This is a genomic window from Rhodococcus sp. MSC1_016 (assembly GCF_023667485.2).
GTDB classification, from domain to species: Bacteria; Actinomycetota; Actinomycetes; order Mycobacteriales; family Mycobacteriaceae; genus Rhodococcus_F; species Rhodococcus_F oxybenzonivorans.
This window is the reverse complement of the sequence record NZ_JAMOZI020000001.1, coordinates 5,569,366-5,684,255: the sequence shown is the minus strand read 5'-3', so window position 1 is coordinate 5,684,255 and position 114,890 is coordinate 5,569,366. Positions and strand designations below refer to the sequence as shown.

The window sequence follows — 114,890 nt, the reverse complement described above, 5'->3', positions numbered from 1 at the left end:
CGTCGACGCGACCCTCGGTGCGGGACCGGATGAAGTCGGTGCCGTTGTGCACACCGACCGCGAACTGGCCGCGGTCTGCCACTGCCGTGCTCGCGCCGATACTCGCGGCGCTCTCGACTGCCGTCGTGTAGACGCCACCGTGTACGACACCCCACGGCGTGTGGTGCTCGGCGGACAGATCGATGTGGCCGACGACTTTCGTGCCCGATACCTCGTCGAGTTCCAGGCCGGCAGCAGCGACGAAAGCGCTCGCCGCGGACGTGGTCAGGTCGGTCATGGTCCATTCTCCTTGTCGATCCGTACTGGGTTTGAAATCACAACTTACCCTCCCCGATCTCGGGGGCCACGTCAATGGCGGCCGTGGCCGAGCGCCACCTCCGACCGCCAGAGATGAACTGCGCCGGCCGTCACGGCACCGGGAATCGGATCGGAAGCCACCGTGCGCACGCTCGGGTCGGACGGTTCGTCATTCCGTCGATCGGGTACCGGATCCGGATGGCGACGCAGGTCGTACGCGGGTTCGATGTGGTCGCCGGCCACCCGCACCTCGCGGTCCCACGTCCCGCTGCCGCTGGGGTCGGTGAAGTAGCGGGCTTCGTCCCCGGCGTCGTAGTCGAGCACCGAGTGGTCGGCCGCCCCGTCCCCGTTGTCGTCCCACATGGCGTCGTCGAGAAGCCCGTCACCATCGAAGTCGAGCCGCACCGCGTCCATTCCGCCGAGCGGACCCAGATCGAGGTCGGCTGGGGAGATCCAGGTCGCGGGGGCTTCTGCGCCGGTTCCGAACGAATACTCGAGAGGGTCCATGTAAGGATTCGACGCAGCGCGACCGCATCCGGTTCCGCTCGAGTCGGAAAATCCGGGGCTTCGCCACATCCCGGGTGGCCTCGATCTGCGAAATGCTATGCGACCGTGACACCGTACTGTGACCGGACTGCGACCGGGCACGCCGGGCACTGAACCCGAGAGTGCCGCCATCGGGTGTTACCTTTTGCCCTGAACGTGCAGGTCGGTCCATCCTGACTCCGACCACCGATCTGGAGGGGTCCCGTGGTCGAGAAGTCCTGGTTTGTTGCCGGAGCACCGTTGTGCGTCGCCGCCGTCGTCGCGGCGACGATCGGGTTCTCGGCAGGTCCCGCTGCGGCGGAGACGAATTCGTGGTTGCCGGTGAACATCTGTGGCGAGACCGGGTTCAACCCGGCCAAGGAGCCCCCGACTCCCGGTGGTCCGCTGCTACCGTCGATACCGCCGACCATCGCCATCCCGATTCCGTACCCCGATTTCGTGCCGGTGCCGGTCCCCGGCCCTACCGTCGATCAGACTCGCGTGGCACAAGACCTACCCGCCGACCCGTGCGCGGACCCTTGCCCGGACCTCACCGACGAGATCGAGGAACCCCAGCCGGAGGTCGGCTCGTCGGGATCCTCCGGGTCGAGCGCGCTGCACATTCCGAAGATCGAAATCGACCCACGACCGGAGACCATTCCGATCCCCGTCCCCGGCGGCCCGGGTCCCGCGCCGCAGCCCGCACCCCCGGTGCAGATCAACCCGGCCGAACGCGGCTCCCTCACCGAAGCGCTCGGCACCCCGGCCGTCGGTGACGTGCGCCTGGTGTCGCAGCTGACGGGCCACGGTTCGGACAATCGCACCGACAAGCGCTGGCAGGTGGACGGCACGGACCTCGGCATCATCTGGGAGACGAAGCCCGGGGAGGTGGCCATCGCCTTCGGTGACACCTTCGGTAAGGACTGGAATCCGCCCGGCGCCTTCGGGGAAGACTGGCGCAGCAACGTTCTCGGACATAGCACCGACACCGACCTGTCCGACGGCATGACCATCGACAGCATGGTGCAGGACAGCCGCTGCCACGCCGCCGAGATCATCGACAGCCGGCACATCCCCAACTTCGAGACGACGACCATTCCCACGTCGGGGTTCACGATCGGCAACCGGCAGTTCCTGAGCTACATGTCGGTGAAACGGTGGAGTGTGGTGCCCGGCATGTGGTACACGAACTACGGCGGCATCGCCTACTCGGACGACAACGGTCAGACATGGACCAAAGACCAGCACGCCAAGTGGCACAACATTTTCGGCGCCCGGTTTCAGGTGTCGGCCATGGTTCCCCACGGCGACTACGTGTACATGTTCGGCACTCCGAACGGGCGCATCGGCACCATTGGTCTGGCCCGGGTACCGGTCGATCAGGTACTCAACACCACGTCGTACCAGTACTGGTCGAACGGAACATGGACGCCTGTCTCCGAACATCTCGCGACCCCGATCGTCGGTGGGGTGGCCAGCGAGCTGTCGGTTCGTTACGACACCGGGACCGGCACGTGGCTGATGAGCTACCTCGAACCCGTCGGCGGGCGGATCATCCTCCGCCAATCCTCGTCGCCACAGGGCGTCTGGTCCGGCGGAGCCACCCTCGTCGACACGGCCGACTACCCGAAGGCGTACGGCGGCTTCATCCATCCGTGGTCCACCGACAAGGACCTGTACTTCACGATGTCGGAGTGGGACAGCTACAACGTGTACCTGATGCACGCGTCCCTGCGCTGACGCACCCGTGAGTACTTGTTAACCACGCGATGTTAAGAAGTACTCACGGCGTGGATTGCCACCTCGGTGGCCTTGACCACGAAGAACGCGTCGAGTCCGGGTACCAGATCGAGCTCGGCGACGGATTCTGCTGTCACGTCGGCGCTCAGTTCCAGCCGGCCACGGGCAGTCACCGCACGCACCCGCACGATGGGGCCGCGCACCTCGATTTCGGTCACGGTCACGCCGAAGACGTTGCGCGGACTGCCCTCCGGTGATCGCCGGTGGACGGCCACCGAATGCGGGGCGAATACTGCGACGGCCGGAGCGGTGCCGCCCACGTCGTCGTCGGGCAGGCCGTGCATCCGGACACCGTTCTCGGTCTCGAACCCGGACGGGGTAGCGAAGACGGCCACGAGGTTGAGTCCTGCGATCCGCGCCGCGAACGAGCTGCGGGGCCGGGAGAGCACATCGCGCACGGACCCTGCCTCGACGATTCTTCCGCCGTCCACCACGATCACGCGGTCGGCCAGCGCCAGTGCGTCGAGGACGTCGTGAGTGACGACGACGGCGGTCCGATGCTCCTCGCGTAGAACTTTTCGCAGCAGCACCCGCAACGCGGGAGCCGCAGCCACATCCAGAGCGGCCATCGGTTCGTCGAGCAGAAGCGCCTGAGGGTCCGCCGCCAGAGCCCGTGCGACCGCGACACGTTGAGCCTGCCCACCCGACAACTGGTGGGGTCTGCGGTCGGCGAACTGCGTGGCGTCGACGGCGTCCATCCAATGCCGGGCGATGGCCCGGGCTTCCCGGCGACTTCGCCCGGCGCTGCGGGGGGCGAAGGCCACGTTGGCGGCGACAGTGAGATGCGGAAACAGCAACGCCTCCTGGGCAAGTAGCGCCATTCCCCGGCGATGCGGCGGAACGGCGATCCCGGCGTCGGTGTCGGTGAGTACCCGGCCGTTCAATTCGACCCGCCCGGTGTCGGGCCGTATCAGTCCGGCGGCGACGGACAGTAATGTCGACTTACCGGCGCCGTTCGGGCCGAGGACGGCCAGAACTTCACCCTCCGCGACGTCGACGGCCATCTCGATATCGCGGCCCTGTATCCGCGCATCGAGGCTCAGCCCGCTCACGGCACCGCTCTCGACGCCCAGCCGCGCGACCCCACCACGATGACCACCGCGACGATCACCAGAACCAGCGACAACGCCACTGCCGCATCGGCATCCGTTTCCCGCTGAAGATAGATCTCCAGCGGAAGGGTACGGGTGACGCCCTCGAGACTGCCCGCGAACGTCAGGGTGGCGCCGAATTCACCGAGTGCCCGCGCGAACGACAACACGGCGCCGGAGACCAGCCCCGGCAACACCAGTGGAAGGGTCACGCGGCGGAAGACCGTCGTGGGTCCGGCTCCGAGTGTGGCGGCGGCGGACTCGTATCGCCTGCCCGCAGTGCGGAGCGACCCTTCCAGACTGACCACCAGGAACGGCAATGCCACGAAGGTTTGTGCGAGCACGACCGCCGTGGTGGTGAACGCGACGGAAATTCCCGCCACTTCCAGGTGCTGTCCGATGAGACCCTTCCGGCCGAACGTGTAGAGCAGCGCGATTCCGCCCACGACGGGTGGGAGCACCAACGGCAGGAGCACCAGCGACCGCAGCACGGGAAGACCCCGAAAGCTACTGCGCGCCAGCACTGCGGCCATCGGCACGCCGAGGAGGATACATAGCACCGTGCTGGCGGCAGCAGTCCGCAGACTCAGCTCCAGCGCGGCGAGCGAGGATTCGGAGGTGACCAACTCGACGAATCGGGGCCAGTCGACGCTTGCCAGCATCGCCGTCAACGGCAGTACGACGAACAACCCCCCGACAGCCGCCGGGACGAAGAGCCAGCGCGGCAGCCCGGAAGGAACCACCGTACGCGCCGGACGGGTCACGGCTCACCGAATCCTGCATCGGCAAGAACTGCCCGGCCGTCGGGTCCGGTGACGAACGCGACGAATTCTCGGGCCGTTTCCGGCGCGCCCGAATCGGCAAGAGCAACTATGGGATAGGTGTTCACCGCCTGTGCGGCCTCGGGTACGGCCACCGCTGTCACAGCGTCACCCGCTCCGGTCGCGTCCGTGACGTACACCAGTCCGGCGTCCGCCTGCCCGGCGATCACCTTGTTCAGGACATCCGTCACCGAAGACTCTTCACTGACCGGTGCGAGATCGACTCCCGTCGACGATTCGACCTTCTGCGTTGCGGAGCCGCACGGCACCTGCGGCGCGCAGGTGACCACCAATGTTCCCGGGCGGGCAAGGTCGGCGAATGTGGTAATCCCCTTCGGGTTTCCGGGTGCGGTGACGACGGTCAGGGTGTTCGTCGCGAAGTCGACAGGACTACCCGCAGTGAGTCCCGCATCGACCACCTTGGCCATGTTGCGCTGGTCTGCGGCCGCGAATACGTCGGCGCGAGCACCTTGATCCAGCTGGGCTGCCAGATCGGAAGAACCGGCGAAGCTGAACTCCACCCGAGATCCCGGATGCTGTGCCTCGAATCTTTCCGCGAGTTCGGTGAAACTCGACTTCAGGGAGGCTGCCGCGAACACCGTGATCCGTGCACCCGAGTCGGTGTCGTCGGAGCCGCACCCGGACAGAGTCCCGAGGATGAGCACGGCCAGGGCGATGACGGCGGCTGCTCGGCTGGGGTTCTGTTTCATGAGGTCTCGACGGGGGTCTCGACAATGACCGTGGTGGACTTCACGACGGCCACCGCGATCTTCCCGGGTTCGAGCCCGAGGTCGCGTACCGCTTCGCTGCTCATCAGGGACACCACCCGGAACGGCCCGCATTGCAGCTCCACCTGCGACATCACCGTGTCGGACACGATGGCCGTCACGATCCCGGTGAACCGATTTCGCGCCGAGGACCCCGATCCGAGGAGATCCGGCGACGCGGACGCGTGGGCGCGGGCGAACTCGGCGAGTGCCGCGCCGTCGACGGCCATGCGCCCGGAGTCGTCTTTCTCGGCGGGGAGGCTGCCGTTGTCGATCCACCGCCGGACGGTGTCGTCGCTGACGCCGAGCAGTTCGGCGGCCTGCCGGATCCGGATGCGCGTCATCTAGGCATTACTCCGCAGATGCGTCATAAAGACCATCGTATGCGCGCATTTGCGGAATAGACAAGCGATAGGACCCGCAGAAGCGGATCAGTACACGTCGCGCACGTACCGTTTGTCAGTGGCTAACTGCTTCATATACAGCTCGGTGTCCTCTTCGTCGAGCCTGCCGTGCGTGCGAACCACCTCACGGATCGTCTCGTCCACGTCCTTCGCCATCCGGCTGGCATCCCCGCACACGTAGAGGTACGCGCCCTCCTGCATCCAGTTCCACAACTTCGCTCCGTGTTCGCGGATGCGGTCCTGCACGTAGATCTTCTGCCGCTGATCGCGGGAGAATGCTGCATCGAGGTGGGTGAGAAATCCGTCGCGGTGCATAGCTTCCATCTCCTCGCGGTAGTAGAAGTCAGTCGCTTCGTGCTGCTCACCGAAGAACATCCAGTTCTTGCCGGTGTGCCCGAGTTCGCGCCGCTCGTGCAGGAATCCGCGGAACGGGGCGATTCCCGTGCCAGGGCCCACCATGATCATGGGCGCATCCGCCGACGCCGGCGGTCGGAAATGCGCCGACTTCTGCACGAAGATCGGCACCTCGGCCTCGTCGCAGTGATCCGCGAGGAACGTGGAGCAGACGCCGGACCGATCTTTGCCCTCGTGGTTGTACCGCACGGCGGACACGGTCAGCTGCACCTCGCCGGGATCGATCTTCGGGCTGGACGAGATGGAATACAGTCGCGGCTGGAGCCGCTTGAGAACGCCGAGCCACTCCTCGACCTCGGCGTGAACGCCGTACTGCCCGAGCACGTCCATCGACTGCCGGCCCCATAACCACTGCTGGAGCGCAATCTTGTTCTGCGGTCGCATCAATCGGGCCAGCTCGGTGTCCTGCGTACGACTCTGGACGAACCGGAGCAGCTCGGGCGTCACCTTGGTGATCTCGAATTTGGTCCGCAACGCCTCGTGCAGCGGCATCTCCGGCAGGTCGGCCACGGTCACCGGGACATCGGGCTTCAGACCCGTCACCTTCAGCCACTCGTCGACGACGGCGTCGCTGTTGGTGGGCCAGACGCCGAGCGCGTCCCCCGCCTCGTAGACGAACTCCGGATCACTCACCTCGAAACCGAACTGTCGCACGTCCTTCGACGATCCCGCCGCGCTGAGGCGCACGTTCTTCGTGAGGCGGGTGACGAACGGTGACTTACGCGTGAAGGCCGCTGCCTTCTTCGCGGCAGGTACGGGCGCGACGGAAACCACTGCCGCGCCTTCGACGGCCTCCCGGTCGCGAACCAGCTTCTGCACCTGCGCCAGCCACTCACGTGCTTGATCCTCGTAGTCGGGTTCACAGTCGACGCGGGCGGTGAGACGCTTGGCCTGCAGCTGCTCGAGCCGAGCATCGAGCCGCTTGCCGTGGCCGCAGAAGTCGTCGTAACTGGAGTCGCCGAGAGCCAGTACCGCATACCGCGTTTCGGTCAGTGTGGGTGCCTCGTCACTGCTGAGGGCCGACCAGAAACTGCTGCCGTTGTCGGGCGCGTCTCCGTCACCGAACGTGCTGGTGATGATGAGGAGGTCACGGACACCGCGCAGGCTTCCGACGTCGTAGTCGTCCATGCTGATCAGATGTGTTCCGTGCCCGGCCGCCTGCAGTTGCGCGGCACATTCGGCGGCGAACTCCTCGGCGTTGCCGGTCTGCGAGGCCCACACCACCACGACAGGTTGCTGGACCGATTCAGTACCTGCGGCGCTGCCGTTCTGGGCGGCGACCCCGGATGTGTCGCCCGAGCGGGAGAACAGACCGGCGAGCATCCCGTCGAGCCACACCCGCTTGGAACCTGAGATCGGGGCGTCCCGGGGAAGGACCGGCACGCCGCGGACCTCGGTGGACCGCAGTCCGGACAGCAGCCCCGAAAGATAGGTGCGTTCGTGTTCGTCGAACGTCGGTGGAGCCGAATCATCCAGTCCGAGAAGCTGGGTCAGTTCATCGGCTGGGCTCGCGAGCTGCAGCTGGGATCCGCCGGTCTCCGGAACCGCCGGCTGCGACACCGGTGCCACGCGAGTCAGTGACACCGCGCAGGCCTTGAACTCCGGCTGGAACGACATCGGGTCGACGGCATCGTTGGTAACGGCGTTGATGCTGAGGTACTCGCCGAACGAATCGTTCCAGTGGAAAGGCGCGAAACAGCCACCGGGAAGCACCCGGTCACTGACGACCGCGGGAAGCACCGCGCGGCCACGCCTCGACGCCACCTCGACCTTGTCACCGTCGGAGATCGACAGCCGCTGCGCATCCGTCGGGTTGATCTCGACGAAGGGTCCCGAGTTCAGCTTGTTGAGCTTGGCCACCTTGCCCGTCTTCGTCATGGTGTGCCATTGGTGCTGCAGCCGACCCGTATTGAGGACGAACGGGTAGTCGTCGTCCGGCAGCTCGGCCGGCAGCATGTGCGGTCGTGGGAAGAATGCCGCCTTCCCGCTCGGGGTGGCGAAGGCGAGCCGGGGGAGCGAGCCGTCGGGAGCCGACAGCAGCCTCTGACTCACCCCGTCATTGAGGTAACGGATGGGATTGCGGTCGGTGCGGTCACCGGGCGGGCTCGGCCACTGCACCGGCGTCTGCCGGAGCCGCTCGTAGGTGATGCCGCGAAGGTCGTAACCCGTCTTCGGGTTCCACGTGCGCTTAATCTCTTCGAACACGTCCTCGGACGTCTCATAGGTGAAGGCGTCCGCATACCCCATCTCGCAGGCCACCCGCGCGATGATCTTCCAGTCGGGCAACGCCTGACCCACCGGGTCGACGGCCTGCTGCAGCAACGTCAGGTTACGCTCGGAATTGATCATCACCGAGTCCGACTCCGCCCACAGCGCGCCCGGCAGCAGGATGTCGGCGTAACCGTTGGTCTCGGTGTCGAGGAACACGTCCTGTGTGATCACGAGCTCGGCTGCCTCGAGTCCCTCGATGACCGTCCGCCGATTCGACACGGTGGCGACAGGGTTGGTGCAGATGATCCAGCAGGCTTTGATTCGGCCCGCGACCATCTGCTCGAACATGTCGACGGTGCCCGTGCCGACCTCGGTGCGGATGGTGCCCTCGGGCAGGTCCCACAGGTCCTCGACGAACGCGCGGTCGTCGGCCGCGAGGATCGACCGCTGACCGGGCAGGCCCGGGCCCATGTATCCCATTTCGCGGCCACCCATGGCATTGGGCTGGCCGGTGAGAGAGAACGGTCCGCTGCCGGGACGGCAGATTGCGCCGGTGGCGAGGTGGAGGTTGCAGATCGCGTTGGTGTTCCAGGTGCCGTGGGTGCTCTGGTTGAGGCCCATCGTCCAGCACGTCATCCATTCGGCGGCCTCGCCGATCCACTGGGCGGCCTGTCGGATGTCGGCTTCGGGGATGCCGGTGATGTCCGCGACCTTGTCGGGGGTGTACTCCTCGAGGAATTCCGGCATCACCTCCCAACCCTCGGTGAACTCGGCGATGAACGCTGGGTCGGTGTGCCCATTCTTCACCAGCAGGTGCAGGAGGCCGTTGAGCAATGCGAGGTCGGTGCCGGGCGTGATCTGCAGAAAGAGATCGGCCTTGTCGGCCGTCGCGTTGCGCCGCGGGTCCACCACGATCAGCTTCGCTCCCGCCTTCACGCGCTCGAGGAGGCGCAGGAACAGGATGGGGTGACAGTCGGCCATGTTGGCGCCGATCACGAAGAACACGTCGGCCTTGTCGAAGTCCTGGTACGACCCCGGGGGGCCGTCGGCGCCCAGCGACTGCTTGTACCCGGTGGCGGCACTGGCCATACAGAGGCGTGAGTTGGACTCGATCTGATTGGTGCCGACGAACCCCTTGGCCAGCTTGGTCACGAGGTACTGCGCTTCGATGGACATCTGGCCGGAGACGTAGAAGGCGACCGCGTCCGGTCCGTGCTTGTCGATCTGCTCCTTCAGGCGGCGTGCCGTCTCGCTGATCGCGGCGTCGACGTGCACAGCCGTGGGTGCCTCGCCGCGCTCGTCGCGAAGGTAGCCGGTCTCCATCCGGCCACCGGCCACCAGCATCTCGGCGCTCGTCGCACCCTTGGTGCACAACCGGCCGAAATTGGTCGGATGCTCCTTGTCGCCGGACGCCTTGAGAACGCGGCGCGCACCCGTCTCCGGGTTCGTTTCGACGTCGAGGACCATGCCGCAGCCGACACCGCAGTACGAGCAGGCGGTCTTCACTGTGGAAGTACCGGCTTTCTGCTGCTGCATCGACTGCTCCTTCACCTGCACGGCCGCGACATGTCCACCTGGTTCTCGGCCCCTATCAAGAGTGCCGATTGGTGTGTTTCGTCGGGATTAACCCCCGTGAGCGTTCGATGACGTCTGTCGCACCCGACAAGCAGCGGGGTGGTGAGTCGAGAGGGGTATGGCAGCAATACGTGTGACGGGCGTCACCACAGGTGAGCCGGTCGGGTGAGCAACTCTCACCCGTCGTCGCGGGTCAGCCCTGCCGCGACGCCCACCACGACAGCAGTTCGGCCTCCGCTTCGTCGCGGGTGAGGGGACCACGATCGAGTCGCAGCTCCTTCAGGTACTGCCACGCCTTCCCCACATCCGGACCCGCGGGAATGCCCAGCAGTTCCATGATCGCGTTGCCGTCGAGGTCGGGGCGCACCCGGGCGAGATCCTCCTGCTCCGCGAGCCTCGCGATCCGCTCCTCGATGTCGTCGTAGGTGGCCTGCAACGCCGCCGCCCGCCGCTTGTTACGCGTGGTGCAGTCGGCGCGGACCAGCTTGTGCAACCGCGGCAGCAGCGGACCGGCGTCGGTGACATAGCGACGTACCGCCGAATCCGTCCACTGACCCTTGCCATAGCCGTGAAAACGCAGGTGAAGGAACACCAGCTGAGAGACGTCGTCCACCATCTGCTTGGAGTACTTGAGGGCACGCATCCGCTTACGCACCAACTTGGCCCCCACCACCTCGTGGTGGTGGAAGCTCACGCCGCCGCCCGGCTCGTTGCGCTTGGTGTCCGGCTTACCGATGTCGTGCAGCAGCGCAGCCCACCGCAACACGAGGTCGGGGTCGCCGTCCTCGAGGTCGATGGCCTGCGCGAGCACGGTCAGCGAATGCCAGTACACATCCTTGTGCTGATGATGCTCGTCGATCTCGAGCTTCATCTGCGGCACCTCGGGCAGCACGTGGTCGGCCAGCCCGGTGTCACACATCACGTTGATGCCGTCATTGGGGAACTCGCCCAGAATCAGCTTGTCCAGTTCGGCGCGCACCCGTTCGGCCGTGATGCGTTCGATCTGCGGTGCCATGTCCGTGATCGCCCGGTGCACGCGCTCGTGGAGGGTGAAACCCAGCTGCGACACGAAGCGGGCGGCCCGCAGCATGCGCAGCGGGTCGTCGTCGAAGGAATTCTCGGGAGCCGACGGGGTGTCCAGCACACCCGCCAGAAGCGCATTCATCCCGCCGAGCGGATCGACGAAGTCCTGCGAGCCGTCCGCACCGATCTTCACCGCCATCGCATTGACCGTGAAGTCGCGCCGCACCAAGTCGTCCTCGAGCTTCGACCCGAACGAGACGACGGGGTTGCGCGACACCCGGTCGTACGCGTCGGCACGGTAAGTGGTGATCTCGATCTGCTGCCCCGCCTTCGCGGCGCTGATCGTCCCGAAGTCGATACCTGTGTCCCACTGATTGTCGGCCCAGCCCGACAGCAATTTCTGCACCTGCTCGGGCCGGGCATCGGTGGTGAAGTCGAGGTCGGTACCGAGGCGTCCGAGAATCGCGTCCCGGACACTCCCGCCCACCAGGTACAGCTCGTGGCCCGCCGCAGCGAACCTCTCTCCGAGCGGCGTCAGGACTTCGGACAGCTCGCGCAGCGTCACCGCGGCGCCGGCAAGCAGTCGCGTACGGCGCTCGTCGTCGAGAGAAGGGACAGTCACGTCCAGGAAGCTTACCGAGGTGCGCAAATAGCGGGATATGCATGCGAGGGGGTCACCTCGAAGTTTCGATCACCACAGGACCGTCACGAAGGATCTCGGTTGGGTGCGGCAATCAGGGAGAGGCGGGGAAGGCAACTACTATCGATGGGGTGTCTGCTGCCGAACGTGCGAACAGGAGTCGCCGCAACTCGCGGCGGCGCGGCGCCGTCGGCAAACCCGCGAAACCCCACATGAGGACGGTTCGGGAAACCTCGGCCGGTGGTCTGGTGGTCAACGGTCTCGGCGGGCCCAGGGAGAACCTGTGCGCAGCGCTCATCGGGCGGACCGATCGGCGCGGCCGTCTGCTGTGGTCGTTGCCCAAGGGGCACATCGAGCAAGGGGAGACGGCCGAGCAGACGGCTATGCGTGAGGTCGAAGAGGAGACGGGCATCCAGGGCACGGTCCTGGCTTCACTGGGCAGCATCGACTACTGGTTCGTCACCGAGGGCAGGCGTGTCCACAAGACGGTGCATCATTATCTGCTCCGTTTTCTCGGCGGGGAACTGTCCGACGAAGACGTGGAAGTCACCGAGGTAGCGTGGGTGCCGCTCGCCGAGCTGGGGTCACGCCTGGCCTACGCAGACGAACGGAAACTCGCAGAAATCGCCGGTGAATTGATCTCCAAGATGACAACCACTCTGCCCGACCCCGATCTGAAGCTTCAGAAGGGGCACGACGCCGGATGAGGATGGCTTTTCGCCGGATCGGGGCAGCGGCATCGACCGCACTCGTGGTTGCTCTCGCTCCCGTCGGCACCGGAGTGGCTGTTGCCCAGGATCCCGTTCCGCCGGTGAGCGCCGGGAGCCAGACCGTCGTCGACGAGGATCCGGAGTTTCTCGAGCTGCACATCGACACGGTCACTCCTAACACGGTCACCACCACCAGCGATCCCTTCGTCACCGTGTCGGGATCGGTGAAGAACATCGGCGACCGCACGGTCAGCGACGTCAGCGTGCGTCTGCAACGGGCCCCCGCCGTCGCGAGCAGCGACGCCCTTCGAACCTCCCTCACACTCGACCAGTCGCGGTTCGACACGGTCGGCATGTTCGACACGGTCGCCGACAGCCTCGACGAAGGCCAGAGCGAGCAGTTCACGTTGTCCCTGCCACTGCGGTCGGACACCGATCCCGCACTCGACATCACCGAACCCGGCGTCTACCCCATGCTGGTCAACGTCAACGGCACCCCCGAGTACGGTGGCGCCGCGCGCCTGGACGATGCTCGCTTCCTGCTCCCCGTGTTCGGGGTACCCGGTACGCCGGCAATTCCACCCGACATTTCCAGCCCCGTCGCGGTCACCATGTTGTGGCCGCTCGCCGACCGGCCGCGTCTCGCCGCCGGAGTGCCGGGCTCGGTGACCGACCCGGTTCGTCTCGTCGACGACGAGCTCGCGACCTCCCTTGCCGACGGCGGACGCCTCCACGAGTTGCTGGCATCCGCAGAGTTCGCCACCGGTGAAGCGGTGGATCGCGATCATGCACTTCGCGACAGCATGTGTCTGGCCGTCGACCCCGACCTGCTCATCACGGTCGAGAACATGACCCGCGATTATCTGGTGGTGGACGATCCGTCCGACCCCACCGGACCGGCGCACGCGGGTACCGGCCGGGAGGCCGCCGCGGACTGGCTCGAGCGAGCCCGGTCACTCGCCGCATCGATGTGCACCACGTCGGTGCCGTTCGCCCAGGCCGATCTGTCCGCGATCAGTGCCGTGGGGAACACCGAGCTCACCGTCGCCGCTCTCGAGGCTCCCGCCGACATCGTCGACAACATCCTCGGGGTCACCTCGCTGCGAAACTTCGTGTGGAGCGACGCCGGAGTCCTCGACGACGACACTGCACAGCTGTTACGCCGAGATCAGCCCACCACCACCCTGCTCGCCGCCAACGCCATAGACACCGACGCACCGAGGGACAGCGCCCACGTCATCGAGGCAAGTCCTGCGCAGGCGCCGGCGCCCGGGAACGGTGAGACCACCCCCGCGGCCACCGGGACGTCCGCGCCCACCGGCAGCCTCGATGCGCTGCTGTTCGATCCTGCGGTGGGCGCTGCCCTGGCCGCGACCGGCACCACGCCGCAGACTCCCTCGTACACCCCCGCGCGGGCCCGGTTCGACCTCACCGACGACTCGCAGGCAGCCCGTCTGCAGGACGCCCTCGGTGCCGTGTCCTGGTCTGCACTCGAACCGGCCGTCGCCCGCAGCGCCGGGACACCGCGCTCCCTCATGGTGGTTCCGCCCCAACTGTGGACCGCCGGTGAGGACGACGCCGAGACGATTCTGTCGACGGTGTCGTCGATGATCCGCACCGGTCTCGCCTCCCCCCGGCCACTTCCCGCACTGCTGGGTCGCCAACCCGGATCACCGGAGCTGTCGTCACTGGACTACCCGGACCAGGCCACCGAGGACGGGATTCCCGCCCACCACCGCGACGCCGTCGCCGAGCAGATACCCCGCATCGAGACACTGGACGCGGCGCTGATCGACGACCCGCAGGCCACGCTGACCCCGGAGCGGTTCACCGCACCGCTCCGCGAAGATCTGCTGCGTTCGATGAGCCTCGCCCATCGCCGTGACGAGGAGCACGACTCGGCGAGCGAGGCATCCGACCTGCGCACCGAGCAGGTGGCCGACACCATGAACGACCTCTTCGGAGCCGTCACCGTCGTGTCCCCCGGCGGGGTCTACACCCTGGCGTCGGAACAGAGCCCCCTTTTGCTCGTCGCCCGGAACGACCTGCCCGTGGGCATCACCGTCCAGCTGCAGGTAGCCGCGCCATCCGGGATGACCATTACCGACATCGGGCCGACGCCACTGCCGCCGCGGGGCAGCCGGACGCTGACCGTGCCCACCGAGGCCAACGACTCCCGCAAGCTCGTCGTCACCTTCTCGCTGACCACGGCCAATGGGCAACAACTCGGTGAGCCGACCAGCGTGACGGTACGGTCCAACGCGTACGGGCAGGCCTTGGCGATCCTGACAGCGTGTGCGGGCACTCTGCTGCTGTTCCTCGCCGGCCGCCGGCTGTGGCACCGATTCCGCGGCCAGCCGGATCCAGCTGACGAAGGGTACGAACGTTCATGACCGGGAACTTGCCCGACCGGGGCCAGAGGCTTCCCGATCGCTCGCATCCCCGGGTCGCACCGTGGGAACGGGACCACTGGGCACGGGAGATTCGACCGGACGAGGCACCGACGGTGCAGTTCGCGGCCATCCGGGTCGACCCCCCGCCGCCGCCGGTCCGGGACTCGGGACCGTCGACGGCACCGCAGAAACAGAGCAACTCCCGCCTCCTCGCGTCCACCGGGTCGATCGCGGTGGCGACGCTCGTCAGCCGCATTACCGGATTCGCCAAGCAACTGCTGGTCCTGACATTGCTCGGCGGCTCGGTGGCCAGCTCGTTCACCGTCGCCAGCCAGATCCCGAACATGATTTCCGAGCTGGTGCTCGGCGCGGTGCTGACCGCCATCGTCGTGCCCGTGCTGGTCCGCGCGGAACGTGAGGACCCGGACAACGGTGCCGCCTTCGTGCGCCGCCTGTTCACGGCCACCTGTGTGCTCCTCGGAACGGCAGCGTTGCTCGCCACCGCGGCCGCCCCGGTGCTCACCACCCACGTGTTCCTGTCCGACGACGGCAAGGTCAACACGTCCCTCACCACAGCTCTGTCGTTTCTCCTCCTGCCGGCGATTCTGTTCTACGGGCTGTCCGCCCTGCTCACGGCAATTCTCAACACCAGGCAGGTGTTCAAACCCGGGGCCTGGGCCCCGGTGCTCAACAACGTCGTGATGCTCACCGTGCTGGTGATCTACTACGCGATGCCGGGCGAAATCACCCTCGACCCGGTGCGGATGAGCGACCCGAAACTGCTGGTCCTCGGCGTAGGCGTCACCCTCGGTGTCGTGGTGCAGGCCGCCAGCCTCGTGCCTGCAATCCGACGCGAAGGCATCTCGTTGAAGCCGCTGTGGGGCCTCGACGACCGGCTCAAGCAGTTCGGCGGGATGGCCGTCGCCATCATCCTGTACGTGCTGATCAGCCAGGCGGGCATGATCGTCGCCACCCGCATTTCGTCCCAAGTGGACGCGTCGGGTCCCGCGATCTACAACAACGCGTGGCTCCTGCTGCAGCTGCCGTACGGCGTGCTCGGTGTCACCGTACTCACCGCGATCATGCCGAGGCTCAGCCGCAATGCCGCCGCAGACGACACCCCCGCCGTCGTCGACGACCTCTCGGTGGCCACGCGTCTGACGATGATCTCCCTGGTTCCGATCATCACCTTCCTCACCTTCGCGGGACCCGAGGTGGGGCAGGCCCTGTACGGGTACGGCAACTTCGGTACGGGTGACGCAGGGCGTCTCGGCCAGGCCGTCAGTTGGTCCGCCTTCACCCTCATCCCGTATTCCCTCGTCCTCATCCAGCTCCGTGTCTTCTACGCCCGTGAACGCGCCTGGACTCCCACCTGGATCGTCCTCGGCATCACTGCGGTGAAGATCGCGCTCTCCGCACTCACCCCCCTCATCGCCTCGAGCGACGACCAGGTGGTGATCCTGCTAGGCGCCGCGAACGGCATCGGGTACATCACCGGTGCACTCATCGGTGGTTATCTCCTGCACCGCAGCCTCGGAAACCTCCAAATGGCCAACGTCGGGAAAACCGTGTGGGTGGTGGTGCTCGCCTCCCTCGCGGGCGCACTCGCGATGCTCGGCGCCGAACGCCTCCTGCAATTGGACCGCCTCACCACATTGTTCGGCGGCCCGGGTTCCATGGCCCGAGTCGCGATCAGCGGGATCTTGATGCTCGGTGTCACCTTCGTCATTCTCTGGTTCGCGAAGGTCCCCGAAATCATGTCGATCACGGTCGCCATCGCGCGCAAGATCCGGGCACTGCGCGGTCGCGGCGGTGAACCGGAACCCGAGCCCGACCCGCTCGCCGACGCCCAAACAGAACTGATTCCCGTGGTCCGCGCCACACCGCGCGACTTCGGTGGTCGCCCGCGTGGTATCGAACGACCCGGTGGTCTCCCGTACCCTGGACACGAGCGGGTCGGATCGCCGCCCGGTACGGGTCGGAGTTGGGCATTCGAAAATGAAGGAGTGAGGGTGAGCGACGACGACGTGGCCGGCAGCAAGCGAGCCGGAGGTTCTACGGTGCAAGCGTCCGAACGGAATTCGGCTGCTTCGTCGAATGGCGTCGACGCCCCGACCACCCGAATCAAATCGGAGCCCGCAACTTCCGACACCCCGAAGACCAAGCCGGGCCAGGCGACCACCGCCGACTCCGGCTCCACGACGCCACCGGCGAACGGCACGGCTGGGCCGAACGTCACTGGCTCTGCTGTGTCGGCCGACACTGCTGTTCCGGATAAGACTGCTGTTCCGGATAAGGCTGCCGTTCCGGCCGAGACTGCCGCCTTCGATGCAGGCGGCCCCACACGCAAGGACCCCCGGCCGACGGGTGCAGCTGCGGGCCACGACACCAGTTTCGACACCGGCGTGATTCCGATCACTCCCGGGCCCGGTCGTGACCGAGGCGCCGGCCCGCGTCCTATTCCCCGCGGCCCCAAGCTGATTCCGGGCGCCTCCGTCGCGGGTGGTCGTTACCGTCTGCTCACACCGCACGGTGGGTCCCGGGGCCTGCAATTCTGGCAGGCCCTAGACGTCAAGCTCGACCGTGAGGTCGCTCTCACCTTCGTCGACGCCGAACAGCGTTCCACCTCGGCCGGACCCGAAGGACCGCAAGCGATCCTGTCCCGCACGCTGCGCCTGGGTCGCATCAACTCGCCCGGTCTCGCCCGGGTTCTCGACGTGGTGCGTGGCAGCTCGGGCGGCATCGTCGTCGCCGAGTGGACGCCCGGACGTTCGTTGCGGGAGATGGCCGACACCAAACCCTCTCCGATCGGTGCCGCCAAAGCCATCCGGGCACTCGCCGCAGCAGCGGAGACGGCGCACCGGGCCGGTGGGGCACTGTCCATCGATCACCCCGACCGCATCCGGATCAGCATCAATGGCGACGCCGTCCTGGCCTTCCCGGCCACCCTCGCCGATTCCGACTCCAGTTCCGACGTACGCGGTCTGGGCGCCATGCTCTACGCGCTCATCACCGCCCGCTGGCCGCTCGGCGATCCCTCCGCACCGGCAGGCGACACCACCCATCGGCCGGGAAGTGTCGGTGGCATGCGGCTGGCCGACCGCGACTCCAACGGCCAACCCATCGGCCCCCGGGTCATTCGCCCGGAAGTCCCCTTCGAGATCTCGGCGGTCGCGCTGCGCTCGCTGGAGCCGAACGGGGGCATCCGCACAGCCGCCACGGTCCAGCACATTCTCGACCAGGCGTCGGTCATCAACGAGAAAACCGAACTAATCCCCGCCCTGCGGCTCGGACAGCGCACGCCCGGCATATCCGGGCATGAGCTCGCCGACCCCGAAGCGATCGAGGCGGAGAAGAAGAAGTCCAACAGAATGCTCGCCGCCCTCGTCGGACTCGGGGTCGTGACCATCATCGTGTTGGCTCTGCTCGGTTTCTGGCTGGCCACGTTCTTGACCGGAAGCAGTTCGGACGCTCCGCTCACCGAGCAGGACTTCGGCCTCACCACCTCCGCCGAGCCGCCTCCGGGCGCCGCTGCTCCCGCCGCACCGGCACCGCCGGCCGACGTCGCACCGGTCACCCCGGCGTCGGCCACCGTGTTCTCGCCGCAGGGCACACCCGACTCCGCTGCCAATGCCCGGCTCGCCATCGACGGCAACACCGCCACCGTGTGGAGTACCGACTCCTACTTCCAGCCGTTCCCGGCACTGAAGAACGGTGTCGGCCTGATGATCACCTTGGACGAGCCGGCCAACCTGTCCAGCGTGTGGATCAACTCGCCGACACCCGGCACCAAGGTAGAAATTCGGAGCGCCCCCTCGGAGGAGCCCACCCTCGACCAAACCCAGGTCATCGGTTCGCAGGTGCTCGGTAGCGGTGTCACCGAAATCCCCGTGACGTCGGAGGCGCCCACCACCAACGTCCTGGTCTGGATCACCGGCCTCAGCACTTCCGGGGGCAAGAACCAATCCTCCATCGCAGACGTGGGATTCAACGCCACGACGTAATCGGCTCCCGCTGCTCGTGGCCCGGCGTTCTGAGCTAACATCCGCCGGTGCGCATCTTCCGGGGGGTCGCCGAGGGCGGACCCTCGGATGTCGAGTTGCTCGCTGCGCATGTCGCCGGTGATCCGCACGCCTTTGCGACGTTGCTCGGTCGCCATTACGACCATCTGTGGCACGTCGCGACGCGCACCAGCTACACGCGCGAGGATGCCGCGGACGCACTACAGGAGGCATTGCTGTCGGCACACCGCAATGCCGGCTCCTTCCGACGCGATGCCGCGGTCCGGAGCTGGTTGCACACGATCGTCGTCAATGCCTGCCTCGACCGCATCCGCCGGAACAAGGCCCGCCCTGCGGTGTCACTGTCGGCCGACGAGGACGACGAGCCCCGGGACGTCCGCGATCGGGTCGCCGAGCTCGAGATGAGCCTGGTGATCGATCGCGCGTTGGCGCAGCTGCCGCCGGACCAGCGGACCGCGATCGTTGCGGTAGACCTCGAGGGTCACTCGACCAGTGAAGCCGCCAGGCTGCTCGGTGTTCCGGAGGGCACTGTGAAGAGTCGATGCGCGCGTGGCCGCAAGAAGCTGGCCGCTTCTCTCGAATATTTCCGGGACGAGGGGAACCGATCATGATCCTGTGGCGTCAAACTCTTATAGGAGCGCAGGACTGTCAGGCCGGTCGGGACCGAGCGGAATCGGTGAGGAGGTGTCATGGCCACTGATGATGTCGGCTCTTCGGATGAGTTGCCGGCTCCGCCGTACTCCGCCGATCTGCTGTCCGATCTTCACGCCGGAGTGCTGCCCGAGTCCGTGAGTGAGCGCCTCTGGCCCCTGGTGCGGAACGATCCAGACGCTATGGAGGTCATTTCCGCGCTCGACAGGGTCACCGAGCAGCTCGGGGCACTGGGCCGCGACCATTCCGTCGCGTCACCGATTCCCGACGACGTTGCCGACCGCATCGCTCGGGCACTCGCGGAGGAAAGGGAGTCCTCGGTCTCTCGGGTGGTGCCCCTCGCGCGGCGTAGAAAGTGGGCGACTGTGGCAGGCGGCGCACTGGCCGCAGCCGCTGCGGTCGTGGTGGCGATCGCTGTCGTCACGCCGACCAGCAATCCCACCGATCCGCCGATTGCTTCGCCGAGCACCTCCGAGACTTCCTCTCGCCCAGCGGTTCTCGAGCTGGACGCCGACCTAGACGCCGCGCGCCTCCTCACCGTGATCGGATCCCGCCAACTGGGCGCGCTCGAGAACCCGGAAGTCCTCGCAGAATGCTTGCGCGCGAATGGAATCGAGCCGTCTCGTACGCTCTTGGGATCGGGGGAAGTGCGGCTCGACGGCGCCCCCGGAGTACTCCTCCTTCTTGCCGGGCCTCAGCCACCGCAGATCACCGCGCTGGTCGTGGGAAACAGCTGCAGTGCCACGAACCCGGCCACCATGTCTGTCACCGATATCGGTTGAGCGACAACCCATCAGATCGTGCTGTGCGCAGACGGAACGAGTAGCTCGAGAATCTTGGCACGCAACTCGGGAGTGTCGTCCTCCACGGCGATAAGGCTCGCGAACATCGCGGCACCCGCAGCGAGGACGAGAAGGGCCTTCGCGGTGCTCGCCTCACCCTGATCATCGGCGAACAGGCGGGTGCTGGGCCCGCTGAACCCCTGCCACAAGGCATTTCGCAGTTCGGCGTGATCCCGGATCGCGGCGAGGAGGCCGGGAGTTGCCGCGCGAACCTCAGGCCGTGCGAACAGCTCGGCACTGCCGGTCACGACCCATCGAATCCAGCCTTCCCGATCGGTGCCCTCGAACGGCGTCAGGTCGGGGGTGGCACCGAGAATGGCGTCGAGCACGAGATGCGCCTTGGACGGCCACCGTCTGGTAATCGACGCCCTGCTCACCCCGGAACGGGTGGCGATCGCCCGCATGCTCAGTTGCTCCCACCCGGACTCGACGAGCATCGCGCGGGTCACGGCCAGCACGTCGGTGTCGATGCGCGGGTCACGGGGTCGTCCTGTTCCGGTGGCATTCATCAGCTCGAATTGTGGGACAAAAGCGCCGTCCTCGCTATATCGTACCTAATACGAGACCACTGGCATCGTAATTCGACAGGACGGGCACATGAAGATTGCGGTCACCGGCGGCACCGGATATGTGGGCGCTCATACGACGCTGGCGCTGCTCGCCGACGGCCACACCGTCCGCCTGCTCGTCCTTCCACACGACTCGATCGACGCTGTGGTGGCGTCGGCGGGGGACGCCTCGGCTCGGATCGAAGTCGTGGTGGGGGACGTCCGCGACCGAACGTCCGTCGAGCAGCTGCTCGACGGGTGTGACGCACTTCTGCACGGTGCAGGGGTCGTGGGCACGGACGACCGGCGTGAGCAGCTGATGTGGGAGGTCAACGCTCAGGCCACCGCCGCCATTCTCGTCCGAGCCGCCTTCCTCGGTCTCGACCCGATCGTCCATGTCGCGAGTTTCAGCGCGCTGTTTCCATCCCCTGATCCCGTGATCGGGCCCGACAGTCCCACCGCGGCGGGACGCAGCGCATACGGGCGGACGAAGGCGACCGCCGATCGTGTCGCCCGTGCTCTGCAGGACGCCGGAGCACCGGTCGTCATCACCTATCCCACCAGTGTGGTCGGTCCCGGCCTCGAAGGCACCAAAGGTGTCACCGAACAGGGTTGGGCCGTCCTACTGGGCAGCGGGGTAGCTCCGCGGTTCCTGGGACGGCTCGCCGATGCCGTCGACAAATACACCGCTGTCAGCGCAGGCTTCAGTTACGAGGCCGCCTGGCTGCTCACCTCGGCCACTCCCACCGACGACTGCCGCACGCGCGACGAATTGGGTCTGAATTGGCGTCCGCCCCGAGACGCCCTCGCCTCGACGTTCGCCTGATCGCAGCCCTCACCTCCTCGCCCGAAGGCAGACACAATGACCACTCCGACCGACCGGCGCACGATCTGGGAACCCGCCCGTCTCGGCCCTCTGACCCTGCGCAACCGCATCATGAAAGCCGCCACCTTCGAAGGAGTCATGCCTCGCGGGCAGGTCACCGACAAGCTCGTCGAATTCCACGCCGAAGTGGCCCGCGGCGGCGCCGCGCTCACCACCGTTGCCTACTGCGCCGTCTCACCCGGCGGACGGGTCCACGCCAACACCCTGGTCCTCGACAAGGCCAGTGTTCCCGGACTTCGGCGGCTCACCGACGCCGTCCATGCCGAAGGAGCGCTGGTGTCGGCGCAGATCGGGCACGCCGGACTGGTCGCGAACACACTCTCGAACCGCACGAAGACGCTGGCCCCGTCCACGCGTCTGAGTCCACCCGCCATGGGACTGGTGCGTGGTGCCACCCATACCGAGTTGGATCAGGTCGTCGCGGACTTCGAAAACGCTACGCGGGGCGCCGTCGACGCCGGCTTCGACGCCATCGAGGTTCATCTCGGCCACAACTACCTGCTCAGTTCCTTCATGAGCCCCAACCTCAACAAGCGAACCGACGAATACGGGGGCAGCCTGGAGAAGCGGGCAGCCTTCCCACGCCGTGTGGTCGAGCGGATACGCCGCGCCGTCGGCGACACGATCGCCGTCACCGCGAAGTTCAACATGACGGACGGTGTTCCCAAGGGATTGTGGCTCGACGAGAGCCTCCGCATCGCTCGACTCCTCGAAGGGGACGGGCATCTCGACGCGCTGCAGCTCACCGGCGGCAGTTCCCTCCTCAACGGAATGTACTTTTTCCGCGGAGAGGTGCCGATGGCCGAATTCGTTGCATCACAACCGAAATTGGTCGGGTACGGCCTGAAGCTCTACGGACCCCGTATCTTCCCGACTTACCCGTTCGAAGAAGCGTTCTTCCTACCGATGGCTCGCCAGTTCCGCGAAGCGCTGTCCATGCCTTTGATTCTTCTCGGGGGCATCAACAGACTCGACACCGTCGACACCGCACTGGGCGAAGGGTTCGAGTTCGTCGCGATGGCCCGCGCACTGCTCCGCGACCCGGACCTCGTCAACAAGTTCCGCGATCAGCACGTAGCGGAAGGCCTGTGCATTCACTGCAACAAATGCATGCCCACCATCTACACCGGCACCCGCTGTGTCATCCGGGAGACTCTTCGCTGATCAGAGGCCCGTGGAGGAGCGATCGGTATCACCTACAGTCCGGGAACAACACCCTTTAGTCTGGTGTTGATCAATTCGACTGTGCACGCTCCCTATCGGAAGGCCCGCATGACCACTCCATCGACGGTTCATGAACTCATCATCGTTGGTTCGGGACCTGCCGGATATACCGCAGCCGTCTACGCGGCGCGGGCGGAACTCGAACCGCTGCTCTTCGAGGGCACCCAGTTCGGCGGTGCTCTGATGACGACGACCGAGGTCGAGAACTTCCCCGGATTCCGGCAAGGAATCATGGGCCCCGACCTGATGGACGAGATGCGCGAGCAGGCCAAGCGCTTCGGCGCCGACATCCGTACCGAGGACGTCGAGGAACTCGATCTGACCGGGCCGATCAAGAAGGTCGTCGTCGGTGGCGAGACCTATCAGGCACATGCGGTCGTACTCGCGATGGGCGCGGCTGCCCGATACCTCGGCATCCCCGGCGAGGAGAAGCTCCTGGGCCGCGGCGTCAGCGCCTGCGCCACCTGTGATGGCTTCTTCTTCAAGGACCAAGACATCGTGGTCGTCGGTGGTGGCGACTCCGCAATGGAAGAAGCGACCTTCCTCACCAGGTTCGCCCGCAGTGTCACGGTGGTCCACCGCCGTGAGGAGTTCCGGGCGTCCCGCATCATGCTCGAGCGCGCCAAGTCGAACGAGAAGATCCGGTTCGTCACCAACGCAGAACCGATCGAGGTGCTGGGGGAGAACAGCGTCACCGGTTTGGTCGTGCGCGACACCGTCACCGGTGAGCAGTCCACGCTTCCCGTCACCGGAATGTTCGTGGCCATCGGTCACGACCCGCGCAGTGAACTCGTCAAGGGTCAGGTCGACGTCGACGAGGCCGGTTACGTACGGGTGCAGACGCCGACCACCGCCACCTCGCTGGACGGTGTCTTCGCTGCCGGTGACCTGGTAGACCACACCTACCGTCAGGCGATCACCGCAGCCGGCACCGGATGTTCCGCGGCCATCGACGCCGAGCGTTGGCTCGCCGAGCGCGGCGATATCACCGCGAACACCGTCGAGGCCGCCGGTGCACCGGTCGACGCCTGAGTTGTCCACGATCGTCCAAGTTTTATCCGTCGAGTAAGGGGATTTCCCGTGTCGAACACCGTCACCATCACCGATGATTCGTTCCAACAGGATGTGCTGGGCAGCGACAAGCCTGTGCTCGTCGATTTCTGGGCTACCTGGTGCGGCCCGTGCAAGATGATCGCTCCCGTGCTGGAGGAAATTGCCGGCGAGCACAGCGACAAGCTGACGATCGCGAAGCTCGACATCGACGCGAACCCGGGTGCCGCCCGCGACTTCCAGGTGATGTCGATCCCCACGCTGATCCTGTTCAAGGACGGCAAGCCGATCAACACCATCGTCGGCACGAAGGGCAAGGCTGCGCTGCTGAAAGAGCTGGCCGACGTTCTCTGATCGACACCTGAACAGCCTGCCCGATTCCCGATTTTGTGGGAATCTCTGAGACAATCGATCGATGTGCTCCTGTCGCATCCGCGAACGGGACACATCGATCGACTCGTTTGTAGAGAGCTGTGCTGTAGTGATACACACGGCCGTGGAATCAGACTGAGAGGCCCGAACATGCACCGACTCCGTCACGGCGACCATGGTCCGGCCGTCGCTGAGATTCGGGGCACTCTCGCCGGTCTCGGGTTCCTCCACGACGGTGTCGCCGACACTCGCCACGACACCAACAACGGTTCGCACTGGATTGCGCCCGACGCCGTCTTCGACCACCACCTCGACAGCGCCGTACGAGCCTTCCAGCAGCAACGTGGGCTCCTCGTGGACGGAGTTGTGGGGCCGGCCACCTATCGGTCCATGAAAGAGGCGTCCTACCGCCTGGGCGCACGCACGCTGATCTACCAACTGTCTGCACCCCTATACGGGGACGACGTCGCTACGTTGCAGACACGGCTGCAGGACCTCGGGTTCTACGTCGGCCGAGTCGACGGATTCTTCGGACCGCAGACCCACGAATCGCTGTCGTCGTTCCAGCGGGAGATCGGGATCGCCGCCGACGGAATCTGCGGCCCTGCCACCCTCCGTTCGCTCGAGTTGCTCGGTACCCGGGTCACCGGTGGTTCGCCCCACGCGATGAGCGAAGAAGAAATGGTTCGCAGCTCCGGTCCGCAGCTCAGCGGCAAGCGCATCGTCATCGACCCCGGTCTCGGTGGGGACACCTACGGCACGATCGTCCATTCCCCGTACGGCACCATCTCGGAGTCCGACATCCTCTGGGATCTCGCCAGCCGGCTCGAGGGCCGGATGGCGGCGACAGGGATGGAAACCTTCCTGTCCCGGCCGCACCACGCGAACCCTTCGGACATCCAACGCGCGTCCACGTCGAATGCCTTCGACGCCGACCTCATGATCTCCCTGCGATGTGACAGCAACTCCAGCCCCGCTGCCAACGGCGTTGCAAGCTTCCACTTCGGCAACTCGCACGGTTCGACGTCGATGATCGGCCAGGTTCTCACCGGCTTCATCCAGCGGGAGATCGTGGCGCGCACCCCATTGCAGGACTGCCGGACGCACGGACGCACCTGGGATCTGCTCCGCCTGACCAAGATGCCGACCGTGCAGATCGATCTCGGCTATCTCACCAACCGGTCCGACGCTGCCGTCCTGTCCAATCCGCGGGCACGTGACGCGATCGCGGAGGCCATCCTCATTTCGGTGAAGCGTCTGTACCTGCTCGGGCAGGACGATCAGCCCACCGGTACGTTCACCTTCGCTGAGTTGCTTGCCGAGGAACTGTCCTCTTCTGAACGGTCCTGACCGTCAGCGCACTCCCACCGGGGTGCGCTCACCGATGTCGACCATGCTCACCGATGCCGTATGCAACAGGCGTTCCAGAGCAGCCTCCACGTCTTCCTTCCACCCGTGGTCACGATTCAACTCGAGCCTCAGCCGAGGGAACCGGTGGTGTGGAGCGACGATCTCGAAGCCATTGTCTTCGAGAAACTCCGCGGGGATCATGCATTCTTCGGGGGAGCATTCCATGGCAGCGGTCGCCGATGCGATGCCGGAGTGGTCGGTATCGCTCGATCCACCGTCTCGAATACCGAAGGCCTCCAGGGCGCGGACACCGCGCCTCACCAGATCAGCGACCACCGCCTGAATGAGGGTGGCACCCAGATTTTGTTCTTCGCCGGCGGGCTCGAGTCGCAAGCTGGTGAGAAGGACGGCATCGGCACCTACCGGAGCGGTCGGCAGAAGCTGCGCCCGAGGCACGGTGCGTGGGGGAGCGTATAGCGCGCTGCCGACCGGCTTTCCATCCATGACGGCGACCTGACCGCAGGAACCCCACTCGAGCATGACCATCGACAGCCATGCTTCCTTCTCGAATTCCTGGTCACAGAATCCGCGCGAACTATGGATGGCCGCGGGATCCATTTCCCAGAAGACGCAACGACGAGCGTGGGCGGAGAGCTTGTCCAGGCCGTCGAGGGTGAGCGACGTGACGTGAGTCGACATTGGCTAGATCAGCCTCCAAATGTCACTACTACAAGTCATGTGTTGTCCTCTGATCTTCACTGCTCGTTGTCCCCGCTGATCTGCCCTCGAGATGCTGTCACCGGTGCTGTCACAGTGACGGATTACCCGCGGGTGCTTCTACCTCGCCCAGACGGTCATGAATCGGCTCGTTGCGCCTCCATCATTCCGACAATTCGCTGCAGATCGTCAACCGAACCGAACTCGACGACGATCTTGCCTTTGCGCTTGCCGAGGCTGACGGTCACCCTGGTGTCGAAGGAGTCCGACAGTCGCTCGGCCACGTCCTGTAGTCCGGGCATCTGGATCGGCTTCCGGCGTTGCGGAGGAGCGATCTGATCGTCGTTGCGGTTCGCCAGGGTGACCGCTTCTTCTGTGGCGCGGACGGACATGCCCTCCGCCACGATTCGAGCCGCCATCACTTCCTGCGCGTCGGCGCCGGCCTCGAGAGACAGCAGTGCACGGGCGTGTCCTGCGGACAGCACTCCCGCGGCAACGCGGCGCTGGACGGGAATCGGAAGCTTGAGGAGGCGGATCATGTTGGTCACCACGGGACGGGACCGACCGATCTTCGCGGCCAGTTCCTCGTGAGTCACCTCGAACTCTTCGAGCAGCTGCTGATAGGCGGCCGCCTCTTCGAGCGGGTTGAGCTGCACCCGATGAATGTTCTCGAGGAGGGCGTCGCGGAGCATCGCGTCGTCACCCGTCTCACGGACGATGGCCGGGATCGTGTCGAGTCCGGCTTCCTGGCCGGCCCGCCAGCGGCGCTCACCCATGACCAATTGAAACTTGCCGTCTTCTACCGGGCGCACCACGATCGGCTGCATCAAACCGAATTCGCGGATGGAGTGCACCAGTTCCGCCAGCGCCTCGTCATCGAAGACCTGTCGCGGCTGCTTCGGGTTGCGCACGATCAGGTTCGGTGCGATTTCCCGGTACACCGCCCCGGTGGGGGAGGGGAGGGGCTCAGCCCCATTCGTAACCTCTCCATCGCCGTTGTTTCCCGTGGATGCAGGAGCTCGGTCGCTGCCGGAAGGTGATGTCGACGAGTTCGGGGTGGGCGGGGTGGGGATGTGGCGCTTGTCTGTGCCGATCACTACATCGGCGGCAGCAGTGCCCAGTCCCGGTGCCGTCGTGGGACCGGTCGGAATCAGCGCCGCCAATCCACGGCCGAGTCCACCCTTACGCGTCTGACTCATCTCTGCTCCTGCTTCGTGATCTGTGCTGTTCGCGCTGCGAGTTCACGTCCCGCGTCGAGGTAGCTCATCGCGCCACGTGAACCGGGGTCGTAATCCAACACCGTCATCCCGTATCCGGGCGCTTCGGAGACCTTCACACTTCGGGGGATTACCGCGCGGAGGACGGCGTCTCCGAAGTGGGACCGGACTTCCGCTGCCACCTGGTCGGCGAGTTTTGTGCGGCCGTCATACATCGTCAGTAGCACGGTCGAGACATGCAGGTCCGGATTGAGGTGGGCTTGCACCAACTCGATGTTCCGCAGCAATTGACCAACGCCTTCGAGCGCGTAGTACTCGCACTGGATCGGAATCAGAACTTCCTTGGCCGCGACCATCGCGTTCACCGTCAGCAGGCCGAGCGATGGAGGGCAGTCGATGAGGATGAAGTCGGCGTCGATATCTCGGAGCGCCTTTTCTGACAGCGCCCCCTTCAGCCGGCCCTCGCGGGCCACCATCGACACCAGCTCGATCTCGGCGCCGGCGAGGTCGATGGTCGCCGGAATGCAGAAGAGCCGCTCGTTGTGTGGGCTCGTTTGGATCGCCTCGGCGGCGGTCACCTCACCCAGGAGCAGTTCGTAGCTCGACGGGATGCCTGAATGGTGGGCCACTCCGAGGGCGGTGCTGGCATTGCCCTGGGGGTCGAGGTCGATCACAAGGACCGTCAGGCCCTGCACTGCGAGAGCGGAGGCGAGGTTGACCGCACTGGTGGTCTTGCCGACCCCGCCCTTCTGATTGGCGATTGTGAGAATCCGGCGCTCCGGCGGTTTGGGTAGCGTCACGGAGTGGGGGTGGAGTACCTGACTGGCTCTATGCGCGGCCGCGCCAATCGGAGTCTCCTCGGCGGAGATGCCGTTATACGGAGCCGTGAATCCGTCGTCTCCATTTCCCGAGCTCGTCGCGTGGTCGGATCGATGTTCGGTTTCACGTGAAACTGTTTCACGTGAAACGGCGGATTCAGGCCCACCCGACATTGATTACTCCTTCGATTGGGAATCGCTCGTTACTCGACATACTCACTCCGCATCCGTCGCCCGAGTGTCTCATCGGCGCTGACGGCGTTTCGGTACACGCTCTGCCCGAACCACCACGGTAGGAACCGGAAGAAGACCCACTCCACATTCCACGATGTCCAGCTTGCCAGCACCCAGCCGAGTCAAAGCGGCACGGTCGCGGGCGATCTCGTCAGCCGCGCTCGAACCCTTCAGTGCAAGCATTCTCCCATGCTCGTGGATCAACGGCAGCGACCACTTGGCCAACTTTTCCAACGGCGCCACTGCCCGTGATGTGACTACATCCGCGCCACCGGCTTCTTTCACCACGCCAGACTCTTCCGCGCGGCCACGAACAACCAACACATCCAAACCGTTGGATTCGACAAACTCGGCGAGATACACCGACCGCCGCAGCAGCGGCTCGACCAACGTGATCCGCAAGTCGGGACGGGCAATCGCCAACGGAATACCGGGCAGTCCCGCTCCGCTGCCGACATCCACCACGGACTCGCCCTCAGCGATCAACTCACCGATCACTGCACAGTTGAGAAGGTGCCGTTCCCACAGGCGAGGAACCTCTCGTGGCCCGATCAGGCCACGCTCTACACCGTCACTTGCCAGAGACTTGTAGTAGCGCTCCGCGATGTCGAATCGTTCACCGAACACCTGGCGAGCCGCCGCTTGTTCGTCCCAGTCGGCCAGCTTCTCACCATTCGGTTCCACGTGAAACATCCTCCCGCGAAGAGCTCATCTTCTACAAACTCAGCCTCTCCATTATCCGCCCTGATTCCCGACTGCGTCCCCTAACACCCACCCGCAACGCCGAACAGTGTTCAGACCGCCACACCCTCGGTGGGGGAGGGGAGTGGTCCGAGCGGAGAACGCCGTCGGTCCGGTAGGCGCGCAACTCGGCGCCTTGCCCACGATCGAGAGTTCGAGTTCGTCCGAGGCATCCGCTTCTGTGCACGATTGGGAAGCGGTGCCGTGCCGGGTTTGTGTGCGGCGCTCGGGCACACGTCGCAACGTCTGTTCCGTGTGGCGCCAGAGTTGGGGTCGCATCCGGCCCGTGTTTCACGTGGAACATGCGGACACGCCCTCAGGATCGTCTCCGACTTCACTGCGGATACGCACGCCCGGCCCGGCCTAGCGGTTTAGGACTTGAGGCGCATCTCTGCGTCGGACTTGAACCCTCGACGCAGATGGTCCGCAGTAACGCCGGTTCCACGTGAAACATTGACTAGCTGAGGCGGACCTCTCGTCCCAACTACAAGATTTTCACCCCGATTTGGGGCGCACCTCAACTTCAGCTCGGATCGATTAACCCGCACGCCTGACGTCGATAATCGGTGGGTTGGACGAACGGTATGCGGTACGGGCAACGTTGGGCACGCTGCCAGGAAGTGATGAGGGCGCTGCCGCGAACCGATGTACCCGCTCGGCGGCTTGGAAGCTACCGAACACTGAATTGAACGCGAAGACTCTCGCCCGCCTTCTTGCCGGCGACAGGTGCCCCGAGTTCAGCCATCACCAGGCAGGATTGGATGGAGACGATGTGACTTCTGGTGTCCGCGGTCTCGTCAGCCGAGCGGCTCAAAATGTATGTCGGCACCGGGGAGCGATGTTTCACGTGGAACCACCGATGGTGGCCGTTGATGTCGCTAGGACTGACGCCGCACCCGAGGAACTTGCCCAACTGCCGCGTTCGGAGAAGAGACCTGGGCCCACCCCACATGTCGGCCGCCCTGTGCTGCTGCCGCCACGAACGCTGCATCTCCGATTGCCTGACGAATCCCGAGATGCGCCCATTGCGGCGCGTCGACAAGCCCGAATCGGAATCATCACAGTGACGAAACTCCGATGGGTGGTTGGATGGCCGAAAACCGACTCAAAATTTCGCCGATTTTTCGTAATGCACCGCCCGGCTCACCTGAACCGAAGGAATCCCGGACCGCCGACCGCTTGCCGCTGGGTCCACATGCCAACACCGAAACCAACCACCTCCGAAGTTCCGGACGCAAACCTTCGATCAAAGCGAGCATCACGATCCCGCGTCGTGCGTAGTCGGCGTCCTCGGTGGAAGTGTGGCGCGGCGGAAGTAGCCGAGCTCGCTGCAGCGAAACTCAATCGACCGGAACGCCTGCCTCTCGCCGGTACCGCCAACCGACGTCGCTCCGGCCCCAGGCCCGCACGCACGTGGCACCAGTACTTCGTCGAGCCGCGACCACGCACCTCGCTCGGCTACGGACGGACTATTCGGCGGTCCCGGTCCAGGCCGAGTTCGCAAAATCGGCGTTTGCGGATGCTCAGCAGTCGCGCGCGAGGGCCGTGGGTGGTCACCAATTCTTGCAGTGAGTGACAGCTGCACGTTGCCGCTCAGGCGACGACTCAGGCCGGGGGAGGGGAGGGGCTGATGTGTTTCACGTGAAACGAGAGACACCGTTCGCCGCTGCCGGAACGAAGAAGGCGGGCCCAAGGTATCCCTGGGCCCGCCTTCCAAATGTGGTGTGCTGAGTCAGTCCTTGATCACGACTACGCGACGCGACGGCTCAGCGCCCTCGCTCTCGCTGGAGACACCCGCGACCTTGGCAACAGCGTCGTGCACGATCTTCCGCTCGAACGGGGTCATCGGAGTGAGCTCCTCCCGTTCACCGGTCTCGAGCACGCGGCGTGCTGCGGAGGCACCCAACTCGGTGAGTTCGGCGCGACGCCCGGCACGCCAACCAGCGATGTCCAGCATCAGCCGGCTACGTTCACCCGTTGCCTGCTGCACAGCAAGGCGTGTGAGTTCCTGGAGTGCGTCGAGTACCTCACCTTTGCGGCCGACCAACTTGGTGAGATCGTCACCCCCGTCGATACTGACGACTGCTCGATCGCCTTCGACGTCCAGATCGATATCGCCATCGAAATCGAGCACGTCGAGGAGCTGCTCGAGGTAGTCGCCGGCGATCTCGCCTTCCTCGATGAGGTAGTCGTCAGAATCGGAGTCAACCTCGGTGTCCGGGTTCTGCGTCGGAGCAGTCACGTCTGTCTCATCTCCGTCCACTGCGATGTCAGGCTCAGTAGCCATACTCGTTCTCTTTTCTGAATCAGCGCCGCTTGCGCTTAGGGGACTTTCCGCGGTTCGTCTGAGGTCGGGCACCGGGTTTCGGCTTCGACGTACCCGTCGGTGAACCGTCACCGCTCACAGTTCCCGTCGACTGTTCGGAGGCGTCGTCTTCCACCACTCCGTCGACGACCTCTGGTTCGCCCGGGGCTCCGTCTACCGCAGCCTTCTTCTTCTTCGAAAGATTGGGGCGTGCACCGGGCTTCGGGGCGTTCTCCGCTCGACGAGCCAGCGCTGCCTGCTTCTTCTCTTCCTCTTCCGCATCGATCTTCCGGAAGACGATGTGCTGCTGCGCGTAGGTCCAGATGTTGTTACTCACCCAGTAGAGAAGGATTGCGATGGGGAGGAAGGGGCCACCGACAAGGACGCCCAGCGGGAAGATCCACAGCGCAAGCTTGTTCATGATCGCGGACTGCGGGTTCGCGGCGGCCTCAGGGCTCTGTCGAGCAACGGAGGCGCGGGAGTTGAAGTGCGTCGCAACGCTCGCGATGACCATGAGCGGGATAGCGACCGCTGCAATGTTCAGCATGGTCGGGACCGGACCGTAGATCGCGAACGCTTCGAGCTGATCCGACGGGGTGGTGATCGCAGCCGAAATCGGTGCACCGAAAAGGCGGGCACTCAGGAAGGACTGGACGTCCTCGACGCTGAAGAAGTAGTTCGGCGTATTCGCGTTGTCCTCGACCGACATGCCGAGCTGTCCGAAACCGGTGCCGGTGCGGTTGAACGACCGAAGAACATGGAACAGGCCGATGAACACAGGTGCCTGAGCAAGCACAGGTAGACAGCCCATGATCGGGTTGAATCCGTGCTCCTTCTGGAGCTTCTGCATCTCGACGGCCTGCCGCTGGCGATCACCTGCGTACTTCTTCTGCAGTGCCTTGATCTGCGGTTGCAGTTCCTGCATCTGGCGCGTCGTACGCACCTGCTTGACGAAGGGCTTGTACAGGATGGCGCGCAAGGTGAAGACGAGGAACACCACGGAGAGGGCCCATGTGAAGCCACTGTCCGGTCCCAGGAAGGGAATCGCCCCGAAAACCTTGTGCCAGACCCACAGGATCCCGGACACCGGATAGTAAATGAAGTCGAGCACGGCTCTATGTACTCCTCTGTTCGTCCACGTTCACCGGACAGTGATGACGGCTACCCGCATGTTGGTGAGGGACCGAATCCGGCCCACCGGGCACGGGATCCCACCCACCAGGGTGCCAGGGCGCACATTTCGCCAGCCGGACCACCGTCAAGACAAGACCTTTGAGAACCCCGTGGGTGCGCAGGGATTCGACTGCGTACTCGCTACAGGTGGGTGTGAACCGGCAGGTCGGCAACCTCAGGGGCGACACATATGTCCGGTACAACTCGATCAGAAAGATAAGGATTCGCGCCGGGAGGGCACGGATGGTCGCCCACGTGGATGTCGTCGGGGTATCGGCACCCGCCACGGCGGCGCGCGACTCGTCGAGTGCGCTTTTCATGCGAAGTTACTCATGCGCAAGAAGATCCAATCGGGAGAGACCTGCACGAAGTTGCTTGTCCAGATCCCGGCTACTTGCAGTCGCGGCTCCTGGAAGAGCCCGAATCACCACATCGATGGTGGCTGGAACAGCACCCACCAGATCGATGCAGATATGACGAAGCCGGCGTGCGACTCGATGTCGAATCACCGCCGGCCCGACAGCCTTACTCACAACCAGTCCAAATCGTGGACCGCCGCTACTCACCAGCTCATCTGTCTGTCCACGGTCGAATGCGTGAACAACCAGATCGCGTCTTCCCATCCGGCGACCGCGTCGTACAGTCAACGAAAAGTCTGAATGACGACGCAATCGGTACGGCTCAGGCAACACCCCGAGCTCCTGAACCCAGTATCGGGATCAGGCGGTGAGGGATTCGCGGCCCTTACGGCGACGCGCCGAAACGATTGCACGACCCGCACGGGTCCGCATACGAAGACGGAAGCCGTGAACGCGCGCGCGGCGTCGGTTGTTCGGCTGGAACGTCCGCTTGCCCTTGGCCACGGTCAACACTCCTCGAAATTCATCGACGCCTCCCGGCGTCCTGGATCTAACATGGTCGAAAACTCAGGTGGTCAACCAGCAGTGACACACGACATCGCCGCTGGACTGAATCCAGCACGATACCGCCACCTCACCACAGGGTGACTGTTCGAGAGTACTGATGACTCCCGGTCAGGTCAAACTCGCTCACCTGCACTTCCTCTGCGAACGGGATGACCGACACGCCGAGGTTCGATAAATGCTTGCACCCCAACTTCCGATGTGCCAAACCGCTGTGAGGTTGCCGACACTGTTGCTAGCGTTGAAACATGGTCTCGCCGATGAACCCTGATCGAGTGCCCAGCTCTCGACTTCACCGTTCTCATCTGCACATTCACCACAATTCATCCACAGGGCACAGATGGTGTCCCGCCTTCGGTCACCCCGAGGGTTGCTGACGCACGTCACATCCCGGGTGGGTCCACCCCCCTCGTCCAGACGTCCTGCGCAAAACCGCAGCTCAGGGCGGTAAATCTGGAATCTTCACCTCGTAACGACGTCTTCACACCAGTCCTCCATGCTTTGTCCACATCTGTGGATAATTGTGTGGAAACACAGTTCAGATGGCATATTCGTAGGTCCGTACGGGGTCCATCCTCAGGTCGGGGAACGCCCAATTCCACCTCGGCGACGGCACCGACATCTCGACAAACTGGGGAGGAACCACGTGAACGAGGATCCGAATGCGCTCGCACGGATCTGGATCGACGTCGTCGCTGACCTCACGTCCGATTCACCCGGTGGCGATCTGCCACCGTTGACGCGTGGCCAGAAGGCATGGTTGGCACTCGTCAAACCTTTGACACTGGCCCAGGGTTTCGCTCTGCTCTCGGTTCCGTCGCCGTTCGCGCAGGAAGCGATCGAACGGGATCTTCGTGAACCGATCCTGCACGCGCTGGGCCGGCACCTCGGTGAACAAGTGGAGGGTCTCGGCGTTCGGATCGCAGCCCCGGTCGACAACGAACCCGACTCCGATCCTCCTCCCCGGGACCACCGACCCGAACCGGACCACCGGCACACTCCCCGGCATCTCGAGCCTTCGGCCACCAGTGCGGGCACCTATCGCCGTCGCCGATTCGGCTCCGGTGAAGACCAGCCCTACTCCGACACCACGGACTTCGAAGAGGTCGACGACGACAGTGAGGCGCTCGCGAGTGTCCACGAATCGTGGCCGTCGTACTTCACGAAACCACCGGCCGGCCCGGCGCCCACTTCGACGGGCGGCAACAGCCTGAACGCGAAGTACACCTTCGACACTTTCGTCATCGGCTCGTCCAACCGCTTCGCGCACGCGGCCGCCGTCGCCATCGCCGAGGCTCCTGCCCGCGCCTACAACCCGCTGTTCGTGTGGGGCGCGTCGGGCCTCGGCAAGACCCACCTGTTGCATGCGGCCGGTCACTATGCGCAACGTCTCTTCCCAGGGATGCGGGTGAAGTACGTTTCCACCGAGGAGTTCACCAACGACTTCATCAACAGCCTCCGCGACGACCGGAAAGTGGCGTTCAAGCGTCGCTACCGTGAGACCGACGTGCTGCTGGTCGACGACATTCAGTTCATCGAGGGTAAAGAGGGTATCCAGGAGGAGTTCTTCCACACCTTCAACACCCTTCACAATGCGAACAAGCAGATCGTCGTGTCTTCCGACCGACCGCCGAAGCAGCTCGCTACGCTGGAGGAACGCCTCCGCACCCGCTTCGAATGGGGCCTGATCACCGACGTCCAGCCGCCCGAACTCGAGACCCGCATCGCGATCCTCAGCAAGAAGGCCCGCATGGACCGGCTCGAGGTGCCGGACGACGTCCTCGAGTTGATCGCCAGCCGGATCGAGCGGAACATCCGGGAACTCGAGGGGGCGCTCATCCGGGTGACCGCTTTCGCCTCCCTGAACAGGCAGCCCCTGGACCTCACGCTGGCCGAGGTAGTCCTGCGTGATCTGATGCCGGATTCGTCGAGTCTCGAGATCAATGCGGCGACGATCATGGCCGTGACGGCTGAGTACTTCAACATGTCGATCGACGACCTGTGTGGCCCGGGTAAGGCCCGTCCGCTGGCGCAGGCGCGACAGATCTCCATGTACCTGTGCCGCGAGCTGACAGACCTCTCGTTGCCGAAGATCGGTCAGACATTCGGCCGCGACCACACCACCGTCATGTACGCGGACAAGAAGATCCGCAAGGAGATGACGGAACGCCGGAAGGTGTACGACCAGGTCCAGGAGCTCACAGCCCGCATCAAGCAGCGCTCCAAGCGGTAGATCTTCGCCCTGCCCTTCTCGTGCCCCGGTAGTTCGACTGCCGGGGCACGAGTCGTTCGTGAGGCTGGGCCGGCGACGGCGGGTGGCTCGAGCCGTCCCTCGAGGGCCTCCTCGAGCCCTTCCTCGAGGTCGCCCTCGAGGGGTTGCTCGAGCGTCGCCCTCGAGGGGGTACTCGAGGGTGGGCGCACCGGGCGAGCGCGCGACACACCGGTGCAACACGCCGACGCCGAGACCTGGGGAAAAGCATTCACACCTGTGGATAAGTGTGGGGATGACGGGGAATCTCTGTGGACAGAACGTGCAGAACTTTGAACAACCTCGAGTAGTCCACACGGGTGCCTGATTGGTCCTCGAGTTTGTCCTCGAGAATTCCCCATACCGGCGTGCGGACCGACCAGCGCCTAAGGCCGTTCGTCCACAGATTCCACAGGACCTAATAGTACTTCTGAATATTTCTTCTAAGAAACTCTTTCAAAACAGGCTTGGGGATCGAGTCGGTTCACAGACCTCCGCCGGGGACTCGAGGACCGGGGCGTTCCGCTTTCAAGTTCGTCCTCGAGGGCTTACGGTTATGCATCGCCGCTCTGTGAAAGACTGCAGTGCCAGTGGTCACGGCTCGACCGTGCCGACCAACCGTGCTACCGAGAGGAACAACCCGGCGATGGAGCTTGGAAGCCTGAAGTTTCGCGTCTCCCGGGAAGAATTCGCTGATTCAGTGGCATGGGTCGCCCGCAGTCTGCCGTCGCGACCCCCTGTCCCGGTTCTCGGCGGGGTTCTCCTTGACGCAACCGAACAAGGGTTGACGGTTTCCGGATTCGACTACGAGGTGTCGGCCCAGGTGCGGGTTGCGGCAGAGGTCGGCAGTACGGGACAGGTCCTGGTGTCCGGCAAGTTGCTGGCTGACATCACGAAGGCGCTCCCGAACAAGCCGGTCGATGTGACCCTCGAAGGCACACGCGTTCTGATCGCCTGTGGAAGTGCCAAGTTCTCGCTGCCCACCATGCCGGTCGAGGACTACCCCCAGCTACCGCAGCTGCCCCAGCAGACTGGTTCGATCCCCGCGGACCTGTTCTCCGAGGCAATCAGCCAGGTGGCGGTCGCTGCCGGCCGAGACGACACTCTGCCGATGCTGACGGGCATTCGTGTCGAGATCGAGAAGAGCACGATCGTGCTCGCCGCTACCGACAGGTTCCGCCTCGCGGTGCGTCAACTCGAGTGGTCGCCCACCAACCCCGACACGTCGGCTGCCGTCCTCATCCCTGCCAAGACCTTGTCCGAGTCGGCCAAAACTCTTGCCGGAGATGCTACTTCGCCCGTCGAGCTCGCTCTGGGTTCCGGCTCCGCCGTCGGCAACGACGGCCTCCTCGGCATCGTCAACGACGGCCGCCGCACCACCACCCGACTCCTCGACGCCGAGTTCCCGAAATTCCGCCAGCTCCTGCCGTCCGAGCACACCGCCATGGCGACCGCCCCGATTGCCCCGCTCATCGAGGCCATCAAGCGTGTGGCGCTGGTCGCGGAGCGTGGCGCACAGGTCCGCCTCCAGTTCTCTGCCGAGGGACTCCTCCTCTCGGCCGGCGGTGACGACGCGGGCCGGGCCGAGGAAGGCCTCAACGCGGTGTTCCGCGGCGAGCCCCTGACCATTGCCTTCAACCCGGGTTATCTGATCGACGGACTCTCCTCGCTCCACAGCGAGGAGGTGCTGTTCGGTTTCACCACCCCCAGCCGTCCCGCCGTGCTGCGCCCTGCCACCGAAGAAGAGATCGAGCCGGACGATTCCGGCAACTTCTCGGCACCCGAGAGTGCGTACACCTACCTGCTGATGCCGGTCCGCCTCCCCGGCTGACGCGTCGCTGGGAGCGAAAGGGCCACTGTCGGAAGAAATCTCACGAGCGGACGGGAGATCACGATGCAGGTCGGGTTGGTCGGACTCGGGAAAATGGGATTCAACATGCGCGAGCGTCTGCGCGCGCACGGTCACGAGGTCGTCGGCTACGATCCTCGTCCCGAGGTCACCGACGTGGCATCCCTGACGGAACTCGCGCAGCGTCTCGAGTCTCCGCGAGTCGTGTGGGTGATGGTTCCGGCGGGAAAGATCACCCAGGACACCGTGTCGGAGCTGTCGGCCGTGCTCGAGTCCGGGGACCTGGTCATCGACGGTGGAAACTCGAGATATACCGACGACCGTGTGCACGGCGAGATGCTGGCGTCCCGGAACATCGGTTACCTGGACTGCGGTGTGTCCGGCGGAGTCTGGGGACTCGAGAACGGTTACGGGCTGATGGTCGGTGGCGCGGAAGCCGATGTCGCACGGGCACTTCCGATCTTCGATGCGCTTCGCCCCGAAGGAGAGCGGGCGGACGGCTTTGTCCACGCAGGTCCGATCGGAGCCGGCCACTACGCGAAGATGATTCACAACGGCATCGAATACGGCCTGATGCAGGCGTACGCCGAGGGATACGAATTACTCGAGGCCGAAGAGCTGATCACCGACGTTCACGGTGTTCTCCGCGCCTGGACCAAGGGCACCGTCGTGCGGTCGTGGCTGCTCGAACTTCTGGTCAAGGCGCTGGGCGACGACCCAGATTTCGCGGAAATCTCCGGGTACACAGAGGATTCCGGTGAGGGCCGCTGGACGGTGCAGGAAGCGATCAACCATGCTGTTCCTGCGCCCGTGATCTCGGCGGCACTGTTCGCGCGTTTCACCTCGCGGCAGGAAGATTCCCCGGCAATGAAGGCGGTGTCCGCGCTACGTAACCAGTTCGGTGGACACGCTGTGAAGAAGGCCGCGGGCGAGCCGGAAACCGGCTCTGGAACATAGGTGTTTGTCCGCGCATTCTCGCTCAGAGACTTTCGGTCCTGGGACGCACTGAGCCTCGACCTGCGTCCGGGGTGCACCGTCTTCGTCGGCCCCAACGGGCACGGCAAGACGAACGTGCTCGAGGCGCTGGGCTATCTGTCCACCCTGTCGTCGCATCGAGTCGGTTCGGATGCTCCGCTGATCAGGACGGGTACCGGACAGGCCTTCGCGGGCGCGACCGTCGTCAACGCCGGTCGGGAACTGACGGTGGACGTCGAACTGATCGAGGGTAAGTCCAACAAGGCCCGGATCAATCGATCGCCGACTCGTCGTCCGCGCGAGATTCTGGGGATCCTGCAGACGGTGTTGTTCGCCCCCGAGGATCTGTCCTTGGTTCGCGGCGACCCGGGAGATCGGCGTCGCTATCTCGATGAACTCCTCACTTCCCGGATCCCGCGGATGGCCGCGGTGCGTGCCGACTACGACCGTGTCTTACGACAGCGGTCGGCACTGCTGAAGACGGCCGGTGGTGCGTTGCGGCGGGTCTCGCGCAGCGGTTCTTCCGCGAGTGAGGACGGCGCCAGCGCTCTTGCGACCCTCGAGGTGTGGGATGGGCATCTGGCCGCCCACGGTGCCCAGCTGCTCGCCGGGCGGCTACAACTCGTCCACGACCTCGCCCCTCATCTGGCGGAGTCGTACCGATCACTCGCTCCCGAATCCAGACCGGCGAGTATCCGTTACCGCTCGAGCCTCGGCTCGTCCCTCCCGCCGGAATTCACCGATCCGTCGCGGAATCCCGCGCCTGATGACATCGCCTTTCTCGAGGAGCGATTCCTTCACGAGTTGTCGGTGATGCGGTCGAAGGAGATCGAGCGGGGGGTGTGCCTGGTCGGACCTCATCGCGACGATCTCGAACTGCAACTCGGCGACACACCCGCCAAGGGATTCGCGAGCCACGGGGAGTCCTGGTCGTTCGCCTTGTCTCTGCGTCTGGGGGCGTTCGCGTTGCTGCGAGCAGACGGCAGTGATCCGGTTCTGATGCTGGACGACGTTTTCGCCGAGCTGGACCGGCGTCGTCGCAGTGCGCTCGCCCGCGTCGCCGTGGACGCCGAACAGGTACTCATCACCGCTGCGGTGCCGGAGGACGTTCCCGCAGAACTCGAGGCCGTCCGGTTCGGTGTGGAGGCCCGCGACACGGATCGAGGACGGATCTCGCAGATTACGGACAAGAGTAAGGAGCTGCCTGATGACGGAGGGTCATGACCCCACCCCCGCGGAGACTCCGGAACCGGAGTTGAAGGGAGTCGACCTCGCCCGGCGCGCCCTCGAGGAGGCACGGGCCGCCGCAAAGGCGAGCGGTAAATCCGTGGGCCAGGGTCGGCGTTCCGGAACGGGGGTTCGGAGCCTGCGTGCTCGTCGCCGGCGTGGGTGGTCGGGTCCGGGGCCCGACGATCGTGATCCGCAGCCGTTCGGTGCGCTGACGAGCGCAATTGCGAAGCAACGAGGCTGGGCACCCAAGGTGTCCGAGGGGACGGTTCTGGGTCGGTGGACGCAGGTTGTCGGTGAGGACATTGCCTCGCACGCCGAGCCGACCGGGCTTCGTGACGGAATCTTGAGTGTGTCCGCGGAGTCGACTGCGTGGGCTACCCAGCTGCGAATGATGCAATCACAGATACTCGCGAAGATTGCCGCGGCCGTCGGTGACGGCGTCGTGAAGTCACTGCGTATCACCGGCCCCTCTGCTCCGAGCTGGCGAAAGGGTGAGCGACACGTGCGCGGTCGCGGGCCGAGGGACACCTACGGCTGAGTTGATTCGGTGACGGGCCCTGGCCGTATCTGATACCCGATGTTACAGTTACCTTGAGTTGTTGAGTGAACTGTGCCACATCGAATCCGCGTGGCTCAGTGGTCGGCACGAAGGAGTAACCGAATGTCCGCCCCGACTGCACCGCGTAACCGAACGGCGATCCCGGAACCGGATCACATCCTGTTGCAGGCCAGGAACGTCGAGTTCGACTGGTCGAACCTCCCGATGCACTGGATCCCGGGCGATCCGTTCAGCACGCATGTTCTGAACGTTCTGCACCTTCTCCTCCCCGCAGGAGAGGAGTGGTTCGTCGACACGTTCAAGGAGGCGCTGCCCCTGATCGAGGACGAGCAACTGCGTGACGACGTCGTGGGGTTCATCGGCCAGGAGGCAATGCACTCCAACGCCCATTCGGGGGTGTTGATCCATCTGAAGGAGAAGGGCCTCGATCCCACGCCCTTCACCGATCAGATGGAATGGACCTTCAAGAAGATTCTGGGACCGCGCCCACTGACCGGGTTGCGGGAAAAGAACCATTTGATCGAGCGCCTCGCCGTCATTGCCGCCATCGAGCACATCACCGCATTCCTCGGTGACTGGGTGCTCAATGCCGAGGGTCTCGATCGCGCGGGAGTGCACCCGACCATGCTCGACCTGCTGCGGTGGCACGGTGCCGAGGAGGTAGAACATCGCTCCGTCGCCTATGACGTCATGCGGTACTTCGACAAGCGTGAATCCCGGCGCATTCGTACCCAGCTGATCGTGACGCCGGTGATCGTATGGCTGTGGGTGCGGGGAACCCGTTTCCTCATGCGTAACGATCCTGAACTCGCCCCGTGGTCGGAACATCGGCGTAAGCCGCACCTGTCCGACTTCTTCGCGGCGGGTAAGCGGGGAACCTTGCCCACGGCATGGGAACTGACGAAAAGAATGTCGGCGTATTTCACTCGGTCGTACCACCCCTCGAATGAGGGGTCGACGGCGCAGGCGGTGAAGTACCTGGCGTCGTCGCCGGCGGCACAGGCGGCGCAACGATGAAACTCGCTTCTATGCGGAACGTCCTGAAAGCCAAGGGACTGACTCGCTACGACGCACCGCCGGACATCAAGGGTCGAGAACGACCGGACCGCGCCATGCGTATCACCGAGGCCGTCGCCGAGAAGTATCTCCGGGTGCTCACGGCCTACGAGTACAACCCGGTGGTTGCCGGGCACAATCCTGACAGCGCGATGACGCTCGTCGTGTCGCATCGTCAGGTCGTGGCCCGCGACGCCAACGTGGTGTTGCTCCGATTCGAGTCGGAAGACGGTGCGGCACTTCCCGAGTGGCACCCCGGATCGCATCTCGACTTTCACCTGCCCTCCGGTCTTCGGCGCCAGTACTCGTTGTGCGGCGATCCGTCCGATCGACACGGCTACAGCATCGCTGTCCGGCGAATCCCGGACGGGGGCGGCGGGTCCGTCGAGATGCACGCGCTCGAGCCCGGATCCTCGGTGACGGTCCGCGGTCCCCGCAACGGGTTTCCGTTCGTCGGTGAGGGCAGTGCGCTGTTCGTCGCAGGTGGTATCGGAATCACTCCCATCCTGGCGATGGTGAGGGCGGCTCGGGAACTCGGAATGGATTGGCAGTTCGTCTATTCCGGGCGTTCGCGCGAATCGATGCCGTTCCTCGACGAGATCGAAACCTTCGACCCCTCACGCGTGTTCATCCGTCCCGACGACGAGTTCGGACTGCCGAGCTCGACCGACCTACTCGAGCGTGCCGTCCCCGGCGGTGCGGTCTACTGTTGCGGGCCCACCCCGATGCTCGAGTCGGTTCGGCGCGGGTTTACGTCGAGTCCCGCCGCGGCGCTGCATTTCGAACGATTCGGTGCACCACCGGTACTCGACGGCCGCGAGTTCGAAGTACAGCTGGTGAGCACCGGCGAGGTGCTGACCGTTCCCGCCGACGAGTCGGCGCTGAGCGTGATCAAGGACAGGCTGCCCGGTGTCGGATATTCGTGCCAGCAGGGTTTCTGCGGTACCTGCCGGGTAAAGGTGCTGGCGGGCAAGGCGGAACACCGTGAAAACCGGCTCACCGACGCCGAACAACAGGACGAAATGCTCATCTGTGTCTCCCGTTCCGAGGGCGGTCGTCTCGTCCTCGACCTGTGAACCGACGACACCGAAGCTTCGAAAGAGTCGAGGACCCTTCATGAGTGCACACATCCCCGGTACTGCCGTACGCATTTCCAACGGACCCGTGGAACTCGCGGTGTTCGAACAGGGCAATCCTGCCGGCGACACCATCGTCCTGGTACACGGCTGGCCGGACACCCACGAGTTGTGGCAACGCGTGGTGCCCTTCCTGGCGGAGCGTTTCCGGGTGATCAGCTACGACAGTCGAGGGGCAGGGGACAGCACCGTGCCCACCCGCGTGGCGGACTATCGACTGCCCGAGCTGGCGGGTGACCTGTTCGCGGTCATCGACGCGGTGAGCCCAGGGAAGCCGGTTCACGTCCTCGCCCACGACTGGGGGTCGGTGGAGGCGTGGGAAGCCGTCTGTGAGCAGGGGGCCGCCGAGCGGATCGCGTCCTTCACGTCGGTGTCCGGGCCCAACCTTGATCACCTGGGCAAGTGGATGCGCCGCCGGATATCGGACCGCCGCTTCGGTGGACCGCTCGCCCAGGCGGTGGCGTCGGCCTACACGGTTCTGTTCCAGATTCCCGGGCTGGCCACACTGCCGCTTCGGCTGTGGTTCTCGCGTCACTGGCCGGCATTCCTGAAATTCTTCGACGGACTCGACCCCGCGCTCGTGCAGCCCGGCCCGACGCTGGCGGACGACATGGTGAACGGTCTGAAGCTCTACCGCGCGAATATCAGGACGTGTCTCGGCAGGCCCCGCGACCGCTACACGGACGTGCCGGTTCAGCTGATTCTCAATGCCAGAGACAAAGCAGTGCGCCCGGTGGGCTACGAGGACACCGAGAAATGGGCACCCGACCTGCGACGTCGTCACATCTACGCCGGACACTGGTCACCGATCTCGCACGCGGAGGACATTGCCCAGCTCACGGCGGAGTTCGTCCTCGATCTCGACGAGCGGGCGTTCCGCGATGTCGAGGAGCGCGGCGCCTGACGAATCTCTGGGCCGTTCGGCCTACGTTTTCACCCCCGAACCATCCTGAAAATTCGCCTACGGGCCGCTCAGGGGTGTCATAGCCCTCTTGTGGGCGTGGCGTACCAGTATGATGGCCGAGGTAACTAGCGGCAAGATTCCCGACTCTCGTTTTCCGCAGGCCCGGACAGGGCGGCGGACGCGTGTGCCGGGTAGTGGACGGAGAAGGAGAGCTACCCACCCGTGGCTGCCCAGAAGTCAGACAAAAGCACCTCCAGCAAGGACTACGGCGCTTCTTCCATCACCGTCCTCGAAGGACTCGAAGCAGTTCGTAAGCGACCGGGTATGTACATCGGTTCCACCGGTGAACGCGGTCTGCACCACCTGATCTGGGAAGTCGTCGACAACTCGGTCGACGAGGCCATGGCCGGCTACGCCAGCAAGGTCGAGATCACCCTTCTCGAGGACGGCGGAGTCCAGGTCGTCGACGACGGTCGTGGAATTCCGGTCGGAATGCACGCGTCCGGAGTTCCCACCGTCGAGGTGGTCCTCACCCAGCTGCACGCCGGCGGAAAGTTCGACTCCGACTCGTACGCCGTGTCCGGTGGTCTGCACGGTGTCGGTATCTCGGTGGTGAACGCGCTGTCCACCACCCTCGAAGTCGACATCAAGCGCGACGGCTTCCGCTGGACCCAGACCTACACGGATTCCAAGCCCGGCGAGCTCGTCAAGGGCGAGCCCACCAAGGAAACTGGAACGACCGTCCGGTTCTGGGCCGACTCGAACATCTTCGAGACCACCACCTACAGCTTCGAGACGGTCGCGCGGCGCCTGCAGGAAATGGCATTCCTGAACAAGGGCCTGACGATCACGCTCACCGACGAGCGTGTCAGCGACGCCGAGGTCACCGAGGAGGTCGTCAGCCAGGTCGCGGAAGCGCCGAAGACCGCGGAGGACGAGTCGGCCGAGGCGCAGTCCCCCGCCGTCCACAAGGTCAAGACCCGCATCTACCACTACCCGGGCGGTCTCGAGGACTACGTGCGGCACATCAACCGCACGAAGCAGCCGATCCACAACTCCGTCGTCGGGTTCACCGCGAAGGGCACCGGCCACGAACTCGAGGTGGCAATGCAGTGGAACTCCGGTTACTCGGAGTCGGTGCACACGTTCGCCAACACGATCAACACCCACGAGGGCGGCACCCATGAGGAGGGTTTCCGGTCGGCGCTGACCGCAACGGTCAACAAGTACGCGCTCGACAAGAAGCTCCTCAAGGAGAAAGACCCCAAGCTGACCGGTGACGACATCCGTGAGGGTCTCGCGGCCATCATCTCGGTGAAGGTGTCCGAGCCGCAGTTCGAGGGACAGACCAAGACCAAGCTCGGCAACACCGAGGTCAGGTCCTTCGTGCAGAAGGCGTGTAACGAGCACCTGTCGCACTGGTTCGAGGCCAACCCTGCAGACGCGAAGACCATCGTCAACAAGGCGGTGTCCTCGGCGCAGGCGCGCGTGGCGGCACGTAAGGCGCGCGAACTCGTGCGTCGCAAGAGCGCCACCGACCTCGGTGGTCTACCGGGCAAGCTCGCCGACTGCCGGTCGAACGACCCCAGCAAGTCCGAGATCTACATCGTGGAGGGCGACTCCGCAGGCGGCTCGGCCAAGTCGGGGCGTGACTCGATGTACCAGGCGATCCTGCCGCTGCGCGGAAAGATCATCAACGTCGAGAAAGCGCGCATCGACCGTGTCCTGAAGAACACCGAAGTCCAGTCGATCATCACCGCGTTCGGCACCGGAATCCACGACGAGTTCGACATCGCCAAGCTCCGATACCACAAGATCGTGCTGATGGCCGACGCCGACGTCGACGGCCAGCACATTGCAACGCTGCTGCTCACACTGCTGTTCCGCTTCATGCGGCCGCTGGTCGAGCACGGGCACGTCTACCTCGCGCAACCGCCGCTCTACAAGCTCAAGTGGCAGCGCAGCGACCCGGAGTTCGCATACTCGGATCGTGAACGCGACGTCCTCGTCAAGGCCGGTCTCGAAGCGGGCAAGAAGATCAACAAGGATGACGGCATCCAGCGGTACAAGGGTCTCGGCGAGATGAACGCCAAGGAACTGTGGGAGACCACCATGGATCCGTCGGTGCGTGTTCTGCGTCTCGTCACCCTCGACGACGCGGCCGCCGCCGACGAACTGTTCAGCGTCCTCATGGGCGAGGACGTGGAGGCCCGGCGAAGCTTCATCACCCGTAACGCCAAGGACGTTCGCTTCCTCGACGTGTAGGTATCGGGCGCAGATCCACACCGAAGTCGTGCAGCCACCGGCGGGCAGAGCCCCCGGTGGCTGCTCCGTATACGGCCGGTGACCGATGCCTCGACTCCACGACGATCTCGACTGCGCCGCGCGGTTCTGTGTAGCCTGGGCCGCTGATCAACCCGCGGAAACGGGAACGTACGAAATCAGTGGTGCGCATGTTACTCGAAAGTAAGAGTCGGTGAAGTTCTGTGGTAGAACGTTCCCCGTAGGGACGTGATGAACTCGTTACATTCGGAGATGGGTGCGCCGGGCAGCGCCGCACGGCGCGCAAATGATCGATCACTTCCCTCCGTCGTCACGTGTCGTCGCGGCCGACCGTCTGCTGCCGCGTGCGTGGTTTCGAACACCGACCCGCGATCGATGAATGGGTGGAAAGGAAGCGTGGGATGAGCGACGATTCGCCGCCCCGGGCAAAGTTCTGGGATATCGAGGGCTGGGGGCTGCGATGGAAGGTCACTGCAGTCCTCGCGGTCCCCGTTACGGTCGCCATGGTGCTCGGCGGGCTCCGAGTGCAGAGCGAACTGAGTAACGCCGTTCACTTCACCGAGGCCGCCGACCAGATCGTCGGTGTCCCCGACATTGTGGCCCTCGAGGCAGCGATGGGCACCGTGACCAGTGGTTACGCCTCCGGCACCCTCACCAAGGAAGACCGGGAGACCGCGGAGACCCTGATGAACGAGGTGTCCGAACACGCCCGGAACCCCGACCTCGACCCCGCAGTGGCCAGCTCCATCAACCAGACCGTGTCCGACGGTCGGGCCATGCTGAACTTGATGGACTCGCCCGGCGTCGCGGGCGATCTCCTCGCCGAACGTCAGCGGGCGTTCGCCACCGACTTCCTCCGCGAGGTCGACGACATCGTCCGTCCCATCGACGACAGCGAAGTGGTCGACAAGGGATACCTGCTCAGTAACGCCTGGCAGGCGCAGCGCCGGCTGTTCGACCAGGCCATGGGGCTCGTCGCCGTCAAGGACGTCTACGCCACCCCTCAGGGTCGGGAAAAGGCCCGAACCGGTGACATTCCCACGTCGGCCGTCGTCGCTGCGGCGGGTGCCGAATCGAGCCTTCTCGACGTTCTGAACCGGTACTACCCCGAGGGTGATGCTCGGCTCACGACCTTGCGCGACAACATCGCCGCCCGCAACGCGCTCATCGATCAGGGTCTCGCCGACGCAGCGCGCGGCGGGGTCCTCCCCATCCTGCAGCTGCGTTCCTCGCTGATCGGCAGCCGTGACGTCTACCAGGAGCTGACGAGCGAGGTCGCGCAGGACATCGCCGCCACGGTGCAGACGCGGGCAGCAGAGACTCGGTCCGCCGCGCTGCGTGATACCGCCATCGTCCTGGGCACACTGCTCGCCGCTCTCGTCCTGGCACTGTTGGTATCGCGGTCGCTGATCGGTCCGATTCGACGACTGCGGTACGGCGCCCTGAAGGCGGCCCGCCGCGACCTGCCGGAGGCGATCGAGCAGATCAAGTCGAGCGACGATCCGAGGGACCTGTCGTTCGATCCGGTGGCCGTGCACTCGACGGAGGAGATCGGGCAGCTCGCCCGCGCCGTCGACGACATTCACGGTCAGGCCCTCAAACTTGCCGGTGAGCAGGCGCAACTGCGCCTCCAGATCAATGACATGTTCGAAACCCTCGCCCGCCGAAGCAAGTCGCTGGTCGACCAGCAACTCGGACTCATCGAAAACCTCGAGTTCGAGGAAAAGGACCCGAAGAGACTCGAGAGCCTCTTCCGGCTCGACCACCTGGCCGCGCGTATGCGCCGAAACGGTGAGAACCTCCTCATCCTGGCCGGTACCCGGGTGCGTCGTTCCCAGGCGGCGCCGATTGCTCTCGGTGACGTTCTGCGCGCCGCGATCTCCGAGGTGGAGGACTATCAGCGCGTCCAGATGGGAGCAACGCCGGAAGGTGCCCTCAGCGGTGCCGTCGTCACCGACGTCGTCCACCTTCTCGCCGAACTCGTCGACAACTCGCTGCGGGCCTCACCACCCGACACGGTGGTCACGTTCAGCTTCGCCCGGGCGGTCGACGGCGGGGTGCTCCTCGAGATCGCCGACCGTGGCATCGGTATCCCGGCCGACGACATGCGGGACATCAACGAGCGGCTCGCATCCGGCGGCGAGGTCGGTCCGGAGACGGCACGCCACATGGGCCTGTTCGTGGTGAGCCGGCTCGCTAAGCGGCACGGTCTCACCGTGCGGCTGCGGTCCACTTTCGACACCGCACGCAACCCCGGCGTGACCGTGAGTATTCACATTCCCAACGCACTGATCGTGTCGCAGGCGGCTCGCCAGGACACCGGCTCGCGGCGCAAGATCAACCAGGCGCCCGTCCGAGCGGCCATCCCGGCGCCCGCGCCTCGGCGGGACGACGCGCAGCAGCCCTCTACCCGGGGCGCTCTGCCGACCCGCACGCCGCAGTCTCGGCCGGACCCGACGCCCACCGCCGCACCCGCCGTCACCACTGCGTCGGGGACGAGCCTGCCTCGTCGTCAGCCCGGCGCGAGCGGTATCGCCGGCGACCCAGGTACGACGGCCGCGGCACCGAACGGTCAGTCGCCGGAAACCGTGAACGTCCGCGGTACCGGCGCCATGCCGAAACTGCCCGTGCGACGACCGCAGGCGGCTACCCCCACAACGCCGGCGACCCCCGAAACGCCGGCTGCCGGACCTCGGTTGCCGCAGCTCCCGCGGCGCGAAGACCGGCCCGTGCCGGATCGCTCGGCGTCTACGACGCCGCCGCCCCCCGCATCCGGGGATCAGGCACCCGTGCGGCACCGCTACCGCACCGACCCGGCCAAGACGGCGTCGTTCTTCCAGTCCCGAATCGATCCGCCTCCGGCGGAGGCAGTGCAGCGGCCCGGCGGAGGTACTCCGATCTTCGCCGACATGGTGTCCGACTGGCTCACCGATCCGACGGGAGACGAAGGCGCCCCCGGTGTCTGGCAGTCCGCCGGTGACGCGGGCTGGTCCGCCGTCGAGCGGGTCACGTCGGCCCCCGTCGAGGTGGACCCCGAGATCGGCCTGCCGAAACGTCGGCCCGGCGAACGCCTGCTTCCCGGCACGGTCGAGGGCGCGCACAATACGGGGACGCTGCGACGCGTGCGCGATCCTGAGACAATTCGCGCGAATCTCAGCCGTCACCAGCAGGGCGTCCGAAACGGCAGGGCCACGAGGCTCGCGCAACGCAACAGCCTCGCGGAACGCAACAGCATTGAAGGAGACCGATGAACACCGCTCATGGATCCGACGTCACGCGACCTCTCGACTGGTTGGTGTCCAACTTCGCCAACGACGTACCCGGCGTCTCCCATGCCGTGCTCGTGTCGGCGGACGGCCTCCTCATGGCGGCCAGCGCCCACCTGCCGATCGACCGGGCCGAGCAGCTCGCTGCGGTGACCTCCGGGCTCGCCAGCCTGTCGGCGGGGGTGTCACGCCTTTTCGAAGGTGGTGGAGTGCTCCAGTCGGTGGTGGAGATGCAGCACGGCTACCTGCTGTTGATGAGTGTCGGCGACGGATCCCATCTCGCCACCCTCACGGACGCCGAATGCGACATCGGGCAGGTCGGGTACGAGATGGCCATCCTCGTCGATCGCGTCGGCGCGTCGGTCGAGGCGACGCCGCGCACTCCGCAGGGCCTCTGACTTCGAGATGGCCATGGACGACCAGCACTTCGAGCATCCGGGACCGAATATCGTTCGCCCGTACTCGCTGACGTCGGGGCGAACCCGGCCGGCGGTCGAGCTTGCTCTCGAAGCATTGATCCAGGCGTTGCCGCAGTCGGTGGACCGGCAATGGGAACTCGACGACGTCAACGCGGCCATCGTCGCGTTGTGTCAGCAGTCGCCGTCGGTCGCCGAGATCGCCGCCCGGGTCGGGGTGCCCTTGGGGGTGGCCCGCGTTCTGGTGGCCGACCTCGTCGAGGCTGGTCATCTGAAGATCCTGGCAACCCTGAAGGAAGATTCGACCGACTCCGAACGTCGTGAACTCATCGAAAGGGTCCTCAGTGGACTTCGCGAAATCTGAACCCCGCAACCGGGTGACCTCGACCAAGATCGTGATCGCCGGTGGGTTCGGCGTCGGCAAGACCACGCTGGTCGGTGCTGTCTCCGAGATCGTCCCCCTGCGGACCGAGGCGCTCGTCACCAACGCGAGCGACGGCGTCGACAACCTGGCTGCCACCCCGCAGAAGGGCACGACCACGGTCGCGATGGACTTCGGTCGCATCAGCCTGGCCGACGACCTGGTCCTGTACCTGTTCGGAACGCCGGGTCAGCACCGGTTCTGGTTCATGTGGGACGACCTCATCCGCGGCGCGATCGGGGCGATCGTCCTGATCGACACCCGCCGGCTGGACGAGAGCTTCGCGGCGGTCGATTTCTTCGAGGCTCGTCGCCTGCCGTTCCTGGTCGCGATCAACGAGTTCGACGACGCGCCGCGTTATCCGATCGAGGACATCCGGGCGGCGCTCGCGATTTCCGAGGATGTGCCGATCATTCCCATCGATGCCCGCGATCGGGAGTCGGCGAAGCAGGCGCTCGTGGCGATCACCGAATATGCACTGACCAAGCTTCACACGGCCGTGTACTGAGGATTCGAACAATGTCGGACGAGTTACAGCAGTTCTCCATGGGCACGTGGGTGGTCGGTCTTGCCGTGGTCACGGCGTTCATCGGCCTCTTCGTCGGTATCGCCAGTGGCCGCAAGGCGATGACGGCGACGAGTCCGCGCCAGCGCTACCTCTGGCTGGCGTGGGGTGCCGTGTCGATCGGTGGCATCGGGGCGTGGCTGCCGCACTACATCGCAATGGTCGGGTTCGAGGTCGCGGGCAGCACCCTGCGTTACGACGCCGTGTGGATCGTGGTGTCGTTCGCGGTACCGGTGCTCGCAGCCGGCGTGGCGTTGCTGATCGTCAGTCCGCCGCCGAGTAAGCATCGGCGGCCGACCACCTCGGTGGAGATCAGCAGGCTGGCCGCAGCTGCCGTGATCCTCGGTGTCGGTCTCGCCGGCATGCACCTGGCCATCGTCTCCTCGCTCGTGATCCAGGGATCCGTGAGTTTCGACCCGGTGCTGACGGGTGTGGCAGCGGTAATCGGCCTGATCATCGGTGCTGCGATCATGTGGTCGATCTCGATTCTCGATTCGCGGGCGCTGCGTCTGGTTGCGTCGCTGGTGGTGGCGGCCGCCCTGGTGGCCATGCACTACACGGGCGTGTTCGGTCTGAGCGTGACGGTCGATCCGGAGGCTCCGCGGCCCGACGGTCTCGAGGTCTTCTCCATCCTGCTCCCCGTCTTCGTGCTGGGCATGCTGGCAGTCACGATCCCGATCACGGCGCTGCTGATGGCGCCCGACCGGGTGGCCGCCGAACTCGAACTCGAGGCCGACACGCTGGCCGCCGAATCGCTCGCGGCCGAAAGCCGCGGTAGGGAACTGGAACTCCGGTAGCGGACACGCGGAACCCGCCCTGTTCAAGAGTGCATCCGAGTCCTTCACCGTTCCAGCTGACCTGCACCTATAGACTCGGGTGGTTGCGTGACGTCGTGCAGGACCACTCGTCCGCGAGGAGACGTCAAGCCGAGTAGAAGAAGGAGCTCATGACTGACACAACGTTGCCGCCGGAGGGACCGGGGCACGACCGCATCGAGCCCGTCGACATTCAGCAGGAGATGCAGAGCAGCTACATCGATTACGCCATGAGCGTGATCGTGGGCCGCGCGCTGCCCGACGTGCGGGACGGCCTCAAGCCGGTGCACCGGCGTGTCCTGTACGCAATGTACGACAACGGTTACCGGCCCGACCGCGGTTATGTGAAGTCTGCGCGACCGGTGGCCGAAACCATGGGTAACTACCACCCCCACGGTGACGCCTCGATCTACGACACCCTCGTGCGCATGGCGCAGCCGTGGTCGCTGCGCTACCCGCTCGTCGACGGTCAGGGCAACTTCGGTTCCCGCGGTAACGACGGCGCCGCAGCCATGCGGTACACGGAGTGCCGCCTGACTCCGCTGGCCATGGAAATGCTGCGTGAGATCGACCACGAGACGGTCGATTTTGCTCCGAACTACGACGGCCGGACGCAAGAGCCGACAGTTCTCCCCAGCCGTATCCCCAACCTGTTGATCAATGGTTCCGGTGGCATCGCCGTCGGTATGGCCACCAACATCCCGCCGCACAATCTGCGCGAGGTGGCCGAGGCGATCTACTGGGCTCTGGAGAACTGGGAAGCCGACGAGGAGTCCACCCTCACGGCCGTCATGGAACGGGTCAAGGGACCCGACTTCCCGACACACGGGCTGATCGTCGGTGGTCAGGGCATCCATGACGCGTACACCACGGGTCGCGGATCGGTGCGGATGCGCGGCGTGGTGGAGATCGAGGAAGACGCCAAGGGGCGCACCACGATCGTCATCACCGAACTACCGTTCCAGGTCAACCCGGACAACCTGATCACGTCGATCGCCGAGCAGGTCCGCGATGCCAAGATCGCCGGCATCTCCGACATTCACGACGAGTCCTCGGACCGTGCGGGTATGCGCATCGTCGTCACCGTCAAGCGTGACGCGGTCGCGAAGGTCGTTCTCAACAACCTGTACAAGCACACTCAGCTGCAGACCAGCTTCGGGTGCAACATGCTGTCCATCGTCGACGGTGTGCCTCGCACGTTGCGCCTGGACCAGATGATCCGGCACTACGTCGTCCACCAGGTCGAGGTCATCCGCCGTCGTACCGAGTACCTGCTCCGCAAGGCCGAAGAACGCGCGCACATCCTGCGCGGACTCGTCAAGGCGCTCGACGCCCTCGACGAGGTCATCGCCCTGATCCGCGCCTCGCAGACGGTCGACATCGCTCGCGCCGGCCTGATGGAACTCCTCGACGTCGACGAGATCCAGGCCGATGCGATCCTCGCCATGCAGCTGCGTCGTCTCGCGGCTCTCGAGCGTCAGAAGATCGTCGACGAACTCGCCGAGATCGAACGCGAGATCGCCGACCTGCAGGACATCCTCGCCAAGCCCGAACGCCAGCGTGCGATCGTGCGGGACGAGCTGAAGGAGATCGTCGACAAGCACGGCGACGATCGACGCACCCGCATCGTCGCGGCCGACGGTGACGTGGCCGACGAAGACCTCATCGCCCGCGAAGACGTCGTCGTCACCATCACCGAGACCGGCTACGCCAAGCGCACCAAGACCGACCTGTACCGCTCGCAGAAGCGTGGCGGCAAGGGTGTGCAGGGCGCCGGCCTCAAGCAGGACGACATCGTGTCGCACTTCTTCGTCAGCTCCACGCACGACTGGCTGTTGTTCTTCACGACGAAGGGCCGCGTGTACCGGGCCAAGGCCTACGAGCTTCCGGAAGCGAGCCGCACGGCGCGCGGCCAGCACGTGGCCAACCTGCTGGCCTTCCAGCCGGACGAGCGGATCCAGAGCGTCATCAAGATCAAGACCTACGAGGACGCGCCGTATCTCGTGCTCGCCACCCGCAACGGCCTGGTCAAGAAGTCGAAGCTCACCGACTTCGACTCCAACCGGTCCGGCGGCATCGTCGCCGTCAATCTGCGCGGTGAGGACGAACTGGTGGGCGCCGTGCTGTGTTCCGCCAACGAAGACCTTCTGCTGGTGTCGGCGAAGGGGCAGTCGATCCGTTTCTCGGCCACCGACGAGGTGCTGCGTCCGATGGGCCGCGCCACGTCCGGTGTCCAGGGCATGCGGTTCAACGAGGACGACGAGCTGCTGTCGCTCAACGTCGTGCGCGAAGGCACCTATCTGCTGGTCGCGACGTCGGGCGGGTACAGCAAGCGCACCCCGATCGAGGATTACGTGCCACAGGGACGGGGCGGAAAAGGCGTACTCACGATCCAGTACGACCCGAAACGTGGCACCCTGGTCGGAGCGCTCATCGTGAACGATGACGACGAGCTCTACGCGATCACCTCGGGCGGTGGCGTCATCCGCACCGCCGCCAAGCAAGTCCGCAGGGCCGGTCGGCAGACCAAGGGCGTTCGGTTGATGAACCTCGGGGAAGGCGACACCCTGCTCGCGATCGCGCGCAACGCCGACGAACCCGACGAGCCCGAAGACAACGCCGAGAGCAGCGGCAAAGGAGCTAAGGAGTCCTAGTGAGCACTCCCAACCAGCCAGGCGGTGACAAGCCGAGCGCGGGTTCTGCCGGGTCGGCGGCCTCCGAGCAGCACGCCACCCGCACGCCCGAGAACGGCTCTGCCCGGTCGAACCCCACCTCGGGTTCGACCCCCGGTCAGGCGCCTGCGGGTCGTGGGCCCGGTCCCGCGGCAGGTCCCGCTGCCCGGCCCGGTGCCGCGCCGCCGCAACATCAGGGGCCTCGTACGCAAGCCCAGCAGGGTCGGCCCTTGCCGCCTCAGCAGGGACGGCCCGCTGCGGGTGCTCCCGGCCGTCAGGGACCGCCCCAACAGGCGCCTGCCGACCGTGCCGCCGGCAACCAGGCGCCCGCCCGCAGCCAACCGCCCGGCAACCCTGCTCCCGGTAATACGGCTCCGGCCGATCCGGCCGGCAACCGGGCTCCTGCGTCCGGCGCTCCCGTCGACGGTGCACAGCCTGTTCGGGGAAGTCAGGCACCGCCGTGGCAGCGGGGGATGCAACGAGAGCCGCAGACCAACCTGAAGCGGCCGCTGCAGGGACAGCCGGGGCAGCCCGGTTCCCAGCAGCGCCCGCGTCCCGACTCCCCGTCGTCCGCTGCGGCTGGTGCGGGCACCGCTGCTGCCGCAGCAGGGGCGCCGGGTGCGCAGAAGCCGTCCACCACGCCGCCGGGGGCGCCGACTCAGGCCGTTCCAGTACAGAAGGGACCCCCGGCCGCGCCGAAGGGGCAGCCCGCTCCCACTCAGGGGCGGCCGACCGGCGCTGCTGCCGCTGCCGCCGGAGGTATCACCGGTACTGCTGCTGCGGCCGCGGTGTCGCAGCGGGAATCGGCCAAGGCCAAGGCGTCCGCGATCGACGGGCCCACCCGACACATCAATCGTGACGTGCTCCCCAAGGACATGCCCGACCTCTCCGAGGCGAAGCACCCGCTGCCTGCGGCAGCGGCCACCGGGCAGCAGCCGAAGGTGGCCGCCGCCCCCCAGCGCGTCGAAGAGGGCGAGGCTTTGCGGGCGACGGTGCAGATCCGCAAGGTCGACCCGTGGTCGACGCTGAAGATCTCCTCGGTCATCTCGGTGTCGCTCTTCTTCGTGTGGATGGTCGCGGTCGGCCTGCTGTACGTCGTGCTGGACGGTATGGGCGTCTGGGACCGGCTGAACAACGCGTTCACCGACATCGTGGCGGAGTCGAGCTCCGAGGGCCTCGTGACGGCCGGCCAGGTCTTCGGTTACGCCGCCGTCATCGGACTCGCGAACATGGTGTTGTTCACGGCGCTCGCCACCATCGGGGCGTTCATCTACAACCTCTGTTCCGACCTCGTCGGCGGTGTCGAAGTGACGCTCGCCGATCGAGACTGAACTGGGAAAAGGCCGTCTCACCGGACCGGTTTTGGTATCTGCCGGTCCGGTGGGGTAATCTTCCGACTCGGTTCAGGGAACTGCGCAAGACTGGTTTCCAGACTTCAGGGGCCTATAGCTCAGGCGGTTAGAGCGCTTCGCTGATAACGAAGAGGTCGGAGGTTCAAGTCCTCCTAGGCCCACTCCTGGTGCCGGTGAAAGGTCATTCGCATGAAGGTCCTCCTGATCGTGGGAGCCGGAGTGCTGGTGACGATAGGACTCACCAAGTTGCTGCGCAGCAACGAGGTGTGGCACGAGGTAACGGGGCCTTAGCTCAGTTGGTAGAGCGCTGCCTTTGCAAGGCAGATGTCAGGAGTTCGAATCTCCTAGGCTCCACAAGTTAGATCGCAGGCAAGAGCCCCTTTCCGGGAAATCGGAAAGGGGCTCTCTCCGTTTCGTGGCCACATTTTGGCCACACTATCCAACGATTCGCAGTGATACCGGTTCACGTCTAGCGAGCTTGTCGAGCTTGTCGGCCACCATTCCGAGGTCGTCATCGAACAGGTGACCGTACCTGTCGAGCGTCAGGGCGGCCGACGCATGGCCCAGCATCCTCTGCAACGTCTTGATGTTCGCCCCTGCGGTGATTGCCAGCGACGCGCAGGTATGGCGTAGCTCGTGGGGTGTGAGCCCAGGGGGAGCAGTAGATGCCTTCACTGCCACGTCCCACCATCGCCGCCGTACGTTGTTTGCGCGCATCGGGCCACCTCGACTATCGGGAAACACTAGTGACTCGACTGAGCGACCTTCCAGCCGCTTAACTAACTGCTCACAGAGGAAGCCAGGGACCGGCACATCTCGACCCACGTTCGACTTGGTCGATGAGTGCACCAGCTTGCTGTCCACGACCGTCACCGACCTGTGCACGCGTAGTCGCTGCCGATCCAGATCTACGTCACCGACCTGTAGGGCTGCAGCTTCGCCGAACCGCAGACCGCAGTAGGCCAGCGTGTAGACCAACGTCCCGTTAGTGCCAGCCTTGATTGCCAGATCCTCGACTTCCTCGACTGTCAGATATCGGCGCTCAGAGTGTGCGATCGTCGGCAGATCCAGACCCGCCGCAGGATTGGCGACAATCCGCGAGTCGGCCACGGCCTGATCGAGAACCTGATGCAGGACGCCGACATTCTTCCGGACCGTCGCCGCCGAGCTGGTCTCGCACATGACGGTCACCCATTTGCGCAAACGCTCGCGATTGAGATCCAACAAGGAGACCACTGCGAAGGCAGGCAGGATGTGAACATCGAGAGCTGACCGGTAGCGCGATCTTGTGGAGGCGGACAGGTTGACCTTGCCGCTGATCCACATCTCTGCGCACTCGCCGAACTTGATTCGGCCGGCCGATGGTGGGATGTAGGAGCCCGTCAGCTTCTCGACCTCGACAGTGGCCGCGAAGTCTTGTGCCTGCCGCTTGGTTTTGAATCCCCGCTTCTGTGTCTGAGTGCGCTCAGGCGTCCGGTAGCGAACTCGATACCGCTTGCCTGCCTTCGTCTCGTAGCTCTCAATCGTCGCCATGATCCTCTTTCAACTGTTTACGCATCTCGCCGAGAAGTCTCGTGACCTCGTCTTGGAAGTTGTAGTGCGTGAGCCTCAACTCATCCAGTTCGCGACGCAACGACAACTTGTCGGCGGCGTCTTCGTCGACGGTGTATTTCCAGCTGGGCCGTGTCCTGCCTGTGAAGGCTCGGGGATCTTCGGTCGGGTCGTACAGTGGCTTTTCTCCATCTGCCCATTCCCATAATGTCTCACCCGATATTTCTGAAAGCCCTGACACCTCAACAGTTTCCACGATTCCATCTGATATGGAGAGTCTTGGAAACAGCAGAGCGTGCGGGTTCACTTCAAGCGTGTATGCGAGCGCGAGCAGATCATCGACGTCAACTCGACGTTCGCCGTCTTCGATTCGCCGCAGGGCTATCGCGGCGATTGGTCTTCCGCATTCGCTCATTCGCTTCGCGAGTTGAGTCCAGGTGAGGTTTTTGCCCTCCCTGTATGACTTGATTCGCTCTGCGACGACACGTCCAGTGGGTCCGAGTTCGATCTTCTTTCCTGCCATGCCACCAGTCTGACATACAAAAGATGTAGGTCAACCGCCATTACTTGCAGTCACATCGAGTGAGTGGTACTAATTGACTCGAACCGCCAATCAATAACGGTTCACCTACATTAAATGGAGGTACACGGTGAAGATCGCCAGAGTTTCCGCACTCGCGACACCGAAGGAGGTGGCAGTAGAGATGCGCACCACCGAAGCGGTACTTGCCCAGAAGAGGCACAAAGGTGACGGCATTCCGTTTGTCCGCGACGGCCGCAAGGTTCTGTACCGCTGGTCTGACGTGGATGCATACATCGAATCTCGCCTCATGACTCGCACAGACGATCGCCCGGACGCGGCCTAGAACCGCGCCTGAACAGCCATCAAGCCTCGGAGCTTCTATCAGTCCAGAGGGAACGCAAGGGAGAGCTATGTCCACCCTTCAGCAGACAGTCAATAAGGCGCACTGCATTGCTCGTGACGCCGGCATTGCACTCAGTCCGTCACGGATCAACAAAGTTGTTCGACGCGCATGGCATGACAACCCGACGTTGACTGACGCCGACCTCATGCGGTGCATCTCATACGCAGACCCGACAGGTGAGACTGCAGTTCGAAATGCCATGAGGCGCAAATGAACTGCCCCGGATATGGAAATGCCCCGGAGTCGGTGCCCGCCGACTTCCAGGGCAATGAAACCAAGATCTCCACCAAAGAGAAGGAATCAGATCCAATGCTACCAACAATTCCCACCACCACAGAAGTTATCGCCGCTCTGACGCCCGGCACTTGCAAGACGACAGTCGCCCTTGAGTCCGTGGTCGGCACCGACCGCGAGGCTGGTCAGGCGCTCGTCAGGCTGGATCGATTCGACGAAGTTCTCGAAGACGGAACTGTTGCCATGGACCGCTGGCTTGTGAGCTTCCATCCCGCCGGTCTCGACTTTGCCGAGATTCCAGCGTCGGACATCCCCGTTCTCATCGACAAGTTGACCGAGCTGCATCGCGCATGGCTTTACCTCGACCCGGCGAACCTCGCATGAGCACAACAACTTTCGCGCTGACATTCCTGTTGATCGCTGAGAACCTCGCGATTCTCTGCATGGGCGCATTCCACTTTCACGAAACGAGGCAGCACAATGGTGCATCCGGACACACAACGCATGCTCGGACTGGGGTTCGCGCTCGGACCGCTCGACGGGAAGAAAGCGTTCCTGCCTGGAGGCTTTCACGACTTCACCACCAACCGGGACGTGCTCACCCGTCAGGCTCACAAGTACCCGCAGTGCAATTGGGGCGGAACATGCCAGGGTGTGATGGTCCTCGACGAAGATCCGCGTAACGGCGGCAACCTCGAATCCTTGGCCATGCCTGAGGTTCTCGACACTTTGGTCGTGCGCACCGGATCGGGTGGCCGGCACGCGTACTTCCGGCACAGCGGCAAGGTGCGCGGCAAGCTCGACCGGCACGAGGGAATCGACCTCAAGACGTGGCGCACCGGATACACGGTCATGCCCGGATCGGTACACCCGGACACCGGGAAGTTGTACCGGATCGAACGTGACCTTCCGATCGCCCCGCTACCGCAGGAGCTGCTCCCTCTTGTCACCCCGCCGGTCTACAAGCCGTCACCTGTCACGGTGAATCCTGAACGCCGCTCGGATGGGTTGGTGCGCAAGGTCGCTGATGCAGTCGGCGGTGGCCGAAATCAGATCACGTTCTGGGCATTGTGCCGTGCGCTCGAAAGAGGGAGCAGTGATGTTGTGCCCGAGATTCGCGACGCGGCACTGTCCACAGGTTTGACCGAGGGAGAGTTCGAAACATGCCTGCGATCGGCTCAGCGGACAACAGGGAGGGCGGCGTAGTGGACGAGCCAGCAGGTCGCAGGGTTCGGCTCGTCCGCATGTCGGACTTGAAGGATGACGTGCCGGTATGGGCCTGGTCCTACGACGGTAAGGGTCGAATCCCGTTGGGAGCACTGGCACTGTTCGCAGGTCGCCCAGGTGCGGGTAAGTCGACAGGAGGTCGGTGGATCGCAGCCAGCGCGACCACTGGCACCCTGGCTGGGCATTGGGAGGGCAAGCCGGTCAACATCGCCTACATCGCCGCCGAAGAGTCCTCGAAGTACGTCGTCAAGCCGGGGTTGCGCGCTGCCGGTGCGGACATGGATCGGGTGCTCATTCCGACTGTGGACATCGGCGGTGAAGAGGTCCGGTTCCTGTCCTCGCATGACATGGCAGACCTGACCGACCTGATGCTTGAACATGAGGTGAAGCTCGTCGTGGTGGATCCGCTGATGTCGACCATCGGATCGAAGACGGACATCAACCGCAACAACGAGGTTCGCTCATTGGTCGAGCCGTGGGCCAAGCTCGCCGAAACGATCGACGGCGTGGTGCTCGGTATCGCCCACCTGAACAAGTCCGGCAACGGTGACGTGGTGGCCGGAATCAACGGCTCGTCCGCTTTCGGTGAGGTAGCTCGCTCGGTGTTCGGATTCGCGAAAGATCCGAACTCTGACGAGGGCGATCGGATCATGAGCCAAGAGAAGAACTCGATCGGTGAGGAAGACCTTGCCCTCACGTACCGGATCGAGTCGAAGGAAGTTGTTACCGACTCGGGTATGACCGCCGAGGTTGGTCGGTTCGTCATCATCGGCAACTCGGATCGCAGTGTCGGTGACGTTCTACGGGATGCAGGCAAGGGTGGGGGAGACGGCGAAGCGAGCGAGCTGGACGGGGCCGAGGGGTGGCTGAGCGACTACCTCGAGCAACAGGGCGCGACACCGAGCAAGGAGGTGAAAGCTGCCGCAGCGAAGGAGCGTTTCAGCGAACGCACCATCAAGCGGGCTGCGAAGACCTTGGGCGTGGCGATCGAAGCGAAGGGCTTCCCTCGGGTCACGTACTGGTCGCTTCCACAGTCAGGCCAAGGCGATCACTACACCTGTGAGCTTGGCCCCACTGGCCCAACTGGGGATGACCAGCACAAACAGGTTGGCCCCACTGGAGAGAAAACACAGTCGGGCCAAGGCACAGTTGTTGGCCCCACTGGCGCAAACCAGTGCCAGAAATGCGGTGAGCCGCTCGGCAGATCCGGCAAGTGTGTGGCGTGCATCGTCGCCGACGCGAGCGGGGTTCCGGCTTGACGAAGAAAAAACTGCCACCCGCACCGGAGCTGCAAGCACTGTTCGATCCCCGCCTTGTCGGTGCCTCGTGCGTCGGACATCACGAACTGTTCGACCACGAGGTGGACGGGGAGAGCACCACCGATCGACTGACCCGACACGCCCAGGCGATCACCATCTGCCGCCGCTGCCCAGTGAGCACAGCCTGCCGTGAGGTAGCGCTCGAGCACCTCGACCACATCGCCGGAATCTGGGCCGGCCAATCCACCACCGAACTCGAACGAAGGACAGCATCATGACCACCAACCGGCCACAGACCCTCGTCTCCATCGACCTCCACGAAGACGGCAGCCTGCCCGACGATCCCGCGCACCCGAACATCGACAACGCGGCGCGCTACCCGGTCGGCGTCCAAGGAACCTGCCTACTGCGACACGACGCCACCGACGAGTTCGTCAACGTGCGGGTGGGAGGTGTCTACGTAGACGACGGAATCACCGGCACGATCGTGGAACTCGGACCTTGGTCGATGAGCCCTCTCGAAGCGAAGCAGCTGGGTGAGACGCTTCGCTACCTCGCCGCTGCCACAGATCCGAGGCTCGCATGAAACCGCAACACCATCAACGACCGCTCAAACCGTGCACCCACCGCGGATGCACCACCCCTAACCGCTCGATGACCGGACGCTGCGAAGACCACCGCGAACCGATTCCCGTCGTCGTCCGAGACCGCGAAGTGTCCATCGGTGGATACATCTTCGGCGCCAACGCAGCGATCCGGCTCGCTGATCGCATTATCGACGCCGTCGAATCACTTCCCCCAACCAAGCACCGACGGAAGGGAAAGGGGGCTCGGATCGCAAGCGGGGCCCCTACCGCCTGACTCCCTTCGCTGGGCAGTCAGGACGTCTCTCCCCGAAGTTTTTTCCACCACAGCACCGGAAGGTGAACCCATGCCCGCCACGCCACGATCGTCCGCGAGAGACGACCAGATCCGCGCCGCGTCACTGCTCCTCGCTTGCCTCGACGACGACAAAGCCGAGACCGTCCGAATCCTCGACGACGCCAACCGAGCGCCCGGAGGACTGCAAGGACTGCTCGCCGCTCTCGCCGCCTCGACCATCGAACTGCTCATCGGAACAGTCGGCGAAGACGGCGCACGTAAGACCCTGAACATGACCCTGCTCGACGCGAGCATGCACGAAGGAACCGACGATGACCGACCTGAGTAAGCCACCACCCAACCACCCCGACAACCGACCTACGCCCGAAGACGGCAAGGTCGAAGTGCCGGTACGCGACAACAGCAACGTGTGGCCACCGACCCCGGATGAGACTGCGACAGTGCCGGTCTCCGCCGCCGACCACTGGGACGATCGCATTTGGCGACGTAACGCGCTCTGATAGTCTCGGGTCAGACAGTCAGCCAGATGCACGCCGCCCGCCATCGCGCCGGTCGCAAGTCATCCCGCTAGAGATGTCAACGGTTCGAGCCCGCGAGAAGCGTCCGCCAGCTCCCGAATTCGCGCACCGCGCAATCACTTTCAATCCACCCGCAATCCGCGGGAAGGAGACTCATGCAGCACAAGTCCATCCAATTGACCGACCTACGCGTCGGCACCAAGGGCGGTCTCGAAGAAGGTCAGTTCATCGGCTACGCCAGCGTGTTCGGCAACGTCGATCTGCACGGAGACATCACCGCCAAGGGCGCATTCGCCGACTCACTCGACGCATGGGCCAAGTCCGACAGAAACATCCCGATCCTCTACGGGCACCGCGACGACGATCCCGACTACAACGTCGGACACGTCATCTCAGCCAAAGAGGACGACCGCGGACTGCTCATCACCGGCCAGCTCGACCTCGACTCACCCAAGGGCGCTCAGACCTACCGACTCGTCAAGGGTCGCAGGCTCTCCGAGATGTCGTTCGCGTACGAGGTCGAAGACAGCGCCGAAGTCAAAGGCGCTGACGGCACACCGGCGAACGAACTCCGCAAGCTCAAGTTGTTCGAGGTCTCACTCGTCCCGCAGGGCGCGAACCCACAGACCTCGATCGTGACCGTCAAGTCGGCACCCAAAGCCGTCGACTACCCCCAGTACCTCGCGAAAGCGGCCGAGCTCGAACTGAGCATCGCCGTCGCCGCATCCACACTCTGAACAGAAACGAGGCTGCCACCATGGCATCCAGCATCCGCATCGCCCGACTCAAGTCCGAAGCCGCTGCCGCATCGAAGGGCATGAAGTCCATCGCATCCAAGGCCGAAGCCGAAGACCGCGCACTCACCGACGAGGAGCGCACCGAGTTCGACAAGTTCAAGACCCAGGCCGAGGAGCTCGTCAAGAGCCTGAACGAAGCGGCGAACGACGTCCAGGTCATCGCTGCCGCCGACGCGCTCGCCAAGGCAGTCGGAGGCACGCCGGCCAAGCCTGCCGGTGCCGAGGAGGAGACCGCCGCGCCGAAGGGTAAGCACCTGGGCCTGACCGGTAAGTCGGTCAAGTCGTTCGCCCGCACGGTGGCCGGCACCATGCAGGCCGAGCGCGATGGAGTCAAGGCGCTGCTCCCGTCGGGCCAGTCCGCAGTCGCGACACCGCTGCTGTCCGAATCGCCCATCACGCTCGAACAGGTGCCGACCAGCATCCTCGACGTGCTGAACCTGCGCCAGACCGGACCACAGTTCGAATACCTGCGCCAGACCGTCCGCGAGATGCACGCCGCAGTCGTAGCCGAGGGTGCGGTCAAGCCGACCTCGAAGCTGTCCCTCGACCGTATCGAGGACAAGCTCAAGGTTGTTGCGCACCTGAGCGAGCCGATGCACGAGTACTGGCTCAAGGACGCAACGAACCTTCAGCAGTTCGTCGAGCTCGAGCTGCTGTACGGTCTGCGCCTCGAACTCGAACGCCAGGTCTTGTACGGCGACGGCACCGCAACCGAGCTGAAGGGCTTCCTGACCACCTCGGGCATCCAGGTCCAGGCATTCGCCACCGACCTGCTGACCACCTCACGCAAGGCCATCACCAAGATGGAGAAGAGCGGCCACACAGCAAGTGTGTTCGTGTTCTCGCCCGATGATTGGGAGTCCCTCGAACTCGCCCGCACCGACACCGCGGGCAGCCTCGAACTCGGTGGCCCCGTCGATCGAGCCGCACAAAAGTTGTGGGGCGTTCCCGTCGTCACCTCGAACCAGCTCGAGGTCAAGGACGGTGGACTCATCGACCTCGCATCGGTGGACGTCGCCACCGACACCCAGGGCATCGAAACCCGATGGTCCGAAGCCGTGGGAGACGACTTCCAGCGCAACCAGATCCGCGCCCGTGTGGAAGGACGATTCGAGACCGAGGTCTACCAGCCCCTCGGAATCGTCAAGCTCGCCACCGCTGCCTGACCCACCAGGACGCACCGAAACCCCGTCAGCATTGCGCTGGCGGGGTTTCGTCATGCAAGGGGAGGGGCGTTCTGATCGCCAGGGATCGACCACGGCGGACCACTTCCACCGGCGAGTGGCTCTCTCCCTCCTGCGGGCTAAGGGGGCTCGCGCACGCGTGCCACATGACGGCAGGTGGTGTCAACGTCCAGGGAGGGAGCGGTGAATGCCTGGTCAGGTGTGTTGTTTTTCGACACGACTGCCACGCCCACCCGATCACTGAATCCTCCCGATTTCCGCCGAAAAACACGTGAGACTGCACCAATTCGCCACAGTTTCGTGGCCACATTTTGGCCACACTTGCCCGTAAAACAGGGTAAAACCGAGTAACTTCCGTTGATGTGTTTCAGCAGTTCGGGGCGTTATCGGCCCTTCGGCCAGCAGTGTGTTACGCATTTGCAAGGCAGATGTCAGGAGTTCGAATCTCCTAGGCTCCACAGAAGAATGCACGTGAAGCCACCTCCCGAATCCGGGTAGGTGGCTTTCGTGCTTCACTGACCTGCACCGCGTCCCGCCTGCCGCGTACCTCTTCACGGGTGAGGCAGGGCCGCGCTTCTACACTGGGTCGGTGCCGCGTCCGTTCGACCGTATGGAACGTCCCGGCGTGCCCTTCGCGCGTCGCCTGGACGAGTATGGCGATGCCCCGGCACTGATCACGCCGGACGGCACGGTCACGTACAGCGAGCTCGCCGCGCGGGTCGAAGCTCAGGCTCGTCAGCTGGGCGGCATCCGGCGCCTGGTATTGATCTGCGGTGCCAACGACGTCGAAACGATTGCCACCTACCTCGCGGCCTTGGCAGCCGGCCATCCCGTCCTGCTCGCGCCGGGCGACAAAGCGGCCGGCGCCGACGCGTTGATCGCCGCCTACCGACCCGATGTCGTCGTACGCAGGGACTGCAGCGGTCGGGTGGCTGTCGAGGAACTGCATGCTGGGTCCGCGCACGTGCTGCACCCCGACCTCGCGTTGTTGCTGAGCACCTCCGGTTCGACCGGGTCGCCGAAACTCGTCCGCCTTTCCCACAGCAATGTGCAGAGCAATGCGGAGTCGATCGCCGAGTATCTCGACATCAGGTCGAGCGATCGGGCGGCGACAACCCTTCCCATGCACTATTGCTACGGCCTGTCGGTCATTCACAGTCATCTGCTGAGCGGTGCCGCCCTGCTATTGACGTCGCTGTCGGTGGCCGACGCCGATTTCTGGGAGCTGTTCCGCGCACATGGCGGCACGAGTTTCGCGGGCGTGCCCTACACGTTCGACCTCCTCGACCGTGTCGGGTTCGACGCGATGGATCTGCCCGGTCTGCGATATGCGACGCAGGCCGGTGGACGCCTCGCGCCGGACCGCGTGCGGAAGTACGCCGAACTGGGTCGGCGCCGCGGCTGGAAGTTCTTCGTCATGTACGGGCAGACGGAGGCGACTGCCCGGATGGCGTATCTGCCGCCGGAGCTCGCCACGACCCACCCGCACACCATCGGCAGGGCGATCCCCGGCGGATCCTTTCGTATCGAGGCCGTCACCGACGCCCCCGAAGACACCGGTGAGCTGGTCTATTCGGGCCCCAACGTGATGCTCGGCTATGCCGAGGGGCGTGAGGACTTACGTCTCGGTGACGTTCTCGGTGGCGAACTGCGCACGGGTGACCTCGCCCGCTGTCGCGGAGACGGGTTGTACGAGGTGGTCGGACGGCGCAGCCGCTTCACCAAGGTCTACGGGCTGCGGATCGATCTTGCATTGGTCGAGTCGACACTGGCCGAGCACGGCCACCGCTCGTGCTGTGTCGGCGGGGCGGAGGAACTGATCGCGGCCGTCGAATCCGGTGGTGACCTGGACGGCGCGAGACAGGTCGCTGCGCGGGCCGCCGGGCTGCCGGTCGGAGCGGTCCGCGTGTGCGCCGTCGACGAGCTGCCGCGGACCGCCACGGGTAAGCCCGACTATTCGGCGGTGACCGCGCTGGCGCGGCGGTCGGAGCCGGCGCAGCGTGCCTGCCCGGATGGGCGCGCCGATCCGGACGCACTGCGCGCGCTGTATGCCGAAGTCCTCGGCTGCCCGGACGTCACGGATGACAGCTCGTTCGTCAGCTTGGGTGGAGACTCGCTCTCCTACGTCCGCATGTCGTTGCGGCTCGAGCAGTTGCTCGGATACCTACCCGAGAACTGGCACACCACACGAATTCGCGACTTCACACCGCGCCGCGGACGCCGACGACCGTCAGTGGAGACCAATGTTCTGCTCCGCGCGGTCGCCATCGTTCTCATCGCCGGCTCACACATTCATCTGTTCACGCTTCTCGGTGGGGCGCACGTGCTCCTCGGCGTTGCCGGTTACAACTTCGCCCGGTTCCACCTGAGCTCGGCGGGGCGTAACGAGCGGCTACGCCATACTCTCGTGAGCGTCGGCCGGATCGCCGTTCCGAGCATGGTGTGGCTCGGGTGTGTCATAGCCCTGACCGGGGAATACCGCATCACCAGCGCATTTTTGCTCAATGGAATTCTCGGTCCGCCCGGCTGGACGATCGAGTGGCGATACTGGTTCGTCGAGGCGATCGTGTACATCCTCCTCGCCGTCGTCGTACTGCTTTGTATTCCGGTGGTGGACCGCACCGAGCGCACCTATCCGTTCCTCTTTCCGATGGGACTCGTCGCGGTCGGCCTGCTCACCAGGTACGGAGTGATCGACATCGACGACACCCGCAACCGCATCCTCACCGCTTCGGTCGTTTTCTGGTTCTTCGCGCTGGGCTGGGCTGCCGCCAAGGCGACAACCATGTGGCACCGCATCTGCGTCACCGCGGCGATCGTGGCAACGGTGCCCGGATTCTTCTTCGGCGACACCAGGCGCGAGATCATCGTCATCGGTGGGCTGTGCCTGCTGGTGTGGCTACGGTCTGTGCGCTGCCCGACAGTGCTGAGCCGAGTGGCCGGGGTCTTGGCGAGCGCCTCCCTCTACATCTACGTGACGCATTTCCAGGTGTACCTCCCGCTTCGCGACGACCACCCCTGGCCGGCGCTGGCGCTCTCGCTGCTCGTCGGCGTCCTGTACTGGCAGGCGGTCACCTTCGTGCTTCAGCGGGACCGCCGCGCCGCCCTCCGGTCGGCAGCACGTCGGGTACTGCGATGGGAGAGACCACCGATTCCGACGATGTCGACGCCGGATACGGCTCGATAGAAGGCTCGGCCATTTTCACTGCTGGTAGGCCACTCCCGTACCGAGAACCCGTATTCCGACGCGCTCGCCGGGCGTGAGTGCGGTGGCACCGAAGCGGCGCACCGTGACCCGTTCGGAGACGACGCCGTCCGCGGTGTCGAGGCGGATACCGAGCAGCATCTCCGAGCCCAGATACTCCACGTCGACGACCGTCCCGGCCACGCCGGCGCCGTCCGCAGTCACTTCGATCTGCTCCGGCCGCAACATGACGCGGGCCTCGCCCTGTACACCGTTCGCGATCACGGCCACGTCACCCAGCGCGCACCGGGCTCGCTCGCCCTCGACGTGCGCGGACAGGACAACGGCGTCACCGATGAACTCGGCGGTGGGAACGTCGATCGGTGCGGAATAGATTTCCCGGGGAGTGCCCACCTGCGCGAGCCGGCCGTCGCTCATCACCGCCACCCGGTCGGCGAACGAGAGCGCCTCGGGTTGGTCGTGGGTGACGAGGATCGTGGTGATGCCGGCCTTGGCGAGCACATCGGCGACGATCCTCCGGGTATTTGCGCGCAGGCCGGCATCGAGCGCGGAGAACGGCTCGTCGAGCAGCATGAGCTCCGGTTCGCGTGCCAATGCCCGCGCGAGCGCCACACGTTGCTGTTGTCCGCCGGACAGCTGGTCCGGGCGCCGGGATGCGTACGAATAGTCCAGCGACACCATCTCGAGCAACTCGGTGATTCTGGCTCGGGTGCGGGCGCGCCGGGGCAGCCCGAACCCGACATTCGCCGCCACCGTGGCGTGCGGGAACAGTGCGCCGTCCTGGGCCACGTACCCGACCGACCGTCGATGCGCGGGAATCCACTCGGCGCCCGCAACAACCCGGCCACCCAGGGTGATGGTCCCTGCGTCGGGTCTTTCGAACCCCGCGACGAGGCGGAGCAGCGTGGTCTTACCGCAACCGGACGGACCCACGATTGCCGTCGTAGATCCTGCCTCCACCGAAAAGGCGATGTGCCGGAGGACGTTCGTGGAGCCGAAGGACTTGTCGAGTCCGTTTACCTCGAGCGCGTATGTCATAGCCCGGCAACCTTTTTCGACTGAGCGAAGAGCACATACGTGACGGGCAGCGACAGAACGATCATGAGCAGCGCGTACGGTGCTGCGCCCGCATAGTCGATCTCACTGCTCAGCGACCAGAACTGCATGGACAGGGTGCGAGTTCCGGTGGGCGCGAGCAGGAGAGTGGCAGTCAGCTCGTTCACCACACCCAGAAAAACCAATGCCCCGCCCGCCGCGGTTGCCGGCGCGGCCAGCCGCAACGTCACGCGCAGGAATGTCCACAACGGCGAGACGCCCAAAGACCGTGATGCCTCCTCGAGCTCGACCGGGGCCTGGGCGAGGCCCGCCCGCACATTGACCAGGGCGCGCGGCAGGAACAACAGCGTGTACGCCGCGATCACGACTGCCACGGTTTGGTACAGGGGACGGAAATAGTGGATCGCGATCGTGACGAACGCCAGCGCCACCACGATGCCCGGCAGGGAACTGGAAATGTACGCGGTGCCCTCGAGGAACCTGCTGAACCCTCCGCGGTAGCGAATCGAGATCCAGGCGATGGGAAAGGCGAGCACGCATGTGACGACGGCGCCGGTCACCCCGAATGCGAGCGTTTGCGCCAGCGCCGACACAACGGCGTCCAGCTCCCATACGGCGGCACCGCCGACGACGAGCCATCGCACGACACTGATGACGGGCACCCCCAGAGACAGCGCGATCACCATCCCGAGGAACAACAGGGCAAGGGGCTCGTAGCGGAAGCCCAGGTCGGCGGGCACCATTGCACGCGGCGCACCCGCTCCCACCCGGGCATATCGGGCGCTGCCCCGAACGACAGCTTCGATCACCAGCAACGTGAGGCAGAGCAACACGAGAACCCCCGCCAGCATCGTCGCCGCGGCGCCGTTGAAGGTCGACTGGTACTGCTCGAAGATGGCCGTCGTGAAGGTGTCGAACCGGATGAAGACGAAGGCGCCGTACTCGGCGAGCAGGTGCAGGGACACCAGGAGCGCTCCGCCCGCGATGGCCAGTCGCAGCTGCGGCACCACCACTCGGAAGAACACCGCCCACGGTCCGAGCCCGAGTGCACGCGCGGACTCCTCGACGGCGGGGTCCAGCCTGCGGAGGATCGCCGCAGTAGGGATGTAGACCAACGGAAAATAGGACAGGGTCGCGATGAGAACGCCGCCGGGTAGCCCGCCGAGCGACGGAATTGCCGTCACCCAGGAGTAACTGTTGACGAAAGCCGGAACTGCCAGCGGGGCCGCCAGGAGCACTGCCCACACCTTCGCCCCAGACACCCGCGTGCGCTCGACGAGCCACGCTGCGACGACGCCGACGGCGATGCAGATCGGCACCGTCGCCACCACCAGAAGCACAGTGCTGCCGAGCAATTCGCGTACCCGGGGTCGAAACAGCAGTGCCGACGCGGTCGCCCAGCCGGTGTCGATGCTCTGCGCGATCACGTAACCGAGCGGGACGAGCGACACGGCGACGACGACGAACGCAGCGAGGGCGAGGGGGATCGAGGGCCGGCCGGAACGGGCAGTCGGACGCCGCCTCGTGTCCGGGTCTCCCGACTGCGCTCGGCCGATCGGTGCAAGGTTCAGAGCAGACCGGCTTCCGTCATCAGTTCGGTGACCTTCGGGCTGTTGAGCTTCGCGGGGTCGACCGCCGGGGCCTGCAGGTCTGCCAGCGGAACCAGCTCGGGGTTGGCGGGCACGTCACTGGCCACCGTGTACTCGAACGATGTTCCGGTCTGCAATACTTCCTGCCCCGACTTACCCGTGACAAACTTCAAGAACTGCTGCGCCGCATCCTGATTCGAGCTGGACTTCAGAACTCCACCGCCCGAGACGCTGACGAATGCACCCGGATCCTGATTCCTGAAGTAGTGCAGAGCGACGTTGTTGCTGTTCTCCCCTGTCTTGGCCTGGTCGCCGAACCAGTAGTAGTGGTAGATCACTCCGCCCGGGATTTCTCCGGCATTGACGGCTTTCATCACCGTGTTGTTGCCCTTGTAGGTGCGGACGTTCTCCTTCATCCCGGCGAGCCACTGACGGGTGGCATCCTCGCCCCTCAGTTCGAGCAGCGCACTGACGATGGCCTGGAAGTCGGCCCCCGACGGCGACGCCGCCCAGCGGTCTTTCCACGCGGGGTCCTGCAGGTCGAGCAGCGACTTCGGGAGTTGGTCCTGGGGCAGTTGGTCCTTGTTGTACGCGAAGACCGTGGACCGCGCGGCGATACCGGTCCAGGCACCGCTCGACGGCCGGTACTGGCTCGGCACCTGATCGAGGACGTCCTGGTTCACGCCGGCGAACAGGCCGGCGTTCTCCACGAGGGTCATTGCCGGTGAGTTCTCGGTGAGGAACACGTCGGCCGGCGATTGATCCCCCTCCGCGACCAGTTGGTTGCCGAGTTCGGTGTCGCTCCCGTTGCGGAGTTCCACCTCGATGCCGGTCTCGGCAGTGAACGCGTCAGCCCATTCCTGAGTCAGCGACTCGTGCTGCGCGTTGTAGACAGTGAGCGTGTCGGCGTCGGACGAGGACTCCGAGCCGGAATCAGAGCACGCTGACACTGCCATCATCGCGGCGGTGGCGAATGCGATCCCCGCCATCAGTCGGATCTGCTTTCTCATGACATCCACCCGTCCTGTGTGTACGCCGGACCGCGCCTGGCCCTCGCGATGATCGTACTGTCAGGCATGGCAATCCTAAGGGGATTGGGAACCTGGTCGTCGCAAGAGGGCCGTCCGCTCCAGCCGATCGTGGAGGCCGTTGCTCTGCGCCTGACGACGGCGGACACGGTGGCCGCGTCCAAGTGGCGAAGCAATGCACCCATCGACGATCCGGCCCGCGAGGAGCAGGTCCTCGCGTCGGTCGCGGCGCAGGTACGTCCGATGATCGACCGGCAGAACACGCGGATTCTCGATCAGATGCGGGAGCAACAAGCAGTGCTAACCGGAACCGGCTGTCTACCCGCACTTCTCGACGCCGCTGGTGCAGTCGGGCAGACTCTCGGCCCGCTGCACCAAGCGACGTTGGCGCGTGCACTCGTCTCCCTCTGCGATCCGGTGGCACCGTAACTGGTTCCTACGCAACCGTTTCGAGAGATCGCCGCCCGTCAGCCCGTCACGCGATGAACGTTCCGATCGCCGGATTCGCCTGACAGATCGGGCTGCTACCGAAGTTGATCGACCCGAATGCCGTCGCGATCACGTTGCCCACGCCGGTGTTTACCGTGGCCGACAGGAACGGGTACACGCCACGCAGATCGACGATCCCGGAGCGGCCGTTGTCCGTGTTCACCCAGGCGACGGTGATCTGCGCGGCGGCGGGAATCGGAGGAGCCGCCGGCCGCGACTCGAAACGGATGTCGCCGTCGGCGATCGGCGGCGATGCCTCCGGTCCGGACTGCCCCGTGAGCGCCGTGAGCGACATCAAGCTGCCCTGATTCGGGCACCCGATGGTGAGGGCGGGCCCACCGAACGGATGAGGCGGGTCGGCCGCAGCGGTTCCGGCGGAGAGCACGGTGGCGCAGGCGGCGACCGGAAAGGTGATGGCGGCGATGCGGTGGACGAAACGTGCGACGGTCATGGCGACTCCTCGGAACGGTCCTCGCGGATGATTCGCTTGGGGATACCCCTGGTACAACGCATGAAACAAGGTTGCCCGAAAGGGATCCTTCAGCCGCCCGACTGGAGTCCCGCCGACCTCCACCGGATACGCGCGGTGGTGGTCGGCGAGTGACGCGTCAGTTCGTGGTGGGTGCCGACGTGATGTCGGGGGAGGCGAGCTTGGCCGAGTTCTGCTCTTCGAGATCCTCGAGGCGCGGCGGAGCGGTAGCGATCGGCGGGTGTTCCCGGCGGCTGATCGTGAACAGCACGGCGCCGCCTGCGATGAGGGAACCGATGAGGACACCGATCGCGAGGCGACGTCCCCGCGTCGACTTCGTTCGCGTCGCCGTCGAGTCTCCGGGGGTCAGCGACCCCACGACGCCCTGCGCTGCCTTCTTCACCGGGGTGGTTCGCGCGCGGGTGTAGCCCTTCTTCGCCAGCGAAACGCCCTGGCGGCCCAGGAACAGGCCGGCCGTTCCGGTTCCGGTGGCCGCGGTGAGAGCGGCCGAACGTGCCACACGCAGGGCCTGATCGACAGCCTCTGATTTCGTCGAGTACTCCGTCGCTCGTGTCATGTCCCCACTTTGTCACAAGACGGGGGCCCGCGAACGGATCGAAAGGCGCCCGATCCCACCGCGGAGGAACCAGCGGCAACCGCACAATGGCACGATGGTGGGGTGACTTCACCACATCAGACCGCAACCGCAACGCTGCACACCAACCGCGGCGACATCAAGATCGCGCTCTTCGGCAACCACGCTCCGAAGACCGTCGAGAACTTCGTCGGCCTCGCGCAGGGGTCGAAGGAGTACACCACCGCCAACGCAGGCGGCACCAACTCCGGCCCGTTCTACGACGGCGCCATCTTCCACCGCGTCATCGACGGCTTCATGATTCAGGGCGGTGACCCCACGGGCACCGGCGCCGGTGGTCCGGGCTACAAGTTCGGTGACGAGTTCCACCCCGAGCTGCAGTTCGACCGCGCCTACCTGCTGGCCATGGCCAATGCGGGCCCGGGCACCAACGGCTCGCAGTTCTTCATCACCACCGGCCCGACGCCGCACCTCAACCGTCGCCACACCATCTTCGGTGAGGTTGTCGACGAGGAGTCGAAGAAGGTCGTCGACGCCATCTCCTCCACCGCCACCGACCGGTCCGACCGCCCGCTGGAGCCGGTCGTGATCAACAGCGTTTCCATCGCGTAGGGAACACCAGACATGACCAACCCCGGCTGGGGCGGTGCTGCGAACGAGGGCACCCCGCCCCAGCCGCGGTGCGTCCGGCATCCCGACCGTCCCACCGCGTTGTCCTGCAATCGGTGTGGTCGCCCGTCATGCCCCGACTGTCTGCGTGAGGCCGCGGTCGGTTACCACTGCGTCGACTGTGTCGCCGCCGGCCGGCGCGACGTCCGGCCTGTGCGGGGTGTCGCCGGCAACACGGTGGTGCCCGGCCGTGTGACGCCGATCGTCACGTACACCCTGATGGGCCTCAACGTTCTCGCTTTCCTCGCAACTGCGGCGCAGTCACGCAGCATCCTGCACAACGAGAGTCCGTCGCCGCTGTTCTCCGACTGGGCGCTCAATCCCGGGTTGGTGGCCGACGGCCAGTGGATCCGATTGATCGGCAGCGGCTTCCTTCACTTCGGCCTGATCCATCTGGCCGTCAATATGTTCGCCCTCTACATCTTGGGCCGGGATACCGAACTGATCCTCGGACGCGCCCGCTACACGGCGGTGTACCTCGTGTCGCTTCTGGGCGGGTCGGCGTCCGTGATGGCGTTTCAATCCGTCTTCTCTTCGGGTGGCGGATTGAGTTGGACTGCCGGCGCATCCGGCGCAATCTTCGGCCTGATGGGTGCCCAGGCCATCATCTTGCTCCGCTTGCGTCGCAGCCCCGCCCCGATTGTGTCGGTGATCGCCATCAACGTGATCATCAGCCTGTCGATCCCCGGAATCTCGTTCTGGGGGCATCTCGGCGGCCTGGTCGCCGGCGCTCTCGCCACCGCCGGAATTCTCTACGGTCCTCAGGTGCTCGGTGTCGGCAACAACCGGGAACGCGCCGTCACCGTCGGCTGGCTCTGCCTCGGCGCGGTTCTTATTGCGACGCTCGGCGTGATCGCCGTGCGCATCGTGCAGCTGCGCGCCCAACTCGGCTACTGACGGGACTCCGGGCCTACCAGGCGGTGAACGGACAGGGCATCGAATACATCTTCCGGATTGGTACCCAGATCCCACCGCCCGAAGATCAGCAGGCGTTCGGTGCCGTCGGGGGCCCGGACGTCGATCTCGAGCATCGGCACCCGGCGTCCCAACCTCGGGTAGCGGACGATTCGCGCGCGCTCGATGTCGGACCGGTGGTACGTGCGGCGACCGCTCAACCGGCCCACCACGATGCGGCCCGCATTCCGATCCACCGCGAGCCGGGGGCGCTGGCGTCCCGCGGACGCCGCCGTCAGGAGGAGGCCGAGGGCTGCCACGGACACGAGAAGTCGCCCCGCCGGTTCCGTCGACACCAACAGGCCCGCGGCGCCCAGCACCACTCCGCCGATCGCGAGGGCGGCAACAGCGCTGAGCGGAGTGGACCACTGCAGCGGCGCGTCTTCAGTCATGGTCGGCCGACCTGCGGTTATCCACAGGGGTTGTCCACATTGGGGATGAATGACATCGGTGTAATTGGCTGTCTCAGCGCCAGCGCATCGTCATGATCAAACCCACCACCATGAAGCCGAACCCGATGAGGAAGTTGTAGGCCCCGAGGTCGTTCATCCAGGTGAGCTGATCGGCGGCCAGGTAGTAGACCAGCAGCCAGACCAGCCCGACCAGCATGAAGCCCAGCATCACCGAGACGTACAGCGTGCTCGACGGACCTGCCTTCACCTTCACCGGTGTGCGGCTCGCAGGGTTGATCGTGTAATCGGTCTTCTTCCGGACCTTCGACTTCGGCATGACGTCCTCGTTCGTGCGGTTCTACAGGAATGTGTGCAGGTAGATTCGAACTACCTGCGTTGCTGTACACGCTAACGTAGCCGCGATTCACAGGGCGAGGACGAGGGGACGGAAACACCGGTGACCAGGTCCAACTTGTGGCGGATCGCCGTGCTGGTGGTGTGTCTGGTCGCCGGGTTGCTGGTGGCCACCACCAGGCAGGTGTCGCACGGCAACGAAATTCGCGCCGGTGACTCCACTCGACTGTCCGACCTCGTCCGCAACGCCCAGGCCGAGACGGACGACGTGGCCGAGACCCGCGACCGGCTGGCAGCCGAGGTGGAGTCGCTGCAGCAGGAGGCCGCCGCCTCCGACACCGGGGTCGCGCAGGTGCTCGCCGACACCAAAGCCCTTGCCACGGACGCCGGGCTCACCCCGATGACCGGGCCCGGAATCACCGTCACTCTCACCGACGCCCCCCGCGACGCGGACGGCAAGTATCCAGTGGACGCAGCACCGGACGATCTCGTCGTGCACCAGCAGGATGTCCAGAGCGTGCTGAACGCACTGTGGGTGGGCGGTGCCGAGGCCGTCGGCATGCAGGACCAGCGGATCGTCAACACCTCGGCGCCGCGGTGCATCGGCAACACGCTGCTGCTGCACGGACGCACCTACAGCCCGCCGTACGTGATGTCGGCGATCGGCGACCCGGCCCGCCTCGAGGCGGCACTGGCCAACGAGCCGGGCATCCGGGTGTTCAAGCAGTACGCCACGCGGTTCGGCCTCGGCTATTCGCAGACGGCGTCCGGCCAGTTGACCGTGCCCGGATACGCGGGGCACTGAGTTTCAGCGGTCCCGGGTGCGTATCGAACGAAGGGCGCAGAATACCCTGGTCCCATGAGGATTCTCGTCGTCGACAACTACGACAGCTTCGTGTTCAACCTGGTCCAGTACCTCGGGCAGCTGGGAACACGGGCCGTGGTCTGGCGCAACGACGATCCGAACCTCACCGGGCCGGAGGCGATAGCGGCAGCAGCTGCCGACTTCGACGGCATCCTGCTCAGCCCGGGACCCGGCACACCGCAGCGGGCGGGCGCCACGATGGACCTCGTGAAGGCCTGCGCCGACTCCCGCACCCCGCTGCTCGGAGTCTGCCTCGGCCATCAAGCCATCGGAGCCGCGTTCGGTGCCACCGTGGACCGGGCACCGGAACTGCTGCACGGCAAGACCAGCGTCGTCCACCACAGCGGGAACGGTGTCCTGGCCGGCCTGCCCGATCCGTTCACCGCCACGCGCTATCACTCACTCACCGTTCTCGAGGACACCATCCCGGACGAACTCGAGGTGACGGCTCACACGGACAGCGGCATCGTCATGGCCATGCGACACCGGGAGCTTCCCATCCACGGTGTGCAGTTCCACCCGGAGTCCGTGCTCACACAGGGTGGGCACCGGATGCTGGCCAACTGGCTCACCGTGTGCGGCGACGCCCCGCAGGACTCGCTGGTCGACACCCTCGAGGCCGAGGTCGCGGAGGCGTTGGGGGCGTAGCCCCCGTGCGCCTTTCTGGTAGCTACTGCAACCAAAAAGGCGCACAGGCGGCGGAGCCGCCTATCTCGGGATGCCGAGCGTGCCCACACCGACGGACACGACCGCGTCCTTGGCGATCTCGGATCCCGGCGGCTGCTGCTGCGTGAGAACCTTCCCGACCATGTCGGGGTCGAGCGTCGACGTCTGCGTCTGGGCCAGTGAGCTCGACGAGCCGCTCCAGCCCGCACTGCGGAGAGTGGCCAGCGCCTGCGACACCGTTTTGCCCGTGAGGTCGGGCATCGCGATGTTGTCGCCGTTCGACACGCGAATCGTGATGGTGTCGCCCTTGGCCGCGGTCGAGCCGCCGACGGGATCCGTGGACACTACTTCGCCCTTGGGTTGACCGGAGTCGATCTGCTGGATGACCGCGGTGAATCCGGCGCCCTCGATGTTGGCCTGCGCCACCTCGACCTTCTGTCCGGTCACGTCGGGAATACGAATCTGCTCCGGCCCGCTGCCGAGGGTGATGGCCACCACGGAGTCGAGTGCGATGCTCGCCCCCGAGGACGGGTTCTGGTCGATCACCGTGTCGATCTCCGACGGCGACGACGGCGCACGGGCGACCGCGGTATCGAGGCGTAGCCCGACTGCGTTGAGTTCCTGCTGCGCTTCCTGCTGGCTCAGGCCCGCGAGTCGCGGCACCTTCACCTGTTCGGGACCGCTCGACACCTCGAGTGTGATCGTGCTGCCCTCGTCCACCTGGACACCGCCGACGGGACGGGTGGTGATGACGTTGCCGGTCGCCACGACAGCGTCCGGTTTCTGCTGCCGAGCTACCCGGAAGCCGAGGTTCTGCAGAGTCGTCTCCGCCTCGTCCGCGTTCTGGTTCGTCACATCCGGCATGGTCACCTGGTCGGCCTCCGAACCCGGTCCGACCGACCACAGGAAGGCGCCGACGATGCCGACGACGATCAGGCCTGCCAACGCGAGCAGTGCCATGCGCAGCGCGTTGTTCTTCTTCTCCGGCTCGGCCGGCTCACTCCTCGTGGCGGGACCCGGTACCGGTGCGGGCGGGCGGCGGTAGTGCCCGGCGCCGGTGTCGACGGCACCGAGGATGGTGGTGCGATCTTCGTCGCTCATCACCATCGGTGCGCTGGGACGCTGCCCGCCGAGGACCCGAACCAGGTCGCTGCGCATGTCGGCGGCCGTCTGGTAGCGGTTCGCCGGATTCTTGCTCATCGCCTTGAGAATCACCGAGTCGAGCTCGCGCGGAATGTCCGGGTTGATCTCGGACGGGGTCTGTGGATCCTCCCGCACATGCTGGTACGCCACCGCGACAGGTGAGTCGCCCTTGAACGGCGGCTGCCCGGTCAGGATCTCGAACAGCACGCAGCCGAGTGAGTACACGTCGGAACGGGCATCCACCTGCTCACCGCGGGCCTGCTCCGGCGACAGGTACTGGGCCGTGCCGATCACCGCGGCGGTCTGCGTCATCGGGCTGGAGGCGTCGGAGATCGCGCGGGCGATGCCGAAGTCCATCACCTTCACCGCGCCCGCACGGTTGATCATCACATTGGCGGGCTTCACGTCGCGGTGCACGATGCCGTTGCGATGACTGAAGTCCAGGGCGGCGCACACGTCGGAAATGATCTCCATCGCGCGGCGCGGGGCCATCGGACCCTCGCTCCGGACGATGTCGCGCAACGTGTCGCCGTCCACGTACTCCATCACGATGTACGGCAGCGGCCCGGCTTCGGTTTCGGCCTCACCGGTGTCGTAGACGGCCACGATCGCCGGATGGTTGAGCGCGGCCGCGTTCTGCGCCTCACGGCGGAACCGGAGGTAGAACGTGGGGTCGCGGGCAAGGTCGGCGCGCAGCACCTTGATCGCCACGTCACGGCTGAGGCGAACGTCACGAGCGAGATGGACCTCGGACATGCCACCGAAGCCGAGAATCTCACCCAGCTCGTAGCGTGAGGAGAGGTTACGCGGTGTCGTCATGGCAATCCTTGTGAAGTCGAAGTAGCTGACTCCTCCGACGTGGTCGTCGTGGTCGTCGTCGGTTCGGTGGTGGTGGTCGTGGTGGTCGTGGTCGTCGTCGGTTCGGTGGTGGTCGTGGTCGTCGTGGTGGTGGGGGGTTCCGTCGTCGTGGTCGTCGTCGGCGGTTCCGTGGTGGTCGTGGTGGGCGGTTCGGTGGTGGTCGTCGTCGTGGGACGGGGTGTCGTCGTGATCGTCCGCAGCGACGAGGTGACCGCCGGAATTGTCGGATCCTTCGTGTCACCACCGTCGAACAAGATCATTGCCAGGGCGATGATCGCCGCCAGCAGCAGAATGCCGCCGGCGCCCCAGGCCACCGCCCTCTGACCGTTGGTCAGGCCGCCGCGTTTCCGGTCGTCGTCGTCCGGGTCGGGAACCTGCCCGGTGACCGGGCCCATGTATGCCGCCTGCGAAGGGGGCATCATCTGGGTGGCCCCCGTCAGAGGAGGAGGCGGCAGCACGCGTGCCGTTCCACCAGCCACCGCACCGGGCGGCGGCGGACGCCGGCCCGCCCGCACAGCAGCGACCGCGTCCGCGAACTCGCCGCCACTGGAATAACGGACCGTCGGGTCCTTCGCGATGGTGATCTCGATCAATTCGCGAATGTTCGGCGGCAGGTCTGCCGGCAGCGGTGCCGGAGCCTCCTGCACGTGCTTCATCGCCACGGTGATGGCGCCGTCCCCGATGAAAGGACGCCGCCCCGACAGGGCCTCGTAGCCGACGATGCCGAGCGAATACACGTCACTCGCCGCAGTCGCGTCCTGCCCGAGCGCCTGCTCCGGAGCGATGTACTGGGCGGTGCCCATCACCATGCCGGTGCGCGTCACCGGCGAGTTCTCGACGGCCTTGGCGATACCGAAGTCGGTGATCTTCACCTGACCGGTGGGGGTGATCAGGATGTTGCCCGGCTTCACGTCACGGTGCACGACCCCGGCGTCGTGCGCCACTTGCAGTGAGCGCCCGGTCTGCTCGAGCATGTCCAGCGCATGGGGGACCGCGAGCCGGCCGACCCGCGCCAGGACGGCATTGAGCGGTTCACCGTTGACGAGTTCCATCACCAGGTAGGCGGTCGAATCGCCGGTGCTGTCCCGCACCTCGCCGTAGTCGTAGATACCGGCGATTCCTGAATGGTTCAGCTGCGCCGTGGTTCGCGCCTCGAAGCGGAAACGTTCGAGGAATTCGGGGTCCGACGAAAACTCGGACTTGAGGACCTTGACGGCTACGCGCCGGTTGAGCCGGTTGTCCGTCGCCTCCCAGACCTGTCCCATTCCGCCCGTCGCGATGAGGCGGATCAGGCGATATCGATTGGCGATCAGCGCGCCGTTGTTCAGTGCCACAATCAGCCCCCTTGTAATCCGGCTGCGATGACGGCACGGCCGATAGGTGCAGCCACCGAGCCGCCGGTTGCGGCCAGTGCTCGATCTCCGCCGTCCTCGACGATCACCGCGATGGCGACCGTCGGGTTCTGTGCGGGTGCAAAAGCGATGTACCAGGCGTGAGGCGGTGTGTTGCGCGGGTCGGTTCCGTGCTCCGCAGTTCCCGTCTTCGACGCGATCTGCACTCCGGGGATCTTGCCTGTACCGCTGGTGTTGTTCTCGGAGCCGATCATCAGGTCTGTCAGGGTGGCGGCCACCTGCGGCGACATCGCCTGCCCCTCGGACACCGGGTTGGTCGTCGCGAGGTTGGACAGGTCGGGTCCCTGCAGTTCCGATACCAGCTGCGGCTGCATGCGCACCCCGCCGTTGGCCACGGTAGCGGCGATCATCGCGTTCTGCAGGGGTGTCAGCGCCACATCTCGCTGGCCGATACTGCTCTGACCGAGTGCGGCGTCGTCGGGAATCGACCCCACCGTGCTGTCCGCGACCGGGAACGGGACACCCGGCATTTGACCGCCGACGCCGAGCGCCGCCGCCTGATCGGTGAGGGCGTCGGCCCCGGTCTTGATGCCGAGTTCGACGAACGCCGTGTTGCACGACCTGGCGAGTGCCTCACGCAGCGACGCCGTCGGTGCACCGCCGCAGGTGGACCCGTTGTAGTTCTCGAGTGTCGTCGCAGTATCGGGGAGGGTGATCTGCGGCGCTGCCGTCAACTGGTCTTCCGGGGTAGCTCCGGCGCCGAGCGCGGCCGCGGTGACGACCACCTTGAACGTGGAGCCCGGCGGGTAGGTCTGCGATACGGCCCGATTGAGCAGAGGCTTGCCGGGGTCGGCGTTGAGAGCCTCCCACGCCTGCGTGGTCTCGGTGCCGTCGTGGCTCGCGAGGACGTTCGGGTCGTAACTCGGGGTGCTCACCATCGTCAGGATCCGGCCGGTGCTCGGCTCGATGGCCACGACGGATCCCGTGTAGCCCTTCGACGTCAGTTGGTCGTAGGCGACCTGCTGCATCACCGGATTGATCGTGCTGACGACGTTGCCGCCGCGCGGATCACGCCCCGACACCAGGTCGAAGAACCGGCGGCCGAACAGCCGGTTGTCCGAACCGTTGAGTACCGGGTCCTCGGCACGCTCGAGACCCGTGCTGCCGTACTGCATGGAGTAGAAGCCGGTGACGGGTGCGTTGGCCAGCGGGCTCGACGGCGCCGCCGGGTTCGGCGGGTAGGTCCGCAGGTACTTGTAGCGGTCCTCGGTGGGCACGGACGCCGCGAGCACCTGTCCCGCGGCGGAGATCTGACCGCGCTGGCGGGAGTACTCGTCGAGGAGGACGCGCGAGTTCCGCGGATCGGCTCGAAGGTCGTCCGCCTTGATGACCTGCACATAGGTGGCGTTGGCGAGGAGGGCGACCACCATGACCATGACAGCGATCGCGACGCGGCGCAGTGGTGTGTTCATGTGCGCGGCACCATTTCGGTGGGAGCGTCGGCGATGGGGGCGGGACCCTTCTTCTTCGGGACGGCCGGCTCGCGGGCGGCGTCCGAGATCTTGATCAGAATGGCGAGCAAAAGGTAGTTGGCCAGCAGCGACGACCCACCGTACGACATGAACGGCGTGGTCAGCCCCGTGAGGGGAATCAACTTGGTGACACCGCCGACGACGACGAACACCTGCACGGCGATGGTGAACGACAGTCCGGCCGCGAGGAGCTTGCCGAAGCTGTCCCGTACTGCGAGCGCGGTGCGCAGGCCGCGGATGACGAGGATCAGAAACAGCATCAGTACGGCGGCGAGACCGATCAGGCCCAGTTCCTCGCCGATCGTGGCCACGATGAAGTCGGTCTTCGCGAACGGCACCTGCGCCGGCCGGCCGCTGCCGAGTCCGGTTCCGGCGACACCACCGGTTGCGAGCCCGAACAACGACTGCGAGATCTGGTATCCGGTGTTGTTGTAGTCGGCCAGCGGGTCGAGCCACGTGCTGACGCGGACCCGTACGTGACCGAACAGGTGATAGGCGAAGAAGAAACCGATCGCGAGGAGCCCACCGCCGATGAGCAGCCAGCCGACGCGTTCGGTGGCGATGTACAGCATCACCAGAACGGTGCTGAACAACAGCAGTGACGTGCCGAGATCCTTTTCGAACACCAGCACGCCCACCGACACCATCCAGGCGAGGAGGATCGGGCCGAGGTCACGGGCACGGGGCAAATCCATCCCGAAGATGTGCTTGCCGGCCGTGGTGAACAGGTCACGCTTCGCGACCAGGACGGACGCGAAGAAGATGATCAGCAGAATTTTGGCGAACTCGCCTGGCTGAATGCTGAAGCCGGGAAGCCGGATCCAGATTTTTGCGCCGTTCACCTCGGAGAAGCTCGACGGCAGGATAGCGGGAATGGCGAGGAAGACCAGTCCCGCAAGACCCAGCGTGTAGCTGTAGCGTGCGAGCAGTCGATAGTCCTTCAGCAACACCAGGACAGCGACGAAACCCGCGATGGCCAGCGTCGTCCACAGCACCTGCTGGTTGGCGTCGGGCGAGGGGACGGGCAGCCCGAAGTACTGGGCCGACTGTGCGTCGGCCAGATCGAGGCGGTGAATCAACACCAGCCCGAGGCCGTTGAGCAGGGCGACGATGGGAAGGATCAGCGGATCGGCATACGGCGCGAACCGCCGGACCGCGAGGTGCGCGATCAGGAACAGTGCTGCGTACGCTGCCGCGTATTTGCCGAGATCCCAGGTGATGCTCTGTTCCTGGCTGGCCTCGACCAGCACCAGTGACAGAGTCGTGATCAGAATCGCGAGACCGATGAGGATCAGCTCGGTGTTGCGACGCGTCGATTGGACAGGGGCTGGTGCGAACCCGCCCGGTGGACTGGGAAACTGCGCCCCCGGTGAAGCACTTGCGACGGACATCAGCTAGCCGTCCTGCAGTTCTGACCGGGGACCTGGGTCGTGGTCGGTGTCGGTGTCGGTGTCGGTGGTACAGCCGTCTCGGGAGTTTGCGCCGGCGGAGCAGGTGTGGGCGCCGGGGGAGGCTCCGGAGTGGGTGACGGAACCGGGACAGGGCTAGTGGTGGTCGTGGCCGGCTGCGATTCGCAGACGGGCAGGAGATCGTTGTCGGCCAGCCGTGCCATCTGATTCCGGACGTCGTCGAGCTTGCCCGACGGCAAACCGGCGCGGACCTGTTCGCGGGCCGACGGCTGGAGGTCGTCGACCTGGAGAATGGTGCACCCGGTTGGCGAGTCGGTGGGCGACATCAGCGTGAGCGAACCGGTGTCGGTGACACAGCCGACGAGGTTGGCTTCCTGGAGCGAGTAACCCAGCACCGAACCCGGGACGCCACGCAGTACGGTCACACGTTCGCCGTCGGCGCCGACGTAGTAGTTGTTGCGGATCAGGGCCCGCCCTACGAAGGCAGCGACGGCGACGACGACGATGAGACCGAGCGCCAGCGCCGCCCACCACATACGGTGGCGCGTCTTCTTCGTCGGCGCTTCCTCGACCTGCGGCACGACGCGTTTGGGCGTCGCGCGCGGCGGCCGCATCGCTGCGGCACGGCCTGCGGCAGTGTTCGGCGGCGGGGCGTCATCGTCGTCGTCGGCGGATGCCGCCCCGGCCACGATCGGGTGGCTCTGCCCGTAGTCGAGGTCGATGACGTCGGCGACCACGACCGTCACGTTGTCGGGACCACCGCTGCGCAACGCGAGTTCGATGAGCCGGTCGGCGCATTCGTCCTGGCTGCCCTCACGCATCGTGTTCTCGATGGTCTCGTCACTCACCACATCCGAAAGCCCGTCGGAACACAGCAGATAACGGTCGCCGGCGCGGGCCTCCCGGACCGTGAGGGTGGGCTCGATCTCGTTGCCGGTGAGCGCCCGCATGATGAGGGAACGCTGCGGATGGGTGTGCGCCTGTTCCGCCGTGATCCGTCCCTCGTCGACGAGGGACTGCACGAACGTGTCGTCCCGCGTGATCTGCGTCAGGGTGTTGTCGCGCAGAAGGTAGGCGCGGGAGTCGCCGATGTGAACCAGTCCGAGTTTGCTCCCGGAAAAGAGGATCGCGGTGAGCGTGGTGCCCATGCCGTCGAGCTCCGGATCCTCCTCGACATGGTCGGCGATGGAGTCGTTGCCCTCACGCGTGGCCGCCTCGAGCTTGCCCAGAAGGTCTTCGCCCGGCTCGTCGTCGTCGAGATGCGCGAGCGCCGCAATCATCAACTGCGACGCGACCTCACCTGCCGCATGACCACCCATACCGTCCGCCAGCGCCAGCAGTCGCGCACCGGCATAGACAGAGTCTTCGTTGTTGGATCGGACGAGGCCACGGTCGCTGCGGGCGGCATAGCGGAGTACGAGGGTCACGGGCGCAACTCGATTACCGTCTTGCCGACGCGTACGGGAGTACCGAGCGGCACGCGGACAGATGTGGTGACCTTGGCGCGGTCGAGGTAGGTGCCGTTGGTGGAGCCGAGGTCTTCGACGTACCAATCGGCGCCCCGCGGAGAGAGCCGGGCGTGCCGGGTGGACGCGTAGTCGTCGGTGAGTACGAGGGTGGAGTCGTCGGCCCGCCCGATCAGAACCGGCTGGGTACCCAAGGTGATGCGAGTGCCCGCCAGGCCACCCTGCGTGACCACGAGATACTTGGCCGACTTCGTCTTACCCAGGGAAGGCAGAACGTTGCCGGTGCGCGAGTACCTGGGGGGAACCCGGACGCCGGACCCTGCGTAGATGTCACCCCGGAGCGCCCTGAGTACAGACCACACGAAGAGCCACAGCAGAAGCAGAAAGCCTGCTCGCGTGAGTTGCAGAATCAAACCTTGCACGGCAGTCCACCTCCTTCTGTTGCCGAAACGGTCGAGTCTCCGGCGTCTTTTTCTCGCAGCATCATAGGGGCAATCCGCACCCTGCGATCAGGATACGGACAGCCCCCAACGATACGGAGTCGCCACCGTGTTACCTCCGACACGGCCTCCGACGGGGTGTCGGTCGAGCATCGAACGCATCTCGAAAGGGTCTCGGCACGCGGTCCGGATAAGTTGTGTCGGCCTCGCCTCAGGTCGTTTGGTCGGCTGCGCCTCAGGTCGTTTGGTCGGCTGCGCCTCAGGGTCTCCGGTCGGCTGCGCCTCAGAGGATTCGAACCAGGATCTCCGAGTGCCCCGCCCGGATGATGTCGCCGTCGGCGAGCTGCCAATCCTGGACCGGCGCACCGTTGACCGTGGTCCCGTTGGTGGATCCCAGGTCGGACAGCATCGCGACCTGACCGTCCCAGCGGATGTCGATATGGCGACGTGACACCCCGGTGTCGGGCAGACGGAACTGTGCCTCCTGGCCGCGACCGATGATGTTGTTGCCTTCGCGCAGCTGGAAGTGGCGTCCACTGCCGTCTTCGAGTTGCAGCGTGGCGGTGTACGTGTGCCCCTCGGGCGGGTAGGCCTGCTGGTTGTAGCCGCCCTGGTCGTAGTCCGAGTAGCCCTGGTCGTACGCCTGCTGGTCGTAGCCACCCTGCTGGTAGCCGCCACGGTCGTACGCCTGCGGCTGCTGGTAGCCGGCTTCGGCGTAGGTACCGTCCGGGTAGCGCGCGGGAGCGCCCTGGTCGTAGCCACCCCGGTAGTCCTGGGCGTATCCGGCCTCGCGGTAGTCGTAGCCGTCGTCGGCGGGCTGCTCGTAGCCGGGCGCCTGCGGTGCCTGCTCGTAAGCCTGGCCGTAGGCCTGCTGATCCTGCGGGTATCCACCACGCGGCGCCTCGGGGTAAGGCTGCTGCTGGTCGTAGCCGGCCTGCGGGTAGCCGCCCCGGTCGTAACCGTTCTGGTAACCAGGCGGGTATCCCTGGTCCTGGCCCGCATGGGCGTGACCGTTGCGCGCGTACTGCGGATCGGGCTTACGGTTGCCCGCTGGTTCGCGGCTGGGGTCGTAGCCTGAGTTCTGCGTCATGGGGCCAGCTCCTGGATTCGACGTGACGGGTACAAACGGTGCCTGTGGTCGCGGTGCGGGACCGCGCGGCGGTTCGGGTCGCCCCGGTGGGGTCGCGCCCGGGCGACCCGCATCCGGATCCACCGAACCCCGGGTGCGGAACTGCCCGGTGTGCAGTGAAGGCGATGGTTCGAACGCGACATGAATGGGACCATACGTCTGCCAGCCCTGGTCGCGAATGAAGTCTTCGAGGTGACGAGAGAAGGCTTTGACCGTCAGGTCTCTGTCGGCGGCAAGGCCTTCGTGATCCGAGTTGTTGATGGCGATGACGTAGCTGTTCGGAGCAAGCAGGTGGCCGCCCTCGAGCTCCTGAATACGATCGGCAGCCTCCTGCTGAAGTGCCGCCTCCACTTCCTGCGGCACCACGCCGCCGCCGAAGACCCGTGCGAACGCGTCACCCACTGCTCCCTGGAGCTTCCGCTCGAAACGTTGCACTATCCCCATCGGAACCTCCTTACAGTGTCTCGCTCGTCGGCCTGCGACATGTTCGGCGCGTCGGTCGTGCCGTGACCCCGTTCGTGTCGCGACACTTCCATGCGTATATCCCACGGTACTGTCACTGCATCGAGCCGCGACACGGGTCTACGCACTAGCATGATATCGGTCTTTGTCCGGACGAGGGTTTTTGTGGGCATTTCCGGGCTTGACCTGCACGAATCGCGATTTCCGATGGCCTCGTGATAATGTTCTCCAGTCGCTCGGGCGAGTGGCGGAATGGCAGACGCGCTGGCTTCAGGTGCCAGTGTCCTTCGGGACGTGGGGGTTCAAGTCCCCCTTCGCCCACCACAGCGGTTTTCGAACCGCGACAACGAAAGCCACGAACTCGAAACGAGTTCGTGGCTTTCGTCGTTCCCGGCGGAAAGTCGATCCCGTCCGCGGCCGGTTCTGCGCCGAATACCTGACGAGAGGGACCCGATCAGCGGGTTCCGTCCCCGCTCAGCAGCGCAGCGGGTAACTGAAGGCTGAGGCGCACGAATTCGCCTGCCTCTGCGCCGCCGGATTCGTCGAAGGTGGGTCGAATCATGAACAAAGCGCTCCGGGTTGCCGGTGCTACGCATGTCGTCGAGTACATCCGGTCCGTTGCTGCGACGGTGGAAGCGGACACGGTGGAGTGGTGGCAGATACCCGCATTCGACGCGGTCCTGACACTGTCCTCGGAAATCCCCTGCTACCCGGGACGGAAGGTCGTTCTGGCCTGGAACCGCCACTTCGGGTGGTCGGTCGGAGTACGCGGACTCACGGACGGGAACGTGGTGATCATCGAGAGCCTCGGGATCGGACGGGTCCCGGAGGCCGCCCGATGTGCCGACCGCGTCGTCGAAGCGGTCGCCGATCTCGGCGAGTGGGTGCCCGGGGCGTCCAGGGGCCCCGCGGTCGGGGATCTGCGTCTGCGGGCGCTCCAAGAACTCCACCACGGGGCCCAGCCTGCACCGAGAGTCGTGCGGGGATTCTTCGGGGAATAGTCCGGGTCGGACCCACTGCCTAGCATGAGCGCATGTACTCGGAGCGGAGCTCTACCTTCGCCGGCGCCGTGGTGTGGGAAAAGACCGCAGCGGGCGGTGACGGCGCGATTCTGCCCGACGGATGCATGGATCTCATCTGGATGAACGGCGACGTCGTCGTGGCGGGTCCGGATTCTCGTCCCTACATTGCCCGCACTCGCCCCGGCGATCACCTCGTGGGATTGCGATGTGCGCCCGGCACCCTGCCGGCGTTACTCGGGACGCCGGCGGAGGCTTTGGCGAACGCGCGGGTGCCGCTCGCCGACGTGCTCTACGACGACGACACCGCCCGGCTTCTGTCCTCGATCGCCGAGCACGGTGATCCCGCCACCCAACTCGAGAAGTTCGCCGCCCGTCGCCGGCTTATTGCGAGGCCGGACCGCAGAATCGCGGTGACCGTCAGCCTGCTTGCACGTCAGTGCCCTGTCCGGGAGGTGGCGGATCGTGTCGGTATGAGCGAACGCCAACTGCACCGGCTGTGTCGTCGGGAGTTCGGATACGGGCCGAAGGTGCTGGCGCGCATTCTCCGGCTGCAGCGGGCCAGGGAGTTGGTGGGATCGATGTCTGCCGCGGAGGCGGCAAGCTTGGCGGGGTTCGCCGACCAAGCTCACTTGATCCGCGAGTCGAACGAGTTGACCGGCCGCTCCTTCGGCCGATTGGTCACGTCGTCGTGAGTGGCGCGAACAGGTCGACCGGATTGCCGTCCGGGTCGTCGATCGTGGCGTAACGCTGACCCCAGGGCGCGTCCCAAGGGGCATGTCTCTCGCGGTAGCCGGCGTCGGTCAGGTCAGTGAATACCTTGTCCACGACATCCGGACTACCGCAATCGAACCCGAGTGCCACCCGATGTCCACCCTGAGGCGTCGTCCAGTCCGGCTCGAACGACCGGACGGTCTCGACGGTGTCCCACAGCAGTCGTATTCCGCCGGGAAGTTCGAACTCGACATGTGGCGCCTCCTCAGACCGGGCCGGGATGTCGAGGCCGAGGCGACGGTAGAACGCCAATGATGCGGCGAGGTCGTGAACCACCAGTTCGATGGCGGCAAAAGTAGGAATCGTCATGCCGCAAAGCTAGCTTCGGACGACGTCGTGGAAATAGAAGATTTCGGACATCCGACGCGCCGTCCGATTCCTTCAATCAGGTTTGCGGAACAACGGGGATGCTGGAGCCATGACCCGCGAATCCACCCATGTCAGTGTGTTCATCGCTCGCAGTGCCGCCGACGTCTACGCCTATGCGAGCGACCCAGCCAATCTGCCGGCCTGGGCTGCCGGTTTGAGCAGCAGCATCGCCCGCGAGGGCGATCATTGGGTCGCCGACTCGCCGATGGGGCAGGTGTTCGTCGCCTTCGCGCCACCCAACGACTTCGGAGTGCTCGACCACCACGTCACCCTCCCGGGCGGAGACACCGTCTACAACCCGGTTCGCGTCATCCCCGACGGCGAACACAGCGAAGTCGTCTTCACCCTCCGACTAAGAGAAGGGATGGGCGTCGACGAGTTCACCGCCGACGCCGCGGCCGTCACCGCGGACCTGCAGCGGTTGAAGGGGCTGTTGGAACGGTGAGCCGGCGCGCTTCATCGGGTCTTGCCTATATTGGTTGATACCGATATAAAGGGATTGTGCACGCGTTCGATGTTCTCGGCGACCCCGTCCGGCGGCGGATTCTGGAGCTCTTGGCAGAGGGGGAGTGCTCGGCCGGCCAGGTGACCGAAGTTGCTGCGGCCGAGTTCGGTATCTCGCAGCCGACGGTGTCGGGACACCTGCGGGTTCTTCGGGAGAACGGGTTCGCCACGGTCCGGCGCGAAGGCACGAGACGCCTCTACGCGGTCCAGCCGGCGCCGCTGCAAGAAATCGATCAGTGGCTCGAAGGGTTTCGGCGGTTCTGGACCGGACCGCTCGACGCGTTGGCCACCGAACTCGCTCGCGGACGCCGGGAGCGCCGAACGAGCCGACCGTCACATCCCGACTCATCCAATGAAGGAGACCGACAGTGAACGAGATCGCCAGCCAAGACACCAGCCTGACGGCTGTGAAACGGGCAATGGGCAACCGGGAAATTGCTGAAGGCCCAGCGCGAACGGCGGTGCTCGAGCGTCGATACGAAGCGCCTATCAAGGACGTGTGGGACGCCATCACGACCCCAGACCGTGTGAACCGCTTCTTCCTCCCCGTCAGCGGCGACCTGCGCGCAGGTGGTTCCTATGCGTTCGAGGGGCAGGCCAGTGGGAAAATTCTCGTCTGCGACCCCCCGCATCTGCTGCGGCTCGAGTGGACACCGCCCGGCGATCGTGGCTACAGCGACCAGGTCGAGGTCCGGCTGACTTCCGACGGTCCCGACGCCACGTGGCTGGTGTTGGAGCACGCCTCTGTCGCCGACGTGTTCCGCAACGATCCAGACACCGGCTGCTACGGCGTCGGAACGGGATGGGAAGGACCACTGCACTACCTCGGCGAATACCTGCGAGGAGTCCTACCCGACCGCCCCAGCACCGAGTGGTACACCTTCGACGAAGCCGAAGAGCTGCGTCTCGCCAACCACCGCGGCAGGGAATGGGCCAAAATCGAGGCACAACACGCGGGCGGCTCCGACAACGGGTGACTTGATGGCGCGGGGCTGCGGGGCAACTCGTCAGGTGGCTGTTTGCGCACCAATTAGTCCGTTGCACAGTCAATTTGGTGCGCAGTTGGCGAATACGTGCGCATCTGTGGAATCGCTGGGAAGCATTACTCCGACACCGGCGCGGGCACCGGTTCGCGGCGCCCGTCGGCGAGCGCCGAGGCGATGTCGAGGAGCCGCTCGTAGGCCGCGCGGGTGTCGGCGGCGAGTTGATCGTGGCTGATGACGACCCCCATGCCGAGGTGCTCGTCGTACGGGATGGTCTCCACACCCCACACCTGCCCGCCGAGGTAGTCGCGCAGCAGATCGACGTCCACCTGCCATCCGGTGTTGTCCTGATTCGACACGGTGACGACTGTCCGGGACAGACCGGGTTCACCGAGTGTGTCGCCGATCGACTGCAGTGCGGCGCGTAGTCGGTTGAACGCGTCGGCACGGCAGGGCACGACGAGGATGATCGGCGTCGGTGCGGCCAGCAGGGGTGACAGGTAGGAAGCGCGCAATCGGTGGCCCAGGTCGTACACGGAGCTCGCCCCGCGCGCACGGAGAGCTTCTGCGAGCAAAAACATTTCGCTGTCGGTGGCCGTCTGAGTGCCGAGCCGATTCAGGATCCGGGCGTCCACGGTTGTGCGCGAGCAATATCCGTCGAAGACGTCGTCCGGGACGGCTCCGGACGCTGCCACTGTCACCACGTGTTCGAGTCCGCTCACGGAGAGCACGGCGTCGGCGCCGCGTTCGGCGATGTCACCACCCGCCGGAGTTGCGTCGACTGCGACCGCTGTAGTCCCGTGTACTGCCGCGGTGTTGGCGAGTCCGAGGGCCGTCGTGGTGGCGCCCGCACCTCCGCACGCGCCCAGGATGAGCGTGGAAGATGTTGTGTTCCAGCTGGTTCGGTATGTCACTGAGCGTCTCCAATGGATGTGATGTAGGTGCGGCCGTCACGGTCGGTGGTGGTCACGACCTGCCGATACTGGTGGGTCGACCCGTCCGGTCGCTGCTCCGTGAGTGTGACGGCATAGCGGCCGGGTTCGATGGGGCTGATCGTGAGGCAATGTTCGGTGCCCTCCGGCAACGAGTCGATACCCCGCTGGATCGTCTCGGCCGACCCCATCGGAGCATCGGCGGTGACCACGTCTCGGGCCTTCGCTCCGCTTCGCTCCACGTAGTAGGCGTGGTCGAAAGCCAGAATCACTTCGGTGCCGTCCGCCGTACCGCCGGGACCGTTGCCGGTGACCGCGCCGTCGTTCCGGGATTCGACGCACCAGTCCGCATCCACGGCCGCGACGGGACTCCCGGTCTCGTTGGAGGACCCGAAACTCGAAACGATGACGACACCGACGATTACTGCTCCGAGGGCGGCAGCGGCGCCGGCGAGAGCGAGTCTCTGTTTTCCGCGCCCGCCGCGGACGACGGGCGCGGTGTCATGGTGGTCGCTCGGCGCCAGCCAGGTGGGGACAGGCGGCGGAAGCTCGGGCTGTGAATCCCGGGCTTCTTCGGTCGAGTCCGCAGCACTCGCAGACGCAGCACGCGTAGACGCGGGGGTAGGTGTGAAGGGCGGGAACCAATGTGCGAAGCGATCGCGGGTAGCGCTGTCGTCGTTCCTGCGGGGCGGTTCTGTCACAGGTGAATCCTCCACACCTCATTCCGCCGGGCGGAGCCGGCCCTGTAGCCGGCGCCGCCCGGAGGATCACCGATCAGACGTGCAGCGTTGCCTGGCTGCGCACGTTGATGCCACCGATCGTGACGGTGCTCGGCCCGCTGTCCGTCGACTGCAGCTGCGGTAGCTGCGGTGCCGGAAGGGCGGCGACCGCGTCGACGAGCGAGCCGAAGGCCGGGTACCGGTCTGCTGCATTCGAGATGGCGGCGGCGATCGGTGTGACGTCGACCGGCACCGACCAGTTGATCGGGTGCTCGGCCTGGGAATCCGCGACGAACGCCGACACGGCGGCGGCGGTGGGGGAGGAGGGGTCGATCGCGATGCCCGCGGTGCCGGTGGCGTCACCGATGCGCCAGCCGACGGTGCCGGCGTATCCCTCGGGGTTGCCGTACTGGCGACCGTTGACAGCCACCGGAAGGGCACCGATCAGGGTGTCGGCGGCGGCGTTCACCTCGACCACCGGCTTGGGCACGGGAAGGGTGGGGGCGACGGGTGCCTGATTGGTTTTCGGCATCTCGTCCGGATCGATCCACACCGCAGCGGGCTGGGCAGGGGCAACCTCGACGGCGTCCGGGGCGGCGGACGGCGGGGTGTCACCGCTCGGTGCCGGGCCGGGGGTGGCCGCGTCGCCTCCGGGTACGGCCAGGGGTGCCTGCGGGGGAGCGGGTGTCGTCGGGGCTGCGGGGCCGGTGACGCCGGGCTGTGACGTCGTGGGCGGGCCGGCCGGATTCGCCACTCCCGGCTGGGATGTGGTGGGTTGTGTCGACCGGTCGGTGACGCCGGGCTGCGACGTCGACGGGGCGGTGCTCGGAGCGGCGTGTGCGGTCGCGGCGCCGAGCACTGCTGCAGCGGATACCGACAATGCGGCTGCCACTGCATGCATGCGGATCTTCACGTGGTTACTCCTGATGTCGAGTGAAAGTGGATGCAGGCAGGTGCCGCATCCGACGAGCAGAGATCGATGCAGATCAGGGGTACCGCGAATGGAAAAGGTGCACGCCGGCGGCAGGGCAGTACGCCCCCGCTGCAGAGAAAGGTGTCACCACCGACGAGGTGGATCTGGTATTCCCCCGATGAAAATTCTCGGTTCTGCCGACCGCATCACTGCAGCCGTCGTCCACCGCCCCCATGACCGCCCCCGGTTCGTCTCGTCCCCCTACCGCGGGAAAGTACCAGACGGGCAGGCATTGCTGCGCACCCGGATTCTCGTCAGGCCAGGGCTGCGGCCAGTTTCATCGTCCGATCGCGGACCGGACGCAGATGCCTGGTCATCGCGATCGACGCCATGGCACGTGAGCCGAGAACCAGTCGCTGCGTCACCCGACGGCGTGCGCGGTCATATTTTCGCAGCGAATCGCGGATGTCGTTCTGTGAGGCCAGGAATCGGCCGAGAGTGACCGCGTCGACGAGGGCCTCGCACGCTCCACGTCCGAGATTGGGGGCCATCGCGTGGGCGGCGTCGCCGATCAGTGCCGTGTGTCCCGACACGTACGAGGGCAGGGCCGGTGACTCGTAGAGGTCGTGATGAAGCAGGGCGTCGGGGGTGATCGCATCGAGGACGGCCCGGACGTCGGCGTGCCAGCCCCCGAACCGCCACCGCAGGTAGTCGAGTCCGTCCTCGGATCCGGGGTCGGTGCGGACGCACGCGAACCAGTTGACGAGGTTGCCCTCGCGCGGTGTGATTCCGAAAAGCGCACCAGCGTCCCAGGTTTCGCTCACCGTGTCGCGCCGGCCGGGCACCCATCCCCGCCACGCGGTGGCGCCCGTGGAGACGGGCTCGAATCCGTCACCGAACAAGCGACGCCGGGTGGCGCTGCGTAGGCCGTCCGCACCGATCACGACGTCGTAGTCGGAGAGGGCGTCCGCGGGAGGGGCGGGGGTGCCGAACGAGACCATCCCCTCGGGCAACGATGTGGCCAGCTCGGCAAGGAGGGCGGGCCGCGACAGTAGGTAGGCGGTGCGCGCGGTGCTGTCGACGGTGCCGATGACGGACCCGTCCGGTCGCAGGAACGACCCTCGATGCTGCGGAGATCCGAGAGCGCGGACTCGGTCGCCGAGTCCGATCGTGTCGAGCGCGTCGACGGCCTGGGGCCACATGCCGAGGGCGGTACCCGACGTCGGCAGGTCCGCGGAGCGCTCGAAGACGTCGACGTGCCAGCCGGCGCGGAACAGGAAGCGGGCGATGGCCAGGCCGCCGATGCCGCCGCCGAGGACTGCTGCCGAGTGCGTCATGGCTTCAACGCTACTACGCCTGTAGTGGAATTACTACGGCTGTAGTGTGGAGTGCATGACAGGGAGGCGAGAACAGCTGCTCGACGCAGCTATCGACGTGCTCGGCCGGAAGGGGGTGCGCGCCCTCACTCATCGAGCGGTCGACGAATCGGCGGGGATGCCGCAGGGCTCCACCTCCAACTACTTCCGCACCCGCGGCGCCCTCCTCGAGGGAATGGTCACCCGCCTCGCGGCCCGTGACGTAGACGACTGGGAGAAGTTCGCCGACCTCCGGCCGGACGGGATGGAGGCGCTGGTGGAGGCCCTGGCCGCGTTCACCCGGTACGCCGCGGGACCCGACCGGATCCGCTCGAGCGCCCGGTACGCCCTTTTCGTGGAGGCCTCGGCGGTCCCGGCCCTCGGGGAGATCATCGGCTCTGCTCGCGCGGGACTCGTAGAATGGGGCGCGAGCATGCTGGACCTCGCCGGATCGAGGAATCCAGCGGCCGACGCAGTGGTTGTCACCGACTATCTGGATGGAGTGATCCTGCATCAGCTGACCGTTCCCGACCCCGATTTCGACCCGACTCCCGGAATCACAGCAGTACTCGGCGCACTCACTTAATATGTACTGGACGTTCTCGGCCGAGGTCTGCCCTCGAGAAAAGGCCTGTTCACGGGATGAATAGGCCAACCTAAGTTGTGTTTCTTCGGGGGGTCTGAATTATCGTTTTCGTTACACGTTGGACCCACGAAAGTCCGACCCGACCGAAAAGCCACGTCGCCTGGTGCGAGGACCACACCCAGCGTGCTGCAAAGGGCGATAGCCGATCGGTGGTGCCGATCACATCCTGACGGTACTTGCATTGCAAGGTGATGGCCATCAGCGCTGCTGGTCGTCGGTGCATCTTTTGGCATACGAAGGCTAGGTATGAAGCAACTTCCAGGCCCCCAGGGGCTGTATCACCCGGCGAACGAGCACGACTCCTGTGGCGTCGCGTTCGTCGTGGACATGAAGGGTCGCCGCAGCAGGGACATCGTCGAGAAGGCGATCACCGCTCTGGTCAACCTCGAGCACCGTGGTGCCGCGGGCTCCGAACCCAATACGGGTGACGGCGCCGGCATCCTGATCCAGGTTCCGGACGCGTTCTTCCGCGCTGTGGTCGACTTCCCGCTGCCCGCCGCGGGCACCTATGCCACGGGCATCGCATTCCTGCCGCAGAGCAAGGCCGACGCGCAGCGTGCGTCCGACGCCGTCGAGAAGATCGTCGAAGCCGAGGGTCTGAAGGTCCTCGGCTGGCGCGAGGTCGCGACCGACGACTCGTCGCTCGGCGCTCTGGCACGCGACGCGATGCCGACGTTCCGGCAGATCTTCATCGGCAGCGAAGGTGACTCCCTCACCGGTCTGGACCTCGAGCGCAGGGCGTACGTCGTCCGCAAGCGCACCGAGCACGAGCTGGGTAGTGAAGGCGCCGGCAAGGACGGGCCGGGTCGCGAGACCGTCTACTTCCCGAGCCTGTCGAGCCAGACGTTCGTCTACAAGGGCATGCTCACCACCCCGCAGCTCAAGGGTTTCTACCTCGACCTGCAGGACGAGCGCGTGGAGTCGGCACTCGGGCTGGTCCACTCCCGCTTCTCCACCAACACGTTCCCGTCGTGGCCGCTGGCTCACCCGTTCCGACGGGTCGCGCACAACGGTGAGATCAACACCGTCACCGGCAACGAGAACTGGATGCGTGCCCGCGAGGCGCTCATCGACAGCGACGTCTTCGGTGGTCGCGAAAACCTCGAGAAGATCTTCCCGGTCTGCACCAACGGGGCCAGCGACACCGCGCGCTTCGACGAGGTGCTCGAGATGCTGCACCTCGGTGGTCGTAGCCTGCCGCACGCGGTCCTGATGATGATTCCCGAGGCGTGGGAGCATCACGAGAGCATGGACCCCGCCCGTCGGGCGTTCTACCAGTATCACTCCACGCTCATGGAGCCGTGGGACGGCCCGGCGTCCGTCTGCTTCACCGACGGCACCGTCATCGGCGCGGTTCTCGACCGCAACGGTCTGCGTCCCTCGCGGCTGTGGGTCACCGAGGACGGCTTGGTCGTCATGGCCTCCGAGGTCGGCGTTCTGCCGATCGATCCGGCCACGGTCGTGAAGAAGATCCGGCTCCAGCCCGGGCGCATGTTCCTGGTCGACACCGACCAGGGCCGCATCATCAGCGACGACGAGATCAAGTCGGAGCTTGCCGCCGAGCACCCGTACCAGGAATGGCTCGACCAGGGCCTGACCCATATGGACGACCTGCCTGAGCGCCCGTACACCTACATGTCGCACGAGCGTGTGGTGCTGCGTCAGCAGATGTTCGGGTTCACCAACGAAGAGGTCAACGTCCTCGTCAAGCCGATGGCGGCCTCCGGTGCGGAAGCACTCGGCTCGATGGGTACGGACACCCCGATCGCGGTGCTGTCCTCCCGGTCGCGGATGCTGTTCGACTACTTCTCGCAGCTCTTCGCGCAGGTCACCAACCCGCCGCTCGACGCCATCCGCGAGGAGGTCGTCACCAGCCTCGGCGGAACGATCGGTCCCGAGCACGATTTGCTGCACCCGACGGCGGAGTCCTGCCGGCAGATCTACTTGCCGCAGCCGATCCTGCACAACGACGATCTGTCGAAGCTCATCCACGTCAACGACGACGGCGGATTCCCGAGCTTCCGCAGCGTCATCGTCCGCGGTCTGTACCCGGTGGCCGAGGGCGGTGCGGGTCTGCGCAAGGCGCTCGACGACGTTCGCTACCAGGTCTCCGAGGCCATCGCCGGTGGTGCGCGCATCATCGTCCTGTCCGACCGTGAGTCGAACGAGACGTACGCACCCATCCCGTCGCTGCTGCTGACGTCGGCCGTGCACCACCACCTGGTGCGCGAGAAGACCCGCACCAAGGTCGGTCTCGTCGTGGAATCGGGTGACGCCCGCGAGGTGCACCACATGGCGCTCCTCATCGGCTTCGGTGCAGCGGCCGTCAACCCGTACATGGCGTTCGAGACGGTTGACGAGCTGTTCCGCGGCAACGAACTGCAGGGCCTGAGCCTCGACAAGGCCATCCAGAACTACATCAAGGCCGCGGGCAAGGGTGTGCTCAAGGTGATGTCCAAGATGGGCATCTCGACCCTCGCCTCGTACACCGGTGCGCAGCTGTTCCAGGTGATCGGCCTGTCGCAGGATTTGGTGGACGAGTACTTCACCGGCCTGAACTCGAGCCTCGGTGGTATCGGTCTCGACGAGATCGCCGCCGACGTCGCGGTCCGGCACTCCAACGCGTACCTCGACCGTCCCGAAGAGCGCGCGCACCGCGAGCTCGAGGTGGGCGGCGAGTACCAGTGGCGTCGTGAGGGCGAGTACCACCTGTTCAACCCGGACACGGTGTTCAAGCTCCAGCACTCCACGCGCACCGGACAGTACGAGGTGTTCAAGGAGTACACGAAGCTGGTCGACGACCAGTCCGAGCGCCTCGCAGCGCTGCGCGGCCTCTTCGAGTTCAAGAAGGGTGTGCGTGAGCCCGTCCCGCTGGACGAGGTCGAGCCGGCCACCGAGATCGTCAAGCGCTTCTCGACCGGTGCGATGAGCTACGGCTCCATCTCCGCCGAGGCGCACGAGACCCTGGCCATCGCCATGAACCGCCTCGGTGGCCGTTCCAACTCCGGTGAGGGCGGCGAGCATCCGTCGCGCTTCGAGCCGGACGAGAACGGTGACTGGCGCCGGTCCGCGATCAAGCAGGTCGCGTCGGGACGCTTCGGCGTCACGTCGCACTACCTGACCAACTGCTCCGACATCCAGATCAAGATGGCGCAGGGAGCGAAGCCCGGTGAGGGCGGCCAGCTGCCGGCGCACAAGGTGTACCCGTGGGTGGCCGAGGTCCGGCACTCCACACCCGGTGTCGGCCTGATCTCGCCGCCCCCGCACCACGACATCTACTCGATCGAGGATCTCGCACAGCTGATCCACGACCTGAAGAACGCGAACCCCCAGGCGCGGGTGCACGTCAAGCTGGTGTCCGAGGTGGGTGTCGGCACGGTCGCCGCGGGTGTCTCGAAGGCGCACGCGGATGTCGTCCTGATCTCCGGTCACGACGGTGGCACCGGAGCCACCCCACTGACCTCGGTCAAGCACGCCGGCGCTCCGTGGGAGCTCGGCCTCGCCGAGACCCAGCAGACGTTGCTGCTCAACGGCCTGCGCGACCGCATCGTGGTGCAGGTCGACGGACAGCTCAAGACCGGCCGTGACGTCATGGTCGCCGCGCTCCTCGGCGGCGAGGAGTTCGGTTTCGCGACCGCTCCGCTGGTGGTGTCGGGCTGCATCATGATGCGGGTCTGCCACCTCGACACCTGCCCTGTCGGTGTCGCGACGCAGAACCCGGTGCTGCGCAAGCGGTTCAACGGCAAGCCGGAGTTCGTGGAGAACTTCTTCCTCTTCATCGCCGAAGAGGTCCGCGAACTCATGGCCGAGCTCGGCTTCCGGACACTCGACGAGGCGGTCGGCCAGGTCGGCGTGCTCGACACCACCAAGGCGCTCGAGCACTGGAAGGGCAGCAAGGCCGGCAATCTCGACCTGTCGCCGATCCTGCACCAGGCCGAGTCCGCGTTCATGGATCAGGACCTGTACTGCACGGGTACCCAGGACCACGGTCTCGACAAGGCGCTCGATCAGCAGCTGATCGCCCAGAGCCGCGACGCTCTCGACAAGGGCGCCAAGGTGTCGTTCGAGTCGCCGATCACCAACGTCAACCGGACGGTCGGCACCATGCTGGGCCACGAGGTGACCAAGGCGTACGGCGGTGAGGGACTGCCCGACAACACGATCGACATCACGTTCACCGGTTCGGCCGGTAACAGCTTCGGTGCTTTCGTGCCCAAGGGTATGACCCTGCGGCTGCATGGCGACGCCAACGACTTCGTCGGCAAGGGTCTGTCGGGTGGACGCATCGTGGTTCGTCCTCCGCTGGAAACCGCGGCCGGGTTCGTCGCCGAGGACAACATCATCGGCGGCAACGTGATCCTGTTCGGCGCGACCAGCGGTGAGGCTTTGCTGCGCGGCGTCGTGGGCGAGCGGTTCGCGGTACGTAACTCCGGTGCCACCGCGGTGGTCGAGGGAGTCGGCGACCACGGCTGCGAGTACATGACGGGCGGCAAGGTCGTCATCCTCGGTGCGACGGGACGCAACTTCGGCGCCGGCATGTCCGGTGGCGTGGCCTACGTCTTCAACCCCGACAAGGCGTTCGAGGACAACCTCAACACCGAGCTGGTGGACCTCGAGGATCTGACGGGTGACGACTTCACCTGGCTGAAAGCCGCTATCGAGCGTCACCGCGACGAAACCGGTTCGGAGGTTGCCGCGCGCATCCTGTCCGACTGGTCACAGCAGGTCAATCACTTCGCAAAGGTGATGCCCCGCGATTACAAGAAGGTGCTCTTGGCCATCGAGGCCGCGAAAAAGGATGGAAAGAACGTGGACGAGGCAGTAATGGAGGCAGCTCGTGGCTGATCCAAGCGGCTTTCTGAAGCACCCGTCACGCGAACTGCCCGTTCGCCGTCCGGTGCCGTTGCGCCTGCTCGACTGGAACGAGGTGTACGAGGAGTTCCCGAAGGAGAACCTCCGCACCCAGGCGAGCCGGTGCATGGACTGCGGTATTCCGTTCTGCCACAACGGCTGCCCACTCGGGAACCTGATTCCCGAGTGGAACGACCTGGTATACAGGGACCGTTGGCACGACGGCATCGAGCGGCTGCACGCCACCAACAACTTCCCGGAATTCACCGGGCGGCTGTGCCCCGCACCCTGTGAGGCGTCGTGTGTCCTGGGCATCAACCAGGATCCGGTCACCATCAAGCAGGTCGAGGTCGAGATCATCGATCGCGCATTCGACGAGGGCTGGGTCACGCCGGTGCATCCCACCCGGTCGACGGGCAAGAGGGTGGCCGTCGTCGGTTCCGGTCCTGCGGGTCTGGCTGCAGCGCAGCAGCTGACGCGTGCCGGTCACCTGGTCACCGTGTTCGAGCGGGCCGATCGTATCGGCGGTCTCCTCCGCTACGGCATCCCCGAGTTCAAGATGGAGAAGCGCCACATCGACCGCCGTCTGGACCAGATGGAGGCCGAGGGCACCGTCTTCAAGACGAATGTGAACGTGGGCGTCGACATCTCCGCCGACGAGCTGCGCGAGCAGTTCGACGCCGTTGTGTTGGCGGGCGGTGCCACCGCGGCTCGTGACCTGCCGATTCCCGGGCGCGAATTGGACGGCATCCATCAGGCGATGGAGTACCTGCCCATCGCCAACCGTGTGCAACTGGGTGACATCGAAGAGCCCACCATCACCGCCGAGGGCAAGAAAGTTGTCATCATCGGCGGCGGCGACACCGGCGCGGACTGCCTGGGGACCTCACACCGTCAGGGTGCGGTCAGTGTTCACCAGTTCGAGATCATGCCGCGTCCGCCCGAGACCAGGGCCGAGCAAACCCCGTGGCCGACGTACCCGCTGATGTACCGGGTCGCGTCCGCGCACGAGGAAGGCGGCGAGCGCCTGTTCTCCGTCAACACCGAGAAGTTCGTCGGTGTCGACGGCAAGGTGACGGCGCTGCACGCCCACGAGGTCGAGATGAAGTCGGGCCGCTTCGAGAAGGTGGAGGGCTCGGATTTCGAGCTCGAGGCCGATCTCGTGCTGTTGGCCATGGGCTTCGTCGGCCCCGAAAAGCCGGGACTGCTCACCGATCTCGGTGTCGACCTCAACGAGCGCGGCAACGTCGCCCGCTCTGCGAAGTGGGCCACCAACGTCGACGGCGTCTTCGTGGCCGGCGACATGGGACGTGGACAGTCGCTCATCGTGTGGGCCATTGCCGAGGGTCGCTCCGCCGCTGCGGCGGTCGATGCCTACCTCGAGGGTGAGACGGCGCTGCCGTCTCCGGTCGAGACCACCAGCGCACCCCAGCGATAGTTCAGTTCGTTATCCACCAGCACCCCGGCGTTATATTTTTCGCCGGGGTGCTGGTTTCGGGTGCGCTGGTCGGTTTTGCTCGGTAACGTTTATTTACCGATCGTGCATCTTCAGGTCACGTCGGCCTGGCAGCATCCCGTCTGCAGGTCGACGAAGGGGAGAAGAAGAGTTGAGGGCCATGGCAATGAAACGGGTTATCGCAACTTTGACCGCAACGGCTGCAGCGGTGGCCATTCCGGTGGTTTCGGGAGTGGTCGGCACCAGCGCGGTAGCGAACGCAGACCCGTGCCCGAGCCTGTACGTGGTGGCGATTCCGGGAACTTGGGAGACGTCCACCAAGGAGAACGTCCGGCCCACCCCCGGCCTGCTGTCGGCGGTCACGAACGGGTTACCGTCGAATATCCGCACCGACTACGTGACCTACGCCGCCACTGCTTTCCCGTGGGAAGGCGATGTGTACGGGCGTTCGAAGGCTCAGGCGGTAGACAACGCCCGCGGGATGCTCGTCAACATGTCTCAGCAATGTGCCGGAACCAAGCTTGCGCTCATCGGCTACAGCCAGGGCGCTGATGCTGCGGGTGACCTCGCGGCCGAGATCGGCACGGGCCTCGGCGCGGTGCCCGCCGACAAGATCGCTGCCGTCGGGCTCGTGTCCGATCCCCGTCGTTCGCCCACCGACGCGCTGGTCGGTCCTCCCGTCGCCGGTGGTGGCGCCGGCGGACCTCGCATCGGCGGTTTCGGCTGGGTCAGCCAGAACACCCGAACCTTCTGCGCCTACGGCGACCTGTACTGCTCCACCCCGAAGGAAGACTTCGTGACCCGGCTCGCCGGTTTCCTCGCGCAGACGTCGGACCCGTCGCCGTCGCTGCTCGGGCGGTACCAGGCGGAGGCCGAGGCCATTTGGCGTGACCTCCTCGACGCCGGTGGTGTCCCCACCCTGATGGCTCAGTTGGACGAACAGGCCAACCAGAGGCGGATCGACGAGCTCGAGCAGTTCTACAAGTCGCAGGCCCACCAGGATTACACGCGATACGCGGTAGACGGTGCCGGAACGTCGGCCACCAACTGGCTCAGGAACTGGTTGCGCGACGTGGCGTAGGTCGAGTCGGGCGCGGCAGGAGAAGATGATCCGATGACGGACACTCCTGCCGCGCCCGGTTACGACGCTTTCGTCACCGTTCGGTGGTCCGATATGGACGCCTTTCAGCACATCAACCACGCCAGGATGGTGACGTTGCTCGAAGAGGCGAGGATCGACTGGCTGCTCAGTGAGGGCGCCGAGAATTCGTCTCTCATCACCAGTGCGTTCATCGCCGACATCCACGTCAAGTACCGGGCTCAGCTCACGCACTCGGACAGTCCGTTGCGGATCACCATGTGGATCGCGAAGCACCGGGCCGTCGACTTCACCATCGGTTACGAGGTCCGGGGTGCGCGCGCCGGTCGTACCGATCCGCCCGCCGTCACCGCCACCACCCAGATGGCCGTCGCCGACGTCGATGCGCAGCGGTTGCGGCGTATCACTCCCACCGAGCGCGAGTACCTCACCCGCTGGTCCCGTGCGTGACAGTGCGGAGCGCGAGTGCCCCCGTGGCGTTCAACGCGGCAGCGTGACCGTGCGGGAACCGCAACACGTGACGATCAGCCCAAGTCGAAACGTGCACCGAGTCGCATGCTGCCGGGCGCCAGCCGGCTCAACGCGCGGCCGAATTTGGCCTCGGGGGTGACCGGGACCACAGCCCTGTTCGACCTGACGGCTTTCAGGATCTGCGTGGCCACCCGATCGGGTGTGAATCCACGCTTGCGGTAGAACGTGTCGGATCGGGACCGCATCTGTTCTTGTTTCTCGGGGGTGGTCCCGGCGAAGTCGGTGTTCTTGACGATGTTGGTGTGGACGATGCCGGGGCAGATGGTGCTGACGCCGATGCCGTGGTCCACCAGTTCGGCGCGGAGACAATCCGAGAGCATGTAGACGGCGGCTTTGCTGGTGGCGTAGGCGGTGAGTCGCTTCTGCGGGGTGAAGGCCGCCGCCGAGGACAGGTTGACGATGTGTCCGCCCGTTCCGCGCTCGATCATCTGCTCCGCGAAGACCCGGCAGCCGTAGACGACTCCCCAGAAGTTGACGTCCATCACGCGCTCGAATTCGCTCTGCGGCGTCGCGGTGAAAGTGCCGGAGTAGCCGATTCCCGCATTGTTGACCACGACGTCGGGGGTGCCGTGCTGGGACTGCACCTCCTCGGCGAACCGCCGCACCTCCTCTTCCACCGCCACATTCACCCGGTAGGCATGCGAGCCACCACCGAAGATCGCGACGGCGCCGCCCCCCTTCATCTGCGCCGAATTGATGAGGTCCGCTGTGTGCTGCGCCGATTCGAGGTCGAGGTCACCGACTACGACCACCGCACCCTCGGCGGCGAACGCGAGTGCGGTTTCGCGGCCGATTCCGCTACCGCCACCGGTGACGACGACGAGCATGCCGTCGAGATCACGCAGTCGACGGTGCTTTCGCGAACCCGTACGCCAACCCTTGACCTCACTGAGAAGACTCATGGAACCATCTTGTCCGAGTACCGTCGATCGTGTGCTGATCTGGTACGTCAGTTATGGGTCGAACATGGCGACGACTCGCCTCGCCTGCTACCTGCGCGGTGGTTGCCCGCCCGGCGGCAACCACTCTCATCGCGGTGCGCGGGACACGAGCGAACCGCGCGAATCGATCCCTGTGGTGATCCCCGGTTCAGTGTTCTTCGCGGGGGAGTCGCGCATTTGGGGCGGCGGACGCGCCTTCTACGACCCGGATGCGCCCGGGACGGTCGCGGCCCGCGCCTTCCTCGTGACGCAGGAACAGTTCGAGGACATTCACGCCCAGGAACCGGCCTGTTACGACCGGCTGGTTCCTCTGGGAACTCGCGACGGCATCGTCATGTGCACGTTCACCACCCGGGCCCGGGGTGACGTGGTCACGCGGAACGCGCCAGCCCCCGCCTACCTCGCGACCATTGCGGACGGGCTTCGCGAGGGTCACGGCTGGGATGATCCGCGCGTCGAGGATTATCTGACGCGGCTCCGGGTTTCCTAGCAACCACAAGTGTGCTTACGTGATACGGGCCACATCCGGTGGCCGTCACGAAAGGAAGTCGATGTCCGATCTGCATGTCGTAGCGACCATTCCTGCCAAGCCGGGCTCCGAGGACACGGTGCGAGACGGCCTGTCCTCCCTCGCGGCGGAGAGCCGCAAGGAGGAGGGCTGCGTCTCGTACGAGTTGTTCGAATCTGCTGCGCAACCCGGGACCTTCGTCACCGTCGAGGTGTGGGCGAACCAGGAGGCCGTCGACGCGCACATGAAGTCGCCGCACTTCCAGTCCGCGGTCGCCGTTTTCGGTGAGCATCTCGCTGGCGCACCCGCGATCCATCCGCTGAAGCCGGTGTCCTAGAGTCCGTTCGGTGACCACACCCCTGACCAGTGTTGTTCCCGAAGGCCGTAGTCGGGGAGGCGTCATCGTCATCCAGGAGGCCTTCGGGATCACACAACACATCGTCGACGTCTGTTCCCGATTCGCCGACGCCGGCTACCACGCCGTGGCGCCCCATCTGTTCCACCGGGCCGGCGACCCGGTGCTCGGCTATGACGATCTGAAAACGGCCATGCCGCTGCTGGGCACTCTCACGTCGGCACAGATCGACGAGGACGTCGATGCAGCCGTTGCCGCTCTGGCGGATGCCGGGATCGACGCGGGAAACACGGCGATCGTCGGATTCTGCATGGGTGGCACGGTCGCCTTCCACACCGCGGCGCGCCGGAAACTCGGCGCCGCGGTGAGCTTCTACGGTGGCGGCGTCGAGAAGGGACGGTTCGGCTACCCCTCGCAGCTCGAGGCCGCGGGACAGCTGTCGACTCCCTGGCTGGGACTGTTCGGTGATCGTGACACGGGGATCCCGTCCGAGCAGGTCGAGGAGTTGCGGAACGCTCTGTCGCAGGTACCGGTGGACACGGAGATCGTGCGGTACCCCGACGCCGAGCACGGATTCAACTGCAACGACCGCCCGGCCGTCTACAACGAGGCAGCCGCCCGGGACGCGTGGTCACGGACGGTCGACTGGCTCGGCACCCACCTGCAGGTCAGCAGCGGCGGAATCGGCTGACCGTGGCCCCGCTCGGGTAGCCCTTCCGGTCGGTGAGCTCGAAGGCCGTCGGCTCGAAGTCGGTGTCGAACATGGGCGTTCCGCGACCGGCCACCACCGGATATTGCTTGATCACCAGCTCGTCGATCTCCGGAAGCAGAGCGCCCGCAAGCTTTCCGCCTCCAGCGAGCCAGACACCGAGTGTGCTGTCCTCGGCCTTGAGCTGCCGGACCTTCGCGAGTGGGTCGGTAATCACTTCGACGGCGGGGTCGGAACTGGCGCCGAGCGTGCGTGAGACGACGTATTGGCGCAGGTGCGCGTACGGACTGGTGATTCCGGCTGCGAGCGCGGGCTCGTAGGTCGAGCGGCCCTGGATCACGGTGTCGAAATGCTTGTTGGCCCCGTCGACTGCGAACTGCTCCCGTAGGTGGGTCGGAATCGTTTCCGGGTAATCCTGCGCCATGAAACCGATGATGTCGTCGAGCATCGGAAAGAAGCCGACGTCGCCGTCCGGGGCGGCGATGAAACCGTCGATGGTAATGCCGACGAAGTAGGTGAGTGCGCGCATCATGTCCTTACTGTGGTAGCCGTCGAAGGGTCGTGAGATGGCAGTTCCGAACATTCCTGCCCGGATCCGTTGTGTCGTCGAGCGGTTGAGGGTGGATCCGTCCGATCGGATCCTAGAGGTGGGCTGCGGACCCGGCGTGGCAGTTTCTCTCGTGGCCGACAAACTTCTCGACGGGCGGATCACGGCAATCGACCGGTCCGCCACCGCGATAGCACGAGCTGAGCAGCGTAACGAGGCCCTGTCGGCGCGCGGCAGAGTGGAACTCCAGAAGACGGAACTGGCCGGATTCCGCTGCGCCGATGCGTCGTTCGACAAGGCCTTCGCTGTCAACGTCAATGCCTTCTGGACACGCGACGCGACCGAAGAGGTCCGGATTCTGTGGGAGGCCCTGCGTCCCGGCGGCATCCTGCACCTCGTCTACGACGGCACCGAAGCGATGCACGACGCCGCGAAGTCGCAACGCATCGTGAACGCTGTGACCCAGGTTTTGCGGCGAAAAGGGTTCGAGGTGAGTGCAGACACGGGAAACCCGCTGTGCATCACCGGGAAGAGGCCGGGCTGACCTGCGAACTCCCCTCTACCTCAGCGCGGCTCGTAACCGAACCGTTATAGTCGGTCTCATGACTTCGGTTCTGGGTGTGTCGGTCGGTGCCAGCGCTGTGCGCGTCGCGTGCCGTGACGCAGCCGACTCGGTTGACGCGACCGGGCCGATCTTCCGCTCGACGGCGGTAGCCGCAACCCTCGAACGGCCCGAGGACGTGGCTGCCGAATCCATTGGAACTGCCCTGGGAGACGGCGAAGACTTGGGCGAGGTACAGGCCATTGGCGTGGCCTACCAGGACGAGGCCCAGGCCGATGCCGTCGAGGCCGCCTTGGCCCGCGAACACATCGGCAACGTTCATCTCGTGCCTGAAGTGACCGCCGCACTCGAGATGCTCGAGGTGTCGGGTGACCTCGGAAACCATTCGACGCTGGTGTTCTACGACCTCGGCAGTTCCGGACTCACCGTTACCGTCGTCGAGCGCTCCACCGGGACGGTCCTCGACAGTGCCCGCACGGACGAGATCAGCGGTGACCTCGTCGACCGCCTGATTCGCGACCAGCAACTCGAACTGCAGAAGATCGCGCAGCCCGCCGACGAAGCTGCCGCACTCGAACTCGACGCCCGGTGTCGCCTCGCGAAGGAGCAGCTCTCCAGCACGGGCGCGGTCTGCGTGCCTGGTGACGGGGGGCTGCTGCTGCTGTCGCAGGACACCTTCGAGTCGCTCATCCAGGGACCGGTCGAGACTTCCGCTCGGATCACTCGCGATGTGATCCACCGGTCCGGGCGTATGCCTGACGCCGCGGTCCTCATCGGTGGTGGCGCGTACATTCCGCTCGTCACCTCGGTGATGGAGTCGTGGCTGAAAATTCCGGTGATCGTCCCGGAGCAGCCGGAACTGGTGGCGGCTGAAGGTGCCGCACTGTTGGCCCAGCAGGCACCCGCCGAGGTGGTCGCAGTGCCCGAGCCCCCGAAATCCCGCCGCCGCGGCGCCGTCCTCGCCGGTGGAGCCCTCGCCGCGGTAGCAGCCCTCGGGCTCGTCCTCGGGGTGGGCGCCGACGTCTTGGAGGGGTCGGAGAAGGACCCGCAGCCGGACCCGACCGAGCCGGAAGCTCCGGCCCCAGTCATCGAGAACGCGACACCACCCGCAATGACGTCGGCCACGGCCGCCGACCTTCCGTCGCCCGTGCCGCCGCAGGTGGATACCGAAGCGGAGGCGCCTACGACGGGCGCTGCCCGAACCGAGGCCTACAACACCCCGTATGTGCAGCCCCCGACCGCCGCGCAGCCAGACAGCGGGACGCAAACCGATGTGAGCAGGAACGAGCCGGCACCGGCCCCGTCCCCACCGCCGCTCATCCCCGGCCTACCGCAGCTTCAGCTGCCTGTTCTCCCGCCGCCGGCCCCGCTACCCGAGCTACCGCGAATTCCGGGTCTCTAGTCGCCGAACGCCCGGTGGCCGAGCCTCACACGTCGTCGCTAACGCCGCAGCATATCCCGGACGTGGCCGGTCTCGTTCACCGAGGCCACCCGTCGCTCGCCGCTACGCGAGACGAGGACGCGCGTAACCGAGACGTATTCGATGGGGAACACGAGGGGACGGTCCAGGCCCAGCAGCTCCTGCAGGTACACGTTGATGACACCGCCGTGGGCGAATATCGCGACGGTATCGCGGTGGTCGGACTCCTGGACGACCCGGCCGAGCGCATCGAACACCCGCGTGCGGAAGGCGTCGGCGTCGATCCCTGGGGGGAATTGGCCCGCCCGGATGCGGGCGTACGCTTCGGGCGCCCGCGCCTCGGCTTCGTGGAACGGGATGTAGTGGTCGAGGTCGTAGTCGTACTCGGCCAGCCCTTGGTCCTGAGTGACGGGAAGGTTGAGCGCCTCGGCGAGTGGCGCGGCCGTCTCCAGGGCGCGGCGCTGCGGGCTGCTCACGATCCGGGCGATGCGGTAGGGACCCAATGCGGCAGGCAGTCGCTTGGCCTGGGCCCGCCCGTCCTCGGTCAAGGCAGGATCGGCTCGTCCCTCGGACGTGGTCACGAGCTCCGGTAGCGCATGTCGGATAAATAGCAGTTGCACGACGATCAGCTTGCCAGTTCCCGGATCAGTGCCGCGACCTGGCCCGGTTGGTCGATCATGGCGTGGTGACGGGCGGGTTGCACGACGCGGAAGGTGGCGCCGAGACGCTCGGCGAACTGTCGTTGGCGCCGAACCCACTCCCACCCCCACGGGGTCCGATGACCGGTGTGTGCGGCGGCCACGAGTACGGGGACCGGCATCGTGACGGTGGCGCGTAGGGCGGCAATCTCCTCGGCGAGGGCCGGATACGACGCGTTCTCGACCACCGACGACTCCAGATATGCGGGCTCGCGGTAGATCCGGGCCACCCACTGCCGAGTCTCGGACGTTATTCCACCCGGCGGCGTCGACTGGTTCAGCACTGCTCGAACGGTCGGACCCAGCAGTCGCTGCAGCCCGAGCCGGCTCGACGCGCGGGCCACCCACCGGCCGGTTGCCACCCTCCAACGGGTCGGAATGACGCGGTGGGGTCGCAGAGTGATGGTCGCGTCGAGCAGCATCACACCGCCCGTGCGCTGGGGAAACAGCCGAGCGAAGGCCTCGGCGTAGATGCCGCCGAGCGAGTGCCCCACCACGACGGCCGGTGCAGTGCAGCCGAGCGCGTCGAGTACCGCGACGATCCTCTCCGCTTCACCGCGGGCCGTGGGTGGTGTGGCGGAGGCGGGGCTGAGCCCGTACCCGGGTCGATCGATTCGCACGACGAGGCAAGAATCGGAAATCAGTGCGGTGACGTCATCCCAGTCGAACCAGTTGCCGCCGAGACCGCCGTAGAGAACGACGGGAAGTCCGGTGCCGTCGACGACGACGTGCACTCCCGCGACCATTTCCCCAGGACGTTTCACGTGGAACCATCATTTTCGCCGGTGACGTGAAGCACGCTGAGTGATACGAAGATCAGCCACCCGCTGAAAGCGAGCAGCTGCACACGCTGGCCCAGTCCCAGCCACACGTCGTGCTCGCCGCGAATCGCGGCAGCTGCCAGGGTCCAGGCGGTGCCCACGACGACAACCGCCGACACTGCCGCCCCGGTCAGCGTCAACCAGCGCGGCCAACCGTAGAGACAGGCCGCCAGCGCGAAAGCGAGCGCCGACACCACACCGCCCGTCGACGCAGACGTACTGGTGACGGCATGCAGTTCATGCGACAGCGGCAACTGACCCGAATCCTCGCGGGCAGCGCAGAGGGGATCCGAGGTGACCGCACAGCTCATCGGCATCCGCGAATCGAGGGCGGTGGCGACCCCGAACACGCACAACGCGAACCACCCGATCGCGGTCGCCCACCCTTGCGAGTACCGCCACAGTCCGAGGACGCCCGCGACCGCGACGGTGCAACCCGCCACCAGGTCACCCGTACGGAACAGGGCGCCGTGACGTTGGTCGGTGGCCGCGAGTTCGCTCGCGAAACCACGCAGCGGGTCGATCTCGGTGTCCACCACGAACTCCAGAAGCCACGACGAGTAAGCCACTGCTCCAACGATCAGCAGGGCGGCCACCGCAACGCGGCCACGGGAGGTCACTGCTTCGGTTTGGCCAACGGAAAGGCGAGGGTCTCCCGGATACTGCCGCCGGTGATCAGCATGACCACGCGGTCGACGCCCACGCCGAGTCCGCCGGTCGGGGGCATGGCGTGTTCGAGCGACTGCAGGAAGTCTTCGTCGAGTTCCATCGCCTCCTCGTCCCCGCCGGCGGCGAGCATCGACTGCTCGGTGAGACGGTTCCGCTGGTCGACCGGGTCGGTGAGTTCGCTGTACGCGGTACCGAGTTCGACGCCCCACGCCACGAGGTCCCACTTGGCCGCGACTCCGGGAATGGTGGGATGCGGACGCGTGAGCGGCGACATCGACGTCGGGAAGTTGGTGTAGAAGGTGGGGAACTCGGTGTAGTCCTCCACCAGATGCTCGTACATTTCCTGGGCCACGGCCCCGGCGTCCCACGTCGACTGGTACGGAATGTCGTGATCGTCGCACAGCCGTTGCAGATCCACGAGCGGTGTCTCGGGCGAAACGTCTACACCGAGTTTCTCGGCCACGGCCTGATGCATCGTCTTCACGGGCCATTCCCCGGAGATGTCGATCTCCACCATGGTGCCGTCGGGTCCCGGGCGCATGATGACTTCCCGTCCGTGGGCCGCGATCGCCGCCGTTTGGATGAGCTGGCGGCACAGCACCATCATCTTTTCGTAGTCGCTGTGCGCCTCGTAGGCCTCGAGGATGGTGAACTCGGGATTGTGCTTGAAGTCGACACCCTCGTTGCGGAAGACCCGGCCGATTTCGAAAACCTTCTCCATCCCGGCGACGCAGAGCCGCTTGAGGTAGAGCTCCGGGGCGATCCGCAGGTACAGATCCAGGTTGTAGGCGTTGATGTGTGTGAGGAAGGGCGCCGCGTTGGCGCCGCCGTGTACCTGCTGCAGGATCGGTGTCTCCACCTCCAGGAAGCCGCGATCACCCAGCGAATCACGCAACGACTTCACGACGGCGCTGCGGGCCTCGAGAAGCCGCCGGGCGTCGGTGTTGATCATCAGGTCTACGTATCGCTGGCGCACCCGGGTTTCTGGGTCCGACAGACCTTTCCACTTGTCGGGAAGCGGGTGCAGGCATTTACCGGTCATCCGCCATTCGTTCGCCAGTAGCGACAGCGCTCCGCGGCGGCTGTAGCCGATGACACCGGCAACTTCGACGAGGTCGCCGAGGTCGAATTCGGCGGCGAACGCCCGGATGCGTTCGGTCCCCACCCGGGCTTCGTCGACGAGGACCTGGATGTCTCCGGACCAGTCCCGGACCGACGCGAACACCACACCGCCGTAGTCCCGCAGGCGGAGTACGCGACCGGCGATGCGGACGGTCGTTCCTTCGGGGGATGCCGCCGCGGCGGCCACCGTGTGCGTGGGCGGATACGCGACCGGGTAGGGGTCGATTCCCTCCTGCGCGAGTGTCGCCAACTTGTCGAGCCGGACCCGAACCTGTTCGGGCCGTTTCGGTCCGAGGCTCGCCGCCGGACTACCGTCACCGGGGGCGCTGCCGTCCGCGTGCAACCCCTCCGCGGCGACCAGACCTGCGGGCACGGCCGCGTGAGTTCCGGTGTGCTTGACGGCGTCGCCCGCTGTGGAACGCCCGAATCTGGGCAAGGTGACGAAGCCTTCGGCGATTGCCGACGCGAATCCGACGCGCAGCAATTCCCGGTTGTCCTCGAAGCACAGGTAGCGCGGGACCCATTCGGGTTGGTACTTCACGTTGGAACGGTAGAGGGCCTCGAGCTGCCACCACCGGGAGAAGAAGACGAGGATCGACCGCCAGATCCGCAGGATCGGCCCGGCACCGATGCGTGATCCCTCCTCGAACACCGACCGGAACACGGCGAAGTTCAAGGACACCTTCGTGATGCCGAATTGGTCGGAGTTGGTGGCCAGTTCGGTCACCATCAACTCCACGACTCCGTTGGGAGAGGTGGGTTTGCGACGCATCAGATCGAGCGAGACTCCGGACGGACCCCACGGTACGAGGGACAGAATTCCGACGATGTCGTCGTCCGCATCGATCGCCTGCACCAGGAGGCAGTCACCGTCGAGGCGGTCACCGAGCCGTCCGAGGGCCATGGAGAAGCCGCGTTCGGTTTCGGTGTCGCGCCAGGCGTCGGCGAGCCGGATCGTTTCGGCCATCTCCTCGGCGGGAACGTCTCGGTGCCTGCGAATCCGCACCGTGACGCCTTGGCGCCGCACGCGGGTGACGGCCTGGCGTACCTGCCGCATGTCGCGCCCGCTGAGGTTGAACTCGCGGGTGCGGAGAATGGCCTCGTCGCCGAGTTGCAGCACGGTGAGACCGGCCTTGGCGTAGGCGGTCGCGCCGGTTTCGCCGGCTCCCATGACGGCGGTGGCCCACCCGTATCGGGAGGCGAGCGTCTGCCACGCCTCGATCGCATGGGGCCAGGCCTCGGGGTCACCGATGGGGTCGCCGCTGGCGAGACAGACACCTATTTCCACCCGGTAGGTGATCGCCGCTTTGCCGCTGGGAGCGAACACCACCGCCTTGTCGCGGCGTGTGGCGAAGTAACCGAGGGAGTCGTCGGCGCCGTACTGCAGCAGCAGTCCGCGCAGCGCCGACTCGTCGTTTCCGGTGAGTGCGTTGTGGGAGCGCTGGGCGCGGAACAAGGTCACCACGGCGGCCAGCAGGGCGGCGGCCCCGAACAAGCCGAGAAGGGTGTTGACGAAACCGTGTGGCCTGCCGGTGAACTGCTCGTTGTCGACGGCGGCGAGCGCGGTCACCCGGTTGAGGGACCACAGGAAGCGTTCCCCGGGTGGGAGGGTGCCGGGGAAGAGTTCGACCAGCCCCCACCCGACGAGTGTGCCCACGGTCAGGCCGATGAGCAGCACGCCGAGGGCTTTCCACCCGGCGCCGCGGCGGACGCGGGTGTAGAACTCCGAACGGGCAGCGACCAGAATCCCGATCACTGCGAGTTGCACGGCGGCCGCGACTCCGGCGTTCCAGTTGCGGTCGGTGATCGCGACCACGATGTTCGCCACCATGAACAGGCCCAGGTACAGCGTGAGCAACCACCAGGCGATGCGTTTGCGGCTGGCGAGCGCGGCGGCGAGCAAACCCACCACCAGGGCCCAGGACAGGCTCGTGTCGGGAGCATCGAAGTAGTAGCTGTCGACGTACTCGCGCGGCACGTGGACGTAGTAGCGCAATACCGGCGACAGACTCCACAGGAACACCAGCACCGAGAAGACACCCAGAATCAGCCCCGCGACATGCGGAACCTGATGCAGGCGGCGGTTCCCGGAACCCGGGGCGGGACGGGCCCGCGGTGGGGCGGGGACAACCTCGGACGTGGTCTCGGTGCTAGCTGACATCGAGCGTTCCTTCCCGGCACGAGATGCGTACTGATCACTGCGGACAGGTGTGCTGTGTCCTAGTGTGATGCGTCGGACCGCTGTTCGTGGTGAAGAGGGAAGATAGAGGCATGTCCGACATTCACGAAGCCGTGCCGATCCGCGACGAATCCATTCGTCTCGGCCAGTTCCTCAAGCTCGCCAACCTCATCGAGTCGGGGGCCGAGGCCAAAGAGGTGATCGCTGACGGTCTGGTGTCGGTGAACGGCGAAGTCGAGGTCCGCCGCGGGCGGCAGCTTCGTGACGGTGACGTCGTCGAGATCGGGGGGATGACGGCGCAGGTGAGCTCTCAGGCCTGACGCCGGGCGGTGTCGGCCGCGAACCGCTGCAGGAACGTCGCTTCGGCGACGGCGAGTTTCTCGATCTCGCCGGGATCGACGCTCTCGTCGGGCGCGTGGATCCGGCTGCGCGGTTCCTCCACCCCGATCAGGGCGATCTCGGCGTTCGGGATCATGTCGGCCAAGACATTGCACAACGGGATCGAGCCGCCTTGGCCGACGGATCCCATCGGCTTGCCGAAGGCCTCTTCCATCGCCTTGCCGAGGGCGGCGTAGCCGGGGCCGTCGGTCGTTGCCCGGAACGGCGAGCCCACCGCTTCACGTTCCACCGTCACGCGCGCACCCCACGGCGCGGCGTTCTCGAGGTGTTTGACCAGGGCGTCCTGTGCTTCCCGGGGGTCCATTCCGGGCGGCACCCGCAGGTTCAGCCGGGCCGATGCCCGGGGCGTGACGGCCGCGGCCGATCCGACCACCGGTGGGCAGTCGATGCCGAGCACGGTCAGCGCGGGTCTCGCCCACACCGCGTCGGCGACCGAGCCCGTACCGGCGAGCCCGACCCCGTCCAGGACGCCGGCGTCGGCACGGAACCGCTCGGCGGGGTAGTCGACCCCTGTCCAGGTCTGGTCCGATGCGAGGCCGTCGACCACCGTGTTCCCGTCCCGGTCGCGCAGCGTCGACAGCATCTGGACGAGGGCCGCCACCGCGTCGGGGGCGGGACCACCGAACATCCCCGAATGAACTTCACCGGCCAGGGTTTCCACGTGCACGACGACGTTCGCTATTCCGCGCAGAGTGGTGGTGACGGTGGGATTTCCGGCTTCGGAATTGCCGGTGTCGCCGATGAGGATCATGTCGGCGGCGAACAACTCCGGCCGTTCTTCGACGAGATTCTCCAGCCCGCCGGTGCCCATTTCCTCGGAACCTTCGGCGACGATGCGGATCCCGACCGGGAAGGGGGTGCCGAGTGCTCGCAGCGCCAGCAGGTGCATGACGAGGTTGCCCTTGCAGTCCGCAGCGCCGCGCCCGTACCAGCGGCCGTCACGTTCGGTCAGCGTGAACGGCTCGCTGTGCCACAGTGTCTCGTCGCCGGGCGGCTGAACATCGTAGTGGCAGTACAGCAGGACGGTGGGTGCGCCCGGAGGCGCCGGCTCGTGGCCGACCACGGCGAGGGATCCGTCGGACGTCTCCAGGAGATCGACGGACCCCACCCCCGCCCCGAGAAACGCGTCCTTCACCCATTCGGCCGCGCGGCGGCACTCCTCGAGCGGGAATTGCCGTGGATCGGCCACCGAACGCAGGGCGACGAGCGCCGCCAGTTCGTCCCTAGCCGTAGGCATCAGCTCTGCGACCTTGGTACGAATGTCGTCCGACATCAACGCCTCCTCGGGGATGGGTCTCTACGTCAGGGCCGGTCACTCGCGCGATCAGCGGTCGGTCAGCGAACGACGACACCGTCCTGATCGCTGTACACGGTCTCGCCGGGGTTGAAGGTCACTCCGCCGATTTCGAGGGGAACGTTCTTCTCGCCGGATCCGGTCTGGGTGCTCTTGCGGGGATTAGTGCCCAGCGCCTTGACGCCGATGTCGAGGGTCTTCAGGATCGCCGAGTCGCGAACCGCACCGTTGACGATCACCCCGGCCCAGCCGTTGTCGACGCCGCGGCCGGCGATGATGTCTCCGACCAGTGCCGTATGGATGCTGGCGCCGCCGTCGACGACC

General features: G+C 65.6%; 106 protein-coding genes and 3 tRNA genes (2 of these 109 only partly in view). 62 read left to right on the top strand and 47 right to left on the bottom strand.

Annotated features, from left to right (window positions below; translation table 11 throughout):
* Positions 1 to 277, bottom strand: partial view of a PaaI family thioesterase gene (locus L1080_RS26530; RefSeq protein ID WP_109334736.1) — the 5' portion only. 134 nt of this gene lie to the left of the window's left edge; 277 of the gene's 411 nt are visible here — the first part of the coding sequence; its start codon is at positions 275 to 277; the stop codon falls past the left edge of the window.
* 71 nt (positions 278 to 348) lie between these two features.
* The gene (locus L1080_RS26525) at positions 349 to 804 is read right to left on the bottom strand and encodes a hypothetical protein (protein ID WP_308202182.1); all 456 of its coding nucleotides are present in this window, start codon (positions 802 to 804) and stop codon (positions 349 to 351) included.
* Between the two features lie 243 nt (positions 805 to 1,047).
* On the opposite strand from L1080_RS26525, the gene L1080_RS26520 reads away from it, so the two are divergent.
* Positions 1,048 to 2,562 (top strand): DUF4185 domain-containing protein, encoded by a 1,515-nt coding sequence (locus L1080_RS26520; RefSeq protein ID WP_250774018.1) that lies wholly within the window; start codon positions 1,048 to 1,050, stop codon positions 2,560 to 2,562.
* 32 nt (positions 2,563 to 2,594) lie between these two features.
* Here L1080_RS26520 and L1080_RS26515 read toward each other — a convergent pair whose 3' ends face one another.
* From L1080_RS26515 to L1080_RS26490, 6 genes are all read right to left on the bottom strand, one after another.
* A complete protein-coding gene (locus L1080_RS26515) occupies positions 2,595 to 3,674 on the bottom strand; it encodes a sulfate/molybdate ABC transporter ATP-binding protein (protein WP_250774020.1) in 1,080 nt (359 codons plus the stop codon).
* Positions 3,671 to 4,477 (bottom strand): ABC transporter permease, encoded by an 807-nt coding sequence (locus L1080_RS26510; RefSeq protein ID WP_109334739.1) that lies wholly within the window; start codon positions 4,475 to 4,477, stop codon positions 3,671 to 3,673. The genes L1080_RS26515 and L1080_RS26510 overlap by 4 nt, the downstream gene beginning before the upstream one ends.
* The gene (modA, locus tag L1080_RS26505) at positions 4,474 to 5,244 is read right to left on the bottom strand and encodes a molybdate ABC transporter substrate-binding protein (protein ID WP_250774022.1); all 771 of its coding nucleotides are present in this window, start codon (positions 5,242 to 5,244) and stop codon (positions 4,474 to 4,476) included. The genes L1080_RS26510 and modA overlap by 4 nt, the downstream gene beginning before the upstream one ends.
* A complete protein-coding gene (locus tag L1080_RS26500; protein WP_159926723.1) occupies positions 5,241 to 5,645 on the bottom strand; it encodes a TOBE domain-containing protein in 405 nt (134 codons plus the stop codon). Before L1080_RS26500 ends, modA begins: the two co-directional genes overlap by 4 nt.
* An 87-nt stretch (positions 5,646 to 5,732) precedes the next feature.
* Positions 5,733 to 9,866 (bottom strand): bifunctional nitrate reductase/sulfite reductase flavoprotein subunit alpha, encoded by a 4,134-nt coding sequence (locus L1080_RS26495; RefSeq protein WP_250774024.1) that lies wholly within the window; start codon positions 9,864 to 9,866, stop codon positions 5,733 to 5,735.
* A gap of 232 nt (positions 9,867 to 10,098) precedes the next feature.
* Complete coding sequence (locus L1080_RS26490; protein WP_250774026.1) at positions 10,099 to 11,550, bottom strand: CCA tRNA nucleotidyltransferase; 1,452 nt, start codon at positions 11,548 to 11,550, stop codon at positions 10,099 to 10,101.
* Between the two features lie 140 nt (positions 11,551 to 11,690).
* On the opposite strand from L1080_RS26490, the gene L1080_RS26485 reads away from it, so the two are divergent.
* The 5 genes from L1080_RS26485 (at position 11,691) to L1080_RS26465 (ending at position 20,126) form a co-directional block, all read left to right on the top strand.
* Positions 11,691 to 12,275 carry an NUDIX hydrolase gene (locus L1080_RS26485; protein WP_374434786.1) on the top strand — a complete coding sequence of 195 codons (585 nt, stop codon included), beginning with the start codon at positions 11,691 to 11,693 and terminating at the stop codon, positions 12,273 to 12,275.
* 2 nt (positions 12,276 to 12,277) lie between these two features.
* The gene (locus L1080_RS26480; protein ID WP_250774162.1) at positions 12,278 to 14,671 is read left to right on the top strand and encodes a DUF6049 family protein; all 2,394 of its coding nucleotides are present in this window, start codon (positions 12,278 to 12,280) and stop codon (positions 14,669 to 14,671) included.
* 113 nt (positions 14,672 to 14,784) lie between these two features.
* Entirely contained in the window at positions 14,785 to 18,675 is a 3,891-nt protein-coding gene (gene murJ / locus L1080_RS26475; protein WP_250774164.1) for a murein biosynthesis integral membrane protein MurJ, read from the top strand.
* Positions 18,676 to 18,722: 47 nt separating this feature from the next.
* Complete coding sequence (sigM, locus tag L1080_RS26470) at positions 18,723 to 19,304, top strand: RNA polymerase sigma factor SigM (protein WP_250774035.1); 582 nt, start codon at positions 18,723 to 18,725, stop codon at positions 19,302 to 19,304.
* Between the two features lie 78 nt (positions 19,305 to 19,382).
* A complete protein-coding gene (locus L1080_RS26465; protein ID WP_250774037.1) occupies positions 19,383 to 20,126 on the top strand; it encodes a hypothetical protein in 744 nt (247 codons plus the stop codon).
* An 11-nt stretch (positions 20,127 to 20,137) separates the two neighbouring features.
* Here L1080_RS26465 and L1080_RS26460 read toward each other — a convergent pair whose 3' ends face one another.
* Complete coding sequence (locus L1080_RS26460) at positions 20,138 to 20,695, bottom strand: TetR/AcrR family transcriptional regulator (protein WP_159926735.1); 558 nt, start codon at positions 20,693 to 20,695, stop codon at positions 20,138 to 20,140.
* Positions 20,696 to 20,783: 88 nt separating this feature from the next.
* Here L1080_RS26460 and L1080_RS26455 point away from each other — a divergent pair, with 88 nt between their 5' ends.
* The 5 genes from L1080_RS26455 (at position 20,784) to L1080_RS26435 (ending at position 25,616) form a co-directional block, all read left to right on the top strand.
* Entirely contained in the window at positions 20,784 to 21,560 is a 777-nt protein-coding gene (locus L1080_RS26455; protein WP_250774039.1) for an NAD-dependent epimerase/dehydratase family protein, read from the top strand.
* Between the two features lie 36 nt (positions 21,561 to 21,596).
* Complete coding sequence (gene nox / locus L1080_RS26450) at positions 21,597 to 22,784, top strand: 4,4'-dithiodibutanoate disulfide reductase (protein WP_250774041.1); 1,188 nt, start codon at positions 21,597 to 21,599, stop codon at positions 22,782 to 22,784.
* A gap of 108 nt (positions 22,785 to 22,892) precedes the next feature.
* The gene (gene trxB / locus L1080_RS26445) at positions 22,893 to 23,876 is read left to right on the top strand and encodes a thioredoxin-disulfide reductase (RefSeq protein ID WP_159926741.1); all 984 of its coding nucleotides are present in this window, start codon (positions 22,893 to 22,895) and stop codon (positions 23,874 to 23,876) included.
* Between the two features lie 48 nt (positions 23,877 to 23,924).
* Entirely contained in the window at positions 23,925 to 24,248 is a 324-nt protein-coding gene (trxA, locus tag L1080_RS26440) for a thioredoxin (protein WP_109334752.1), read from the top strand.
* A gap of 168 nt (positions 24,249 to 24,416) precedes the next feature.
* On the top strand, positions 24,417 to 25,616 hold the full coding sequence (locus tag L1080_RS26435) for an N-acetylmuramoyl-L-alanine amidase (RefSeq protein WP_250774043.1): 1,200 nt from the start codon (positions 24,417 to 24,419) through the stop codon (positions 25,614 to 25,616).
* Between the two features lie 3 nt (positions 25,617 to 25,619).
* Here the strand turns inward: L1080_RS26435 and L1080_RS26430 are convergent, their stop codons facing one another.
* The 9 genes from L1080_RS26430 to rpmH all read right to left on the bottom strand — a co-directional run bounded on the left by L1080_RS26430 (position 25,620) and on the right by rpmH (position 33,684).
* A complete protein-coding gene (locus L1080_RS26430) occupies positions 25,620 to 26,315 on the bottom strand; it encodes a GNAT family N-acetyltransferase (RefSeq protein ID WP_250774045.1) in 696 nt (231 codons plus the stop codon).
* 155 nt (positions 26,316 to 26,470) lie between these two features.
* The gene (locus tag L1080_RS26425) at positions 26,471 to 27,532 is read right to left on the bottom strand and encodes a ParB/RepB/Spo0J family partition protein (RefSeq protein WP_159926745.1); all 1,062 of its coding nucleotides are present in this window, start codon (positions 27,530 to 27,532) and stop codon (positions 26,471 to 26,473) included.
* Positions 27,529 to 28,542: a ParA family protein gene (locus tag L1080_RS26420; RefSeq protein ID WP_159926747.1), complete on the bottom strand. Its 1,014-nt coding sequence runs from the start codon at positions 28,540 to 28,542 to the stop codon at positions 27,529 to 27,531. The genes L1080_RS26425 and L1080_RS26420 overlap by 4 nt, the downstream gene beginning before the upstream one ends.
* Before the next feature lie 69 nt (positions 28,543 to 28,611).
* On the bottom strand, positions 28,612 to 29,295 hold the full coding sequence (gene rsmG / locus L1080_RS26415; protein WP_250774047.1) for a 16S rRNA (guanine(527)-N(7))-methyltransferase RsmG: 684 nt from the start codon (positions 29,293 to 29,295) through the stop codon (positions 28,612 to 28,614).
* A 1,780-nt stretch (positions 29,296 to 31,075) separates the two neighbouring features.
* Complete coding sequence (locus tag L1080_RS26410) at positions 31,076 to 31,630, bottom strand: Jag family protein (RefSeq protein ID WP_109334759.1); 555 nt, start codon at positions 31,628 to 31,630, stop codon at positions 31,076 to 31,078.
* 19 nt (positions 31,631 to 31,649) lie between these two features.
* Positions 31,650 to 32,759 carry a membrane protein insertase YidC gene (gene yidC, locus L1080_RS26405; RefSeq protein WP_109334760.1) on the bottom strand — a complete coding sequence of 370 codons (1,110 nt, stop codon included), beginning with the start codon at positions 32,757 to 32,759 and terminating at the stop codon, positions 31,650 to 31,652.
* A gap of 4 nt (positions 32,760 to 32,763) precedes the next feature.
* On the bottom strand, positions 32,764 to 33,141 hold the full coding sequence (gene yidD / locus L1080_RS26400) for a membrane protein insertion efficiency factor YidD (protein ID WP_250774049.1): 378 nt from the start codon (positions 33,139 to 33,141) through the stop codon (positions 32,764 to 32,766).
* A gap of 6 nt (positions 33,142 to 33,147) precedes the next feature.
* A complete protein-coding gene (gene rnpA, locus L1080_RS26395; protein ID WP_250774051.1) occupies positions 33,148 to 33,513 on the bottom strand; it encodes a ribonuclease P protein component in 366 nt (121 codons plus the stop codon).
* 27 nt (positions 33,514 to 33,540) lie between these two features.
* Entirely contained in the window at positions 33,541 to 33,684 is a 144-nt protein-coding gene (rpmH, locus tag L1080_RS26390; RefSeq protein WP_005263481.1) for a 50S ribosomal protein L34, read from the bottom strand.
* Positions 33,685 to 34,390: 706 nt separating this feature from the next.
* Between rpmH and dnaA the strand changes: the two genes are divergently transcribed.
* From dnaA to L1080_RS26300, 18 genes are all read left to right on the top strand, one after another.
* Complete coding sequence (gene dnaA / locus L1080_RS26385; protein WP_250774053.1) at positions 34,391 to 35,977, top strand: chromosomal replication initiator protein DnaA; 1,587 nt, start codon at positions 34,391 to 34,393, stop codon at positions 35,975 to 35,977.
* A gap of 661 nt (positions 35,978 to 36,638) precedes the next feature.
* Entirely contained in the window at positions 36,639 to 37,823 is a 1,185-nt protein-coding gene (gene dnaN, locus L1080_RS26380; protein ID WP_109325305.1) for a DNA polymerase III subunit beta, read from the top strand.
* Positions 37,824 to 37,886: 63 nt separating this feature from the next.
* Positions 37,887 to 38,798 (top strand): phosphogluconate dehydrogenase (NAD(+)-dependent, decarboxylating), encoded by a 912-nt coding sequence (gene gnd / locus L1080_RS26375; RefSeq protein ID WP_250774055.1) that lies wholly within the window; start codon positions 37,887 to 37,889, stop codon positions 38,796 to 38,798.
* Positions 38,799 to 40,040 carry a DNA replication/repair protein RecF gene (gene recF / locus L1080_RS26370; protein ID WP_250774057.1) on the top strand — a complete coding sequence of 414 codons (1,242 nt, stop codon included), beginning with the start codon at positions 38,799 to 38,801 and terminating at the stop codon, positions 40,038 to 40,040.
* A complete protein-coding gene (locus L1080_RS26365) occupies positions 40,024 to 40,584 on the top strand; it encodes a DUF721 family protein (protein WP_159918445.1) in 561 nt (186 codons plus the stop codon). The genes recF and L1080_RS26365 overlap by 17 nt, the downstream gene beginning before the upstream one ends.
* Positions 40,585 to 40,707: 123 nt before the next feature.
* Positions 40,708 to 41,622: a metal-dependent hydrolase gene (locus tag L1080_RS26360; protein WP_159918446.1), complete on the top strand. Its 915-nt coding sequence runs from the start codon at positions 40,708 to 40,710 to the stop codon at positions 41,620 to 41,622.
* A complete protein-coding gene (locus tag L1080_RS26355) occupies positions 41,619 to 42,737 on the top strand; it encodes a PDR/VanB family oxidoreductase (RefSeq protein WP_250774059.1) in 1,119 nt (372 codons plus the stop codon). Before L1080_RS26360 ends, L1080_RS26355 begins: the two co-directional genes overlap by 4 nt.
* 40 nt (positions 42,738 to 42,777) lie before the next feature.
* Entirely contained in the window at positions 42,778 to 43,701 is a 924-nt protein-coding gene (locus L1080_RS26350; RefSeq protein ID WP_250774061.1) for an alpha/beta fold hydrolase, read from the top strand.
* Between the two features lie 222 nt (positions 43,702 to 43,923).
* A complete protein-coding gene (gene gyrB / locus L1080_RS26345) occupies positions 43,924 to 45,966 on the top strand; it encodes a DNA topoisomerase (ATP-hydrolyzing) subunit B (RefSeq protein ID WP_159918449.1) in 2,043 nt (680 codons plus the stop codon).
* Between the two features lie 419 nt (positions 45,967 to 46,385).
* Positions 46,386 to 49,235 (top strand): sensor histidine kinase, encoded by a 2,850-nt coding sequence (locus tag L1080_RS26340; RefSeq protein WP_250774063.1) that lies wholly within the window; start codon positions 46,386 to 46,388, stop codon positions 49,233 to 49,235.
* Entirely contained in the window at positions 49,232 to 49,648 is a 417-nt protein-coding gene (locus L1080_RS26335) for a roadblock/LC7 domain-containing protein (RefSeq protein WP_159918451.1), read from the top strand. Before L1080_RS26340 ends, L1080_RS26335 begins: the two co-directional genes overlap by 4 nt.
* Positions 49,649 to 49,655: 7 nt before the next feature.
* Positions 49,656 to 50,030, top strand: a complete 375-nt coding sequence (locus tag L1080_RS26330; RefSeq protein ID WP_159918452.1) for a DUF742 domain-containing protein — start codon at positions 49,656 to 49,658, stop codon at positions 50,028 to 50,030.
* 13 nt (positions 50,031 to 50,043) lie between these two features.
* Positions 50,044 to 50,595: a GTP-binding protein gene (locus L1080_RS26325; protein ID WP_109334763.1), complete on the top strand. Its 552-nt coding sequence runs from the start codon at positions 50,044 to 50,046 to the stop codon at positions 50,593 to 50,595.
* Positions 50,596 to 50,606: 11 nt separating this feature from the next.
* On the top strand, positions 50,607 to 51,449 hold the full coding sequence (locus L1080_RS26320) for an MHYT domain-containing protein (RefSeq protein WP_250774065.1): 843 nt from the start codon (positions 50,607 to 50,609) through the stop codon (positions 51,447 to 51,449).
* 149 nt (positions 51,450 to 51,598) lie between these two features.
* Entirely contained in the window at positions 51,599 to 54,121 is a 2,523-nt protein-coding gene (gyrA, locus tag L1080_RS26315) for a DNA gyrase subunit A (RefSeq protein WP_109325324.1), read from the top strand.
* Positions 54,122 to 54,369: 248 nt separating this feature from the next.
* A complete protein-coding gene (locus L1080_RS26310) occupies positions 54,370 to 55,470 on the top strand; it encodes a DUF3566 domain-containing protein (RefSeq protein ID WP_284708439.1) in 1,101 nt (366 codons plus the stop codon).
* A gap of 108 nt (positions 55,471 to 55,578) precedes the next feature.
* Positions 55,579 to 55,652: transfer RNA gene (locus tag L1080_RS26305), tRNA-Ile, on the top strand.
* Positions 55,653 to 55,772: 120 nt separating this feature from the next.
* Positions 55,773 to 55,845 (top strand) — tRNA-Ala (locus L1080_RS26300).
* An 81-nt stretch (positions 55,846 to 55,926) separates the two neighbouring features.
* Here L1080_RS26300 and L1080_RS26295 read toward each other — a convergent pair.
* Positions 55,927 to 57,024 carry a site-specific integrase gene (locus tag L1080_RS26295; protein ID WP_250774069.1) on the bottom strand — a complete coding sequence of 366 codons (1,098 nt, stop codon included), beginning with the start codon at positions 57,022 to 57,024 and terminating at the stop codon, positions 55,927 to 55,929.
* Positions 57,011 to 57,565 carry a helix-turn-helix domain-containing protein gene (locus L1080_RS26290; RefSeq protein ID WP_250774071.1) on the bottom strand — a complete coding sequence of 185 codons (555 nt, stop codon included), beginning with the start codon at positions 57,563 to 57,565 and terminating at the stop codon, positions 57,011 to 57,013. The genes L1080_RS26295 and L1080_RS26290 overlap by 14 nt, the downstream gene beginning before the upstream one ends.
* Positions 57,566 to 57,692: 127 nt before the next feature.
* On the opposite strand from L1080_RS26290, the gene L1080_RS26285 reads away from it, so the two are divergent.
* From L1080_RS26285 to L1080_RS26235, 11 genes are all read left to right on the top strand, one after another.
* Positions 57,693 to 57,908, top strand: coding sequence for a helix-turn-helix domain-containing protein (locus tag L1080_RS26285; protein ID WP_250774072.1), 216 nt, complete (start codon positions 57,693 to 57,695; stop codon positions 57,906 to 57,908).
* A 306-nt stretch (positions 57,909 to 58,214) separates the two neighbouring features.
* Entirely contained in the window at positions 58,215 to 58,586 is a 372-nt protein-coding gene (locus tag L1080_RS26280; protein WP_250774074.1) for a hypothetical protein, read from the top strand.
* Positions 58,587 to 58,682: 96 nt separating this feature from the next.
* Positions 58,683 to 59,408: a bifunctional DNA primase/polymerase gene (locus tag L1080_RS26275; protein ID WP_250774076.1), complete on the top strand. Its 726-nt coding sequence runs from the start codon at positions 58,683 to 58,685 to the stop codon at positions 59,406 to 59,408.
* Positions 59,408 to 60,688, top strand: coding sequence for an AAA family ATPase (locus L1080_RS26270; RefSeq protein WP_459031784.1), 1,281 nt, complete (start codon positions 59,408 to 59,410; stop codon positions 60,686 to 60,688). Before L1080_RS26275 ends, L1080_RS26270 begins: the two co-directional genes overlap by 1 nt.
* Positions 60,685 to 60,966, top strand: a complete 282-nt coding sequence (locus L1080_RS26265) for a WhiB family transcriptional regulator (RefSeq protein WP_250774080.1) — start codon at positions 60,685 to 60,687, stop codon at positions 60,964 to 60,966. Before L1080_RS26270 ends, L1080_RS26265 begins: the two co-directional genes overlap by 4 nt.
* The gene (locus L1080_RS26260; protein WP_250774082.1) at positions 60,963 to 61,274 is read left to right on the top strand and encodes a hypothetical protein; all 312 of its coding nucleotides are present in this window, start codon (positions 60,963 to 60,965) and stop codon (positions 61,272 to 61,274) included. The genes L1080_RS26265 and L1080_RS26260 overlap by 4 nt, the downstream gene beginning before the upstream one ends.
* Before the next feature lie 345 nt (positions 61,275 to 61,619).
* Positions 61,620 to 61,898 (top strand): hypothetical protein, encoded by a 279-nt coding sequence (locus tag L1080_RS26255; RefSeq protein ID WP_250774084.1) that lies wholly within the window; start codon positions 61,620 to 61,622, stop codon positions 61,896 to 61,898.
* Positions 61,882 to 62,070 carry a hypothetical protein gene (locus tag L1080_RS26250; RefSeq protein WP_250774086.1) on the top strand — a complete coding sequence of 63 codons (189 nt, stop codon included), beginning with the start codon at positions 61,882 to 61,884 and terminating at the stop codon, positions 62,068 to 62,070. The genes L1080_RS26255 and L1080_RS26250 overlap by 17 nt, the downstream gene beginning before the upstream one ends.
* Before the next feature lie 173 nt (positions 62,071 to 62,243).
* The gene (locus tag L1080_RS26245) at positions 62,244 to 62,825 is read left to right on the top strand and encodes an HK97 family phage prohead protease (protein WP_250774095.1); all 582 of its coding nucleotides are present in this window, start codon (positions 62,244 to 62,246) and stop codon (positions 62,823 to 62,825) included.
* 20 nt (positions 62,826 to 62,845) lie between these two features.
* Entirely contained in the window at positions 62,846 to 64,051 is a 1,206-nt protein-coding gene (locus L1080_RS26240; RefSeq protein WP_250774098.1) for a phage major capsid protein, read from the top strand.
* A gap of 628 nt (positions 64,052 to 64,679) precedes the next feature.
* Entirely contained in the window at positions 64,680 to 67,256 is a 2,577-nt protein-coding gene (locus L1080_RS26235) for an AMP-binding protein (protein ID WP_250774166.1), read from the top strand.
* Positions 67,257 to 67,271: 15 nt separating this feature from the next.
* On the opposite strand, the gene L1080_RS26230 is transcribed toward L1080_RS26235, so the two are convergent.
* The 3 genes from L1080_RS26230 to L1080_RS26220 form a co-directional block, all read right to left on the bottom strand.
* Entirely contained in the window at positions 67,272 to 68,312 is a 1,041-nt protein-coding gene (locus L1080_RS26230; RefSeq protein ID WP_159918455.1) for an ABC transporter ATP-binding protein, read from the bottom strand.
* The gene (locus L1080_RS26225) at positions 68,309 to 69,817 is read right to left on the bottom strand and encodes an ABC transporter permease (RefSeq protein ID WP_250774168.1); all 1,509 of its coding nucleotides are present in this window, start codon (positions 69,815 to 69,817) and stop codon (positions 68,309 to 68,311) included. Before L1080_RS26225 ends, L1080_RS26230 begins: the two co-directional genes overlap by 4 nt.
* 80 nt (positions 69,818 to 69,897) lie before the next feature.
* Positions 69,898 to 70,929 carry an iron ABC transporter substrate-binding protein gene (locus L1080_RS26220; protein ID WP_250774100.1) on the bottom strand — a complete coding sequence of 344 codons (1,032 nt, stop codon included), beginning with the start codon at positions 70,927 to 70,929 and terminating at the stop codon, positions 69,898 to 69,900.
* Between the two features lie 66 nt (positions 70,930 to 70,995).
* Between L1080_RS26220 and L1080_RS26215 the strand changes: the two genes are divergently transcribed.
* Positions 70,996 to 71,376 (top strand): chorismate mutase, encoded by a 381-nt coding sequence (locus L1080_RS26215; RefSeq protein WP_250774108.1) that lies wholly within the window; start codon positions 70,996 to 70,998, stop codon positions 71,374 to 71,376.
* 46 nt (positions 71,377 to 71,422) lie between these two features.
* On the opposite strand, the gene L1080_RS26210 is transcribed toward L1080_RS26215, so the two are convergent.
* Positions 71,423 to 71,887 (bottom strand): hypothetical protein, encoded by a 465-nt coding sequence (locus L1080_RS26210; protein WP_109325329.1) that lies wholly within the window; start codon positions 71,885 to 71,887, stop codon positions 71,423 to 71,425.
* A gap of 157 nt (positions 71,888 to 72,044) precedes the next feature.
* Positions 72,045 to 72,482: a hypothetical protein gene (locus L1080_RS26205; protein ID WP_250774110.1), complete on the bottom strand. Its 438-nt coding sequence runs from the start codon at positions 72,480 to 72,482 to the stop codon at positions 72,045 to 72,047.
* Positions 72,483 to 72,584: 102 nt separating this feature from the next.
* Here L1080_RS26205 and L1080_RS26200 point away from each other — a divergent pair, with 102 nt between their 5' ends.
* Positions 72,585 to 73,112, top strand: a complete 528-nt coding sequence (locus L1080_RS26200; RefSeq protein ID WP_159918460.1) for a peptidylprolyl isomerase — start codon at positions 72,585 to 72,587, stop codon at positions 73,110 to 73,112.
* A gap of 12 nt (positions 73,113 to 73,124) precedes the next feature.
* Positions 73,125 to 74,066, top strand: a complete 942-nt coding sequence (locus L1080_RS26195) for a rhomboid family intramembrane serine protease (RefSeq protein WP_159918461.1) — start codon at positions 73,125 to 73,127, stop codon at positions 74,064 to 74,066.
* Here the strand turns inward: L1080_RS26195 and L1080_RS26190 are convergent.
* Complete coding sequence (locus L1080_RS26190; RefSeq protein ID WP_159918462.1) at positions 74,060 to 74,515, bottom strand: PH domain-containing protein; 456 nt, start codon at positions 74,513 to 74,515, stop codon at positions 74,060 to 74,062. The genes L1080_RS26195 and L1080_RS26190 overlap by 7 nt on opposite strands.
* Before the next feature lie 73 nt (positions 74,516 to 74,588).
* On the bottom strand, positions 74,589 to 74,852 hold the full coding sequence (crgA, locus tag L1080_RS26185) for a cell division protein CrgA (RefSeq protein ID WP_109325346.1): 264 nt from the start codon (positions 74,850 to 74,852) through the stop codon (positions 74,589 to 74,591).
* A gap of 120 nt (positions 74,853 to 74,972) precedes the next feature.
* On the opposite strand from crgA, the gene L1080_RS26180 reads away from it, so the two are divergent.
* Together L1080_RS26180 and L1080_RS26175 are read left to right on the top strand one after the other, a co-directional pair.
* On the top strand, positions 74,973 to 75,674 hold the full coding sequence (locus L1080_RS26180; RefSeq protein WP_250774112.1) for a DUF881 domain-containing protein: 702 nt from the start codon (positions 74,973 to 74,975) through the stop codon (positions 75,672 to 75,674).
* A gap of 54 nt (positions 75,675 to 75,728) precedes the next feature.
* The gene (locus L1080_RS26175) at positions 75,729 to 76,382 is read left to right on the top strand and encodes an aminodeoxychorismate/anthranilate synthase component II (RefSeq protein ID WP_159918464.1); all 654 of its coding nucleotides are present in this window, start codon (positions 75,729 to 75,731) and stop codon (positions 76,380 to 76,382) included.
* 60 nt (positions 76,383 to 76,442) lie between these two features.
* Here the strand turns inward: L1080_RS26175 and pknB are convergent, their stop codons facing one another.
* The 7 genes from pknB to L1080_RS26140 all read right to left on the bottom strand — a co-directional run bounded on the left by pknB (position 76,443) and on the right by L1080_RS26140 (position 86,173).
* Positions 76,443 to 78,362, bottom strand: a complete 1,920-nt coding sequence (gene pknB, locus L1080_RS26170) for a Stk1 family PASTA domain-containing Ser/Thr kinase (RefSeq protein ID WP_109325350.1) — start codon at positions 78,360 to 78,362, stop codon at positions 76,443 to 76,445.
* A complete protein-coding gene (locus tag L1080_RS26165; RefSeq protein ID WP_250774114.1) occupies positions 78,359 to 79,735 on the bottom strand; it encodes a protein kinase domain-containing protein in 1,377 nt (458 codons plus the stop codon). Before L1080_RS26165 ends, pknB begins: the two co-directional genes overlap by 4 nt.
* A 2-nt stretch (positions 79,736 to 79,737) precedes the next feature.
* Entirely contained in the window at positions 79,738 to 81,225 is a 1,488-nt protein-coding gene (locus L1080_RS26160) for a penicillin-binding transpeptidase domain-containing protein (protein WP_109325352.1), read from the bottom strand.
* On the bottom strand, positions 81,222 to 82,676 hold the full coding sequence (locus tag L1080_RS26155; RefSeq protein WP_159918467.1) for an FtsW/RodA/SpoVE family cell cycle protein: 1,455 nt from the start codon (positions 82,674 to 82,676) through the stop codon (positions 81,222 to 81,224). The genes L1080_RS26160 and L1080_RS26155 overlap by 4 nt, the downstream gene beginning before the upstream one ends.
* Positions 82,676 to 84,121, bottom strand: a complete 1,446-nt coding sequence (locus L1080_RS26150; protein ID WP_250774117.1) for a PP2C family protein-serine/threonine phosphatase — start codon at positions 84,119 to 84,121, stop codon at positions 82,676 to 82,678. Before L1080_RS26150 ends, L1080_RS26155 begins: the two co-directional genes overlap by 1 nt.
* Positions 84,118 to 84,582 carry an FHA domain-containing protein FhaB/FipA gene (locus L1080_RS26145; protein ID WP_159918469.1) on the bottom strand — a complete coding sequence of 155 codons (465 nt, stop codon included), beginning with the start codon at positions 84,580 to 84,582 and terminating at the stop codon, positions 84,118 to 84,120. Before L1080_RS26145 ends, L1080_RS26150 begins: the two co-directional genes overlap by 4 nt.
* Positions 84,583 to 84,883: 301 nt before the next feature.
* Entirely contained in the window at positions 84,884 to 86,173 is a 1,290-nt protein-coding gene (locus L1080_RS26140) for an FhaA domain-containing protein (RefSeq protein WP_159918470.1), read from the bottom strand.
* Positions 86,174 to 86,429: 256 nt separating this feature from the next.
* On the opposite strand from L1080_RS26140, the gene L1080_RS26135 reads away from it, so the two are divergent.
* The 3 genes from L1080_RS26135 to L1080_RS26125 all read left to right on the top strand — a co-directional run bounded on the left by L1080_RS26135 (position 86,430) and on the right by L1080_RS26125 (position 87,905).
* A tRNA-Leu gene (locus L1080_RS26135) sits at positions 86,430 to 86,515 on the top strand.
* Positions 86,516 to 86,751: 236 nt separating this feature from the next.
* Positions 86,752 to 87,192, top strand: a complete 441-nt coding sequence (locus L1080_RS26130) for a DUF6292 family protein (RefSeq protein ID WP_250774119.1) — start codon at positions 86,752 to 86,754, stop codon at positions 87,190 to 87,192.
* Between the two features lie 32 nt (positions 87,193 to 87,224).
* Positions 87,225 to 87,905 carry a helix-turn-helix transcriptional regulator gene (locus tag L1080_RS26125; protein WP_250774121.1) on the top strand — a complete coding sequence of 227 codons (681 nt, stop codon included), beginning with the start codon at positions 87,225 to 87,227 and terminating at the stop codon, positions 87,903 to 87,905.
* Here the strand turns inward: L1080_RS26125 and L1080_RS26120 are convergent.
* Complete coding sequence (locus tag L1080_RS26120) at positions 87,892 to 88,293, bottom strand: VOC family protein (RefSeq protein ID WP_250774123.1); 402 nt, start codon at positions 88,291 to 88,293, stop codon at positions 87,892 to 87,894. The genes L1080_RS26125 and L1080_RS26120 overlap by 14 nt on opposite strands.
* A 109-nt stretch (positions 88,294 to 88,402) precedes the next feature.
* Between L1080_RS26120 and L1080_RS26115 the strand changes: the two genes are divergently transcribed.
* Genes L1080_RS26115 through L1080_RS26105 form a run of 3 tightly spaced genes read left to right on the top strand, consistent with a single transcriptional unit; the run spans position 88,403 to position 89,834 of the window.
* Complete coding sequence (locus L1080_RS26115; RefSeq protein WP_250774132.1) at positions 88,403 to 88,798, top strand: SRPBCC family protein; 396 nt, start codon at positions 88,403 to 88,405, stop codon at positions 88,796 to 88,798.
* A gap of 56 nt (positions 88,799 to 88,854) precedes the next feature.
* Positions 88,855 to 89,229: an ArsR/SmtB family transcription factor gene (locus L1080_RS26110; RefSeq protein WP_159918474.1), complete on the top strand. Its 375-nt coding sequence runs from the start codon at positions 88,855 to 88,857 to the stop codon at positions 89,227 to 89,229.
* Complete coding sequence (locus tag L1080_RS26105) at positions 89,226 to 89,834, top strand: SRPBCC family protein (protein ID WP_159918475.1); 609 nt, start codon at positions 89,226 to 89,228, stop codon at positions 89,832 to 89,834. Before L1080_RS26110 ends, L1080_RS26105 begins: the two co-directional genes overlap by 4 nt.
* A 125-nt stretch (positions 89,835 to 89,959) precedes the next feature.
* On the opposite strand, the gene L1080_RS26100 is transcribed toward L1080_RS26105, so the two are convergent.
* From L1080_RS26100 to L1080_RS26085, 4 genes are all read right to left on the bottom strand, one after another.
* The gene (locus tag L1080_RS26100; RefSeq protein ID WP_250774134.1) at positions 89,960 to 90,754 is read right to left on the bottom strand and encodes a hypothetical protein; all 795 of its coding nucleotides are present in this window, start codon (positions 90,752 to 90,754) and stop codon (positions 89,960 to 89,962) included.
* The gene (locus L1080_RS26095) at positions 90,751 to 91,473 is read right to left on the bottom strand and encodes a hypothetical protein (RefSeq protein WP_250774136.1); all 723 of its coding nucleotides are present in this window, start codon (positions 91,471 to 91,473) and stop codon (positions 90,751 to 90,753) included. Before L1080_RS26095 ends, L1080_RS26100 begins: the two co-directional genes overlap by 4 nt.
* A gap of 73 nt (positions 91,474 to 91,546) precedes the next feature.
* Positions 91,547 to 92,392 (bottom strand): glycoprotein, encoded by an 846-nt coding sequence (locus tag L1080_RS26090; RefSeq protein ID WP_284708448.1) that lies wholly within the window; start codon positions 92,390 to 92,392, stop codon positions 91,547 to 91,549.
* A 326-nt stretch (positions 92,393 to 92,718) separates the two neighbouring features.
* The gene (locus tag L1080_RS26085; RefSeq protein ID WP_250774142.1) at positions 92,719 to 93,741 is read right to left on the bottom strand and encodes an FAD-dependent monooxygenase; all 1,023 of its coding nucleotides are present in this window, start codon (positions 93,739 to 93,741) and stop codon (positions 92,719 to 92,721) included.
* A gap of 55 nt (positions 93,742 to 93,796) precedes the next feature.
* On the opposite strand from L1080_RS26085, the gene L1080_RS26080 reads away from it, so the two are divergent.
* From L1080_RS26080 to L1080_RS26060, 5 genes are all read left to right on the top strand, one after another.
* Complete coding sequence (locus L1080_RS26080) at positions 93,797 to 94,345, top strand: TetR/AcrR family transcriptional regulator (protein ID WP_159918478.1); 549 nt, start codon at positions 93,797 to 93,799, stop codon at positions 94,343 to 94,345.
* A 306-nt stretch (positions 94,346 to 94,651) separates the two neighbouring features.
* Positions 94,652 to 99,250, top strand: coding sequence for a glutamate synthase large subunit (gene gltB / locus L1080_RS26075; protein ID WP_159918479.1), 4,599 nt, complete (start codon positions 94,652 to 94,654; stop codon positions 99,248 to 99,250).
* Complete coding sequence (locus L1080_RS26070) at positions 99,243 to 100,694, top strand: glutamate synthase subunit beta (RefSeq protein WP_250774144.1); 1,452 nt, start codon at positions 99,243 to 99,245, stop codon at positions 100,692 to 100,694. The genes gltB and L1080_RS26070 overlap by 8 nt, the downstream gene beginning before the upstream one ends.
* A gap of 184 nt (positions 100,695 to 100,878) precedes the next feature.
* A complete protein-coding gene (locus tag L1080_RS26065) occupies positions 100,879 to 101,793 on the top strand; it encodes a cutinase family protein (RefSeq protein ID WP_159926760.1) in 915 nt (304 codons plus the stop codon).
* A gap of 33 nt (positions 101,794 to 101,826) precedes the next feature.
* On the top strand, positions 101,827 to 102,261 hold the full coding sequence (locus tag L1080_RS26060) for an acyl-CoA thioesterase (protein WP_250774146.1): 435 nt from the start codon (positions 101,827 to 101,829) through the stop codon (positions 102,259 to 102,261).
* Between the two features lie 74 nt (positions 102,262 to 102,335).
* Here the strand turns inward: L1080_RS26060 and L1080_RS26055 are convergent, their stop codons facing one another.
* The gene (locus tag L1080_RS26055) at positions 102,336 to 103,244 is read right to left on the bottom strand and encodes an SDR family NAD(P)-dependent oxidoreductase (protein WP_159918482.1); all 909 of its coding nucleotides are present in this window, start codon (positions 103,242 to 103,244) and stop codon (positions 102,336 to 102,338) included.
* A gap of 31 nt (positions 103,245 to 103,275) precedes the next feature.
* Between L1080_RS26055 and L1080_RS26050 the strand changes: the two genes are divergently transcribed.
* The 3 genes from L1080_RS26050 (at position 103,276) to L1080_RS26040 (ending at position 104,837) form a co-directional block, all read left to right on the top strand.
* On the top strand, positions 103,276 to 103,773 hold the full coding sequence (locus L1080_RS26050; protein WP_109325434.1) for a hypothetical protein: 498 nt from the start codon (positions 103,276 to 103,278) through the stop codon (positions 103,771 to 103,773).
* Between the two features lie 61 nt (positions 103,774 to 103,834).
* Positions 103,835 to 104,128, top strand: a complete 294-nt coding sequence (locus tag L1080_RS26045; protein ID WP_109325438.1) for a putative quinol monooxygenase — start codon at positions 103,835 to 103,837, stop codon at positions 104,126 to 104,128.
* 10 nt (positions 104,129 to 104,138) lie between these two features.
* Positions 104,139 to 104,837, top strand: coding sequence for a dienelactone hydrolase family protein (locus L1080_RS26040; RefSeq protein ID WP_159918483.1), 699 nt, complete (start codon positions 104,139 to 104,141; stop codon positions 104,835 to 104,837).
* Here the strand turns inward: L1080_RS26040 and L1080_RS26035 are convergent.
* Complete coding sequence (locus L1080_RS26035; RefSeq protein WP_250774171.1) at positions 104,815 to 105,384, bottom strand: dihydrofolate reductase family protein; 570 nt, start codon at positions 105,382 to 105,384, stop codon at positions 104,815 to 104,817. The genes L1080_RS26040 and L1080_RS26035 overlap by 23 nt on opposite strands.
* A gap of 37 nt (positions 105,385 to 105,421) precedes the next feature.
* On the opposite strand from L1080_RS26035, the gene L1080_RS26030 reads away from it, so the two are divergent.
* Both L1080_RS26030 and L1080_RS26025 read left to right on the top strand, forming a co-directional pair.
* A complete protein-coding gene (locus L1080_RS26030) occupies positions 105,422 to 105,946 on the top strand; it encodes an SAM-dependent methyltransferase (protein WP_159918484.1) in 525 nt (174 codons plus the stop codon).
* Positions 105,947 to 106,004: 58 nt separating this feature from the next.
* Positions 106,005 to 107,366, top strand: coding sequence for an Hsp70 family protein (locus tag L1080_RS26025; protein WP_159918485.1), 1,362 nt, complete (start codon positions 106,005 to 106,007; stop codon positions 107,364 to 107,366).
* 38 nt (positions 107,367 to 107,404) lie between these two features.
* Here the strand turns inward: L1080_RS26025 and L1080_RS26020 are convergent, their stop codons facing one another.
* From L1080_RS26020 to lysX, 4 genes are read right to left on the bottom strand one after another with little or no spacing between them, the layout of a single operon-like run.
* Positions 107,405 to 108,004, bottom strand: coding sequence for a histidine phosphatase family protein (locus L1080_RS26020; RefSeq protein ID WP_159918486.1), 600 nt, complete (start codon positions 108,002 to 108,004; stop codon positions 107,405 to 107,407).
* Between the two features lie 5 nt (positions 108,005 to 108,009).
* The gene (locus L1080_RS26015; protein WP_236603330.1) at positions 108,010 to 108,846 is read right to left on the bottom strand and encodes an alpha/beta fold hydrolase; all 837 of its coding nucleotides are present in this window, start codon (positions 108,844 to 108,846) and stop codon (positions 108,010 to 108,012) included.
* Positions 108,843 to 109,523, bottom strand: coding sequence for a DUF998 domain-containing protein (locus L1080_RS26010; RefSeq protein ID WP_250774150.1), 681 nt, complete (start codon positions 109,521 to 109,523; stop codon positions 108,843 to 108,845). The genes L1080_RS26015 and L1080_RS26010 overlap by 4 nt, the downstream gene beginning before the upstream one ends.
* Complete coding sequence (gene lysX / locus L1080_RS26005) at positions 109,520 to 112,855, bottom strand: bifunctional lysylphosphatidylglycerol synthetase/lysine--tRNA ligase LysX (protein ID WP_250774152.1); 3,336 nt, start codon at positions 112,853 to 112,855, stop codon at positions 109,520 to 109,522. The genes L1080_RS26010 and lysX overlap by 4 nt, the downstream gene beginning before the upstream one ends.
* A 110-nt stretch (positions 112,856 to 112,965) precedes the next feature.
* Between lysX and L1080_RS26000 the strand changes: the two genes are divergently transcribed.
* A complete protein-coding gene (locus L1080_RS26000; RefSeq protein ID WP_159918489.1) occupies positions 112,966 to 113,193 on the top strand; it encodes an RNA-binding S4 domain-containing protein in 228 nt (75 codons plus the stop codon).
* Here L1080_RS26000 and L1080_RS25995 read toward each other — a convergent pair.
* Together L1080_RS25995 and rraA are read right to left on the bottom strand one after the other, a co-directional pair.
* The gene (locus L1080_RS25995) at positions 113,184 to 114,545 is read right to left on the bottom strand and encodes a dipeptidase (RefSeq protein ID WP_250774154.1); all 1,362 of its coding nucleotides are present in this window, start codon (positions 114,543 to 114,545) and stop codon (positions 113,184 to 113,186) included. The two genes, L1080_RS26000 and L1080_RS25995, sit on opposite strands and share 10 nt — an antisense overlap.
* A 62-nt stretch (positions 114,546 to 114,607) precedes the next feature.
* Positions 114,608 to 114,890, bottom strand: the 3' portion of a protein-coding gene (gene rraA / locus L1080_RS25990; protein WP_109325459.1) for a ribonuclease E activity regulator RraA. Its footprint extends 188 nt past the window's final position; only the last 283 of its 471 coding nucleotides appear in the window; its start codon lies beyond the right edge, outside the window — the gene reads right to left on this strand; the stop codon is at positions 114,608 to 114,610.

What these genes read in the sequence shown, in the direction of transcription:
- L1080_RS26525 (WP_308202182.1), bottom strand. Translation starts at nt 804, where the DNA reads ATGGACCCTCTCGAGTATTCGTTCGGAACCGGCGCAGAAGCCCCCGCG.
- modA (WP_250774022.1), bottom strand. Translation starts at nt 5,244, where the DNA reads ATGAAACAGAACCCCAGCCGAGCAGCCGCCGTCATCGCCCTGGCCGTG.
- L1080_RS26500 (WP_159926723.1), bottom strand. Translation starts at nt 5,645, where the DNA reads ATGACGCGCATCCGGATCCGGCAGGCCGCCGAACTGCTCGGCGTCAGC.
- L1080_RS26495 (WP_250774024.1), bottom strand. Translation starts at nt 9,866, where the DNA reads ATGCAGCAGCAGAAAGCCGGTACTTCCACAGTGAAGACCGCCTGCTCG.
- L1080_RS26480 (WP_250774162.1), top strand. Translation starts at nt 12,278, where the DNA reads ATGGCTTTTCGCCGGATCGGGGCAGCGGCATCGACCGCACTCGTGGTT.
- L1080_RS26465 (WP_250774037.1), top strand. Translation starts at nt 19,383, where the DNA reads ATGGCCACTGATGATGTCGGCTCTTCGGATGAGTTGCCGGCTCCGCCG.
- L1080_RS26460 (WP_159926735.1), bottom strand. Translation starts at nt 20,695, where the DNA reads ATGAATGCCACCGGAACAGGACGACCCCGTGACCCGCGCATCGACACC.
- L1080_RS26455 (WP_250774039.1), top strand. Translation starts at nt 20,784, where the DNA reads ATGAAGATTGCGGTCACCGGCGGCACCGGATATGTGGGCGCTCATACG.
- nox (WP_250774041.1), top strand. Translation starts at nt 21,597, where the DNA reads ATGACCACTCCGACCGACCGGCGCACGATCTGGGAACCCGCCCGTCTC.
- trxB (WP_159926741.1), top strand. Translation starts at nt 22,893, where the DNA reads ATGACCACTCCATCGACGGTTCATGAACTCATCATCGTTGGTTCGGGA.
- L1080_RS26435 (WP_250774043.1), top strand. Translation starts at nt 24,417, where the DNA reads ATGCACCGACTCCGTCACGGCGACCATGGTCCGGCCGTCGCTGAGATT.
- L1080_RS26430 (WP_250774045.1), bottom strand. Translation starts at nt 26,315, where the DNA reads ATGTCGACTCACGTCACGTCGCTCACCCTCGACGGCCTGGACAAGCTC.
- L1080_RS26425 (WP_159926745.1), bottom strand. Translation starts at nt 27,532, where the DNA reads ATGAGTCAGACGCGTAAGGGTGGACTCGGCCGTGGATTGGCGGCGCTG.
- L1080_RS26420 (WP_159926747.1), bottom strand. Translation starts at nt 28,542, where the DNA reads ATGTCGGGTGGGCCTGAATCCGCCGTTTCACGTGAAACAGTTTCACGT.
- rsmG (WP_250774047.1), bottom strand. Translation starts at nt 29,295, where the DNA reads ATGTTTCACGTGGAACCGAATGGTGAGAAGCTGGCCGACTGGGACGAA.
- L1080_RS26410 (WP_109334759.1), bottom strand. Translation starts at nt 31,630, where the DNA reads ATGGCTACTGAGCCTGACATCGCAGTGGACGGAGATGAGACAGACGTG.
- yidD (WP_250774049.1), bottom strand. Translation starts at nt 33,141, where the DNA reads ATGAAAAGCGCACTCGACGAGTCGCGCGCCGCCGTGGCGGGTGCCGAT.
- dnaN (WP_109325305.1), top strand. Translation starts at nt 36,639, where the DNA reads ATGGAGCTTGGAAGCCTGAAGTTTCGCGTCTCCCGGGAAGAATTCGCT.
- gnd (WP_250774055.1), top strand. Translation starts at nt 37,887, where the DNA reads ATGCAGGTCGGGTTGGTCGGACTCGGGAAAATGGGATTCAACATGCGC.
- L1080_RS26365 (WP_159918445.1), top strand. Translation starts at nt 40,024, where the DNA reads ATGACGGAGGGTCATGACCCCACCCCCGCGGAGACTCCGGAACCGGAG.
- L1080_RS26360 (WP_159918446.1), top strand. Translation starts at nt 40,708, where the DNA reads ATGTCCGCCCCGACTGCACCGCGTAACCGAACGGCGATCCCGGAACCG.
- L1080_RS26355 (WP_250774059.1), top strand. Translation starts at nt 41,619, where the DNA reads ATGAAACTCGCTTCTATGCGGAACGTCCTGAAAGCCAAGGGACTGACT.
- L1080_RS26350 (WP_250774061.1), top strand. Translation starts at nt 42,778, where the DNA reads ATGAGTGCACACATCCCCGGTACTGCCGTACGCATTTCCAACGGACCC.
- L1080_RS26340 (WP_250774063.1), top strand. Translation starts at nt 46,386, where the DNA reads ATGAGCGACGATTCGCCGCCCCGGGCAAAGTTCTGGGATATCGAGGGC.
- L1080_RS26335 (WP_159918451.1), top strand. Translation starts at nt 49,232, where the DNA reads ATGAACACCGCTCATGGATCCGACGTCACGCGACCTCTCGACTGGTTG.
- L1080_RS26330 (WP_159918452.1), top strand. Translation starts at nt 49,656, where the DNA reads ATGGCCATGGACGACCAGCACTTCGAGCATCCGGGACCGAATATCGTT.
- L1080_RS26320 (WP_250774065.1), top strand. Translation starts at nt 50,607, where the DNA reads ATGTCGGACGAGTTACAGCAGTTCTCCATGGGCACGTGGGTGGTCGGT.
- gyrA (WP_109325324.1), top strand. Translation starts at nt 51,599, where the DNA reads ATGACTGACACAACGTTGCCGCCGGAGGGACCGGGGCACGACCGCATC.
- L1080_RS26295 (WP_250774069.1), bottom strand. Translation starts at nt 57,024, where the DNA reads ATGGCGACGATTGAGAGCTACGAGACGAAGGCAGGCAAGCGGTATCGA.
- L1080_RS26290 (WP_250774071.1), bottom strand. Translation starts at nt 57,565, where the DNA reads ATGGCAGGAAAGAAGATCGAACTCGGACCCACTGGACGTGTCGTCGCA.
- L1080_RS26275 (WP_250774076.1), top strand. Translation starts at nt 58,683, where the DNA reads ATGGTGCATCCGGACACACAACGCATGCTCGGACTGGGGTTCGCGCTC.
- L1080_RS26260 (WP_250774082.1), top strand. Translation starts at nt 60,963, where the DNA reads ATGACCACCAACCGGCCACAGACCCTCGTCTCCATCGACCTCCACGAA.
- L1080_RS26255 (WP_250774084.1), top strand. Translation starts at nt 61,620, where the DNA reads ATGCCCGCCACGCCACGATCGTCCGCGAGAGACGACCAGATCCGCGCC.
- L1080_RS26250 (WP_250774086.1), top strand. Translation starts at nt 61,882, where the DNA reads ATGACCGACCTGAGTAAGCCACCACCCAACCACCCCGACAACCGACCT.
- L1080_RS26245 (WP_250774095.1), top strand. Translation starts at nt 62,244, where the DNA reads ATGCAGCACAAGTCCATCCAATTGACCGACCTACGCGTCGGCACCAAG.
- L1080_RS26240 (WP_250774098.1), top strand. Translation starts at nt 62,846, where the DNA reads ATGGCATCCAGCATCCGCATCGCCCGACTCAAGTCCGAAGCCGCTGCC.
- L1080_RS26235 (WP_250774166.1), top strand. Translation starts at nt 64,680, where the DNA reads ATGGAACGTCCCGGCGTGCCCTTCGCGCGTCGCCTGGACGAGTATGGC.
- L1080_RS26230 (WP_159918455.1), bottom strand. Translation starts at nt 68,312, where the DNA reads ATGACATACGCGCTCGAGGTAAACGGACTCGACAAGTCCTTCGGCTCC.
- L1080_RS26220 (WP_250774100.1), bottom strand. Translation starts at nt 70,929, where the DNA reads ATGAGAAAGCAGATCCGACTGATGGCGGGGATCGCATTCGCCACCGCC.
- L1080_RS26215 (WP_250774108.1), top strand. Translation starts at nt 70,996, where the DNA reads ATGGCAATCCTAAGGGGATTGGGAACCTGGTCGTCGCAAGAGGGCCGT.
- L1080_RS26210 (WP_109325329.1), bottom strand. Translation starts at nt 71,887, where the DNA reads ATGACCGTCGCACGTTTCGTCCACCGCATCGCCGCCATCACCTTTCCG.
- L1080_RS26205 (WP_250774110.1), bottom strand. Translation starts at nt 72,482, where the DNA reads ATGACACGAGCGACGGAGTACTCGACGAAATCAGAGGCTGTCGATCAG.
- L1080_RS26195 (WP_159918461.1), top strand. Translation starts at nt 73,125, where the DNA reads ATGACCAACCCCGGCTGGGGCGGTGCTGCGAACGAGGGCACCCCGCCC.
- L1080_RS26190 (WP_159918462.1), bottom strand. Translation starts at nt 74,515, where the DNA reads ATGACTGAAGACGCGCCGCTGCAGTGGTCCACTCCGCTCAGCGCTGTT.
- crgA (WP_109325346.1), bottom strand. Translation starts at nt 74,852, where the DNA reads ATGCCGAAGTCGAAGGTCCGGAAGAAGACCGATTACACGATCAACCCT.
- L1080_RS26175 (WP_159918464.1), top strand. Translation starts at nt 75,729, where the DNA reads ATGAGGATTCTCGTCGTCGACAACTACGACAGCTTCGTGTTCAACCTG.
- pknB (WP_109325350.1), bottom strand. Translation starts at nt 78,362, where the DNA reads ATGACGACACCGCGTAACCTCTCCTCACGCTACGAGCTGGGTGAGATT.
- L1080_RS26160 (WP_109325352.1), bottom strand. Translation starts at nt 81,225, where the DNA reads ATGAACACACCACTGCGCCGCGTCGCGATCGCTGTCATGGTCATGGTG.
- L1080_RS26155 (WP_159918467.1), bottom strand. Translation starts at nt 82,676, where the DNA reads ATGTCCGTCGCAAGTGCTTCACCGGGGGCGCAGTTTCCCAGTCCACCG.
- L1080_RS26140 (WP_159918470.1), bottom strand. Translation starts at nt 86,173, where the DNA reads ATGGGGATAGTGCAACGTTTCGAGCGGAAGCTCCAGGGAGCAGTGGGT.
- L1080_RS26130 (WP_250774119.1), top strand. Translation starts at nt 86,752, where the DNA reads ATGAACAAAGCGCTCCGGGTTGCCGGTGCTACGCATGTCGTCGAGTAC.
- L1080_RS26125 (WP_250774121.1), top strand. Translation starts at nt 87,225, where the DNA reads ATGTACTCGGAGCGGAGCTCTACCTTCGCCGGCGCCGTGGTGTGGGAA.
- L1080_RS26120 (WP_250774123.1), bottom strand. Translation starts at nt 88,293, where the DNA reads ATGACGATTCCTACTTTTGCCGCCATCGAACTGGTGGTTCACGACCTC.
- L1080_RS26115 (WP_250774132.1), top strand. Translation starts at nt 88,403, where the DNA reads ATGACCCGCGAATCCACCCATGTCAGTGTGTTCATCGCTCGCAGTGCC.
- L1080_RS26090 (WP_284708448.1), bottom strand. Translation starts at nt 92,392, where the DNA reads ATGCATGCAGTGGCAGCCGCATTGTCGGTATCCGCTGCAGCAGTGCTC.
- L1080_RS26085 (WP_250774142.1), bottom strand. Translation starts at nt 93,741, where the DNA reads ATGACGCACTCGGCAGCAGTCCTCGGCGGCGGCATCGGCGGCCTGGCC.
- L1080_RS26080 (WP_159918478.1), top strand. Translation starts at nt 93,797, where the DNA reads ATGACAGGGAGGCGAGAACAGCTGCTCGACGCAGCTATCGACGTGCTC.
- gltB (WP_159918479.1), top strand. Translation starts at nt 94,652, where the DNA reads ATGAAGCAACTTCCAGGCCCCCAGGGGCTGTATCACCCGGCGAACGAG.
- L1080_RS26065 (WP_159926760.1), top strand. Translation starts at nt 100,879, where the DNA reads ATGAAACGGGTTATCGCAACTTTGACCGCAACGGCTGCAGCGGTGGCC.
- L1080_RS26060 (WP_250774146.1), top strand. Translation starts at nt 101,827, where the DNA reads ATGACGGACACTCCTGCCGCGCCCGGTTACGACGCTTTCGTCACCGTT.
- L1080_RS26055 (WP_159918482.1), bottom strand. Translation starts at nt 103,244, where the DNA reads ATGAGTCTTCTCAGTGAGGTCAAGGGTTGGCGTACGGGTTCGCGAAAG.
- L1080_RS26045 (WP_109325438.1), top strand. Translation starts at nt 103,835, where the DNA reads ATGTCCGATCTGCATGTCGTAGCGACCATTCCTGCCAAGCCGGGCTCC.
- L1080_RS26035 (WP_250774171.1), bottom strand. Translation starts at nt 105,384, where the DNA reads ATGCGCGCACTCACCTACTTCGTCGGCATTACCATCGACGGTTTCATC.
- L1080_RS26030 (WP_159918484.1), top strand. Translation starts at nt 105,422, where the DNA reads ATGGCAGTTCCGAACATTCCTGCCCGGATCCGTTGTGTCGTCGAGCGG.
- L1080_RS26025 (WP_159918485.1), top strand. Translation starts at nt 106,005, where the DNA reads ATGACTTCGGTTCTGGGTGTGTCGGTCGGTGCCAGCGCTGTGCGCGTC.
- lysX (WP_250774152.1), bottom strand. Translation starts at nt 112,855, where the DNA reads ATGTCAGCTAGCACCGAGACCACGTCCGAGGTTGTCCCCGCCCCACCG.
- L1080_RS26000 (WP_159918489.1), top strand. Translation starts at nt 112,966, where the DNA reads ATGTCCGACATTCACGAAGCCGTGCCGATCCGCGACGAATCCATTCGT.
- L1080_RS25995 (WP_250774154.1), bottom strand. Translation starts at nt 114,545, where the DNA reads ATGTCGGACGACATTCGTACCAAGGTCGCAGAGCTGATGCCTACGGCT.